Annotated in this window: 89 protein-coding genes (2 of these 89 cut by a window edge); 45 read left to right on the top strand and 44 right to left on the bottom strand. The window is 68.0% G+C overall.

Translation table 11 applies throughout. The features are described from left to right. Positions 1-103: the start of a YciI family protein gene (locus tag OG474_RS03435; protein WP_405060700.1), read on the bottom strand. It extends 245 nt beyond the left edge of the window; only the first 103 of its 348 coding nucleotides appear in the window; the start codon lies at positions 101-103; the stop codon falls past the left edge of the window. 75 nt (positions 104-178) lie between these two features. Next, complete coding sequence (locus OG474_RS03430) at positions 179-919, bottom strand: maleylpyruvate isomerase family mycothiol-dependent enzyme (RefSeq protein ID WP_405060699.1); 741 nt, start codon at positions 917-919, stop codon at positions 179-181. 44 nt (positions 920-963) lie between these two features. Here OG474_RS03430 and OG474_RS03425 point away from each other — a divergent pair, with 44 nt between their 5' ends. The 4 genes from OG474_RS03425 (at position 964) to OG474_RS03410 (ending at position 5932) form a co-directional block, all read left to right on the top strand. Further along, positions 964-1467 carry a MarR family winged helix-turn-helix transcriptional regulator gene (locus OG474_RS03425; protein WP_405060698.1) on the top strand — a complete coding sequence of 168 codons (504 nt, stop codon included), beginning with the start codon at positions 964-966 and terminating at the stop codon, positions 1465-1467. A gap of 38 nt (positions 1468-1505) precedes the next feature. Next, positions 1506-3179 carry a methylmalonyl-CoA mutase gene (locus tag OG474_RS03420; RefSeq protein WP_405060697.1) on the top strand — a complete coding sequence of 558 codons (1674 nt, stop codon included), beginning with the start codon at positions 1506-1508 and terminating at the stop codon, positions 3177-3179. After that, on the top strand, positions 3100-4890 hold the full coding sequence (locus OG474_RS03415; RefSeq protein ID WP_405060696.1) for an NAD-binding protein: 1791 nt from the start codon (positions 3100-3102) through the stop codon (positions 4888-4890). The genes OG474_RS03420 and OG474_RS03415 overlap by 80 nt, the downstream gene beginning before the upstream one ends. 76 nt (positions 4891-4966) lie before the next feature. Continuing rightward, positions 4967-5932, top strand: coding sequence for a tetratricopeptide repeat protein (locus OG474_RS03410; protein ID WP_405060695.1), 966 nt, complete (start codon positions 4967-4969; stop codon positions 5930-5932). A gap of 23 nt (positions 5933-5955) precedes the next feature. Here OG474_RS03410 and OG474_RS03405 read toward each other — a convergent pair whose 3' ends face one another. Then, entirely contained in the window at positions 5956-6402 is a 447-nt protein-coding gene (locus OG474_RS03405) for a MarR family winged helix-turn-helix transcriptional regulator (protein WP_405060694.1), read from the bottom strand. Positions 6403-6501: 99 nt separating this feature from the next. On the opposite strand from OG474_RS03405, the gene OG474_RS03400 reads away from it, so the two are divergent. Continuing rightward, positions 6502-7467: a hypothetical protein gene (locus OG474_RS03400; protein WP_405060693.1), complete on the top strand. Its 966-nt coding sequence runs from the start codon at positions 6502-6504 to the stop codon at positions 7465-7467. Here OG474_RS03400 and OG474_RS03395 read toward each other — a convergent pair. Further along, positions 7464-9044 carry a DUF5722 domain-containing protein gene (locus OG474_RS03395; RefSeq protein WP_405060692.1) on the bottom strand — a complete coding sequence of 527 codons (1581 nt, stop codon included), beginning with the start codon at positions 9042-9044 and terminating at the stop codon, positions 7464-7466. The two genes, OG474_RS03400 and OG474_RS03395, sit on opposite strands and share 4 nt — an antisense overlap. A gap of 107 nt (positions 9045-9151) precedes the next feature. Between OG474_RS03395 and OG474_RS03390 the strand changes: the two genes are divergently transcribed. Further along, positions 9152-10036, top strand: coding sequence for a MurR/RpiR family transcriptional regulator (locus OG474_RS03390; RefSeq protein ID WP_405060691.1), 885 nt, complete (start codon positions 9152-9154; stop codon positions 10034-10036). 1387 nt (positions 10037-11423) lie between these two features. Here OG474_RS03390 and OG474_RS03385 read toward each other — a convergent pair. Beyond that, positions 11424-12653, bottom strand: a complete 1230-nt coding sequence (locus OG474_RS03385; protein ID WP_405060690.1) for a citrate/2-methylcitrate synthase — start codon at positions 12651-12653, stop codon at positions 11424-11426. A 79-nt stretch (positions 12654-12732) separates the two neighbouring features. Between OG474_RS03385 and OG474_RS03380 the strand changes: the two genes are divergently transcribed. Next, entirely contained in the window at positions 12733-13923 is a 1191-nt protein-coding gene (locus OG474_RS03380) for a citrate/2-methylcitrate synthase (protein ID WP_405060689.1), read from the top strand. Here the strand turns inward: OG474_RS03380 and OG474_RS03375 are convergent. Then, positions 13868-15361, bottom strand: coding sequence for a flavin-containing monooxygenase (locus OG474_RS03375; protein WP_405060688.1), 1494 nt, complete (start codon positions 15359-15361; stop codon positions 13868-13870). The two genes, OG474_RS03380 and OG474_RS03375, sit on opposite strands and share 56 nt — an antisense overlap. A 141-nt stretch (positions 15362-15502) precedes the next feature. On the opposite strand from OG474_RS03375, the gene OG474_RS03370 reads away from it, so the two are divergent. Together OG474_RS03370 and OG474_RS03365 are read left to right on the top strand one after the other, a co-directional pair. Further along, positions 15503-15874 carry a YciI family protein gene (locus OG474_RS03370; protein ID WP_405060687.1) on the top strand — a complete coding sequence of 124 codons (372 nt, stop codon included), beginning with the start codon at positions 15503-15505 and terminating at the stop codon, positions 15872-15874. A gap of 99 nt (positions 15875-15973) precedes the next feature. Beyond that, on the top strand, positions 15974-17158 hold the full coding sequence (locus tag OG474_RS03365; RefSeq protein ID WP_405060686.1) for an RNA polymerase sigma factor: 1185 nt from the start codon (positions 15974-15976) through the stop codon (positions 17156-17158). On the opposite strand, the gene OG474_RS03360 is transcribed toward OG474_RS03365, so the two are convergent. Together OG474_RS03360 and OG474_RS03355 are read right to left on the bottom strand one after the other, a co-directional pair. After that, the gene (locus tag OG474_RS03360; protein ID WP_405060685.1) at positions 17118-18083 is read right to left on the bottom strand and encodes a sigma-70 family RNA polymerase sigma factor; all 966 of its coding nucleotides are present in this window, start codon (positions 18081-18083) and stop codon (positions 17118-17120) included. The two genes, OG474_RS03365 and OG474_RS03360, sit on opposite strands and share 41 nt — an antisense overlap. 17 nt (positions 18084-18100) lie before the next feature. Then, complete coding sequence (locus tag OG474_RS03355; protein ID WP_405060684.1) at positions 18101-18991, bottom strand: alpha/beta hydrolase; 891 nt, start codon at positions 18989-18991, stop codon at positions 18101-18103. A gap of 160 nt (positions 18992-19151) precedes the next feature. Here OG474_RS03355 and OG474_RS03350 point away from each other — a divergent pair, with 160 nt between their 5' ends. Further along, positions 19152-22898, top strand: coding sequence for a S8 family serine peptidase (locus tag OG474_RS03350; protein WP_405060683.1), 3747 nt, complete (start codon positions 19152-19154; stop codon positions 22896-22898). Positions 22899-22927: 29 nt separating this feature from the next. On the opposite strand, the gene OG474_RS03345 is transcribed toward OG474_RS03350, so the two are convergent. Next, positions 22928-23371 carry a MerR family transcriptional regulator gene (locus OG474_RS03345; protein ID WP_405060682.1) on the bottom strand — a complete coding sequence of 148 codons (444 nt, stop codon included), beginning with the start codon at positions 23369-23371 and terminating at the stop codon, positions 22928-22930. A 23-nt stretch (positions 23372-23394) separates the two neighbouring features. Here OG474_RS03345 and OG474_RS03340 point away from each other — a divergent pair, with 23 nt between their 5' ends. After that, positions 23395-24642, top strand: a complete 1248-nt coding sequence (locus tag OG474_RS03340) for an MFS transporter (RefSeq protein WP_405060681.1) — start codon at positions 23395-23397, stop codon at positions 24640-24642. Positions 24643-24954: 312 nt separating this feature from the next. Beyond that, the gene (locus tag OG474_RS03335; RefSeq protein ID WP_405060680.1) at positions 24955-25767 is read left to right on the top strand and encodes a phosphotransferase family protein; all 813 of its coding nucleotides are present in this window, start codon (positions 24955-24957) and stop codon (positions 25765-25767) included. Here the strand turns inward: OG474_RS03335 and OG474_RS03330 are convergent. The 3 genes from OG474_RS03330 to glgB all read right to left on the bottom strand — a co-directional run bounded on the left by OG474_RS03330 (position 25760) and on the right by glgB (position 29877). After that, the gene (locus OG474_RS03330; protein ID WP_405060679.1) at positions 25760-26677 is read right to left on the bottom strand and encodes a hypothetical protein; all 918 of its coding nucleotides are present in this window, start codon (positions 26675-26677) and stop codon (positions 25760-25762) included. The two genes, OG474_RS03335 and OG474_RS03330, sit on opposite strands and share 8 nt — an antisense overlap. Positions 26678-26738: 61 nt before the next feature. After that, entirely contained in the window at positions 26739-27632 is an 894-nt protein-coding gene (locus OG474_RS03325; RefSeq protein WP_405060678.1) for an NUDIX hydrolase, read from the bottom strand. A gap of 10 nt (positions 27633-27642) precedes the next feature. After that, the gene (gene glgB / locus OG474_RS03320) at positions 27643-29877 is read right to left on the bottom strand and encodes a 1,4-alpha-glucan branching protein GlgB (protein WP_405060677.1); all 2235 of its coding nucleotides are present in this window, start codon (positions 29875-29877) and stop codon (positions 27643-27645) included. Positions 29878-29975: 98 nt separating this feature from the next. On the opposite strand from glgB, the gene OG474_RS03315 reads away from it, so the two are divergent. Further along, positions 29976-30101 (top strand): ribbon-helix-helix protein, CopG family, encoded by a 126-nt coding sequence (locus OG474_RS03315; protein ID WP_405060676.1) that lies wholly within the window; start codon positions 29976-29978, stop codon positions 30099-30101. Positions 30102-30355: 254 nt separating this feature from the next. On the opposite strand, the gene OG474_RS03310 is transcribed toward OG474_RS03315, so the two are convergent. Further along, complete coding sequence (locus tag OG474_RS03310; RefSeq protein ID WP_405060675.1) at positions 30356-31009, bottom strand: winged helix-turn-helix transcriptional regulator; 654 nt, start codon at positions 31007-31009, stop codon at positions 30356-30358. 53 nt (positions 31010-31062) lie between these two features. On the opposite strand from OG474_RS03310, the gene OG474_RS03305 reads away from it, so the two are divergent. Continuing rightward, positions 31063-31473, top strand: coding sequence for a DUF1761 domain-containing protein (locus tag OG474_RS03305; protein WP_405060674.1), 411 nt, complete (start codon positions 31063-31065; stop codon positions 31471-31473). Here OG474_RS03305 and OG474_RS03300 read toward each other — a convergent pair. The 5 genes from OG474_RS03300 to OG474_RS03280 all read right to left on the bottom strand — a co-directional run bounded on the left by OG474_RS03300 (position 31462) and on the right by OG474_RS03280 (position 39819). Continuing rightward, positions 31462-34401 (bottom strand): ATP-binding protein, encoded by a 2940-nt coding sequence (locus OG474_RS03300; RefSeq protein ID WP_405060673.1) that lies wholly within the window; start codon positions 34399-34401, stop codon positions 31462-31464. The genes OG474_RS03305 and OG474_RS03300 overlap by 12 nt on opposite strands. Before the next feature lie 100 nt (positions 34402-34501). Beyond that, a complete protein-coding gene (locus OG474_RS03295; protein ID WP_405060672.1) occupies positions 34502-35932 on the bottom strand; it encodes a maltokinase N-terminal cap-like domain-containing protein in 1431 nt (476 codons plus the stop codon). Continuing rightward, on the bottom strand, positions 35929-37626 hold the full coding sequence (gene treS / locus OG474_RS03290) for a maltose alpha-D-glucosyltransferase (protein ID WP_405064538.1): 1698 nt from the start codon (positions 37624-37626) through the stop codon (positions 35929-35931). Before treS ends, OG474_RS03295 begins: the two co-directional genes overlap by 4 nt. A gap of 235 nt (positions 37627-37861) precedes the next feature. After that, positions 37862-38635: a hypothetical protein gene (locus OG474_RS03285; RefSeq protein WP_405060671.1), complete on the bottom strand. Its 774-nt coding sequence runs from the start codon at positions 38633-38635 to the stop codon at positions 37862-37864. Between the two features lie 104 nt (positions 38636-38739). Further along, on the bottom strand, positions 38740-39819 hold the full coding sequence (locus OG474_RS03280; RefSeq protein ID WP_405060670.1) for an OmpA family protein: 1080 nt from the start codon (positions 39817-39819) through the stop codon (positions 38740-38742). Positions 39820-40098: 279 nt separating this feature from the next. Here OG474_RS03280 and OG474_RS03275 point away from each other — a divergent pair, with 279 nt between their 5' ends. Then, a complete protein-coding gene (locus OG474_RS03275) occupies positions 40099-40611 on the top strand; it encodes a winged helix-turn-helix domain-containing protein (RefSeq protein WP_405060669.1) in 513 nt (170 codons plus the stop codon). A gap of 88 nt (positions 40612-40699) precedes the next feature. Here OG474_RS03275 and OG474_RS03270 read toward each other — a convergent pair whose 3' ends face one another. Next, the gene (locus OG474_RS03270; protein ID WP_405060668.1) at positions 40700-45109 is read right to left on the bottom strand and encodes a S8 family serine peptidase; all 4410 of its coding nucleotides are present in this window, start codon (positions 45107-45109) and stop codon (positions 40700-40702) included. A 304-nt stretch (positions 45110-45413) separates the two neighbouring features. Between OG474_RS03270 and OG474_RS03265 the strand changes: the two genes are divergently transcribed. Further along, entirely contained in the window at positions 45414-45992 is a 579-nt protein-coding gene (locus OG474_RS03265; protein ID WP_405060667.1) for a winged helix-turn-helix domain-containing protein, read from the top strand. Between the two features lie 46 nt (positions 45993-46038). Here the strand turns inward: OG474_RS03265 and OG474_RS03260 are convergent, their stop codons facing one another. Further along, positions 46039-46467, bottom strand: a complete 429-nt coding sequence (locus tag OG474_RS03260) for a pyridoxamine 5'-phosphate oxidase family protein (RefSeq protein ID WP_405060666.1) — start codon at positions 46465-46467, stop codon at positions 46039-46041. 75 nt (positions 46468-46542) lie between these two features. Between OG474_RS03260 and OG474_RS03255 the strand changes: the two genes are divergently transcribed. Next, positions 46543-49134, top strand: a complete 2592-nt coding sequence (locus OG474_RS03255; RefSeq protein WP_405064537.1) for an ATP-binding protein — start codon at positions 46543-46545, stop codon at positions 49132-49134. A gap of 67 nt (positions 49135-49201) precedes the next feature. Next, complete coding sequence (locus OG474_RS03250; RefSeq protein WP_405060665.1) at positions 49202-49786, top strand: dihydrofolate reductase family protein; 585 nt, start codon at positions 49202-49204, stop codon at positions 49784-49786. On the opposite strand, the gene OG474_RS03245 is transcribed toward OG474_RS03250, so the two are convergent. Continuing rightward, complete coding sequence (locus OG474_RS03245) at positions 49777-51765, bottom strand: maltotransferase domain-containing protein (protein ID WP_405060664.1); 1989 nt, start codon at positions 51763-51765, stop codon at positions 49777-49779. The two genes, OG474_RS03250 and OG474_RS03245, sit on opposite strands and share 10 nt — an antisense overlap. A gap of 286 nt (positions 51766-52051) precedes the next feature. Here OG474_RS03245 and glgP point away from each other — a divergent pair, with 286 nt between their 5' ends. Then, the gene (glgP, locus tag OG474_RS03240; RefSeq protein ID WP_405060663.1) at positions 52052-54661 is read left to right on the top strand and encodes an alpha-glucan family phosphorylase; all 2610 of its coding nucleotides are present in this window, start codon (positions 52052-52054) and stop codon (positions 54659-54661) included. 1202 nt (positions 54662-55863) lie between these two features. Then, positions 55864-56502 (top strand): hypothetical protein, encoded by a 639-nt coding sequence (locus tag OG474_RS03235; RefSeq protein ID WP_405060662.1) that lies wholly within the window; start codon positions 55864-55866, stop codon positions 56500-56502. A gap of 5 nt (positions 56503-56507) precedes the next feature. Here the strand turns inward: OG474_RS03235 and OG474_RS03230 are convergent, their stop codons facing one another. The 6 genes from OG474_RS03230 to OG474_RS03205 all read right to left on the bottom strand — a co-directional run bounded on the left by OG474_RS03230 (position 56508) and on the right by OG474_RS03205 (position 62154). Beyond that, on the bottom strand, positions 56508-57416 hold the full coding sequence (locus OG474_RS03230) for a phosphotransferase enzyme family protein (RefSeq protein WP_405060661.1): 909 nt from the start codon (positions 57414-57416) through the stop codon (positions 56508-56510). A gap of 146 nt (positions 57417-57562) precedes the next feature. After that, on the bottom strand, positions 57563-57940 hold the full coding sequence (locus OG474_RS03225; protein ID WP_405060660.1) for a hypothetical protein: 378 nt from the start codon (positions 57938-57940) through the stop codon (positions 57563-57565). A gap of 19 nt (positions 57941-57959) precedes the next feature. Then, complete coding sequence (locus OG474_RS03220; protein ID WP_405060659.1) at positions 57960-59138, bottom strand: Cmx/CmrA family chloramphenicol efflux MFS transporter; 1179 nt, start codon at positions 59136-59138, stop codon at positions 57960-57962. 35 nt (positions 59139-59173) lie between these two features. Further along, positions 59174-59749: a TetR/AcrR family transcriptional regulator gene (locus OG474_RS03215; protein ID WP_405060658.1), complete on the bottom strand. Its 576-nt coding sequence runs from the start codon at positions 59747-59749 to the stop codon at positions 59174-59176. 654 nt (positions 59750-60403) lie between these two features. Continuing rightward, positions 60404-61312, bottom strand: a complete 909-nt coding sequence (locus tag OG474_RS03210; RefSeq protein WP_405060657.1) for a transglutaminase-like domain-containing protein — start codon at positions 61310-61312, stop codon at positions 60404-60406. Further along, positions 61312-62154: a MerR family transcriptional regulator gene (locus tag OG474_RS03205; protein ID WP_405060656.1), complete on the bottom strand. Its 843-nt coding sequence runs from the start codon at positions 62152-62154 to the stop codon at positions 61312-61314. Before OG474_RS03205 ends, OG474_RS03210 begins: the two co-directional genes overlap by 1 nt. A 79-nt stretch (positions 62155-62233) precedes the next feature. On the opposite strand from OG474_RS03205, the gene OG474_RS03200 reads away from it, so the two are divergent. Next, the gene (locus OG474_RS03200; protein WP_405060655.1) at positions 62234-62851 is read left to right on the top strand and encodes a PadR family transcriptional regulator; all 618 of its coding nucleotides are present in this window, start codon (positions 62234-62236) and stop codon (positions 62849-62851) included. On the opposite strand, the gene OG474_RS03195 is transcribed toward OG474_RS03200, so the two are convergent. Together OG474_RS03195 and glgX are read right to left on the bottom strand one after the other, a co-directional pair. Beyond that, on the bottom strand, positions 62809-63531 hold the full coding sequence (locus OG474_RS03195) for an SGNH/GDSL hydrolase family protein (protein WP_405060654.1): 723 nt from the start codon (positions 63529-63531) through the stop codon (positions 62809-62811). The genes OG474_RS03200 and OG474_RS03195 overlap by 43 nt on opposite strands. A gap of 145 nt (positions 63532-63676) precedes the next feature. Continuing rightward, positions 63677-65761 carry a glycogen debranching protein GlgX gene (glgX, locus tag OG474_RS03190; RefSeq protein WP_405060653.1) on the bottom strand — a complete coding sequence of 695 codons (2085 nt, stop codon included), beginning with the start codon at positions 65759-65761 and terminating at the stop codon, positions 63677-63679. 166 nt (positions 65762-65927) lie between these two features. On the opposite strand from glgX, the gene OG474_RS03185 reads away from it, so the two are divergent. From OG474_RS03185 to OG474_RS03160, 6 genes are all read left to right on the top strand, one after another. Next, positions 65928-66950, top strand: a complete 1023-nt coding sequence (locus OG474_RS03185) for a Gfo/Idh/MocA family protein (protein ID WP_405060652.1) — start codon at positions 65928-65930, stop codon at positions 66948-66950. Beyond that, entirely contained in the window at positions 66947-67990 is a 1044-nt protein-coding gene (locus OG474_RS03180) for a Gfo/Idh/MocA family protein (protein ID WP_405060651.1), read from the top strand. Before OG474_RS03185 ends, OG474_RS03180 begins: the two co-directional genes overlap by 4 nt. A 52-nt stretch (positions 67991-68042) precedes the next feature. Further along, complete coding sequence (locus OG474_RS03175) at positions 68043-68822, top strand: enoyl-CoA hydratase/isomerase family protein (protein WP_405060650.1); 780 nt, start codon at positions 68043-68045, stop codon at positions 68820-68822. Positions 68823-68836: 14 nt separating this feature from the next. Continuing rightward, positions 68837-69784, top strand: a complete 948-nt coding sequence (locus tag OG474_RS03170; RefSeq protein WP_405060649.1) for a methyltransferase domain-containing protein — start codon at positions 68837-68839, stop codon at positions 69782-69784. Positions 69785-69826: 42 nt separating this feature from the next. Beyond that, positions 69827-70666, top strand: a complete 840-nt coding sequence (locus OG474_RS03165; protein WP_405060648.1) for an acyltransferase — start codon at positions 69827-69829, stop codon at positions 70664-70666. A 91-nt stretch (positions 70667-70757) separates the two neighbouring features. Next, positions 70758-71480, top strand: a complete 723-nt coding sequence (locus tag OG474_RS03160; protein ID WP_405060647.1) for a hypothetical protein — start codon at positions 70758-70760, stop codon at positions 71478-71480. On the opposite strand, the gene OG474_RS03155 is transcribed toward OG474_RS03160, so the two are convergent. Both OG474_RS03155 and OG474_RS03150 read right to left on the bottom strand, forming a co-directional pair. Beyond that, the gene (locus OG474_RS03155; protein WP_405060646.1) at positions 71467-72216 is read right to left on the bottom strand and encodes a class I SAM-dependent methyltransferase; all 750 of its coding nucleotides are present in this window, start codon (positions 72214-72216) and stop codon (positions 71467-71469) included. The two genes, OG474_RS03160 and OG474_RS03155, sit on opposite strands and share 14 nt — an antisense overlap. A 68-nt stretch (positions 72217-72284) precedes the next feature. Then, the gene (locus OG474_RS03150; RefSeq protein WP_405060645.1) at positions 72285-73040 is read right to left on the bottom strand and encodes a DUF2382 domain-containing protein; all 756 of its coding nucleotides are present in this window, start codon (positions 73038-73040) and stop codon (positions 72285-72287) included. 279 nt (positions 73041-73319) lie between these two features. Between OG474_RS03150 and OG474_RS03145 the strand changes: the two genes are divergently transcribed. Together OG474_RS03145 and OG474_RS03140 are read left to right on the top strand one after the other, a co-directional pair. Continuing rightward, positions 73320-74093, top strand: a complete 774-nt coding sequence (locus OG474_RS03145) for an electron transfer flavoprotein subunit beta/FixA family protein (RefSeq protein WP_405060644.1) — start codon at positions 73320-73322, stop codon at positions 74091-74093. A 15-nt stretch (positions 74094-74108) separates the two neighbouring features. Beyond that, on the top strand, positions 74109-75056 hold the full coding sequence (locus tag OG474_RS03140) for an electron transfer flavoprotein subunit alpha/FixB family protein (protein WP_405060643.1): 948 nt from the start codon (positions 74109-74111) through the stop codon (positions 75054-75056). Here the strand turns inward: OG474_RS03140 and OG474_RS03135 are convergent, their stop codons facing one another. Beyond that, the gene (locus OG474_RS03135) at positions 75057-75716 is read right to left on the bottom strand and encodes a TetR/AcrR family transcriptional regulator (RefSeq protein ID WP_405060642.1); all 660 of its coding nucleotides are present in this window, start codon (positions 75714-75716) and stop codon (positions 75057-75059) included. A gap of 70 nt (positions 75717-75786) precedes the next feature. On the opposite strand from OG474_RS03135, the gene OG474_RS03130 reads away from it, so the two are divergent. Further along, positions 75787-76599: a class I SAM-dependent methyltransferase gene (locus OG474_RS03130; protein WP_405060641.1), complete on the top strand. Its 813-nt coding sequence runs from the start codon at positions 75787-75789 to the stop codon at positions 76597-76599. Positions 76600-76645: 46 nt separating this feature from the next. Continuing rightward, positions 76646-77302 carry a nucleotidyltransferase domain-containing protein gene (locus OG474_RS03125; RefSeq protein WP_405060640.1) on the top strand — a complete coding sequence of 219 codons (657 nt, stop codon included), beginning with the start codon at positions 76646-76648 and terminating at the stop codon, positions 77300-77302. Here the strand turns inward: OG474_RS03125 and OG474_RS03120 are convergent. From OG474_RS03120 to OG474_RS03095, 6 genes are read right to left on the bottom strand one after another with little or no spacing between them, the layout of a single operon-like run. Continuing rightward, the gene (locus OG474_RS03120; RefSeq protein WP_405060639.1) at positions 77199-77780 is read right to left on the bottom strand and encodes a helix-turn-helix domain-containing protein; all 582 of its coding nucleotides are present in this window, start codon (positions 77778-77780) and stop codon (positions 77199-77201) included. The genes OG474_RS03125 and OG474_RS03120 overlap by 104 nt on opposite strands. After that, the gene (locus OG474_RS03115) at positions 77774-79372 is read right to left on the bottom strand and encodes a PucR family transcriptional regulator (protein WP_405060638.1); all 1599 of its coding nucleotides are present in this window, start codon (positions 79370-79372) and stop codon (positions 77774-77776) included. Before OG474_RS03115 ends, OG474_RS03120 begins: the two co-directional genes overlap by 7 nt. A 48-nt stretch (positions 79373-79420) precedes the next feature. Then, complete coding sequence (gene menC, locus OG474_RS03110; RefSeq protein ID WP_405060637.1) at positions 79421-80518, bottom strand: o-succinylbenzoate synthase; 1098 nt, start codon at positions 80516-80518, stop codon at positions 79421-79423. Further along, a complete protein-coding gene (locus OG474_RS03105; RefSeq protein ID WP_405060636.1) occupies positions 80515-81297 on the bottom strand; it encodes a GNAT family N-acetyltransferase in 783 nt (260 codons plus the stop codon). The genes menC and OG474_RS03105 overlap by 4 nt, the downstream gene beginning before the upstream one ends. Continuing rightward, positions 81294-82379: a M20 family metallopeptidase gene (locus OG474_RS03100; protein ID WP_405060635.1), complete on the bottom strand. Its 1086-nt coding sequence runs from the start codon at positions 82377-82379 to the stop codon at positions 81294-81296. Before OG474_RS03100 ends, OG474_RS03105 begins: the two co-directional genes overlap by 4 nt. Further along, positions 82379-85666, bottom strand: a complete 3288-nt coding sequence (locus tag OG474_RS03095; protein ID WP_405060634.1) for a serine hydrolase — start codon at positions 85664-85666, stop codon at positions 82379-82381. Before OG474_RS03095 ends, OG474_RS03100 begins: the two co-directional genes overlap by 1 nt. 170 nt (positions 85667-85836) lie before the next feature. On the opposite strand from OG474_RS03095, the gene OG474_RS03090 reads away from it, so the two are divergent. The 6 genes from OG474_RS03090 to OG474_RS03065 all read left to right on the top strand — a co-directional run bounded on the left by OG474_RS03090 (position 85837) and on the right by OG474_RS03065 (position 93907). Beyond that, positions 85837-87039 (top strand): cysteine desulfurase family protein, encoded by a 1203-nt coding sequence (locus OG474_RS03090; protein WP_405060633.1) that lies wholly within the window; start codon positions 85837-85839, stop codon positions 87037-87039. Then, the gene (gene mnmA / locus OG474_RS03085; RefSeq protein ID WP_405060632.1) at positions 87039-88130 is read left to right on the top strand and encodes a tRNA 2-thiouridine(34) synthase MnmA; all 1092 of its coding nucleotides are present in this window, start codon (positions 87039-87041) and stop codon (positions 88128-88130) included. The genes OG474_RS03090 and mnmA overlap by 1 nt, the downstream gene beginning before the upstream one ends. Continuing rightward, positions 88127-89104: a methionine synthase vitamin-B12 independent gene (locus OG474_RS03080; protein WP_405060631.1), complete on the top strand. Its 978-nt coding sequence runs from the start codon at positions 88127-88129 to the stop codon at positions 89102-89104. The genes mnmA and OG474_RS03080 overlap by 4 nt, the downstream gene beginning before the upstream one ends. Positions 89105-90019: 915 nt before the next feature. Continuing rightward, on the top strand, positions 90020-92128 hold the full coding sequence (gene ligA, locus OG474_RS03075; RefSeq protein ID WP_405060630.1) for an NAD-dependent DNA ligase LigA: 2109 nt from the start codon (positions 90020-90022) through the stop codon (positions 92126-92128). Positions 92129-92202: 74 nt separating this feature from the next. Then, the gene (locus OG474_RS03070) at positions 92203-93663 is read left to right on the top strand and encodes a hypothetical protein (protein ID WP_405060629.1); all 1461 of its coding nucleotides are present in this window, start codon (positions 92203-92205) and stop codon (positions 93661-93663) included. Between the two features lie 19 nt (positions 93664-93682). Further along, complete coding sequence (locus OG474_RS03065; protein ID WP_405060628.1) at positions 93683-93907, top strand: hypothetical protein; 225 nt, start codon at positions 93683-93685, stop codon at positions 93905-93907. Between the two features lie 28 nt (positions 93908-93935). Here OG474_RS03065 and OG474_RS03060 read toward each other — a convergent pair whose 3' ends face one another. Then, the gene (locus tag OG474_RS03060; RefSeq protein WP_405060627.1) at positions 93936-94583 is read right to left on the bottom strand and encodes an ACT domain-containing protein; all 648 of its coding nucleotides are present in this window, start codon (positions 94581-94583) and stop codon (positions 93936-93938) included. Between the two features lie 223 nt (positions 94584-94806). On the opposite strand from OG474_RS03060, the gene gatC reads away from it, so the two are divergent. From gatC to gatB, 3 genes are read left to right on the top strand one after another with little or no spacing between them, the layout of a single operon-like run. Beyond that, entirely contained in the window at positions 94807-95103 is a 297-nt protein-coding gene (gene gatC / locus OG474_RS03055; protein ID WP_132177301.1) for an Asp-tRNA(Asn)/Glu-tRNA(Gln) amidotransferase subunit GatC, read from the top strand. Position 95104: 1 nt separating this feature from the next. Continuing rightward, positions 95105-96610: an Asp-tRNA(Asn)/Glu-tRNA(Gln) amidotransferase subunit GatA gene (gene gatA / locus OG474_RS03050; RefSeq protein WP_405060626.1), complete on the top strand. Its 1506-nt coding sequence runs from the start codon at positions 95105-95107 to the stop codon at positions 96608-96610. After that, positions 96607-98103, top strand: coding sequence for an Asp-tRNA(Asn)/Glu-tRNA(Gln) amidotransferase subunit GatB (gene gatB / locus OG474_RS03045; protein WP_405060625.1), 1497 nt, complete (start codon positions 96607-96609; stop codon positions 98101-98103). Before gatA ends, gatB begins: the two co-directional genes overlap by 4 nt. Here gatB and OG474_RS03040 read toward each other — a convergent pair. From OG474_RS03040 to OG474_RS03030, 3 genes are all read right to left on the bottom strand, one after another. Beyond that, positions 98030-99010, bottom strand: a complete 981-nt coding sequence (locus tag OG474_RS03040; RefSeq protein ID WP_405060624.1) for a hypothetical protein — start codon at positions 99008-99010, stop codon at positions 98030-98032. The two genes, gatB and OG474_RS03040, sit on opposite strands and share 74 nt — an antisense overlap. Positions 99011-99016: 6 nt before the next feature. Continuing rightward, positions 99017-99721 carry a hypothetical protein gene (locus tag OG474_RS03035; protein WP_405060623.1) on the bottom strand — a complete coding sequence of 235 codons (705 nt, stop codon included), beginning with the start codon at positions 99719-99721 and terminating at the stop codon, positions 99017-99019. 140 nt (positions 99722-99861) lie between these two features. Beyond that, positions 99862-100929 (bottom strand): PQQ-dependent sugar dehydrogenase, encoded by a 1068-nt coding sequence (locus tag OG474_RS03030; RefSeq protein ID WP_405060622.1) that lies wholly within the window; start codon positions 100927-100929, stop codon positions 99862-99864. Positions 100930-101259: 330 nt separating this feature from the next. Between OG474_RS03030 and OG474_RS03025 the strand changes: the two genes are divergently transcribed. From OG474_RS03025 to OG474_RS03010, 4 genes are all read left to right on the top strand, one after another. Continuing rightward, complete coding sequence (locus OG474_RS03025; RefSeq protein WP_405060621.1) at positions 101260-104013, top strand: LamG-like jellyroll fold domain-containing protein; 2754 nt, start codon at positions 101260-101262, stop codon at positions 104011-104013. A gap of 13 nt (positions 104014-104026) precedes the next feature. Then, entirely contained in the window at positions 104027-110713 is a 6687-nt protein-coding gene (locus tag OG474_RS03020; protein WP_405060620.1) for a polymorphic toxin-type HINT domain-containing protein, read from the top strand. Between the two features lie 13 nt (positions 110714-110726). Beyond that, positions 110727-111134, top strand: coding sequence for a hypothetical protein (locus OG474_RS03015; protein ID WP_405060619.1), 408 nt, complete (start codon positions 110727-110729; stop codon positions 111132-111134). 251 nt (positions 111135-111385) lie between these two features. After that, entirely contained in the window at positions 111386-112096 is a 711-nt protein-coding gene (locus OG474_RS03010; RefSeq protein ID WP_405060618.1) for a hypothetical protein, read from the top strand. Between the two features lie 3 nt (positions 112097-112099). Here OG474_RS03010 and OG474_RS03005 read toward each other — a convergent pair whose 3' ends face one another. Beyond that, positions 112100-113386: a class I SAM-dependent methyltransferase gene (locus OG474_RS03005; protein WP_405060617.1), complete on the bottom strand. Its 1287-nt coding sequence runs from the start codon at positions 113384-113386 to the stop codon at positions 112100-112102. Continuing rightward, positions 113383-114762, bottom strand: coding sequence for an FAD-binding oxidoreductase (locus tag OG474_RS03000; RefSeq protein ID WP_405060616.1), 1380 nt, complete (start codon positions 114760-114762; stop codon positions 113383-113385). The genes OG474_RS03005 and OG474_RS03000 overlap by 4 nt, the downstream gene beginning before the upstream one ends. 190 nt (positions 114763-114952) lie before the next feature. Between OG474_RS03000 and OG474_RS02995 the strand changes: the two genes are divergently transcribed. After that, positions 114953-115343, top strand: partial view of a hypothetical protein gene (locus OG474_RS02995; RefSeq protein WP_405060615.1) — the start only. It continues 557 nt past the right edge of the window; the window shows 391 of its 948 coding nt (coding positions 1-391); its start codon is at positions 114953-114955; its stop codon lies beyond the right edge, outside the window.

The raw sequence follows: 115343 nt of genomic DNA, 5'->3' as shown, positions 1-115343 counted from the left end.
CGTTCTCGATCGCGAACTGCCGATACTCCGCGAGCTCGGCGGCCTGCTCCGGTGCCCACCAGTCGACGTCGGCGGTGTAGGTGAGTGCGAGGTACTGCGTCATGGTGCGTCTCCTTCGGTCAGGACCACTCTGGTCCCTCGGGGAAGGAACGAACAGCACCTCGCCATCAGGACATCTCTACTGTGTCGCTTCGCTCAGGCGGCCACGGAATGCCTGGACTACGTCCTCCGGGCCGGCGACCTGGATGGCGTCGTCGCTCGTCCGGCCCCACATCCAGAGGTAGACCGCGCCCGCATCACCGAAGATCTCCGCGGCCACCTCGCCCTCGGCGCCTTGGGTCACGGTGACGCTGGTGGCGTCGGCGCCGACCGTCCAGGACCGGCCCTCGGCGGTGAGCCGGACTGTTGCGTCGATCGGGTGCTTGGTCCAGTTCTCCTCCCACCACGGTCCGCCGAGGCTCGGGTACAGCACCTCGTCGATGCCGTCCAGGGCGAGCTCGGCCGCGATCGGCGTGACCACGTCGTACGCCAGCTCGACGTCGATCCGGTGCACGACGGTCTCCATCGCCATCCGCCGGAACCAGAATCCCGTCGTACTGTCCGCGGGGCTGAAGGTCCAGGTCTGCTGCGATGTGCCGGCCTTCCGGAGCGCCACCAGCAGAGCGGCCAATGACTCGTCGAACAGCTCGAAGGCGTCGCGGTCGTCGACTCCTGCGGGCGGCCATGGCTCCGGCAGCGCGCCGAGCCGCAGCACCTCGATCTTGTGCAGGTAGACCTGCGCGACATGCCGGACGATGGTCTCGACCGTCCAGCCCGGGCAACTCGGCACCGGCGCATCGAGGCCGAGCTGGGCGACCTCACGCAGCCGGGCGGCCTCGGCGGTGAGCTGTTCAAGGTAGTACTCCGCTGACAATCCCATGTCCGAGACCCTCCCACAGGCCGCCGACAGTTACTCTTCGGTTCATGGCGAGGAGACGGGCGTTGCCGTTCGATCCGATCGACGAGGCGTCGCGGCAGTGGGGTCAGCGGTGGGGCGCGGTCGAGCAGATGCGCGCGGTCACCTCACTGATGCGGGCCCAGCAGATCGTGATCGGCGAGCTCGACGACATCCTCCGCAAGCACGGCCTCACCTTCGCGCGGTTCGAGGCGCTGGTGCTGCTGACGTTCTCCCGGCGCGGGTCGCTGCCGCTGGGCAAGATGGGCGAGCGGCTGCAGGTGCACCCGACCTCGGTGACGTCGATCGTGCGGCGGCTGGAGGCGGCGGGCCTGGTACTGCGGATTCCGCATCCGGACGACGGCCGCGCCGTACTGTGCGAGATCACCCAGGAAGGCCGTGAGCTCGTCGAGCGTGCGACCGCCGATCTGGTCGAGGCCGACTTCGCTCTGAAGGGTCTGTCCGACGAGCAGCTCAAGATGCTGTGGTCGGTGCTCGAGCCGCTGCGGCAGAGCGCCGGCGACTTCAGCTAACTCTTGGAATTAGTTGGACGTCCAAGTATTTTGAGAGCATGGACGCCGAGGAGATCGCGGCCGGACGCAGCCGGTGGCAGCAGCGGTACGACGCAGCGCGCAAGCGGGAGGCGGATTTCACCACGCTCTCCGGCACCGAGGTCGAGCCCGTCTACGGCCCGCCGGAAGGCACCGCCGACCCGCGGATGGAGCGGATCGGCTGGCCGGGCGAGTTCCCGTTCACCCGTGGTCTGCACGCGACCGGCTTCCGTGGCAAGCCGTGGACGATCCGGCAGTTCGCCGGCTTCGGCAGCGCCGAGCAGACCAACGCGCGCTACAAGATGATCCTGAACGGCGGTGGCGGCGGGCTGTCCGTCGCCTTCGACATGCCGACGCTGATGGGTCGTGACTCCGACGAGCCGAAGTCGCTCGGCGAGGTCGGCCACTGCGGTGTCGCGATCGACTCGGCGGCCGACATGGACCGGCTGTTCGACGGCATCCCGCTGCAGGACGTCACGACCTCGATGACGATCTCCGGCCCCGCCGTACCGGCCTTCGTGATGTATCTGGTCGCCGCCGAGCGGCAGGGCGCCGACATCTCCAAGCTCAACGGCACGCTGCAGACCGACATCTTCAAGGAGTACATCGCGCAGAAGGAGTGGCTGTTCCCGCCGGAACCGCACCTGCGCCTGATCGGTGACCTGATGGAGTACTGCGCCGCCACGATCCCGGCGTACAAGCCGTTGAGTGTCTCCGGCTATCACATCCGGGAGGCCGGATCGACGGCCGGCCAGGAGCTTGCCTACACGCTCGCCGACGGCTTCGGGTACGTCGAGCTCGGCCTCGACCGTGGTCTCGACGTGGATGTCTTCGCGCCCGGTCTGTCGTTCTTCTTCGACAGTCATCTGGACTTCTTCGAGGAGATCGCGAAGTTCCGCGCCAGCCGCCGGATCTGGGCGCGCTGGATGCGTGACGTCTACGGCGCCAAGACAGACAAGGCCCAGTGGCTGCGGTTCCACACCCAGACCGCAGGCGTCTCGCTGACCGCGCAGCAGCCCACGCTGAACGTCGTACGGACTGCTGTGGAGGCTCTTGCGGCTGTTCTCGGCGGCACGAACTCGCTGCACACCAATGCGCTCGACGAGACGCTCGCGCTGCCGACCGACCAGTCGGCCGAGATCGCGCTCCGCACGCAGTCGGTGCTGATGGAGGAGATCGGCGTCACCAACGTCGCCGACCCGCTCGGCGGCTCCTGGTACGTGGAGGCCCTCACCGACAAGATCGAGGCCGAGGCCGAGGAGATCTTCGCGCGGATCAAGGAGATGAGCCCGGACGGCACGATGACCGGCGGCATCCTGCGCGGGATCGAGGACGGCTGGTTCATGGCCGAGATCGCCGACGCCGCCTTCGAGTACCAGCAGAAGCTCGAGAAGGGCGAGAAGAAGATCGTCGGCGTGAACACGCTGACCGACACCGTCTCGGGCGGGCTGGAGATCCTCCGGGTCAGCCACGAGGTCGAGGTCGAGCAGTGCCGGGTGCTGGCGACGCGCAAGTCCCAACGCGACGAGGACCTGGTACGGCGTACGCTGGCGGCTCTTGTCGAAGCGGCCAGGGGGACTGGCAACCTGATCGAGCCCATGCTGGAGGCGGCGCGTGCGGAGGCCACGATGGGGGAAATCTGTCACGTTCTTCGGGACGAGTGGGGCGAATACCGAGAGCCCGCCCGCTTCTGAGGACGGACCGGCAGAGCCCACAGCTTCGGCGCGCGTGCAGGCGGCGGCCGGTCCACCCGATGGACGGGCCGTCGTGGTGTGTGGTTCGGACCGCACGATGCTGCGAGTCGTCACCGAGCTGGTGAGCTCGGGCGAGCGGGTGGTCGCGGTCGTCAACCCGGCCTCGCGGCACTACGACCGGATCAGCGAGCTGGGTGCCCAGGTGATGGGCGTCCGGGTGATCAGTGAGTCGTTGCTGCGCCGCGCTGGTATCGATGCGAAGGACGGGCAGGCGTCGACTGCGCGGGCGCTGGTGCTGCTGGACACCGACGACGTCCACAACGTGCACACCGCACTGACTGCGCGGGACATGGACCCGGGGCTGCGCATCATCGTCCAGATGGTCAACCCGCGGCTGGGCAAACAGATGTACAGCCTGCTCGGCGACTGCGTGGTCATCTCCGGTCCGTCGCTCGCTGCGCCTGCCTTCGTGGCGGATGCACTGGAGGACGACGAGCTGACCTGGCTCGAGATCGGTGACCGGCGGCTGGTTGCTGGGCAGGCCGATCTGATCCGTGAGCCGCATCTGACCGTGCTGGCCGACACCACCTCGTCCGCGACCCCGGTGCTGCTGCCGGAGGCGAGTGCCGATCCGAGTGGCGACATCGTCCTCGGGACTGGAATTCGCACGGTCTGGAGGACTCGCGACGTACGGCGTGCTGGGTGGCTGATGGCCCTCAGCGACGTGCTGGATCGTCGGGTCCGGCGGATCGCGGCGGTGATGGCCATGCTGGTCATCGTCGGGACCGTGCTGACGCACTACATCGCCAGGATCGACTGGCTGCGGGCGCTCTACCTGGTGGCCGGAGCGGTGACCTCGGCCGGAATCGAGGACGACAAGTTCTCCGAGGCCGCGCCGTGGGCCAAGGTCGCCGGAGTGGTCGTCCAGCTGACCGGCATCGTGCTGGTGGCACTGCTGACCGCGGTGATCGTCGACTCGCTGATCGGTGCGCGACTGTCCCGGGTGATCGGCGGCGTCCGCGGCCGGCCGCGGAACCACGTGGTCGTCTGCGGCCTCGGTACGGTCGGTGCGCGCGTGCTGGAGATCCTGGCCGAGCGTGGGGTCGCAGTCGTCGGCATCGAGCATGACGAGGACGCCCCCGGCGTACAGACTGCGCACCGGTTGCGGATCCCGGTAGTGATCGGTGACAGCAGTAATGAGGAGACGCTGCGCCAGGCTGGAGTCCAGCGGGCGCAGTCCGTGCTGGCACTGACCAACGGCGACATCACGAACCTTGAGTCGGCCATGGTGGTCCGGGACCTCAATCCGGATGCCCGGATCACGATGCGAATGTTCGACCATGACCTGGCGCAGCGGGTCGAGCGGCGGCTCGGCCTTGGGCACAGTCGCTCGGTGTCGATGCTGGTTGCCCCGGCCATCGCCGCTGCGGCGGCCAACCGGCGCAGCCAGGTCACTGTGCCGGCCGGGCGGCGCGTTCTGCTGCTGACTGAGGTAGCGGTCGAGCCTAGCTCGGTTTCGGTCGGTCTGCGGCTCGGTGAGCTGGACGAGGCCGGTGGGCTCCGGGTGCTCGCTCACAAGCGCGAGACCGAGCCCTGGGACTGGACCCCGGCGTACGACCGGCCGCTGCGTGGAGGCGACCGGATCGCGGTCGCCGGGACGCGGAGCGGCCTGGCGCGACTACTCCTGGCCACCCGGGCACCCAACGCTTGAGTAGCGTCGGAGAGGATAGACCTGTGAACGTACGCGGTGGGCGCCCGATGGGCGCGAGCGGAATGCGAGGGCAGTGGTGAGTCAGTCCAACTTCTCCCGTCCCGGGGCGATCGATCTGTCGGCTCTGCGCCGTCCTGCCGGTGCCCCTGGGCCCGGTGCAGGCGCTGGCGGCGCTGGTGCGCCGGGTGCGAGTGCCGGTACGGCGGGTGGCGGTGCCGCGGGGCCGTACGTGCTGAACGTCAGCGAGCCGACGTTCCAGAACGATGTGATCGAGCGGTCCCTGCAGGTCCCGGTGGTGGTCGAGTTCTGGTCGCCGCGGGCGCAGGGGGCGGCTCAGCTCGGCGAGGCGCTGGCCAAGCTGTCGACCGAGTACGCCGGCAAGTTCCTGCTGGCCCGGGTCGACATCGACGCGAACCCGCAGCTGGCGCAGGCAGTCGGCGTGCAGTCCGTGCCGCTGGTGATCGCCGTACTGCGTGGACAGGTCGTCCCGCTGTTCCAGGGCGCGCTCGGCGAGGCCGAGATCCGGCAGTACCTCGACCAGTTGATGACGCTCGCCGTGGCGAACGGTGTCTCCGGTCGGGCCGAGCCGGTCGGACCGGCCGCCGAGGCTCCGGTCGAGGAGGAGGACGCCCCGAACCCGCGCTACGCGAAGGCGGAGGACGCGGTCGGCGCGGGCGACCTCGAGGGCGCGATCGCGGCGTACGAGGAGCTCATCAAGGAGACGCCGAACGACGCCGAGGCGAAGTCCGGTCTCGCTCGGGTCCAGCTGGTGAAGCGGACCCAGGAGGCGCCGGCCGACATCCGCACCCGCGCGGCCGACAACCCGGGCGACATCGAGGCGCAGTTGCTGGTCGCCGATGTCGACCTGATGGGCGGCCACATCGAGGACGCGTTCAGCCGGTTGATCAGCGTGATCCAGACGACCGCGGGGGACGAGCGCAACACCGTTCGCCTGCACCTGCTGGAGCTGTTCGAGGTCGTGGGCCCCGAGGACGAGCGCGTCGGCAAGGCCCGGCGCCGGCTGATGGCGGCGCTGTTCTGAGTTCTTAGCGATCCAGTCTGTGCCTATTTGGTCAAGATGGGATCAGTAGTCAGTGTTTCGGAAACCCGGGCGAGGAGCGAGCGCAGTACGTCGAGCTCCTCGTCCGTGAAGGCAGCGGCCAGCCGGCGCTCGACGCCGGTGGCCCGCTCGTCCGCCTGATCCAGCGCCTTGCGGCCGGCTGCGGTCGGGCGGGTCTCGATCACATGCCGGTGCAGCGGGTGCGGCGTGCGCTCGATCAGCTCGGCCGCCTCCAGGTTGCGCAGGATCGTCGTCATCGTCTGCGGCGTCACCAGGCATCGGCGGGCCAGCTCGGCGGCCGAGATCCCCGGCTGCTCGTCCAGCACGAACAGAGCGGCGTACTGCGGCACTGTCAGGCCTGCCGGTTTCACCGCGGCCGCCTTGGCGGCCTGCAGGTCTTGCTCGACCCGCTTCAGGTGACTGCCGAGCCGTTGGTCGAAGGACATCCGCATACCACCCATCGTACGAACTCTTTTCGGCATATGTGCATTGACTAGCATCAGAGGTCTGATTAGTCTCTGTGTTCTTATCCGCTCGAGAGGGGCTCTCTGATGTTGCGCTTCACGGTGGCTCTCGCCGCTTTGCTTGCTTTCACCTCGCCGGTGGCCGCGCCCGCGGTCGCGGCTCCGGCCCCGGTGGTGATCACGGGCGACACCTCCGATCGCTATCCGGAGGGGATCGCCTGGGATCCGACTCGGCACGCCTTCCTGATCGGCTCGATCGCCACCGGCCGGATCTCCGTCGTCGGCCGCGATGGCGTGCCGCATCCGTTCGGCGTCGCGCCGGGCGTCTCCACCTTCGGGCTGCATGTCGACGCCCGGCGGAACCGCGTGCTGGTCACGTACGCCGATATCGGGTCGGGTGAGCGGTCGTCCGAGGCGACGGCGTACAAGCAGTCTGGTGTGGCTGTGTATGACCTGCGGACCGGGCGGTTGCTGCGCCGGATCGACCTCAATACCGCGCGGCTGAACCCGGCCGGCGGGAAGCACGGGGCGAACGATCTCGCGATCGATGCCGCGGGCAACGCATATGTGACCGACCCGGCGGGGGACGCGATCTACAAGGTTGACCGCGCTGGGCACGCCTCGGTGCTGGTGCGCGATGCCCGGCTGCGGAGTGATTCGATCGGCGCGAACGGCATCGTCTGGGACCCGGCCGGATTCCTGCTGACGGTCCGCTACGACACCGGCGTCCTGCTGCGGATCACGCCCGCCGGACGGATCTCTGAGGTTGCCGTAGGCAAGCACTTGGTTGGCGGCGACGGTCTGGCGATGACGCGGGACCGCCGCCTGATCGCCGTCACCAACAAGCTCGGGGCGCCCGGCCTCGAGGAGGTCACCGTGCTGACCAGTACGGACGCCTTCCGCAGCGCCCGGGTCCAGTCGTCCGAGGCGTGGCTGGTCGCCGCCCCGACCACCGCCGCCGTCACCCCGGACGGAACCTACGTGCTCAGCGGCAGTGTCGACATCCTGCTAGCCGGTGGCTCCTCGAAACACTTCACGATCCGACGGTTCTAAGCAGCCGAGTAGCCCAGCAGTTGTTCTGTCCGCTGACCTTCGCAGTTGGGGTCGGGGGAGACGAAGTGGTCGCCGTTGCCGGGGAGGTAGCAGCGGTAGATGGGGATGCTGCCGGCGGCCGCTGAGGTTCGCGCGTAGCCGACCGGGCCTAGTGGGCGCAGGCCTTCGCAGCCGGAATCGCGAGTGAGGAGGTTGTGGCCGCCGACCTGGCATTCGTAGAGCGGCACGGTGTCGGGCGCCTGCTCACGGAGCAGGCGCCAGGTGCGCTCGGCGGTGAACCCGGTGGGGAGCAGACGGGACGAGGCCCAGTGGCCGCGGTTCGCGTTGTAGCCGCGGGTGAGTGTTGTGTAGGGCAACTTCTCGAAGCCGCAGCTCAGTTGGGGCGGGTTCAGGTCGCTGCGGTTGGCCAGCGCCCAGGTCGTCCAGGCCGTCTTGGCCGTCTTGCCGGCATTCCGCAGCCCGAGGCCGATGCCTTCCTCGGGGTGGTCGACCATCCGGTGATAGACGAAGTTCGTGATCCCCGGCGTACCGAGGACGTTGCGGAAGATGGTGCAGACTCCGGCCGCTTGCCGCGCGGGCGTCGACGGCGACGTCGAGACCACGCCGCTCTCGGTGAGCTGGACGTCGGTCGCGGCCGGGGTGTTGGGGAAGTTCTGCTGCAGCCAGCCGAGCAGTACGCCGACGTTGCCGTGAGTCAGGAAGGGATAGTCGTCCGCACTGATCACGTCGCTGCTCAGCGGATGAGCGTACGGGTGCGCCGCGACTCGCCAGGTCCGAGAGCCGACGCGGCTGGCGAGCCCACGCAGTACTGTCTGGCCGGCCAGCGTGGCGTCCTGCGCGGCCGGGCGTTCGAGCTCGATGCCGAACTGCTGGTCGATCGAGACCAGCACCTTCGCCTCCGACTGCGCCGCGACGATCTTGTCGTACGCCGCGTTGTAGTTGGCAGCGATCTCGTCCAGCCACCGGTTCTTGTCGCACGGTGTGCCCTCGCCGCAGCCGATGTCGAACCAGGCGTTGGTGTTGACCTCGTTGTTGATCACGAAGTCCGCGATCCGGCCGTGGCCGTGCAGGCCGTCGTACCGTTGCGCGATCATCCCGGCGAACCGCGCGTAGTCGGCGGGGTTGTTCGGCGTACAGAAGATCTCCATGCCTGGTGCGGCCGGGGAGCAGGGCTTGCCGGACCGGGCCCAGGCGGGGGTGCCGTAGACGACCGAGGTGACGATCAGGCCGCGGTCGGTCCAGTCCTTGATCGCTGCGTCGGTCTGCGCGTCCACAGCGAAGCAGCGGCCGTCGTACTCCTGCTCGGTGGCGGAACATGGCGCAGCTTTGCTGGTCGGCTCCCAGGCGGCCCAGACCATGTTCATCGCGACACCGCCGGTGTTGTTGCCGGCGATCTCCTGCGGGTTCGCCCAGAAGTCGGGCTGGAGCGACTTGATCCGGTACGCGTCGCGCGCGGGGTAGGGCAGGCCCGCCTGCGCCTTTGGTGGGGCCGCCTTAGCTTGGGGCTGCAGGAAAGCGGCGGGCTGTGCGAGGGCGGCGACGGTCGCCAGGGCGATGACGAGACGGCGTGGCTGCATGAGCTGACCATGCTGGCTGGAGACGGCCGCGTCGAGCCTTGCGATCTCCGCCGAAGCGTCCTGTGAACTCTTGCAATGTACTGCGCTCTGGTCTGAGAATAATTCACATGAGCCTTGCCGCTGTCCCACCGCCGCCCAGTCTCGAGGCGCGGATCCGGGGGCTGCTGCCCGTGCTCAGTCCGGCTCAGACGCGAATCGCGACCGAGGTACTGCGCGATCCGAGCGGGGTCGCGTCGTCGACGATCGGTCAGCTCGCGGCCCGCTGCGGTACGTCGCTGCCGAGCGTGACCCGGTTCTGTATCGCCCTCGGCCTGTCAGGGTACGCCGAACTCCGGCTCGGGCTCGCCGCCGAGACCGGCCGCAGCAGCCTCAGCTGGGAACGCGGTACCGGCGCCGAGGTCGGCCCCGACGACACCCTCGACGACGTCCTGCACACCCTGCTCCGCGCCGACACCCGAGCCCTCGAAGACACCGTCGCCGCGCTCGACGTACCGGCCCTGGGTCGCGCGGTCCAGGCAATCTCCGACGCCCGCCGAATCGACCTGTACGCCGTCTCCGGCTCAGCCGCGGTCGCCGACGAACTGCGCCTCCGCCTGCACCGCATCGGCCGCGGCGCGAACAGCTGGAGCGACGTCCACAACGCCCTCACCAGCGCCGCCCTGCTCGGACCAGGGGACGTCGCGGTCGGCATCTCGCACAGCGGCGAAACCATCGAGGTCCTGGAACCGCTGACCCGCGCCGCCGCCCAAGGCGCCACCACGGTCGCCCTCACCAACTACCCCCGCTCACCCCTGGCCCAGGCCGCCGACATCGTCCTGGTCACCGCCGCCCGCGACATCACCTTCCGCTCCGGCGCCCTGGCCGGCCGCCACGCCCAGATGATCGTCCTGGACGCCCTCTACCTAGGCGTAGCCCAACGCGACTACCCCCTGGCCTCCCAAGCCTTCGACGCCACCGCCGACGCCGTATCCACCCACCGCAAACGCACCTGACCCGCCCCCGACCAAGCCCGCAACCCCAGCCACCGCAGCAGCCCAGCCACCCTGTCTCCTCGGCCTGCCGTCCGCGCTGATCGACCCCGATCGAGCCACCAGCCGTGGGTTCGAACAGGAACCGGGGGTCCGCAACAGGTCACCACCTGTTCAAGCCCCCCGTGCGCCCTGCCACCCCCCAATAGATGACCGCACCCACCAAACGAACCACGCCAGCCCGGTACGGCGGGTGCGCGGGGACCCGATTTGGTGGGTGGGCCAGGCAATTCGTGGGTTGGCTGACCGCATGCGGTTGGCCCTCCCGCAACAGGGTGGGTGGACCCATCAAAATGGGGAACGGTCGGGCTGGCGTCTGCTGGGTGGACCCGTGGGGTGGTGGGTTCTGGACCCGCATGCGAGTGCAGAACCCGCAACCGGGTGGGGGAACCCACCAAACGATCCACTCCAGCCCGGTACGACGGGCGCGCGGGGACCCGATTTGGTGGGTGGGCCAGGCAAATTGTGGGTTGGCTAGCCGCATGCGGTTGCCCCTCCCGCAACCGGATGGGTGGACCCATCAAATGGGGACCGGTCGGGGCTGGGTCTGCCTGGTGGGGGAACCCATGAGATGGAGCTGGGTGAGACGGGCGGGAGCTGGCGGCCGGTTCTTGGACCGCAACCGAAGCCCGGAAGCTCAGGCGACGGGAGGGTGGTCACCGGCCTCGCTTGCCGGACCGCAACCGAGGCCCGGAAGCTCAGGCGACGGGAAATTGTGTCGGCGTCTTGCCGGAACCGCAACCAGAGCCCGTCAGCCCTAGGCAACGGGAGCTCGGGAACCGGCGCCTTTCCTGGACCGCAACCGAAGCTCGGAAGCTCAGGCGACGGAAACGCGGGAAGCGGCCTCCTCTTTCGGACCGCAACCGGAGCTCGTCAGCCCTAGGCGACGGGAGTGTGGTCACTGGGCTCGCCGTCCGGCTCAGCCACGGCGGCGGCCAGCCGTGCTGTCTTTCAGGTCGGCCGGTCGCGGCGATCAACCACAAACCGACGTGCCCGGCCGAGGCCTTTCGGTCTGTACCCCGCCCGTCCGCCAAGAACAGCCGACTGAAGCGCACGGCGAGCAGAGCGGATGGCTGAGGGCGATGGCGAGCCCGGCGACCGCGATCCCGTTGCCTGGGCCTGAGGAGCGGGATCTCGCGCTATCCGGTGGATTTGGGGTGCTCGGCGACGAAAATCGACCGGATAACGCGCGAACCAGCTGAGCTGCCCCGATCGGGCGCGGCGGATGGGGCGGGTCGCTCGTCGTGTTGATCGGTCATTCGTGGGCGGTATTTGGCGAAAAAGTTCCGGCTAAGGCGATGGGCGGCTGGGCCGGTCGGCCTTAAGTGCGCTTCAACCACTTTTTGCGTGGTCAGGTGGCTGAAGCGTGCTCAAGGTCGTGGCGGGTGCCGGTGTAGATGCCGGGGGCTCGGAAGCGGAGGGGCGGGGCGGCGTACTCCTCCAGGGCGTGGGCGGTCCAGCCGGTGATGCGGGCCAGGGCGAAGAGGGTTTCGCCGGCGTCGGGGCGGAGGTTGTGGGCGTGCATGAGGGCGGCGATGGCCAGGTCGCTGTTGGGGAAGGACTTGGTGTGGTCGGCGATCGTCTGGATCACCTGGAGGATCGGGGCGTCGCCGAGCAGGGTGAAGAGGACTTCGGCTCGGGGGTCTCGGGTTCGGTAGATCTTGTGGCCGAAGCCGGGGATGGGGGCGCCGGTGCGGAGGCGGTCGGACAGCGCGCCCAGGGGGTCGTGCTTCGCTCGGTCCAGGAACTCGTAGGCGAGGGTCGGGGCCGTGCCGTGGTACTGGCCGTCCAGCGCGCCCAGACCGGCCGAGACGACGGCGTACAGGTTTGCTCGGGCGCTTGCCGCTACTCGGGCGGCGACGGTGGAGACGGCGAGGCCGTGGTCGGCCAGCAGGATGAGCGCCGCGTCGAGTAGCTCCGGACGTGCTTGCTGGGGCGGGGTGCCAGGGGTGCCAGGGGTGCCAGGGGTGCCAGGGGTGGCTCGGAGTTTTAGCCAGAGGCGCGTGCCGGGCGAGGTGTTGGGGGAGGCCGTGGGGCCGGGGAGGGCGGTGATGAGGGTGCCCAGGAGCGTTCGGGCTGCGGTGGTGATGGAGGTGGGCTCGAGGTCGAAGCGCAGCGGGTCTGCGGCGCCCAGGGCGGCCACCGCTACCCGGAGTTGGTCGGTGAGCCGCGCGGTGGGTGGCAGGACGGCCATGGCAGCTCGCGCCAGGTTGACCGAATCGCGGTGGACGGGGAACGGGGGTTGCTCGGTCAGCTCGCCGGTCCAGAGGAGGTGGGCGACTGACTCGAGTGTTGAGGTCCTGGCCAGCTCGGGGACCGAGCGGCCGCGGTAGTAGAGCTCATCACCGGACTGCAGTGTGAGCGCGGACTCGATCTCCTCGACGACTCCGGAGTGCTCCACCGATCGACTCGCGAGTTGCTCCACGTCGGCGACGGCGAACAGGCTGCCGCGGCGGCCTCGGGCCCGGACGCTGGTCAGGAGACCGCGGCTCACGTACGCGTAGACCGTCTCCGGCTTCACGCGCAGCCGTCGCGCCACCTGCGCCGTCGTCAGGTAATCCGCATCACCTTCTGCTGTCATTCCCGCTCCATCACACTCTCATGTTGACTGGATCAACATTGACAATACTTGATTGGCTATCAACCCTGAAGTCATGTCAATGACGATCAATGTTCCGCCCGGTCTCCGCAACGTCGTCGTCACCGAGACGACCATCGGCGATGTCCGGGGAGACGAAGGGTTCTATCACTACCGGCAGTACTCGGCGGTCGACCTCGCCAAGTTGAAAACGCTCGAAGACGTCTGGTACCTGCTCTTCGAGGGCCGGCTTCCGAGCGCCCCCGAGCGCGACCGGTTCATCGCCGAGCTCGCGCCGCTGCGGATCCTGCCGGCGGAGGTCCGCGCGGTCCTGCCAGCCATCGCCAACGCGGGACCGAAGTTCAATCCGCTAGCAGGCCTCCGGACCGCGCTCTCGGTGCTGGCGGCGGTCAATAACCTGCCGCCCTTGTGGGACGCCGACCCAGCCCGCCGCCAAGCCGACGCCATGCTGGTCTGCGCGGTCACCCCGACCATCCTCGCCGCGCTCTACCGGCTCCGCGAAGGTCAGGAGCCGCTCGAACCCCGCCCTGACCTGACCGCCGCCGCCAACTGGCTCTACCTCGTCACCGGCAAGCTGCCGACCGACGTCGAGGCCACGGCGATCGAGCACTACCTGATCTCCACCGTCGACCACGGCTTCAACGCCTCGACCTTCACCGCCCGCGTCATCGCGTCGACCGGTGCCGACCTGGTGGCGGCCATCGCCGGCGCGATCGGCGCGTTCTCCGGCCCGCTGCACGGCGGTGCGCCTGACCGCGCGCTGGCCAGCCTCGACGAGATCGGTACGCCGGACCGCATCGACGCCTGGGTCCGCGCGAAGATCGAGGCCGGCGACCGCATCATGGGCTTCGGCCACGCCGTCTACCGGACCGAGGACCCCCGCTCACTCATGCTCCGCGACATCGCCCGCGGCCCGCTCAGCCAAGGCCAAGGCCAAGGCCAAGGCCAAGGCCAAGGCCAAGGCCACAGCGAAGGTCAAGCCCTCGTCGACTTCGCCACCACGGTCGAGCAGCGCATCGTCGACGTACTGGCCGAGCTCAAGCCCGGCCGCAACCTCTACGCGAACGTCGAGTTCTACGCCGGTGTCCTGATGGAGCTCTGCGGTATCCCGCGCGCCATGTTCACCCCGACCTTCGCCGTCAGCCGGGTGATCGGCTGGTCGGCCAACATCCTCGAGCAGGCGGCCGACCCGAAGATCATCCGCCCGAGTGCGCAGTACGTCGGTCCGCCGCCGCCGGCGCCCGTCGAGTGAACTTCAGTACGCCGTCCTCGATCGCGCCGAACCGGAAACTGACCAGGTCCCGGGGATAGTTCTGCCGCAACCGCCAGGGACCGTTCGGACCCTGGCGGGGCAGGATGCCCGCGGCCCGCTGGATGTACCCCGACGAGAGGTCGACGACCGGCCGCCGCGGAGCGTCGTACTCGGCGGCGTCGATCTCCGGCAGGCAGATGTCGGTGCCGGTGGCGCGCAGGTGGTTGAGCAGCCGGGTGACGAACTGCGAGCTCAGGTCGGAGCGGAGCGTCCAGGAGTTGTTGGTGTAACCGACGCACCAGGCCAGGTTCGGTACGCCGCTCAGCATCAACCCCCGGTAGACGAAGGTCTCGCTGACAGGGACCGGCCGGCCGTCGACGGTGAGCTGGATCTTGCCCAGGGCAACCATCCTCAGGCCGGTCGCCGTGACCACCAGATCGGCCTCCAACGACTCGCCGGACTTCAGCAGCAGCCCGGTCGGAGTGAAACGCGAGATCTCGTCGGTCACCACCGAAGCGGTCCCCTTGCGCAGCGCCCGGAACAGATCGGAGTCAGGGACGAGGCAGAGCCGCTGGTCCCACGGCTTGTACGTCGGCGTGAAGTGCGGGTCAGCGGGGATCGAATCCGGCAACTGCCGCGCAGCCATCCGATTGAGCATCCACGCGGCATGGGCGGGGAACTTGCGCAACGCGTTGTAGGTCAGCGTGCTCATCGCGATGTTCTTCGTCCGGATCACCCGATGCGCGAGCTTGTCCGGCAGTACGCCGCGCACGCGGTTGGCGAATGCGTCAGCAGCCGGCCGGGAGGCGACGTAGCTCGGTGTGCGCTGCAGCATCGTCACGTGGGCCGCGGTGTCGGCCATCGCCGGGACGAGCGTGACCGCGGTCGCTCCGCTGCCGATGATCACCACGCGCTTGCCCGAGTAGTCCAAGTCCGCCGGCCAGTGCTGCGGATGCACCACCTGGCCCTTGAACTCGTCCTGCCCCGGGAAGTCAACGACGTACCCCTGGTCGTAGTCGTAGTAGCCGCTGCAGGTGTAGAGGAACGAGCACGTGTACGTCGAGTCGTCCGTCTCGACCGTCCACTGCGCGGTCTCCGACGACCAGGAGGCGCGCAGCACCCGCTGCCCGAACCGGATCTGCTTGTCGATCCCGTACGTCGACGCCGTGTCGTTCACGTACTCCCGGATGTCGGTGCCGTCCGCGATCGCCTTCCCGTCCCACGAGTGGAAGGGGAACCCGAGCGTGAACATGTCCGAGTCCGACCGGATCCCCGGATAGCGGAACAGGTCCCACGTCCCGCCGATCGCGTCCCGGGCCTCGAGGATCGCGTAGGACCGGTCCGGGCTCTGGGTCTGCAGCCGGTAGGCCGCACCGATCCCGGACAGGCCGGCGCCGACGATCAGGACGTCGCGGTGTTCCATATGTTCGGGCTCCATACATTCCTCCTGGGGCGGAAGGCTTGTTGAGTATCCACTCAACAGTACCGCGAAAACTCGTGCCGCGGTGCTGTCGATTCCGTTCCGGGCCGATCGTCAGCAAGATGTTCAGTAGCAAGCCCGACACCAAGGGAGCCCGAGATGGCGCAGTACATGTTCCTGCTCTTCGACAGCGAGGAGTGGTACGACAACATCACCGCGGAGGACTGGCACTCGACGATGAAGCTGCACACCGCGTTCGCGGAGGCAGTGGAGGCGGCCGGCGCCAGCATCCTCGGCGGTGCGGCGCTGGAGCGGTCCAGTACGGCGAGCACCGTCAAGCAGCGGGAAGGCGCGGAGCCGCTGGTCACCGACGGCCCGTTCATCGAGACGAAGGAGGCCCTCGGCGGCTTCTACCTCGTCGAGGCCCGCGACCTGGACCAGGCGCTCGAGCTGGCCAAGCTCTGCCCGTCCGGCAACGTCGAGGTCCGTCCGGTGATGGACACCTCCGCGGAAGCCGCGCCCTCGGCCTGAGCGAGAGTGCCAGCCGATTCGCACCGACCACCCGCGGGAGTACACCCGCGGGCGGTCGTTGCGGCCGTTGAGCGGGCGCACCGGGAGAGCTGGTCGACCGTGCTCGCCTCGGTCGTGCGGCTGACCCGGGACCTCGACCTGGCCGAGGACTGCACGCAGGATGCCTTCGTCCAGGCGCTAAGGACCTGGCCGGACGAGATCCCGGCCAACCCGGGCGGCTGGCTGACCACGGTCGCGCGGCGGCTGGCCCTGGATCGGCTGCGGCGCGAGACCACGCTGCGGCGCAAACTCCCGCTGCTCATCGAAGAGCCGGGTGAGATCGAGCAGCCGACCGATCCGCTCCGGCTGGTGTTCACCTGCTGCCACCCGGCGCTGGCGCAGGAATCCCAGGTGGCGCTGACTCTGCGGCTGATCTGCGGCCTGACCACTCGCGAGGTCGCAGCCTGTCTGTTGATCAGCGAGCCGACAGCTGCGGCCCGCATCACCCGGGCGAAGAAGAAGATCGCGGCCGCCGGAATCCCGTACCGGATCCCCGCCGACGACGAGCTCCCGGCTCGGCTGGACGCGGTCCTGACCGTGGTGCACCTGGTCTACACGGCCGGCCACGTCGCGGCCGGTCCGGAGCTGACCCGGACCGATCTGACCGGCCGCGCGGTGGAGCTAGCCAGGTTGCTCGTCCGCCTGATGCCGACCGAGACCGAGCCCGAGGCGCTGCTCGGCCTCCTCCTGATGATCGAGGCCCGTGGCGATACCCGGATGAGCGCGGACGGCGAACTGGTCCTGCTCGCGGATCAGGACCGGTCGCGCTGGGACGTGAAGATGCTGGCCGAGGGAGTGTCGCGGGCGACCGCCGCGCTCCTGAGCGGCCAGGGCCGCTTCGCCTTGCAGGCGGCCGTGGCGGGCCTCCACGTGACCGCGCCGTCCTGGGACCGCACCGACTGGCGGCAGGTCGTGCGGATGTACGACGCGATGATGATCAGCTGGCCGACGCCGATCGTCGCGCTCAACCGGGCAGCCGCCCGCAGCCTGCTCCCCGGCGCCGACCTGACCCAGGTCCTCGCCGAACTGGATGCCCTCGGCAACGAACCGGCGCTGCGCTCCTACCCGTACCTGCCGGCCGCGCGGGCCGACGTACTGGCCCGCCTGGGTCGTTCACCCGAAGCGGCCGCCGCCTACGAGGAGGCGATGACACTGACCGGCAACGAGGCCGAACGCCGCTTCCTGGTACGGCGGCGCACCGCGGTCACGGAGGCGGCAGGGTCGCCGGCAACCCGGCGCGGGTGACAAAGCCCGCCGTACCGAACACGTGGATGTGCGACAGCCCGGACGGAGTCGGGGTGAGGACGGCGACGCCGTACGGCTCGTGGTCCCCGCCAGGCCCGCGGACATAGGCGCCGACCGCAGGTTGGCCGTTGGCGGTGAACGGGATCATCCGCCAGTCGCCAGGTGCTCCGACCGCCTCGGCCAGCAGGCGCAGACACATCACCCGGCCGTCGAACCACGTGCTCGTGCCGACCATTTCGAGTGCGGCATCCGCACGGAGCGCACGTTCGAGGGCAGCGGTGTCGGCGTCCTCGAAGCCGGTGATGTAGTCGGCCAGCAACGCCTGTGCCCGTGGATCGGACGGCTCGTAGACCTCGCCCTGCACGGGAGCAGCCTCCTCGAGCCGCGCACGCGCTCGTTGCAGGCTGCTCTTCACCGCCGCGACCGACGTGTCGAGCATGGTCGCGACCTCGGCCGCCGGAAACGCCAGGACCTCGCGAAGAATCAGTATGGCGCGCTGCTTCGGGGCGAGGTGTTGCAACGCGGCGATCAGTGCGAGCCGCAAGCTCTCTCGCGCCGCCACGATGACGGCCGGATCGCTGGACTCCGGCAGTACCAACGAGTCTGCGATCGGCTCCAGGAATGCGACTCCACGGGGTGCCGACCCGGGAGCCAGGTCGGTCGCCGGCGCGGCGATGCCGGACGGGAGTGCCCGCCGGCCGCGCTGCTCCAGCGCGGTCAGACATGCGTTGGTGGCGATCCGGTAGAGCCAGAGCCGGAGCGACGACCTGCCCTCGAAGGCCGAGTAGGAGCGCCACGCCCGCAAGTAGGTCTCCTGGACGAGGTCCTCGGCTTCGTCGACCGAAGCGAGCATGCGATAGCAGTGCGCCAGCAACTCTCTGCGGTACGGCTCGGTACTGCGAACAAACTCCGTGTCGCCCGTCATCAGAGCTCCTTCAGTCATCAGTCCACCAGCCCGAGTAGTGGCCGCACCCAGCTTGCCAGCCGCCGGATCGCATCGTCTGCCTCAGGCGCGCGGCCGGCCGCCATCTGGAAGGTGTGCTGCATCTGCGGGAACACATCGATCCGGACCTCGACCCCGGCCTGCTCGGCGCGTTCCGCGAGCAGGTGCGCGTCGTCGACCAGCACTTCGTCTCCGCCGACCTGGACGTAGATCGGTCCGAGACCGGTCAAGTCGCCGTACAACGGGTTCGCCAGCGGATCCCGCGGAGAACCGTCCGGTCCCAGGAAGACGCGCGCGAGTCCGCGGACGAGGTCCCGGTGGAAGAACGCGTCGGTATCGCGGTTGGTGTCGTACGACGCGCCGTTGGCTTCGAGGTCCACCCAGGGCGAGATCGCCATCGCGGCGGCCGGGAGCGGCAGCCCGAGGGAGCGGGCCCGGAGTTGGGCGGTGATCGTCAGCCCACCGCCCGCGGAGTCACCCGTGAACGCGACGTGTTCTGGCGCGATGCCCTGATCCAGCAGCCAGCGGTAGGTATCGATGGCCGTGTCGACCTGGGCGGGATGAACGTGCTCCGGGGCGAGCGGGCAGTCGAAGAGCAGGGCTCGCGCGCCGACAGCGGCGGCCAGATGGCCGAACAGCTTGCGGTGCGAGGTCCGCGATCCGCTGACGAAGCCCCCGCCGTGCATGCACAGCAGAACGCGGTCCGGTGCCGCGTCCGTCGGCACGATCCAGACAGCGGACCGGTCGCGCACGCTGAGATAGTCCACTCCCGCGGGCTCGGTCGTCAGCTCGGCCCACCGATGATCGCCGAGCTCCCGGTCGGTCTGTTCGCCGGCCGTCCGTGCCGCGGCCCAATGCCGTCGTACTGCCTCGGACTGCTTGCTTGCCATGGTGCCGTCCCTTCTCGATCAACAGGTCATCGATAAAGACCGGCGAACCCGCGCAAAGGAATCGGTTTGAGTGGTCTAGGCCGTGTTCCAACCAAAGTCGGCTCCCTGACGTCGGTCAGTCAGTAGGTACACATCTACTGACTGACCTCGGGGGACAGACATGCGATTGACCAGATCTTTGGTGGCGCTGCTCGGTGCGGCGTCATTGATCACCGGAGCGGCCGTGGCCGCGACTGCGGGCACCGACCGGCCGGACAGAGACACCGCCAGTACGGCGGCCGCACTGGCCGCTGGATGGACGACCGGTGGCACGCACCGGCAGCTGACGCTGATCACCGGCGACCGGGTGGATATCGAGCAACGCAAGGGCGCGCCCGACCGCGTCACCTTCCGTCCCGGGCCGGAGCACCGGTCGTCCGGGGCGACGATCTCGCAGGCAGGTGGGCACACGTACGTCGTACCGTCCGTGGCTCGTCCGCAGCTCGCGGCCGGTCAGCTCGACCGGAGTCTGTTCGACGTCACCACGCTGCTCGCCGAACTCGGTGACGACAGCAGGTCGACGTCCATCCCGGTCATCGTCGAGTACGCCGGTCAACCGGGCGAGGCGGCGGCGCGCGCCGAGCAGGCCCTTCCGGGCAGCGACGCGGGCACGATCCTGGCCTCGATCGGCGGCCGGGCCGCGACCGTCCACCGCGACCGGGCCGGTGCTTTCTGGTCCTCGATCGGTGCTCCCAGCAACCAGCGCAGCAACCAGCGCGGCACCCATCTTCGGGCAGCCGCCATCCGCAAGGTCTGGCTGGACCGCAAGGTCACAGCGGCGCTCGACTGGAGTGTGCCGCAGATCGGCGTACCGGCCGCCCGCAAGCGCGGTCTGAGCGGCAAGGGCATCAAGGTCGCCGTCCTCGACACCGGCATCGACGCGACCCATCCGGACCTGAAGGGACGGGTCGCGGCGGCGAAGAACTTCACGTCGACCGCGGACGTGACCGACCACGCCGGCCATGGCACCCATGTCGCCGGGACCATCGCCGGTACCGGTGCAGCCTCGAACGGCAAGTACGTCGGGGTCGCTCCGGACGCCACTCTGCTCAACGGCAAGGTGCTCGACGACGAGGGATCAGGGACCGACTCGTCGATCATCGCGGGGGCGGAGTGGGCCGTTGCCCAGGGCGCCAAGGTCGTCAACATCAGCATCGGGTCGAGTCAGGCCAGCGACGGCACCGATCCCATGTCGCGAGCCATCGACAAGCTGACCACGTCGTCCGGCGCGCTCTTCGTGGTCTCCGCGGGCAACTGCGACTTCAAGGACTTCATCGGTGCGCCGGGATCCGCCGCGCAGGCGCTCACCGTCGCCAATCTCCAGCGCAGTGGTGCCGTCAACGAGACCTCCTGCCAGGGTCCTCGCAACGACCGGGCCACGAAGCCTGACATCGCCGCACCGGGTACGGACATCGTGGCGCCGCGGGCCGCGGGTTCCGACATCGGCGATCCGGTCGGCAAGTACTACACGACACTGACCGGTACGTCGATGGCCGCGCCGCACGTGGCCGGATCCGCGGTCCTGCTCGCTCAGCAGCACCAGGACTGGAAGGCGGCCCAGCTCAAGGCCCGACTGATCTCCACCGCGGACCCGATGCCGAAGACCTCGCTCGACGCGGCCGGTGCCGGGCGGGTCGATGCCGACCAGGCCACGGACAACAGCGTCGGCGTCGACACCGCCGAGCTGGAGTTCGGCACGATCCTCTGGCCGCATCCGGCACCGAAGCCCGTCAGCCGGATAGTGACCTACCAGAACCCGGGCAAGGCTCCGGTGACCCTGTCGCTGACCGCGCCACTCGATGCCGACGACAACGGTACGGCGCCGAAGCTCAGTGCGAGCCAACTCGTCGTACCGGCCGGTGGCAAGGCCTCCGTCACGGTCACGGCCGATCCGGGGACCGACAAGCTCGGCCGCCACACCGGCCGGGTGATCGCGAAGCCGGCGACCGGCGATCCGCTCGTGACGACGTACGGCTGGTTCCTGGAGCCGGAGATGTACGACGTGACCGTGCATGGCGTGCTGCCGGACGGCTCGCCGGCCGATTCCTGGCTGTTCGTCACCCGCCCCGACGGCGGCCCGGTCGACACGTTCGACGGGCAGGGCGGCCCGGAGATGATCGACGGTGTCGCGACCATGCGGATCGTTCCGGGGGTCTACTCGATCTCGGCGACGTTCTGGCAGCCGGCCACGGCCACGCGGCCGGAGACCTACACGATCGCCGCGCAGCCGCAGATCTCGATCAAGAAGACCACCGAGTTCACCCTCGACGCCCGCAAGGCCGTCCCTGTCGGCGTCTCGCTGGCCGGGAAGCACGGTCTGTCGGCCGGGACCACCTCGATGGCCTACTTCCGCAAGGACACGGCCGGCAAGGTGGCCGGCTTTGAGGAGGTCGCTGTCGACGACGCGCCCGCCCAGCTGTTCGCCGTACCGACGTCGGGGGTGACCGTCGGCAAGATGGAGTTCAGCGCCGGAACCCGGCTCGAGACACCGGCGTACCGGCTGTGGGCCGGGAAGAAGGAGCTCAAGGCCCTCGAACTGGTGGACGGACCGCGGTTCGCCGGGACCAGGCAGCTGGAGGCTGTTGCCGCAGGCACCGGTCAGGACGCCGAGCTGAAGGTTGCTGCCGGCAAGCTCGCGGTCGTTGCCTTCGACCCCGACATGGCGCCGGCGGACGTTGCCCTGGCGGCGCAGCGGGCCAAGGTCGCGGGGGTGCTGTTCTACGATCCGCTCGCTCCCGGGCTGGGCACCGACCGGCCGAGCCTGGGTGATCCGGCGCTCAAGATCCCGGTGCTGATGACCTCGCGCGAATCCGCCGCGGACCTGCCGAAGAAGACGGTCCGGATCGACGGCGTCACCACCTCACCGGTGGTGTACGACCTGCTGAAGGCCTGGCCCGGCCGGATTCCGGTGCGTCCGACGTACCAGTACCGGGCCGCGCAGCTCGCGCGGACCCAGGAGTCGTACGCCGCGCACACCGCGACGACCCAGCTATGGGAGACGCGGTTGGGGTACACGCCTCTGGGCGAGGTGCACGGGACGTCCCCGCGCACGCTGTCCACCGGTCCGGTCAACCGGGTCGGGTTCGTCTCGCCGGGCGAGTGGGACCAGCGCGTCGTGACCGGTACGTCGGATCATGTCGCCTACTCGAGCGCCCATCGCTACCGCGTCGGTGAGCGGCAGCGGATCGCCTGGGGCGGGCCGGTGGTGACCTCGGGTCTGCCGGCCAAGCCGCCGAACTGGCCGACGGAGACCGGTGTCGTCCGGACCGGTGATCATCTGGTGATCGGGCTCGCCGCGTTCCAGCAGGGCAGCGCACACTACGAGGAGCCGGGCTTCGCGCCCGAGGACACGTACGCACTGGCGTTGGAGCGCGACGGCAAGACGCTGGTCAAGGCGGAGGAACTGGTCATCAACGGACCGGTTCCGGTTGCCCCAGGCAACTACCGGCTGACGCTGGACGCGCAGCGGACCGCGCCGTGGTGGAAGTACTCGACCAAGGTCAGCTCGATCTGGGACTTCCGCTCGCGCGCCGGCAAGTCCGAGGTGATGCCGATGATCCTGGCCGACGTCGGCCTCCCGAAGGCCGACGACCTCAACCGGGTCCCGATCGGTACGCCGACGCCGATCACCCTGGCGCTGCGCCACCAGACGGGCGCTCCGCAGGCGGCGATCAGCAAGGTCAGCCTGCGGATGTCGTACGACGGCCGCACCTGGATCGCCGTACCGCTCAAGAAGACGTCGGCGAACACCTACCAAGCCCTCGTCACCCACCAGCAGGGCGGCACGATCGACCTGGCGCTCGACATCACCGACGCCGCGGGCGGCCGGCTGCAGCAACACATCACCAAGGCCTACGGCCTGAAGTAGCCGGTACGGGGAGCGGCCGCTCCCCGTACTCAGCCGGTAGGCCCGGGGAACCAGAGGGTGTCGGCGGTCCCGGCCTGGAGGCGGCCGCGGTACACGTCGATCTTGTGGTCGATGAGCTGGAGGTTCTCCTGCAGTTCGGCGAGTTTGGTGAGGACCTCGGCGCGGTGGGATTCGAGCAGGGCGAGCCGCTCCTTCTCGTTGCCGGCGCCGGCCACAACCATGTCGGCGTACTCGCGGATGACGCGGATCGGCATCCCGGTCGCTCGCAGGCGGGTACACATTCCGATCCACCTGAGATCGAGGTCGTGGTACCGGCGCCGGCCACCGCTGGTCCGGTCGACGTCGGTGATGACCAGACCCGCGCGTTCGTAGTACCGGAGGGTGTGGACGCTGACGCCGGTCCGCTCGGCGGCCTCGGCGATGCTCACCCCGGCTTCGGGGAGGGGTTGGGAGGAGAGCTTGACTTCGAGCACGCTCTAAATCCTAGGTTCGAGCTATGAGAGTTTCAACGAGGCGGCGGCTGGTCCTGGCCATCTGCTGCGCGAGCATCATCGTTTCGCTGATGGATGTGTCCATCGTCAACGTGGCGTTGCCGTCCATCCACGCCGACCTCGGTACGTCGGTGAGCGGGCTGCAGTGGACCGTCGACGCCTACACGCTGGTGCTGGCGGTCCTGCTTCCGCTCGCGGGCTCGACGGCGGACCGGATCGGCCGGCGGCGGATCTTCCAGCTCGGCCTGGTCGTCTTCGGGCTCGGCTCACTGGCCTGCAGCCTGGCGCCCGGGATCGGCTGGCTGATCGCGGCCCGCGCGCTGCAGGCGGTCGGCGGCACGATGCTGAACCCGGTCGCGATGGCGATCGTCGTCACCACCTTCCCCGACCGCACCGACCGCGCGAAGGCGATCGGCGTCTTCGGCTCGATGTCCGGGCTGGCGCTCGCGCTCGGCCCGATCCTCGGCGGCGCCCTCGTTGACACCTGGGGCTGGCGCTCGATCTTCTGGGTCAACCTGCCGATCATCGTGATCGCCGTCATCTGCACCCACCTGTTCGTCCCCGAGAGTCGCGCCGACCACGCCCGCCGCTTCGACCCGATCGGTCAGCTCCTGCTCATGCTCACCCTTGGTTCGCTGGTCGCCGCGATCATCGAGTCCGCTCCGTGGCTGCTGGTCTGCACAGCACTGGCTACGACCGCCTTGATCGCGTACGAACGCCGCCGTACCGAACCGCTGCTCGAACTGCGCCTCTTCCGCAGCGTGCGCTTCAGTTCGGCACTGGTGATCGCCCTGCTCGCCTATGTCGGGTTCGGCGCCTACTTCTTCGTCACCACGCTCTATCTGCAGAACGTCCGCGGAGTCTCCGCCTTCGCCGCCGGCCTGACGCTGCTGCCGGTCGGCGCCGCCATCCTCCTGGTTGCCCCGTACGCCGGACGCCTGGTCGCCGCTCGCGGTCCACGCCTGCCGCTGCTGATCGCGGGCGCTGCTTTCGTCCTCAGCGTGGCCGCGTCGTTCACGATCGGCGCGGCCACCCCGCTGCCGGTGCTGCTCGCCATCTACCTGGTCTTCGGCATCTTCGTCGGCATGATCAACCCGCCCTTGGTCAACACCGCCGTCTCCGAAATGCCCACCGACATGGCCGGCCTCGCCGCCTCCATGGTCTCCACCGGCCGCCAGGTCGGCATCAGCCTCGGTGTCGCCGCCGCCGGAGCCGTCATCGCTTCGACAGCCTTGGTCACTGGCAACGGATGATGGGCCGGGCGGTTGTATGTGTCGCTAACGACAGGTGGTGTACCCCGAGATGGCGGACTCGGTAGCGATATGAGCGTGGGACGGCATATACGTAGACGACTACTACCTGTCCTTGTGCATCTCCCCGGGACGCTCGATGCAGCCAGCGCGTCTGGCGATGGGTCGCCTTATCTTTGTGCGCAGGATCCATCTTTGGGTATCCACCAACCATTTTCGTGGGCTCGAAGTGGTTGGTGGGTTCCCAAAGATGAGCTGGGTGCACAATGTCTGTCCTTAGCGGCATTCCGTGCGGTGTCTTGGCAGGATGGTGACGTGGAGCTGATCGGGCAGGGGATGGAAGGGGTCGTCTACGACCTCGGTGACGGGCTGGTTCGCAAGGTCTGGTTCGATCGGCGGCCCGACGACGTACGTCCGTTGCAAGCATTCCTTGATGAAATCCCTGAGCTTCCGTTCCGGACGCCGCGGATCCGGTCGATCGGCGCGGCGGACAACGGGCTTGCCGTCAGCGACGAGGACCTGTTGACGGGAACTCCCTTCGACAGGAGTGATCCAGAAGCGTTCGTGACTGTGGTCGAGGCGCTGCGGGCAACGACCGCCGGTCCGGGGAGCAAGGCCCTTCCCGTGCTCAACGAACCGTTCTGGCGAGACGACCTCTCGTGGGGCGAGGCGCTGGCCGCCCTGGTACGGCGTCGCGCGGACGAATCACGCCGGCACCTGGAGCGCGACGTACCGGCCTTCTCGGACCTGCTCGACCAGGTCACCCGCCGGCTCGCGTCCATCGAGCTGGAGCGATTGAGCATCGTGCACGGTGACATCTGCCCGGACAACGTGCTGATGGACGGCCCGCGCCCCACCGCGCTCCTCGACTGGGGGTTCGTATCGATGGCCGGTGACAACACCTTCGACGCCGCCCTCGCTCCCGGCTTCTTCGACATGTACGGCGCCGATGCCAGGCAACGCGATCTCGTCCTGCTCGATCGGTTCGAGGCACTCGGTCACGATCGCGCGCGGATGCATCTGTATCGCCAGGCCTACGCGATCCTCACAGCGACCATCTACGACCCGGAAGCCGGTGACGGCCACTATGCCTGGTGCGTCGCCGACCTCAACCGCCTGCCTAGGTGAGGTTCTTGATCACCTGAGTGGCGATCGGAGTCAGTGGCTCGCAGGCATTGCGGCGGCTGACTTTGGCGGTCACGAGTCGAACGAAGACAATCTCGTTCGTTCGCTGCGGTATGTCGACCCGGCAGCCAGGGATGTCCTTCATTCCGGGGAGCAACCACCAGCGGTTGACAATGCGGCCGCCGATGGAGATGAACTCGTCCCGGGTGTTGGCGGGGTGTGGGTACGAGCCGCGGACGAACTCGATCGAGAACAGGGGCATCTCCCCGCCTGGGTCGCTGTTGCGCACACCCCAGAGGCAGTACTGGCCGTTGAAACCGCGGTCGCGGACAGTGTGGTCGATGTCCGAGAACCTGCTGAGCGCTGCTTCGTCGACGAGGGCACAGGCGTCCTTGTGGGCCAGCGAGGACGCGGGCTGCTTCGCCGGGGCGAGGTTGCCGCGCAGGAGCCTGCCGATCACTTGCACGACGGCGCGGTCCGACAGCTTGCACAGCGCCGCCGTCGTACTCAGCTCGTAGTTCGTCATTGTCGTCTGCACCTGAACCACGGCCTCGGCGACTGCGATCTGGCGCTGACAGATCTGGTTGTTCTCCTGGGCGGCTCTGATCGGCACACCGGAGACCGCGGGCAGCTCTCTGGTTCCGTTCGACAGCGCCGCCAGTAGACCGACCTCGGCGGTCATCTTGCCGACCGTCACATCGCACTGGACGAACTCTTGTCCCGGTTCGACCTTGGCGCCCTTCCCGAACCCCTGCGCTTCGACCAGGCCGCAGGGGTCCGCGGCCGCGAGCTCGGCCGGCGTGACCTTGATCGGCGAGGTGGGAGTCGGCGCGGGAGAGGGCGCAGCCTGCTGAGCTGCCCCGCATCCCGCAAGCATCACCACACCACAGACCAACGCCATCGCTTTCCGCATGCCGCCCAGCGTGGCAGCGGCGGCACGAGGCAGCGGGGCGTTGGCAACAATCGGCCAGCGGCTAGATGGGCTTGCCGTTGCTCAGGTTGTGGAGCTCGTCGGGCTTGCCGAGAACGAGCGGGAGGCGGCGGGCGTTCAGGGGCGAGACCAGGCCTTCGAGCGCATCGGGGGAGTGCCACGACAGGGCGAGGATCTCCATGCCGTCGGGCTGCAGGGTCTCCAGCAACGACGGGTCGTGGACGCCGCCGTCGTACAGGATCTCGACGGCGTCGCCCCAGCCTTCCCAGCGGGGCAGCCAGTCGATCGCCAGTACGCCGAGGAGCGGGAGCGCGATGCCGAGCTCCTCCTCCATTTCGCGGGAGGCGCCGGTGGCGGGGTCTTCGTCGGGCTCGACGACGCCGCCGGGGAGTTCGAGGTCCTGCTTGTAGCTGACCTGGCAGAGCAGGACCCGGCCGGTCGTGTCCCGTACGACGACGTGCGCGATGACGCGCTTCTTCGGCAGGGTCGAGTCCATCAGGGTGGTCCAGCCGAGCACGGAGTCCGGCCGCGGGTCGCCGCTGCGCATGCCGTACACGATCACGTCACGGCGTTCACCCTCGACGAGGGCCGCGCCGCGCAGGACGCCTTCGCGGCGGAAACCGGAGCGGATCGCTACTCGCATCGACGCGGGTAGCTCGGGATCCACGTCGATCTGCAGGCGATCGAAGCCGAGCTCGCTCAAGGCGTGCTCAGCCATCAGCCGGACTGCGCGGGTGGCGACTCCGATACCGCCTTCCGCCGCCCACACGACCAAACCGGCGCCGGGCGTGGTCCGCCGTACCTCCACTGTCCCGATCGAGATCGCGCCCCCCTCGGGGACGTCGGTCCGGGTGACGTCGAAGGTGACCACCTGCTCGTCCTGGGCGGACAGATGCAGCGTCAGTTCGTCGTCGGTCAGCGGTTGTACGGCGGTCACTCCACGAACGCTACCCGTCGTACCGCAGGAACACGGTGGCGAGGGGCGGTACGGACAGCTCGGTGCTGGTCGTCATCCCGTGCCACTCCGGGCCGTCGGCCTCGACCGCGCCGAAGTTGCCGACCCCGGAGCCGCCGTAGTGCGCGGCGTCGGTGTTGATCACCTCGGACCAGGTCCCGGCGTACGGGAGGCCGAGGCGGTAGCCGTGATGCGGTACAGCGGAGAAGTTCGCGATGCAGGCGACCGTCGACTCGCCCTCGTCGCCGAAGCGGACGAACGAGAACACGTTGTTGGCGGCATCGTTGGCGTCGATCCAGCTGAACTTCTCGGCCGCGTGGTCGGTCCGCCACAAGGCCGCGGTGCCGGTGTAGACGCCGTTCAGGTCGCGGACCAGCTGCTGCAGACCGCGGTGGTTCTCGTGGTCCAGCAGCCACCAGTCGAGCTCGCCCTTCTCGGACCACTCCGACTCCTGGCCGAACTCGCAGCCCATGAACAGCAGCTGCTTGCCCGGGTGCGCCCACATCATCGCCAGATACGCGCGCAGGTTCGCCAGCTGCTGCCAGCGGTCGCCCGGCATCTTGCGCAGCAGGGAGCCCTTGCCGTGCACCACCTCGTCGTGCGACAGCGGGAGGACGAAGTTCTCCGAGTAGGCGTACATCATCGAGAACGTCAGCTCGTGATGGTGGTACTGGCGGTGCACCGGCTCGTGCTCCAGGTAGCGGAGCGAGTCGTTCATCCAGCCCATGTTCCACTTGAAGCCGAAGCCGAGACCGCCGAGGTGGGTGTCACGGGTGACGCCCGGCCAGGACGTCGACTCCTCGGCGACCGTGATCACGCCGGGCACGCGCTTGTAGAGCGTCGCGTTCATCTCCTGGAGGAACGACACCGCCTCCAGGTTCTCGCGGCCGCCGTACTGGTTGGGGACCCACTGGCCCTCCTGGCGCGAGTAGTCCAGGTAGAGCATCGAGGCGACCGCGTCCACGCGCAGGCCGTCGATGTGGAACTCCTCGGCCCAGTAGATCGCGTTCGCGACCAGGAAGTTGCGCACCTGCGGACGGCCGAAGTCGAAGACCAGCGTGCCCCAGTCGGGCTGCTCGCCGCGCCGCGGATCCGGGTGCTCGTACAGCGGAGTGCCGTCGAAGCGGGCCAGCGCCCACGCGTCCTTCGGGAAGTGCGCGGGAACCCAGTCGACCAGTACGCCGATGCCGGCCTGGTGCAGCTTGTCGACCAGGAACCGGAAGTCGTCGGGGTCGCCGAACCGCGAGGTCGGAGCGAAGTACGAGGTGACCTGGTAGCCCCAGGAGCCGCCGAACGGGTGCTCCATCACCGGCATGAGCTCGACGTGGGTGAAGCCCATGTCGTTGACGTAGGCAACGAGTTCGTCGGCGAGCTCGCGGTAGGTCTTGCCCTTGCGCCACGACCCGAGGTGTACCTCGTAGACGCTCATCGGCTCGGCGTAGGACTGCGAGGCGGCCCGGCGCTCCAGCCAGGCGGCGTCCTCCCATTCGTACCTCGACTCGTGCACGACCGACGCGTTGGCCGGCGGAACCTCGGCCAGATTCGCCATCGGGTCGGCCTTCTGCCGCCAGACGCCGTCGCGGCCGCAGATGTCGAACTTGTACCGCGTGCCCGGGCCGATGCCCGGCACGAACAGCTCCCACACACCCGACGAACCCAGTGAGCGCAGCGGATGCGCGCGGCCGTCCCAGAAGTTGAAGTCGGCAGTCAGCCGAACGCCTTGCGCGTTCGGGGCCCAGACCGCGAACGACGTCCCGGTCACCGCACCCGTAGGACCGTCGTACCGGCGGACGTGCGCGCCGAGAACGGTCCACAGCTGCTCGTGCCGGCCCTCGCCGATCAGATGCAGGTCGACCTCGCCGAGTGACGGGAGATACCGGTACGGATCGTCGACCTCGACCGCGGGACCATCGGTGTAACCGACCTCGAGCCGGTAGTCCGGCACCGCGTCGATGTCCAGCACGCCGACCCAGATGCCGTCGAACTCGTGCCGCAGCGGCAACTTCTTCCCGCCGTACAACACCGTCACCGAGCTGGCGAACGGCCGCAGCACGCGCACGGTCACCCCGTGATCGCCGAGGTGCGGCCCGAGCACCTGATGAGGATCGTGGAACGTCCCACCGACCACCCGCTCCAGAACCGTCCGGTCCACCGAAACCGCAGTCACCACAGGCTCCTCGGCCGGAACCACCGGCTGCTCCATGGCTTCGCTCTCACTCGATCCCATGCACCCCATCCTGCCCGATCGCCACCACATTCACCGCACCCCGTACCCGACAAGCCGCGTACTACACAAGAAGTTTCTTCCTGGCATGCTGGAACACCATGAAGCAGACCACCATGACGCTCCCCGACGAGCTGGACGCCAAGCTCCGCCACGAAGCCGCCAGCCGCGGAATCACACTCGCGACGCTGGTTCGCGAGGCGATAGAAGCGCACCTGACGTTGTGAAGTCTCGGTCTCGCGCGCGAACGGGCGATTGTCCGGTTCGGGGAGCGCAGTGAACCGGAATCGGTTCGTTGTGCTCCCCAAAGCGGTTTGGGGAGTATTCGCTGGTCCTAAACCGGTTCGGGGAGTGCTGGCCCCCCGAATCGGGCGGCTTTGCTCCCCAGTCCCCCGAGCGTCGCTCAGCGGAGATCGTCACGATCAGCGTGGATCTGCTGCCGCTGGGAGGCAGTAGAGCCACGCAAAGGCGCGCCCTTCGGTCACTGGGGTGGTGGATGCTTGTGGGGGAAGGCTTTGCGGAGGGTGTTGGGGTCGCCTTGGAGGGGGTTGGTGGCGAGGGCTTGGTCGGCGGTGAGGGTGCCGGTGGCCAGGCCTACGACCGTGTCTGGGTCGGCGGTCAGGATGGTGGTGGGGCGGTGGGTGGGGTTGAGGTCTGCTCGGGGGCCGGACTTGTCGAGGTGTACGACGATGAGGGCGCCTTCGATCTCGAAGCCGATCTCGAGTGGGGGAGTGGCGGTGCGGCCTCGGAGGAGAGCGGGTAGGGCGTTTGCCAGCCAACGCGGTTGGAACGCGTCGCCCTCGCGTCCTCGCTCCAGGAGCGGTGCGCCCCAGGTGCCTAGGGCTTCCATCGGCTCGCGCAAGCCCGCGCCCCAGGAAGTGAGCGCGTAGAGGACTCCAGCGTCGCCTAGTTGGCGCTCGACGATCCCGTTCGTTTCCAGGCTTCGCAGTCGGTCGGCCAGGAGGTTGGTCGCGATCCCGGCGAGGGAGGTCTTCAGCTCGTTGTAGCGCATCGGTCCGCACAGGAGGTCGCGGACGATCAGCAGGTTCCAGCGGTCGCCGACGACGTCCAGGGCGCGGGCAACTCCGCAGAACTGTCCGTAGGAGCGACTCGAGACGTGCTTGACTTTGTCCATCGGGGTTGATTTTATCAACCAAAGGCTGGTCGGGCAACGAACGGAGTTTTGCCGTGGAGATCGACTGGGTTGCTGCTGTGCTCGCGCTGGTCGCCGGGATGGTGGTGGCGATGGTTTGGTACAGCAAGGTTGGTTTCGGGCTGGTCTGGTGGAAGCTGACCGGCATCACGCCGGAGCAGTCCAAGCAGGCCAGCCCGCGGAACCTGACCCAGCTCCTCGTCGCGAACAGCGTGACGGCAGTCGGGCTGGCAGCCGGCATCGCGGCTGTGTCGGAGGCCACCGAGAATCACTCGCTGGGGTTGGCGTTGCTGGTCGGCCTGGTGGCGTGGTTGACGTTCTCAGCCAGCACGCTGCTGCAGCACAATGCGTTCGAGCTGAAACCGCCGAAGCTGACGCTCATCAACAGCAGCTACCAGTTGGTGCTGTTCCTCGCTATGGCGCTCGTGATCGGGCTACTGCAGTAGTTGCAGGGCCGCCCGGACTTCGGCCAGGCGGGCGGCGTACCGGGGCCAGCCGAAGCCGGTGCGGGTGTAGGCGGTGGAGGTTTCGGTGACGAGGTCGGCGGCGCGGGAGTGATCGCCTTGGGCGAGGGCCAGGGCGGCGGCTACGGCGCGGGCTGCCAGCCAGGACGTGCTGTGCGCGGGGGCTTCGGCGAAGACGGCGTCGAGGAGGGCTGCGGCTTCGGAGAGCTCGCCTTGGCGGACCAGGACGTCGGCGAGGTCGATGTAGGCGTGGCTGACGCCGCTGTCGTCGGCCAGGGCGTACTCGACGGCGGAGCGCAAGTGCTTCTCGGCTTCGTCCAGGTCGTCGCGGGCGGCGGCGGCCAGGCCGCGGATGACGTCGTTGAGCGGAAGGATCTGCCGGTCGTCGAGACGGCGCGCGTAGTGGTCGGATTCGGCTGCTGCCTTGACGGCCTCGTCCCAGCGATCCAGGCCGACCAGCGCACCGGCGAGATTGCTCAGCCCGCGGGACAGGCCGTGCTCGTCACCGAACTCACGGTCCGCCACGATGCACGTTTCGTAGCACTCCAACGCGCGCTCGGACTGACCGGCGTACACGTAGAGCGTGCCGAGCGCGTCGGTGAATGCGGACAGCCGTCGCTCGTGCTCCGAGGATGACCGGGCGAGTGCTTGGCCAGTCAGTAGCGGTGTAAACGCATCCAGCAGCCGGCCGCGCTCGATCTCGACGATGCTGCGGTAGTACAGGGCGGTCAGCGTCAGGGTGTCGTCGTCCTGCAGCGGTGCGAGCCGCTCGGCCTCGGACAGCAACTCGGCCGCCCGGTCGAACTGTCCGCGCATCGTCAGCACGAAACCGTGGTTGCACAACGCGGTCAGCCGCTCGGACGTCGTCGCGCCCTGCGCATCGGTCAACGCGTCGAAGTGTCGCGCGGCCTCGGCGAACCAGCCGCGGATGAGCCACGGAGTGTGCAGCGCGAGCGCGAGCCGCAGGCCACCGGCCGCCCGGTCCGTCCCAGCCGCACGATCGAGTACGTCGAGCAGATTCGGCCACTCGGTGAAGACCTCGTTGACCGCATCGGCGTTGACGAAGTCGTCACTGTTCTGACCGGCGGCCTGGACGTAGCCAAGACCCCACTCCAGCTCGGCAGCGCGCACAGTCTCGGTCTCACCGGCGTCTTCGAGCTTGCTCAGCGCATAGTCCCGCACGGTCTCCAGCAGCCGGAAGCGACGCCCGTTGACGGCCTCAACCGTCAGCAGACTCCGGTCTGCCAACTCAGTAAGCGCCGGCGCCACATCACGCGGATCGAGTGCGACCTGTTCGGCCGCCTCCAACGTGAAGCCACCGGCGAAGACCGCGACCCGGCGCAGCACCGCACGCTCCGAATCACCGAGCAGCTGGTGACTCCAGTCCAGTGCCGCGACCAGACTGGTATGGCGGGCCTGCGAATCCCGACCGCCCGACACAAGCAGCCGCATCCGGTCCGTGAGTCGTTTCGCGAGCTGCGGAACAGTCAGAGTCCGCGTCAGACCGGCAGCCAGCTCGATCCCGAGCGGGAACCGGTCAACCGCCGTACAGATCGCGGCGACCTGTTCAGGCTCGGCGCCCTGGGCATCGATCGCACAGCGTTCCGTGAACAGCTGCGCGGCCGCTAGCGCATCCAGCGGCCGCATCGGCCGGACCTCTTCGGTCTCCAGCTGCAACGGTCGCTGTGAGGTCACCAGGACAGTCAGACCGGGCGCGCGTCGTACCAGGGCGGCGACGATATCGGCGACCTGCTCGACCACATGCTCGGCGTTGTCGATCACCAGCACCGAACCGTCGAGCGCCGCCGCAGCAGCTCCGATCGGATCGCTACCGCTGGCGTCTTCGCCCGCGATCGCTTCCAGTACGGCGGCTTCGCGCTGCAGCGGAGCCAGCTCGACCAGCCGGACCGGGCGATCAGTGACGGCCCGGACTGCCTCGAACGACAAGCGGGACTTGCCGCTGCCGGGACCGCCGGTCAGCGTGATCACGCCCGGCTGGGTGACGCGCTTGGTCAGCCAGGCCAACTCCTCCTGCCGACCGACGAAGCTGGTCAGCGGCGAGGGTAGGTCCGCGACCGCGCCAGCCGGCGCCGCGGTGCTTCGGGTGGCACTGCTCGCTGCCAGCGATTCGGGCGCGGGAGATTCGGATGCCGTTGGCAACAAAGTTGGGTCCTGCCGGAGCAGCCGCAACTCCATCGCCGCGGTGTCCGGCGCCGGGTCCACACCGAGCTCGTCGGACAGCCGGTTGCGCAGTCGCGCCATCCGGCTGAGCGCGTCGGCCTGGCGGCCGGTCCGATAAAGAGCGAGCGCCAGCAGGCACCAGAGCCGTTCGTGCAGTGGGTTCTCAGTGGCCAGGGCCTCGAGCTCGCGGGCCGCCTCGGCCGCATGACCCAGTGACAACTCCGCATCGAGCAACTCCACCTGCAGAGTCAGCTTCCACGCATCCAGTTGCTCGCCCTCGGCAACGGCGTACGGGATCGTGCGCAGATCGGCGAGCGACGGGCCGCGCCACAGATCGAGCGCCTCCTGCGCGGCCGTCCGGACAGCGAGCCGATCACCAGCCCGTACGGCGGTGTGCATCCGCTCGGCGGCGGCCCGGGCCTCGGTCAGGTCGCTCAGGTCGGCGGCCAGCGCGTAGCCGCCGTTGACCCGGGTCAGTGAGTCGGGGGAGTCGATCGCGGCCCGGAGCCGGGACGCCAGCACCCGCAGGCGCTCGGTCGGACGCGCCAGATCGACGTCACCCCAGAGGTCAGCAGCGAGCCGATGATCGGGGACCGACATGCCACCGGCGAGCGCGAGCCGGACCAGCAATGCCCGCTCCAGCGGCCGGTCGACAGCCACCGCCCTGCCCCCGAGCCGGACAGCCAGCGGCCCGAGCACGAGCACCTCTAGCGGCGGAGCGGGGGGCATACCCGCAAGTATTACAGCGACCGCGCCCCCACGCTCTGTAATTCTCACCTCAGGGAGGATTACTTGGCTGAGATTTGGGGTACTTGACGTTCTTTTAAGGTTACATCGCTGACTGTTCGACTCCGGCGAGCTGTGCGGCAGCGGCCAGCGGGATGCGCAGCCAGGTCGGCCGGTTGCGTGCTTCGTACAGCACCTCGTAGATCAGCTTGTCGGCGAGGAACGCGTCCAGCAACGCCGAGTGCTCACGAGGATCGCTCTCCGCAACCTCGGCATAGCCGTCGCAGAACGCCTGCTGGTTGCGGCTGGCCCACTCCGACGCCCGGTAGGCGATCTGCAGATCACCCTCGTGGTCGGTGAGCAGCAGCGACCGCGCCGCGTAGTCGAACGAGCGGAGCATGCCCGCGATGTCCTTCACCGGGGTGTCCAGCGCGCGCCGCTCGACGAGCGACTTGGCCGGCTCACCCTCGAAGTCGATCAGCTTCCAGCCGTGGATGGTGCGCAGCACCTGACCGAGGTGGAAGTCACCGTGGATCCGCTGCACCAGCACCGGCTGGTCGGCCGCCGCCAGGTTGTCGAACGCGCGGCCCAGACCTTCGGCGTACGGCGCGAGCTCGGGAACGGCGGCCGTGGCGGCCGCCAACCGGCGGTGCATCGAGGCCGCGTGCTCGACCAGCTTCGACTGCTCCCACACATCCGTGCCGAGCGCCTTCGCGAGCTCGGCGTGCACCTGGGCGGTGCTGGCACCGAGCCGGTGCGATTCGCCGGCGAAGTCGCCGCCGACCTCGGCCGCGTGCAGATCGGCCTCGGCGTACAGGTCACGCACCGACGAGGTCGCGAACGACCAGCCGTCGGTGGCGTTCTTCTGGAAGGCCGTCATCATCGCCAGCTCACCGCTGTCGGTGCCGCCGCCGGCCCGCGGCCAGCTGCCGCGCGCCGACCCGAGCACCTCCGGGACCAGCTCGGACCCGGACTCGGTGAGCGCCGACTCGATCTCGACGCCCGGATTGCTCCCGGGCTCGAGCCGGCGGAACACCTTCAGCAGCGCGACATCGCCGTACACCAGCGAGGTGTTGGACTGCTCGACGGTCAGCACCAGGGACTGCGCGTCCTCCGGCACCTCGGTCGTCCCCTCCGGTGCGTGCACCGGGTGGAACTCGAGCCCGTCCAGCCGGCGGCCCGCGGTGAGGCCCTCCAGCCAGTACGGCGTCGCTTCCTTGTCGTGCAAGGCGTCGTACACCCACACGCGGGTGTCGTCGAGGTCCTGCTCCTCCCAGTCACCGATCAGGGCGTGGCCGAGATTCTCGGCCGGGGCCCGATGGTAGCTGAGCGGCAACTGGTACACCCGGATCGGGATATCCGATCCGGGCGGACCCGAACAGTAGACGAACCCGATCCGGACCGCAGGCCAGACGCCGTCGTCGGACAGCCACACCGAGGTGGCCATCGCGTCGACGACGACGTCGTGTCCCTTCTCCCCGAACCATCGCTGGCTCGCACAGAAGGACTGGACCTGGTCCAGATGGGAAGTCACGAAATGCTCTCCTCGTGGTCGGCCGGCTTGGGCAGCCGGAACCAGTAGAAACCGTGCGCGCCGAGCGTCAAAAGGTAGGGCAACTCACCGATCGCTGGGAAGTGCACCCCGCCGAGCAGCTCGACCGGCTCCACACCCTCCCACTGCCGCAGGTCCAGCTCGATCGGCTGCGGGAAGCGCGACAGGTTGTTCACACACAGCACGACGTCGTCGCCGAACTCGCGGATGTACGACAGGACGCTCGGGTTCGAGCCGCCCAGGTCGGTGAAGGTCCCCATCCCGAAGCAGGGGTGCTGCTTGCGGGTCTGGATCATCCGCCGGGTCCAGTGCAGCAGCGAGGAGGCGTTCTCCATCTCGGCCTCGACGTTCACTGCCTGGTAGCCGTAGACCGGGTCCATGATGACCGGCAGGCTGAGCTTGCCCGGGGTAGCGGTCGAGAACGACGCGTTGCGGTCCGGGGACCACTGCATCGGGGTCCGGACGCCGTCGCGGTCACCCAGCCAGATGTTGTCGCCCATGCCGATCTCGTCGCCGTAGTACAGGATCGGTGATCCCGGCAACGACAGCAGCATCGCCGTGAACAACTCCATCTTGTTGGTGTCGTTGTCCAGCAGCGGGGCGAGCCGACGGCGGATGCCGATGTTCGCCTTCATCCGCGGGTCCTGAGCGTACTCCGACCACATGTAGTCGCGGTCCTCGTCGGTGACCATCTCGAGCGTCAGCTCGTCGTGGTTGCGCAGGAAGATGCCCCACTGACAGGTGTCCGGGATGGCCGGTGTCTGCGCCAGGATCTCCGAGATCGGGAAGCGCGACTCGCGTCGTACTCCCATGAAGATGCGCGGCATCACCGGGAAGTGGAACGCCATCTGGCACTCGTCGCCACCGGAGTCGCGGTCACCGAAGTAGTCGACCACGTCGGCCGGCCACTGGTTCGCCTCGCAGAGCAGGATCCGGTCCTCGTAGTTCGCGTCGACCTCTTTGCGGACCCGCTTGAGGAACTCGTGGGTGCGCGGCAGGTTCTCGCAGTTGGTGCCGTTCTCCTCGAACAGATACGGCACCGCGTCGAGCCGGAAACCGTCGATGCCCATGTCGAGCCAGAACTTCAGCGCCTCGATCATCGCGTCGCCGACGGCCGGGTTCTCGAAGTTGAGGTCGGGCTGGCTGGAGTAGAACCGGTGCCAGAAGTACTGGCCCCGGACCGGGTCCCAGGTCCAGTTCGAACTCTCCGAGTCCACGAAGATGATCCGGGCGTCGCCGTACGGCTCGTCGGTGTCCGACCAGACGTAGAAGTCGCCGTACGGGCCGTCCGGGTTCGTCCGCGACTCCTGGAACCAGGGGTGCGCGTCCGAGGTGTGGTTCATCACGAAGTCGACGATCACGCGCATGCCGCGGGAGTGCGCCGCTTCCATGAACGCGGCGAAGTCCTGGATCGTGCCGACCTCCGGCATCACGCCGGTGTAGTCGGAGATGTCGTAACCGCCGTCGCGCAGCGGTGACGGATAGAACGGCGGCAGCCAAAGGCAGTCCACGCCGAGCCATTCGAGATAGTCCAGCTTCTCGGTCAGGCCCTGCAGGTCGCCGATGCCGTCGGCGTTCGAATCCTTGAACGACCGCACCAGGACTTCGTAGAAGACGGCCCGCTTGAACCACAGCGGATCCTTCTTCGTCAATCCGTGGTGCTGCTCCGGCAGCATGTCGGTCACGCTCACCTCCATCGGGAGTGTTGTGGGGGACCCGTCCGTGCCCGCACCTCCCCGTACCCCGAACCAGGGCCGATCAAAAGGAGCTGTGCACAGGATCAATCGAGCCCGGTGATGTGGTGACGCCGCGCGAGTGACGGTTCCGCGAGTGCGTTGCACTTAGTCTGACGGCCGTTTGCCAGTACAAGCAAACCAACCCGCGAACATCCCGCAGAGTAAAACCAATGCCCTACTGGTCTGTCGCGTTCGGCGCTGCCGACTTGCGGGGCTTGCGGAGGTACTTGGTGAAGCCCGCGCGCTCGGCGTCGGCCTCGGTCCGGAACCACACCTCGGCCTTGGTGCGGCCGTAGTACGGCGAGTCCGGAGTGTGGAACAGCATCGACTGCGCGTTGCCCTTGATGGTGAATCCGTCCGGCGGACCCTGATGCGGTACGGCGTCCGCCGACCCCGGCCCGAACCGCCCGGCCGCCGGCTCGTCATCGCCCGCCGCCACCTCGTCGAACAACGTCGGCTCAGCCGACGCCCCCACATCCATCAACCGAGAAAACTCCGGCGCAGCAGCCAACTTCGCCTCACCAGAAGCCGGTACGACGGCCTCGTCCGCGGCCGGGGCAGTGGGCTCAGCCGGGAGTGGGGTTTCGCGGGCCACGAGTTCGGCTGGCGCCGCGGGCTCACTCGGTACGGCGGCTTCGTCCGGAACCGCGGCTTCGCGGGCGGCGGGTTCAGCTGGTGCCGTGGGCTCGGGGGCTGGCTGTGCTGCCTCAGCTGGGACGGCGGGCTCCGGCTTTGGCTTGGTGGGCTTGGCCCGGGCAGCGGGTTGGGCCTGGCGTGCTGTCGCGGTTGCGGCGCCTACCAGGGCTTCTTCCTTGGCTTCGGCTTCAGCCTCGGCTGGTTGTTCGGTGGGGGGCTTGGTGCGGCGGTCCAGGAGGATCCAGGTGATGACCGCGCCCAGCAGGAAGGCGAGTAGGGGCCAGGGCCAGTTGTTGCGCAGGAGCCAGCTCATCGACGGGCACCCTTCGTGGTGTGGTAGACGAACCAGGCGATCGCGCTGCCCAGCAGGAAGGCGATCAGGAGCAGCACCCAGATGTCGAGGACGAGCCGGTTCATTCAGTTCTCCTGCAGTGCTCTGATCTCGGCCCGGCGGTTGGCGACCCGGCCGGCGGCGGTGGTGTTGGGGGCGATCGGGAAGGCCTGGCCGTAGCCGTGCGCGAGGATGCGGTCGCCGGTGACGCCGAGCTCGACGAGCTCGGCCTTGACGGTGGCGGCGCGTTGTTCGGACAGCGGCAGGCTGGTGGCGGGGGAGCCGAGGTTGTCGGTGTGCCCGGCGACCTCGATCCGGGCGGTCGGGCAGGTCTTGAGCAGCGCGGCGGCCCGGGCGACTGTCTCCTTCGAGGCGTCGTTGACGATCGCGGTCCCGGACAGGAAGTTGATCCTGTTCTGCCGGCTGTACTCCGCGATCCGGCTCTTGAACGTCCGGCACGCCTCGCTCACGACCGGCTTGTCGATCGGCACCTCGAGCTGGTTGGCGATCACCGCACCGGGCACGGCCTTGGCCGCGGCCCGCGCCGCCATCGCCTTCGTCGCCTGGTCCGGTACGGCGCCGGTCAGCGTGACGGTCGTTCCGTCGTACCGGACCGAGGCGTCCCCGGTGCCGATCGCTATCGCGTTCAGCAGCCCGGACAGGCTGCCGGCATCCTCGATCCCGTTCGCGGCGTCGACCGTCACGCGCTGGTCGTACTCACGATCGGGCCCGAGGACCTTCTCTACCTCGGTCTTGATCGCGTCCTTGGCCAGCTCGCTGCGCACGACCGCCTGCACCCGGATGGTGCGATCGGTCCGGCCGATCTCGAATCCGGCTGTCGTCGGCTCCTCAGGACCCGGCGTGGCGGGCGGTTGCACAGCCGGACCGGACGCGACGGTCACGGTGCGAACGCCTTCGACCCCGCCGACGATCTCGCGGATCTGGGCGGCGTCCACATCGGTGGCGACCTGGACCGACGCCTCGCGGCCGTCCATCACGACGGTCGCACCGTTGATGCCGTGCGCGGTGAGGGCTGCGGTCGCCTCGGACCGCAGGTCGTCCTCGATGGCGTCGGCGCGGATCGGGATCAGCACAGCGGTCAATATCACGGGTACGGCAAGGGCCGCGAGCAGCCAGACGACCGGCCGCCGAGCGAGTCGGGACACTCTTCCTCCGTCAGAAGCGGTCCTCCGACGGGTGCGGGCCGAAGTGACCGTGCGCGAGGAGACTACTCCGCCGCGCACACGGCATGCACGCCGGTCAGGCAAATCGGTACAGCGTGTCGGCTGACCAGATCCGGTCAGATCTGTCCTGTCTCGGACAGGTCGCATATGTGCCAGCCCGCTGCGGAGGGAATCCCTTGACTTAGTTCTGGTCATAAACCGTACTTGTGCGTGCGTTTACGTCGCATCCGCCCGGCGGCGCGTACAAGGGGAGGGGCTCGGATGGAGAGGACATCTGATTCGTCGTTGATCATCGGCGTCGCCACGTCGACGGCGGAGCGGGTCCAGCTGGCCCGATTGCTCGGTGACGCCGACGCGCTGCTGCTGGTGTCCAGTGCCGAACAGGCCCGTGCGTTCCTGGAGCTCACCGAGTCGATGTCACCGGCCGCACCGGTCGTGGTGACACCGTCGGTCGTGCCACTGCTCGAGGCGCCACCGGTCCGGTTGGAGCCGGAGCTACTGCTCGACATGGAACGTCGCGTGGTGCGTTGGGAGGATCGTGAGGTGCCGCTGACCCGGCTGGAGCACGACTTCCTGCACTGTCTGGTCGAGGAGCCCGGTCAGGTCTGGACCTACCAGCGCCTGCACCACGCGGTCTGGGGCAACGAGCACCTGGGTCACGGCTCGCACATCCACTCGGTGGTGAAGCGCCTGCGCCAGAAGCTGACCAACCTGGGCGCCACCGTCACCATCCACGCGGTCCGCGGCGTCGGCTTCCACCTACTGACTACCTAGGCACCTGCTGCCGACGACGTAGTACTGAACAGAAAGGGCGAGGCCCCGGACCACAGTGGTCCGGGGCCTCGCTTTTCAGTTGTGAGTGTTACTTGGTGGCCTTCAGTGCGAAGTCCTCCGTGATCGGCGATCCGGACTCGAGCTCGGTCGTCCGGGTCTGCGGCTTGTAACCATCCTTGGCCGCGATCAGTGTGAGCGGGTTGTTGCGGATGTCGAGCCAGTACGCGTACTGGCCGGCAGCGTCGGTGGTGAAGGTGTAGGACTGCGCCCACGAGTCCACCTCGACAGTCGCGCCGGGCAGTGCCGCGGTCGCTCCGGTCTTGCTGACACCGGTCACCGTGCCCTGGATCTTGGCCCAGGTCGACGGCGGCGTGACGGTCAGCTTGATGTCGACCGGGTTGACCGAGTACGGCGTGTCCTCACCGATCGTGACCGCACCGGTGTAGGTACCCGGCTGGTCGACGTTCGCGTTGAGGCTGACCTTGACGGTCGTCGACTCGCCCGGGGCCAGCTCGGCCTCGGTCTTGTCGAGCGACAGCCAGCTCACGTCGGCCGTGGATTCCGAGCAGTCCTCGAGACCCGGCAGGTTCTCCGAGTCCGCGGTGGCGGTGAAGCCACCGGACGAGCCACCGACCTTGTAGAAGCCACAGGCCGCACCACCGCGGTAGCGGGCCTGGTTGGCGTTCGGCAGGGCTGCCCAGGTGTTGCTGGCCGGGTCGTAGGCGAAGCCGGCGTTGGTGACGGCGCCCGCCTGGACACCACCGACAACGAGCAGCTTGCCACCGGCGACCGCGTACGAACCGGCCCAGTGGTCGGCCGGAGCGTCGGCGACCGCGGTCCAGGAGTTGGCACCCGGGTCGTAGACGTACGCGTTCTTCAGTGAGTTGGTGCCGTCGTTACCGCCGGCGCAGTACACCTTGCCGTCGATCGCGCCACAGGAGATGAACGCGGCCGACTTCGGGTAGCTGGCCAGCGTGGCCCAGGTGTTGCTGCCCGGGTCGTAGCTGACCACCGTGTTGCTCATCGGCAGGCAGTCCGCGGTCGTGCAGCCACCGACGGCGTACAGCTTGCCTCCGGCGACAGCCTGACCGGCTCCGGCCCGCGGGGCCGGGTTGGCGGCCAGTGCGGACCAGGCGTTGGCAGCCGGGTCGTAGGACCAGGTCGCCGCGTCCGGACCGGACGCACCCCAGCCGGAGCTGGCGATGATCTTGCCGTTCACCACACCGAGCGTGACGGCGTTACGAGCACCCGGGAGCGGTGCGATCGCGGTCCAGGCCTTGGCGGCCGCGTCGTACTTGTAGCTGTTCCCGGTCGAGGCAGTTCCGTTGCCACCGGCAACCGAGTAGACCGTACCGTCGACGGTCACGACGCGGTTGTCCATGACGACCGACGGGTAGTTCGCGATCCCGGTCCACGGAGCCGCCGCCGGAGCGTTGGTGTCCGGGGCCGGGCTCGACTTGCCGGACAGCTGCTGAGCGAACGACGTCTCGATGTTGAGTCGCTGCAGCGGCGCGCCCTTGCCGGTCAGCACCTGCGCCTTGGTGGTCTTGGAACCGTTGGCGTTCTCCAGGACGAACCCGCCGTCCTTCTCACCGAACTTCACCTTGACCGGCGCACCGCCGGTGTTGGTGACGGTGACGTTCTTGCTGGTCTTGCCACCGATCGGCAGGGTCGCACCGATGTCACCCGGGGTGACACTGAGCTGACCCGCGTCCAGCGTGTAGTCGGCACTGGTCACCCAGTCCGCCTCGACCGAGACGGTCGACTGCGCGCTGACGTAGTTGCCGGCCTTGGCGGTGAAGCCCTGGTCGCCGTCGGCCGAGGAGTACAGCCAGTAGAAGCCGTCGGCCAGACCGGTGTCCTCCGGCGTGGCGACAGTGGTACCGGACTCGGTGGAGCCGTCACGAGTGACGACCGCGCCGTTGACGGCACCGCCGGTGTTGGCGTCCTTGACGTTGCCGACGACCAGACCGCCGCCGGTCGGCTCGCAGAAGATCTTGCCGATCATCACGTTGTCGACCTGCCACCACCAGTCGTACGACGCGTCGTAGTACCGGAAGCGGACCTGGACGGCCGACTTGTTCGCGGCCTGCGGGAGCGCCACGTCCTTGACGACCGGACCACGCGCCTGGGCGGTCTGCCGCAGCACGTTGATCCACGTCGCACCGCCGTCGACGGTCACATCGACGTCGGCCTTCTCACCACTGAGGTAGCGCAGGTCCTGGTTGAACCGGAGCTTCGGGGAGTCGACCCCGCTCAGGTCCACGACCGGGCTGACCAGGGACGTGTCCTGGTTCTGGCCGGAGCCGAACTTGTCGCTGTCGATGGTCGCGAAACCGCCGGTGCCACCGGTGAGGTTGCCGCGCTTGCCCGGGTCGTCGAAGGCCCAGACCTGGCTGTTGCCCTTACCGTCCACGACAGTCCAGCCGGCCGGGGCAGTGGTGCCGTCGAACGACTGGGTGGCGCCTTCGGTGCTCTCCTTGTAGCCCGGAGCGGTCAGACAGGCGTCGTCACGCACCGGAACCGCGATGTTCTTCGTGACGTTGCCGGTGCCGACCGTGACCGGCACGCTGATCGTCTGGTAGCCCGGAAGCTGGGTCTGGACGTTCAGCTTGTACGCCGCGCCGCCCGGAACCTTGAAGCTGTACCGGCCGTTGCTCGGGGTGGTGTAGTCGAACACTCCGCCCGGACCCTCGACGCTGACCTTCGAGTACAGCGGCCAGCCGTGGCCGGAGCCGTCGGTGATGGTGCCGCCGATGCTGACCTGCGGCGAGCTCGCCAGCGCGAAGTTCTTCGTCGTGGTCTGACCGGTCGTGACGACCGCGGTCGAGGTCTGCGACTTGTAGCCGAACGAAGCGACCGTGAGGTCGTACGTCGCGGCCGGCAGCACGCTCGAGAACGTGCCGGTGCTGTTCGTGGTCAGGACCTTGTCGGGCTGACCAGCGGACTTGACCGTGACAGTGGCGCCGGCCAGCGCAGCGCCGCCAGTGGCAGCGGTGACCTTGCCGGACAGCGTGCCGGTGTTGCCCACCGGAGCAGCGCTCACCAGGGCGAGCGCGTCGAGGCGGCCCTGACCGAACACGTTGTTGTTCTCGGTGGTGCCACCACACTGGGTGGCGGGGGTGTCGATCGCGGTCTGGTTCAGTAGCGCGCGCGTGGCGGCGACGTCACCCTTCAGCGTCGGCGAAGCGGACCACAGCAGCGCGATCGCGCCCGCCATGTGCGGCGAGGCCATCGACGTACCGTTGTACGCGCCGTAGGTGTTGCCCGGCAGGCTCGACCGGACGTTCACACCCGGAGCGGCGATGTTCGGCTTGATCGTGCCGTTCTGGCCCGCACCGCGGCCGGAGAAGCTGGCGATCGCGTTGTTGATGTCGTAGGCACCGACGGAGTAGTTGCTCGTCGAGCTGCCCGGTGAGCCGGAGGTGGCGCAGCTCGGGCCGCTGTTGCCGTTCGAGAACGCACCGAAGATCCCGGACGCGGTCCAGGCCAGGGTGACGTCTTCCATGAACGGGTCGTTCGACGGCAGCTGCGAGCCCCACGAGTTGTTGATGACGTTGGGCCGCTTGCTGGCGTCGGGGTTGGCCCCGGCCAGGTTGGTCGGCTGCAGCATCCACTGACCGGAGGCGATCAGTGCCTCGTCGGTCGGGCAGCACCCGTTCGCGGCGATCCACTTGACGCCCGGCGCGACGCCGATCTGGTTCCCGGCGCCGTCGTCACCGACCATCGTGCCCATCGTGTGGGTGCCGTGACCGTTGCCGTCGGCGGGCTGGTTCGGCGACGTACCGGCCGCGTCGAACCAGTTGTAGTTGTGGTCGAACGTCCCGTTGCCGAGGTTTCCGCGGTACTGCTTCACCAGCGCCGGGTGGTCGAACTGCACACCGGTGTCGATGTTGGCGATGACGATGCCGGCGCCGGTGTCGCCGAACTGGCTCCACACCTGGTTCGCCTTGATGTTGGCGACGCCCCACTCGACCGCGTTGACCTCGTTCTGCGGGGTGCCCTCGGTGATCTTCGGGACCTCGACCTGCATCGGGTTGTAGAGCCCGGCGACCTCGGTGTGGGCGGCCAGTTGCTTGGCCAGGTCGAACGATCCACCGTTGATCCGGATCGCGTTCGTGGCCCAGAAGGACTTGTACTTGACGCCCTTGGCGTCGAGCTCGGCCTTGACGTTCTTCTGGGTCGCGGTCGCGGTCTCGCGCAGCTTCTCGGCCACCGCGGTTCCGCGCGCGGTCCAGTCGCTGATCTTGCTCGCGGCGGACAGGTCGGCCTTCTGGCCGAAGTAGACCCAGTAGTCGGCCGCCGCTTTGGCGTCCTTGCCGTTGAGCTTGTCCATCAGGTCCGGCTTGATCTTGCTCGCCGGATCCGTGCCGGTCGGCTTGGTAGGCGGTGCGGCCAGGGCGGCGCCGGTTGCGCCTAACCCGGTCGCGACGACGGCCACCGTCGCCAGGGCGCCGACCAGAGTTCTGGCGAGCCCCCTACGTCTGCTGTCTGACATTCTTCGCAGCCCCTCACTGTGACGACCCCGAGTTGACTCCCCCGAGTCATGTGGTGCGCAGAGGGTGCAGCGGTTCGTCCGGGCGGTGAACCGGTGTGAGCGAACGCGCTCCGTGCCCCCCAGGTCGCCGCATGTGACACGGCGAGCCTGTCGAGGACCCTATGTGTCATCTGAACCGGGTCACAAGCACAGTTGGTGAGCAAGATGTGACTAACCGTCGCCTCGAATCTAGGCAACCAAGGCAAAATGGTCAAAGATTGGCAATCCGTTGACGATCTAAGGCAGAGGTTGACATCGTGACGGGATGGTCACCGCCCGTGTCCCCGCCCCAGCGGACGTCGATCTGACCACGACCGACGCCCATCCGTTCCCGCTGCTCATCGCGGTAGCAGCCTCACCCGAACAACGCGTGCGCCTCGCCGAGCTCATCGACGACGTGGCGCCGTTGCTGCTCGTCTCCAGTCTCGACGAACTGCGCAAGCTCTTGGTTCCCGGCCGGCAACCACCGCCGACCGAACATCCGGAGCCCCCCGAACCCGAGGAGTCCACCGACCTGACAGAGTCCGAGGTGCTCACCATCGACCGGGTTCGCTCAGTCGCCCAATGGCGTGGCCGCGAGGTCCCGCTGACCGAGCTCGAACACGACCTGCTGGCCCGGCTGATGTCGGCGCCCGTCCGGGTCTGGACGTACGACGCCCTGCACCAAGCCGTCTGGGGCACCCGCGAACTGCGCGGTACCGCGGACGTCCACTCGGTGGTGAAACGGCTGCGCCGAAAACTCGACGACCTCGGTACGACGGTCACCATCGACGCCGTACGAGGAACCGGCTTCCGCCTCACCGACCACCAGCACCCCGCCATCACCTCCCTCCGAGCCGGCTGACCCTCCCGCCCTCATCTCATGGGGGAACCCATGAGATGGCGCGGGGTCAGAGGGTGATGGGGACGCGGATGTCGGGGCCGCCGTCGTTGATGAGGGCGGAGGCTTCGGTGGCGCGTGCGCGGTAGAGCCTGAGCTCGCCGGGTCCGAACGCGGCCAGCTCGGGATGCCGGCTGTTGTAGATCGCCGTACCGGCTTCGAGATCCGGTCCGGCGACCTGTTCGGCGTGCGCGGTGAGATAGACGGCCTCGCCGGCGAACAGGGCTACCTGGGAGTCGAAGATGACGATGCCGACCTCGGGCCGCTCCGCCAGGTTGCGGGAGTGCCGGGTGTCCGGGCGGGACACCCAGTAGAAGTCGCTGCCGTCGGGCGTGAAGCAGACCGGTGAGGCCCACGGGTGGCCGTCGCGGTCCGCGGTGGCGAGCGTCAGGTAGTTGTTGGCGTCGATGATGCGCCGCGCGGTGTCTTCGGGTGTCATGCCCCCAGCTTCGGCGCGGGCCGAAGTTCCGGCATCCGTGGCCACCACCGAGGTTAAAGTGCCGACGTGGAGTGGATGGAGCTGGTGTCGGCGCGTGAGGCGGAGGTGCTCGCCGCGATTCGCGCGCACCAGTCGAACGCGCAGATCGCGGCTCAGCTGCACCTGTCCATCCGCACGGTCGAGAGTCACGTCGCGTCGCTGCTGCGCAAGGCCGGCGTACCGGATCGTCGTTCGCTGGCAGCGCTCGCGGACGAGCCGGTGTCGGGTCTGCCCGTGTTCCCGACGTCTTTCGTTGGACGTTCGGAGGAGCGTACGGCGGTCGTCGCCGCGCTCGGTGCTGCGCGGCTGGTGAGCCTGGTCGGGGCCGGCGGCATGGGCAAGACCCGGCTGGCCGTCGAGGCGGCCGCGGGGCAGGACACGTTCTTCGTCGACCTGGTTCCGGTACGCGCCGGGGGAGTCGGCCAGGCGGTCGCTCAGGTGCTCGGCGTCGTCGAGCGACCACCCGGTACGCCGGCCGACGCGGTGATCGACCGGCTCCGGTCGGAACGGGCGCTGCTGGTGCTGGACAACTGCGAGCACGTCATCGCCGAGGCGAGTGAGCTGGTCGCCCGCATCCTCCGCCGCTGCCCGCAGATGCGGATCCTCGCCACCAGCCGAGAACGCCTCGCCGTCCCCGGCGAGCGCCTGATCGAGGTGCAGTCACTCGGAGCCGAGGCGCCCCGGCTGTTCGTCGAGCGCGCCCGAGCCACCGACCCCGGCATCGTCGCGGACCCATCGGTCGTCGAACGCCTCTGCGCCGCCCTCGACGGAATGCCTCTGGCCATCGAACTGGTCGCCGCCCGCTCCGCTTCCCTCGGAGTCGACGGAGTCGAAGCAGCACTGGACGACCTGCTCCGCCTGATCTCCGGCGGCCGCGGCCCGGACCAGCGTCACCACTCACTGCGCGACGTCCTTGGCTGGAGCCTGGATCTGCTGGACGACGAGGAGCGCCTGGTCTTCCGCAACCTGGGCGTCTTCGTCGGTGGCTTCGACCTGTCCGCCGTGGCCGCCGTCACCCCGGACCTCAGCGTCGGTGCCGTCGCCGACCTGATCGGCCGCCTGGTCGACCGCAGCCTCGTCGTCCACCGGCGCGCGGGCACCACCACTCGCTGGTCCCTGCTCGAAACAGTCCGCGCGGTTGCCCTGCACGAACTCCAGTCGAGCGGCGAAGACATCACCTCGCGCTACGTTCGCTGGGCGGCGGACACCGCTGGGCAGCTCGAATCCCACCTCGATCAGCTGGTGCCCGTCGAGTTCGACGCGGTGGCCGACGACCTCCGGAACGCCCTCACCCACACGACGCCGGACAGCTACCGGCTGGCGAAATCCCTGGCCCGCTTGAGCTTCGCGCGCGGACTGGCGGTCGCGGCCCGGGATCAATACGTCCGCGCCGCCGCCCTGGCGCCGAGCGAGGCTGCCGCTGACCTCGGGTTGGCTGCTTCGGTTGCGTTGACCTGGTCCGATGGGGCGACCGCCTTCGAGTTGTTGCTGGAGGCAAGCGATCGGGCCGGGGACGGGGCCGGGCGGGCGGTGGCGCTCGGGTCGGCTGTGGTCGCGGCGGCGCGGTTCTCGATGTCGTTCGAGGAGCCGGTCGCCCGGGAGCGGTTGGTCGAGTTGCTGGCCGAGGCATCAGCGTCTGCGGACACTGCAGACGCCCGGTGCGTCGCCGTACTGGCTGCGGCCCGGGCGTGGGCTTCGGGACAGACGCCGGAGCTGGAGTTGTCGCGGACTGCGGTGGAGACGGCTCGGCGGACGGGCGATCCGGCGTTGGTGCTCGGTGCGCTGGACGCGTTGGGTACGGCGCTCGCCAACGCCGGGCGCATTCGGCAGGCACACCGGTTGTCGGACGAGCGTCTGCGGTTGGCGGCCACCGCATCGCCGTACGAGCCCGCGGTCGCGGCCGAGCTGGTCGACCTCTTCCACGTGGCATCGACCTCCGCCGTCGCGGCCGGGGATCTGCCGGCCGCGGCGAGTATCGCGGTCCAGGACGGCTCGGTCCGGACTCATCCGGCGATCATCGCCCCGAGGTTGATCCGCCTGTACGGGCTGACCGGCCGATTCGACGAGGCGTTGGAGCAGGCCGGCATCCTCTGGGACGGCTGGCTCTACGCGACCACAGTGGGCGTGGAGCCCGAGCTCTCCTCACTCCGCGGCGACTGGCCGTCGTCCGCCGCGGCGATCGTTGCCATGGTGCACGGCCTGCGCGGCGACGTACCGGCATACGAGGAGTGGCGTTCGCGCGCCCGCCGCATCGCGCACGTCGGCGACGCTGCCGACTCGCCCGCCCTGGCCGCGGCCGCCGCCTTCGTGGACGCGCGGATCGCCGTACACACCCATCGGTACGACGACGCGCGCCGACTGGTCGATGCCGCGCTCCAGCCGTTCCCGGAGAAGTGGTGGCTCCCGTACGCGCACGCTGCCGGTGCCGAGCTCGCTGTGGTCGCCGGCCTGCCTGACGCGGCCGACTACCTGCTCGCCGCCGAGCCGGCCGCGGCTGAGAACGCCTGGGCCGCCGCCTGCCTGACCCGGGCGAAGGCCCGCTATACCGGCGACCGGGAGCTGTTCGACCAGGCCGTCGCGCAGTGGGAGCGCATCGACGCGGACTTCGAGCGGACGATTCAGTGGTGACCACGGATCACGTGCGGCCGCCCGCCCGACAAGCTGGAGACATCAACAGCAAGCCTTAGGAGGAATCGTGGGAATCGTCGCTTCGGCCATGTCGATGTCGCTGGACGGATACGTCACCGGACCGCACGTCAGCCGGAAGAACCCGCTCGGCGAAGGCGGTATGGTCCTGCACGACTGGCTCGGCCCGACGGCCACCGCCGCGGACCAGGCCGTCCTCCAGGAGATGGGCGACGGAGCCGGCGCGATCCTGATGGGACGCCGCTCCTACGACATCAGCGTCGGAGACGGCGGCTGGGGTGACGGCGGACCGGCCGGACAGGTTCCGTGCTTCGTGCTCACCCACAATCCGCCCGCCGAAGCACCGGACGTCTTCACCTTCGTCACCGACGGTATCGAGAGCGCCGTCAAGCAGGCCAAGGCCGTCGCGGGCGACAAGACCGTCGGCCTGCACGGCGCCACCGCACCCCAGCAGGCACTAGCTGCTGGACTTCTCGACGAGATCCACGTGCACCTCGTACCCGTACTGCTCGGCGGTGGCGTGCGTCTCTTCGACCTCCTCGGTGGCGGTCCGATCGCGCTGGACCGCACCCGAGTCGTCGAAGCAGGCAGCGGTGTCACCCACCTGCGCTACCAGGTTGTCCGTCAGGCCTGACCGCGGCGTACGGCGAGGATGTGGCAGGGCTCGCCGTTCGGGTCGAGCTTCACGTAGTTCTGCTGACCCCAACGCCACGTGGCGCCGGTGATCTCGTCGTACACGGTGAAGGTGTCCTCGGGGCGCATGCCGAGGGCGGCCATGTCCAGGTGGACGACCGTCTCGCGGACCGCGTGCGGGTCGGTGTTGACGACGACGATCACGGTGTCGCTGTGGCCGTCGGGGGCGGTGGTGCGCTTGGAGAAGCACATGATCGCTTCGTCGTCGGTCGTGTGCAGCGAGAGGTTGCGCAGCTGCTGCAGCGCCGGGTGGCGGCGGCGGACCGTGTTCAGCAAGGTGATGTACGGCGCGAGCGTGCGACCCTCGGCGTCCGCGGCCGCCCAGTCGCGGGGGCGGAGCTGGAACTTCTCGGTGTCGAGGTACTCCTCCGAGCCCGGGCGCAGTGCGACGTGCTCGTACAGCTCGTAGCCGGCGTAGACGCCCCACGACGGTGACGCGGTCGCGGCGATCGCGGCGCGGATCTTGAACGCGCCCGGTCCGCCGTACTGGAGGTAGGCGGTCAGGATGTCCGGGGTGTTCACGAAGAAGTTCGGCCGCAGGTAGTGGCCGCTCTCCTGGGTGAGCTCCTCCAGGTACTCCTCGAGCTCCCACTTCTCGTTGCGCCAGGTGAAGTAGGTGTACGACTGGTGGAAGCCGACCTTGGCCAGCTCCCGCATCATCGGCCGCCGGGTGAACGCCTCGGACAGGAACACCACGTCCGGGTCGGACTTCCGGATCTCGCCGAGCAGGTACTCCCAGAAGTTCACCGGCTTGGTGTGCGGGTTGTCCACCCGGAACACCGTGACGCCCTTGTCGATCCACAGCTTCACGACCCGCAGTACCTCGGCGTAGATGCCTTCGGGGTCGTTGTCGAAGTTGATCGGGTAGATGTCCTGGTACTTCTTCGGCGGGTTCTCGGCGTACGCGATCGAACCGTCGGCGCGGACCGAGAACCACTTCGGGTGCTCCTTGACCCACGGGTGGTCCGGCGAGACCTGCAGGGCCAGGTCGATCGCGACCTCGAGACCGACCTCGCGGGCGCGGCCGACGAAGTACGCGAAGTCCTCGAAGGTGCCGAGCTCGGGGTGGATGGCGTCGTGGCCACCCTCCTCCGAACCGATCGCCCACGGCGACCCCGGGTCGCCTTCCTTCGGGTCGAGCGTGTTGTTCGGGCCCTTGCGGTAGGCCTTGCCGATCGGGTGGATCGGCGGCACGTAGAGGATGTCGAAGCCCATCTTGGCGACGGCCTCGAGCCGGTCGGCCGCGGTCCGGAACGTACCGGACTTCCACTCGCCGGCGGCCTCGTCGTACACGGCGCCTTCGGAGCGCGGGAAGAATTCGTACCAGCTGCCGTAGAGCGCGCGCAGGCGGTCGACCCACACCGGGTAGGTCTCCGACGACGTGATCAGCTCGCGCACCGGGTAGCGTCCGAGCGCGGCCCGCACCTGCGGCGAGATGCCCGCGGCCAGCCGGGCCTCCGGCGGCAGTGCGCTGTTGGACAGCGCCTGCGCGGCATCGCCCAGCGTCGCGCGATCGGCCCGTACGGCGGGCGGTACGCCGGCGGCCGCGCGATCGAAGAAGGCGGCCCCCTCGGCGAACATCAGCTCGACGTCGATACCGGCCGGGATCTTGATCTCGGCGTTGTGCCGCCAGGTGCCGTACGGGTCACTCCAGCCCTCGACCGCGAACGTCCACGCGCCCTGCTCCTGCAGGGTGACGTCGACACTCCAGCGATCGGTGCCGTTGGCACCAGGTGCCATCAGCATCCGTCTGGTCTGTCCCGTCGGCGACGTCAGTACGACGTTCGCGTTCACCGCGTCGTGGCCTTCGCGGAACACCGTGGCCGCGATGGTGAAGGTCTCGCCGACCGCGGCCTTGGCCGGATACGCGCCGGCGTCGACGGTCGGGGTGACCTCGGTGATCGGGATGCGCCCAGTCATGGCTGGAGAGACCTTCGCTTTCCGTGTTCAGCGGTGCGGCGGGTGGGGAAGAAGTCTGTGATCGTTGAACTACAACCCTGACCGTATCGGTTCCCACCGTCCACACCTCGCAAGCGGGGGTCACGGTTCGGTCCACGGTTTGGAATGTTCTCTATAAATTTTGGAACAGAACCAGGACCGGTCACCGGGCAGTTCATGGGCCAGGCCTCTGCAAAGTCTTGCTCGCGTTGCAAAAAAGATGCATGCCGAGGGTGTTCAGAACGCTGATGGCCGGTACGGTGTCCCGGTGCGAGCGATACGACGATTCTCCGTCCGCCCTGTCCTGCCCGAGCCCCTGACCGGCCTCGGCACCCTGGTGAACAACCTCCGCTGGGCCTGGCACCCGGAGACGCAGGATGTCTTCGAGGCCGTGGATCCCCAGCTGTGGCGCAGCACCGGTGGTGACCCGGTCCGGCTGCTCGGCGAGGTCCCCGCGGCCCGCCTTGACGAGCTGGCCAGCGACTCGGCGTTCCTGCGCCGGCTCGAGCTGGCCGTCTCCGACCTGAACGGGTATGTCACCGACGCCCGCTGGTTCCAGGCGGACGCCGGTTCTCCCGTCAGCGGGGTGGCCTACTTCTCCCCGGAGTTCGGCATCACCCACGTGCTCCCGCAGTACTCGGGCGGTCTCGGCATCCTCGCCGGTGACCACCTGAAGGCGGCCAGCGACCTCGGCGTACCGCTGATCGGTGTCGGCCTGCTGTACCGGCACGGCTACTTCACGCAGTCGCTGAACCGCGAGGGCTGGCAGCAGGAGCGCTACCCGCTCGTCGACCCGGACGGGCTGCCGATCAGCCTGCTCCGCGACGGAGACGCCCCGGCCATCATCACGCTGACGCTGCCGGACGAGCGTGAACTGCGCGCCCAGATCTGGGTCGCGCAGGTCGGCCGCGTGCCGTTGCTGATGCTCGACTCCGACATCGAGGAGAACGAGCCCGCCGAGCGCGAGGTCACCGACCGTCTGTACGGCGGGACCACGGAGCACCGGTTGCTGCAGGAGCTCCTGCTCGGTGTCGGTGGTGTCCGTGCGGTCCGCGAGTTCTGCCGGATCACCGGGCATGTCGCGCCGGAGGTGTTCCACACCAACGAGGGGCACGCCGGATTCCTCGGCATCGAGCGGATCCGCGAGCTCGCCACCGACAAGGGCCTCGACTTCGACACCGCGCTCGAGGTCAACCGCGGCGGCACCGTCTTCACCACCCACACGCCGGTCCCGGCCGGTATCGACCGGTTCCCGGTCGAGCTGATCCAGCAGCACTTCTCGCCGGACGCCTTGGGCGAGGGCGTGCCGATCGACCGGATCCTCGAGCTCGGCGCCGAGGACTTCGAGGGCGGTGACCCGGGCGTCTTCAACATGGCGATCATGGGTCTGCGCCTCGCGCAGCGCGCGAACGGCGTCTCCAAGCTGCACGGCGTCGTCAGCCGGGGCATGTTCGCCGGACTGTGGCCGAGCTTCGACTCCACCGACGTACCGATCACGTCGATCACCAACGGCGTCCACGCGCCGACCTGGGTGGCGCGCGAGATCAACGACCTGACCTTCGCGGCGACCGACACGACGCCCGCGTCGGCCGGTGGCGACGACATCTTCGAGGGTCTCGACAAGACCACCGACGCGCAGATCTGGGAGACCAAGCGGATCCTGCGGCAGCGGTTCATCGACGACACCCGGGCGCGGGTCCGGCAGTCGTGGATCAACCGCGGTGCCAGCGACGCCGAGCTCGGCTGGGTCGACGAGATCCTGGACCCCGGCGTACTGACGATGGGCTTCGCGCGGCGCGTCCCGTCGTACAAGCGGCTGACGCTGATGCTGCGCGACCCCGCGCGCCTGAAGGCGATGCTGCTGCACCCGCAGCGGCCGGTGCAGATCGTGATCGCCGGCAAGTCCCACCCGCACGACGAGGGTGGCAAGAAGCTGATCCAGGAGATGGTCCGCTTCGCCGACGACCCCGAGGTCCGGCACCGCATCGTCTTCGTGCCCGACTACGACATCGCGCTGGCGCAGCCGATGTATCCGGGCTGCGACGTCTGGCTGAACAACCCGCTGCGTCCGTACGAGGCGTGCGGCACGTCCGGCATGAAGGCGGCGCTGAACGGTGCGCTGAACCTGTCCATCCGCGACGGGTGGTGGGACGAGTGGTACGACGACGAGTTCGGCTGGGCGATTCCGTCGGCCGAAGGCATCGAGGACACCGACCGCCGCGACGACCTCGAGGCGCACGCGCTCTACGACCTGATCGAGAAGCAGGTCGCCCCGCGCTTCTACGACGGTGAGGTCCCCGGCCGCTGGATCGAGATGCTCCGGCACACCATCAAGGAGCTCGGCCCGAAGGTGCTCGCCACCCGGATGGTCCGCGACTACGTCGAGCAGCTCTACGTGCCGGCCGCGCTGTCCTCGCGTGCACTCAACGCCACGTACGACGGCGCCCGCGACCTGGCCGCCTGGAAGAAGAAGGTCCGCGCCGCCTGGCCGCAGATCCGCGTCGACCACGTGGAACTGCAGGGTCTCGGCGACGTACCGCAGCTCGGCACCACCGTCGGCGTCCGCGCCTTCGCCGCCCTCGGCGACCTCGAGCCCGGCGACATCTGCGTCGAGGTTCTGCACGGTCGCGTCGACGCCAACGACGACCTCACGGACCCCGTCCGCGCCTCGTTGTCGCTCGCCGAAACCTACGAAGGCAACCGCCACCGCTACGAAGGCGAACTCAAACTCGACCGCACCGGCCCCTTCGGCTACACGGTCCGAGTCGTCCCCAACCACAAGGCCCTTGCGAGCCCAGCCGAACTAGGCCTGGCCGCCGGCCCTTCTGACCCGGACGACCCCAGCGCCCCCGACCTACCAGCCGGCTCCGAGTTCTAACCCCCAACCCCGCCTGCCTCACCAGGCGGGGTTTTTCTTCCCCCGCTGACGTCCGAAAAACCGCAGTACGTGGTCGGCGTGTTTTTCGGACGTTGTACGGCGGGGTGGCGCGGGTGCGCTCCGATGCGGCCGGTGAGGTCTGCTTGTGGTTGTTCGCCGCCCGTCGGCCACTGACTCGCCGTACTGGGCGCTTCAGTGGCCGCCGGAGGCGGGCGAAACCGTCTTTGTGGAACCAAATAGGCGCTCAGCGGCCGCGATGTTCCACAAAGGCAAGCCGAACCGCGGTCTTTGCGGAGTCCTGCTGTCGCTGGGAGCCTGTTGCGCATTGGCAGGCGGCATCCTCCCCAAACCGGTTCGGGGAGGATTTGAGACGGATTCGGGGGGGGTAATGCTCCCCGGTTCGCTCTCCGGGAGGGCGGACCTGTCCCCGAATCGGTTTGGGGAGCGATATCGCGGTACGTGGTCGGTCGCTGTGGCTGGGGTCTTTGCCTGGGCAGGAACCCCTCCTCCCCGAAGGTGCTCGTCCCGTCCGGCCGCTCGGATTCGGCCGGGGGCGTACGCGGTGGCTGGTCGCCGCTGCGGCCGGTATTACCTGAAGCGGGTGGCTGGGGTGGTCTTCGGCTGAGGGGGATGGTGCGGTCGGTGACCGAGGTTCCCCGTTGCTTGTGGCTGACGGGCTGTGGTTGCGGCCAGCGATGAGGAGGCCTGTCAGCTGACCCGCCGCCGCGGTCAACCGCTGCGGTTCGGGTCGCCTGTCAGCTGACCCGCCGCCGCGGTCGACCACTGCGGTCCGGGTCGGCTGCCTGCCAGCGTGCGGCATTTGGCTGGATATCCGTTCAAATGGGCCCTTCTCTACTCAAATATTGAGGGGAGAACCAGCAACTTGCGGGGAGATCCCCTCGTTTTCCGGGACCGCAACCCAAGCCCGGAAGCTCAAACGACCGGCACGCGGTCACCGGCCTCGCCATCCCCCTCAACCACAGGCAACGCCCGCCTAGCACTTCAGCAAATCGGCCGCCGCGGCGACCAGCCACCGGGTACGTGTCCGGCCTGTCCGGTGCGGCGCGAATCGGGGCACACCGACCACCATTGCGGGGATCTACAGTCACCCAGCGGCAGTAAATCCGCGTGAACCGGTCAAACCTGCAGCCGCTGGGGGCAGTTGTGATGGGCTGGTGGTTCGGTGTCGTACGGTCTCGGGCATGGCTGAGTTCGCGGATGTGACGCTGTCCAGGGTTCCACCGGCGATCGTCGTACCGGATCCGTTGCGGATGCTGTTCGAGTGGGTGGACAGCAACGGGTTCGTGGAGCTGGCGCACGACGGTGAGCTCTATGGTTCGCTGGCAGAACCCCGGTCTCCTGCGCCGGGGACGGAGATCCTGCTGCGCGGTTGTACCAGTGATGAGGTGGCCTACCAGGTAGATGCGTGGTTCGGCCCAGTGCGCGACGGGCTGCCGATCTTGTGGCCGTTCTGCAGAACCGGTGGTGACGGTTCGACGGCTGCTTTGTGGCACGCCCCCGACGGACGGGATCTGATCGTCCACCTGGGCTCGGGCAGCGGATCGCTACTCACCTGCGTGCTGGGCGCGGAGCCCGTTGACTTCCTTCGTCTGCTCGCCATCGGCTACCCGGAAGTCTGCTGGAACGAGGAGTGGGCGCAACCACCGGAGCCCGAGCCTGGACACCAGGTCGCGAACGTCCCTTACCGCCAGTGGGTCGAGACGACGTTCGGTGTTGAGATCCCCGCCACCGCGCTCGAGCTCATTCCTGAGCCTGCCGAGATGGGTGACGAGGACACGGCCGACATCTGGTGCCAGTGGGTCAACCAGGCATCCGACTGAGCTTCTTATCCCTGGAGCCAGGCTGTGGCTTTGGCTCCGTGGTAGTCGAGGTAGTCCTGGGGGAGGGGGCCTTCGGCGGTGGCCAGGGAGAGGTTCAGTTGGTGCAGGCCGCGGGCGACGATCAGGCCTCGCATCGTCTTCTCCGAGACGTCCGGCCAGGTGCGGAGCTCCGTGTAGCCGGCACGGAAGGCCTGGATCATCTCCTCGCGGTCGTCGCGGCGGCCGAACGAGGCGAGGGTGAACGAGATGTCCTGCTCGGGGAAGCCGATCACCAGGTCCTGGAAGTCGATCGGCACCGGGCCGACGCCGGGTACCTCGATGACGTTGGCCGCGGTGAGGTCGCCGTGGATGAGCTGCGGTTCGTGACCGGCCCACACCTCGTCGATCAGCGCTTGCACACTGTCCCGAGCCTCGGTGAGCACCTTCCCGTGCTCAGGCACATCTCCCAACCGATCGGGCAGCAGCCAGTAGAGCACCTTGTCGGCATGCAGTACGTCGACATCGCGCCGTACCGGGTGATCGTGCAAAAGCGCCATCAACCGCCCCAGCAAACGAGCCCGCGCCGGACCAAGCCGCGTCCGCATCGACCGACCGTGAATCCAGCTGAACAAAACACACGTCCGCGCCCGGCCATCCGCGTCGTCGACCAGAACCATCGGCTCGCCAGAAGAAGTCAGTACGACGTCGGGCACCGCGAACCCCTCAGCCACCAGCGCACGCTGCCACTCGGCCTCGGCGGCAGCCGTCCCCGCAGCATGGATCTGCAGCGTCGGCCCGACCCGAAGCGCATAACTCGGCCCCGCCGTCTCGACCCGATAAATCGTGTTGAACGACTGAGCAGCCCGGGTAACCCGCCGCACCTCAACCGGAAAGCTCTCCATTGCGGCCAACGCAACCGCCCGCTCGTCAACCACAACAGCCAGCCTTCCTAGAGGAACAAGACGGTCGAGCATAGACCGCTAAGTCAGTGCAGTGCTGGGCAATTCGGCTCTGAGCCGCACGAAGGACTGCAGGTCCTGCCGCTGGTGCCGATCCGTGGCCGGTGAGCAGCAGGTCGGTGCTACGGCTCGAGGTTCTTCGTGAGACGAGCGGTGTACTCCACTGCGAGATCCCCGTAGTCCATGGTGAATGTTGCGCCGGCGAGATGCGAGGCCTGCTCGGCGCTGACCCGGGCCTGCAGCAACCAGGTGTGGCCATCGCCCGGTCCCGAGCCGACGGTGTAGGAGAAGCTGTTGATCGCCGGGCCATCGCCGTCGCTGATCGAGATCGACGGCCGCCTGGGCCGATCCGCTGCTGGACCTTCCGCGAGCAGACCGATGAACAGGTGGTTCCGATCAGGGTTCAGCCACAGGCCGGTGTGCAGCACCTTGGTGCCGTCACTTGCCCGACCGGCAAGGGCCGGAGCAAGTAGCTGGATCAGCACTTCTCTTGCTGGCATGTCAGCTACTCTACGGCCGCTAGCGTGCGGAGGTTGCTGGTTGGGGTTCGGGGGTGCGGGCGGCGGGGAGGCGGGTGGCTAGGAGGACGGTGCCTAGGGCAAGGATTCCGAAGAGGGCTCCTACCCAGCCGACGGCGGGGTAGCCGGCGCCGGCGTCGAGGGTGAGGCCTGCCAGCCAGGGGCCGATGGTGATGCCGACGTTGAAGGCTGAGACGTTGAAGGCGGCGGCGAGGGTGGGGGCGGATCCGGCGAGGCTGAAGACGCGGCCGTTGACGGCGGGGTTGTTCGCGAAGCCGAAGGCGCCGACCAAGACGATGGCGGGTACGGCGAGCCACGGGGTACCGGCGCCGAGCGCGAGGGCGACGGCGGCGACGATGAGCCCGGTGAGCGCGACTGTGAGGGTGGTGAAGGGGCGGCGGTCCGCGGTTCGGCCGGCGCTGGTGATGCCGATCAGCGCGCCGACGCCGTACACGGCGAGGACTACGGGGATCCAGCCGCCGGACAGGCCGGTGGTTTCGGTGAGGAGCGGGGCGAGGTACGAGAAGATCGCCAGGATCGCCGCGGTGGACAGGGCGGTTGTGCCGTAGGCGAGCCAGAGTCCGGGGTTGCGCATCGCGCGGAACTCCTGGCGAAGCTCGGGTGTGGTTTCGGACCGTCCGCCCGGGATGGTGAAGACGACTCCGACCATGGCGAGCGCGGACATCGCGGCGACCGCCCAGAAGGCGGACTGCCAGCCGAGGTGCTGGCCGAGCGCCGTACCGGCGGGCAGGCCGACGATGGACGCGATGGTCAGCCCACCGGCCAGAACGCTCATCGCCTTGGCACGTGATTGCGGTCCCGCGAGTTCGATCGCGGTGACGGAGGCGACGGCCCAGAATCCGGCGTACACGAAGGCGCCTGCGACGCGCGTCGCGAGGAGGAAGCCGTAGTCCGAAGTGAGGGCACCGGCGACGTGGGTGAGGGCGAAGATGACCAGGAACGCGAGCATCGCGGCGCGCCGGGACCAGCGCAGCGTGACGACGGCAAGCACCGGAGCGCCGACCAGCATGCCGATCGCGAACGCCGAGATCAGCAGGCCCGCGGCCGGGATGGAGACGTGCAGGTCGCCGGAGATCTCGGGGAGGAGACCGGCGAGCATGAGCTCGGACGTCCCCTGGGCGAAGATCGCGGCACCGAGTAGGTAAATGGCAAAGGGCATGGGTCTGCCTTGGGCGGACATGGGTTCCTCTAGGTTCAGAAGGCCTGGAGCGCGGCCTCGATGACGGATTCTTGAGTGCCGCGCTGGGCGCCCCGGCGTGCGGCCACGCGCAGACCGCCGAGTACGACGTACACGTAGTTGGCGAGCGCGGCCGGGTCGCGACCGGCGTCCACGTCACCCGCGGCCTGCGCGGACCGGATCTCCTCGGCGAGGGCGGCGAGTTTGGGAGCGTGGTCGCGGTCGAGCAGCTCGACGAGCTCGGGGTCGGTCGGGCCGAGCTCGACCGCGGTGTTGACGGCCAGGCAGCCGGGCGGATCGCCCGGGTTGGGTTCGACGGCGTTCCACAGGATCCGGCGGACGCGTTCGCGGATCGGTAGATCGGCGCGCTGGATCAGCTCGAGCTGAACCGACGACGTCTGCTCCATGTAGCGCAGCAGCGCGAGATCGAACAACGCCCGCTTGCTGGTGAACGTGTTGTAGATGCTGCTACGCCCGAGCCCGGTCGCCACGCACAGGTCCTGCGTAGACGTCGCCTCGTAACCCGACGTCCAGAAAACCCGCATCGCAGCATCGACTGCCTGCTCCTCGTCGAACATCCGCGGCCTGACCATGCAACGACCATAACACGGTTTTGGACCGACCTATCCAAAACAATCCGTGCCTTCGCCCGCACCTGACTGCCGGAGCGCAGGTGGTCGGTGCGGTCGTGTGCGGTTCACGGAGGATTACTGCCGGTATGTGCCTGTTGTGGTTTGGGGGCGAGGTCGCTGCAGGCGATCCATGGCGGTGGTGGAGCACTGCGGTTCGGGTTGTGTGCCTGGCCTGCGGAATTTCGCTGGATATCCGTTCAGGTTGACCCTTCTCTGCTCAAAATTTGAGGGGAGAAGGGTCAACTTGCGGGGAGATCCCCTCGTTTTCTGCACCGCAACCGCAACCGCAACCGCAACCGCAACCGCAACCGCAACCGCAACCGCAACCGCAACCGCAGCCCGGAAGCTCAGGCGACGGGCACCCCGGGGTGCCGACCTCGCCATCCACCTCGGCCACAGGGTCGGCCACAAGGTCGGTCAGCCACCTGCTCGTTGGCGCCGGCCGCGGCGGGCAACCACCGCGTGCCCCGCCGGCCGTATACCAGCGCGCGGGGACCGCGAGTGGCGCCAGTGTGCGATCGGCGGTCGAGCGTGGGGACCGTGTCGTTGGATATCGATTTCTGGCGACATACTCCGCACACTCGACGGCACGGAAGCCTCAGTCGCACGGCGGGTTCACTCGCTGAGAGGGTGGGTTAGGTCTACCCACTTGTGGGGGTGGCCGGAGGGGGAGGTGAGGAGGGTGCGGCCGTTGGGGGCCAGGGCGGGGTAGCGGTCGGTCAGGGCTTGGGTGGCGGTGGTGTCGCCGGTATCGGCGGCAATCAAGAGGGCGGCCAGCTCGTCGGTCTCGGCGGCGTCGGCCTCGGTGTAGGTGGGGGCCATGGTGCCCCAGCCTTCCCAGAGGAGGAGTTCGTCGCCCATCAGGTGGGCGAGTTGGTGGTGGACGTAGGTGCGGATGAACCACAGGCCGCCGAGGGCGACACTGCCGGGCCGGCTGGTGTCGAGCTCGTCGCCGGTGATCGCCAGGCCGGGCTGTACGCCGTACAGATCGGGGTCGATGCGGCCCGCGCGGGCGTCGCGCCAGACCTCGGCGGCGGAGACGAAGGGGCCGGGTGGCATGTCGAGGGTGTTGAACGGGTGGCCGTCGGCGGGGTCGAGTTGGGCGTCGGTCATCACCCAGCGGTCGCCGTTCCAGTACTCGGCGACGACGTGGTCGAAGTTGAAGCCCTCGCCGAAGTAGACCGCGAAACCGATCCGGCTGCGGGCCGGGATGCCCTTGTGGCGCAGGGCGGACACGAACAGCAGGGTGTAGTCGCGACAGCAGCCGACGACATGGTCGACGGCCTCGCGCGGCACGGCGAGCGCCGTACCGTTGCGGCGTTGGTCGGTGGCCAGGATCGCGGAGACCCAGCGGTTGTCGATCTCGGCCAGCCGGTCGCCGGTGAACTCGATCCCGCCGCCGCGGTAGTGGATGAGCAGGTTGCGGACGACGGCGCCGATCGCGGGGATGTCGTCCGGGAGTGCATCGAACAGGTGCGCATACTCACCGGGATCGCTGTACGGCGTCTGCTTCGCGTAGTCCATCAAGCTTGCCTTTCGGAGATGGGTGGCCTCACCAGAATGGGCAGAGCGATGTCGACGGCCGGCTCGTCGCGCGGGAGCAGGTGGCAGTCGGGGCGGTAGATCTCGCGGGGCGACCCCGCCTCGGGGGTGCCGCCGGCGCGAGCCCAGTCGATGACGAGGTCGTATGCGAGCATCACCCGTGGGAACGCGCACTCGTCCATCGTGAGCGTCGTGTACGCCTCATGGTGGGCCGGCTCGACCCGGATCGCGATCTCGCCGGCCGGATCCACCAGGCCGGTGAACGGCAGGCAGATCTCGACGGTTCCTTCCGCCTCCGGCGTGACCGCGCTGTGGTAGAGCACCCAGGACTCACCGGTGAGCTCGGCGCCCACCGATCGCAGGTACGACGCGATCTCGCTTGTCCGGGACACGATCACGCCGACCAGATACTGCTGGTCGGTATCGGTCCGGATCGTCGCGATCTTCGTCGCCGGTACGTCGCGCACCAGCACTGGCCGGGGTGCCAGGCCGCTGCTGCCGGTGTGGGTCAACCGGCTGCGGAGGTAGTCGAGGGTGGCGCGACGGGCCGCGGTCGTCGCCTCTTCGGCCGCCCACCAACGATCGAGCCGTACGACGGCGTCCGCATCCGATCCAGCCAGTACGTCGGCGATGGTGGCCAGTGGCATGTCGAGCTGGCGCAGCACGCTGATCCGCCGGGCGCGTTCCAACTGCTCCTCGTCGTACAGGCGGTAGCCGTTGGCCGGGTCGATCCGGGCCGGCGCGAGCAGCCCGGAGACGTCGTACAGGCGCAGGGCCTTCTGGGAAAGCCCTGCTCGCCGCCCGAACTCGCTGATCGTCAACACGTGACCATCCAACGCTCTTCCCCAGGGGGAGAGTAAAGGCCTCTTGTGTTTGTGACGGTAACGATATATCGTTAGTGTCATGAATCCATACGAGGAGGAAGACATGAACACCCCCAACGAAACCCGTGGCCGCCGACGCGGTCACCACCATCCCCATCGCGGTGGACCGCGGATGGGTGAAGGCATGCCGATGCACCGCGGACGCGGTGGTCGGGGTCCGGGACGCGGCTCAGGCCGTGGCCGAGCCCCGCGCGGCGATGTCCGAACGGCCGTTCTGATGCTGCTCACCGAGCAGCCGATGCACGGCTACCAGTTGATGCAGGCGATCGCCGACCGGAGTTCTGGACGCTGGACGCCCAGCCCGGGCGCGATCTACCCGACCATCAATCAACTAGAGGACGAGGGCCTGGTCGTCGTCACCGCGGATGCGGGCCGCAAGCTCGTCACCCTGACCGACGCCGGCCGTGAGTACGTCGCCGGGCGTCAGGAGGCGGCGGTCGACCCGTTCGCAGCCTTTGCGCAGGCCGAGCCTGCCACTGACCTGCGCGGACTGCTGGAAGAGCTGCACATCGCTGCTCGGCAGGTCGGTCGCAGTGGCTCCGAGGAGCAGCGCACCGCGGCCGCCAAGATCCTGGCCGACGCCCGCCGCTCGCTCTACCTGCTGCTCGCCGACGGCGCGCAGACTCCAGAGGCCTGAAGCGCCATGAGTAGGGCATCGGCGTGCCGCCGGTAGCCGAGGTTGTTCGGGTGGAAGTTGTCCGGTGCGAGCATGCCTCGCCAGGGCGGCCGTGCATACCTGGACACCTCGGCCACCGGGAGGCCGCGATCAGCGGCCGTGGTGCTGATGTGCTGATTGATACCGGAGACATACGGACTGACTGCACCACCGACGCGCCATAGCCGGTCGGGGACGGTCAGATCCATCACTACAGAGGTTGAGGGCAGCCGGCCGATCACCTGCTTGAGGTGGTCGCGGAAGCGCTTCGGTGGCGTGGCAAGGATGTCGTTACTGCCGATGCCGCAGGTCACCAGCGCAGGTTGCAGTCCCTCGAGCAGCGGGAGTTGGTCGTCGAGGACGTGCCGCGTCTGCGCACCAGAACGGGACAGGTTGAGCACTCGCCACGGGGTCCCGGTGCGGCGGAGTGCATTGAGCACCTGACCGACGTACCCGTGTAGTGGGCTGGATGCGCCGAGACCCTGGGCTGTTGAGTCGCCTAGGACGACCCATAGTGGTCCGTCGCCGTCTAGCGCTTGAGAGTTGTGCTGGGTCCAGTAGTCGGCATAATTGCGTGCCTGTACGTCGACGTAGGCGACACCGTCGAGCCAGCGCTGCACGGCCAGCCGGGAACTGGTTCTCTCGGCCTGGCCCCAGCCCATAATTGCTCGATGCAAAGCGCCGATGGGCGTGGTTCGTTGCCGAAAGAACATTGGTCCCCCCAAACATGAACAGCAGGTGACCAATGAACGTACAGCCCGAAGGTTAACAAACTAGCCAGATACCTTCCCCACCCCACCGCCCCGGTCAGAGCGCGCGGAGCAGCACCAAACAGAGTGGGGGGAGCGGTACGGTCGCACCGGCCTCGACCTCGGTCACCATGCTGTAGCTGGTGTCCAATACGACCTCGTACGCCGGCGCCCACGACGCATCCGGTACGACGACCTGCCGGGTCTCGGACGTGGCGTTCAGCGCGAGCAGGAACGAGCTGTCCGTCAGCGCAGTGCCTTCCGCATCGGTCGCCCGCAGCGCATCCCCGGCCAGGAACATGCCGATCGTGCGCAGGTTCCCGTCGTGCCAGTCGGACTCGTTCATCTCACCGCCGTGCGGTGCGATCCAGGACAGGTCCTTACGGCCGCCCGGTACGACGGGCTGTCCGGAGAAGTAGTGCCACTGCCGCAGAGTGGGGTGGGTCGACCGCAGTGCGATCAGCTTCTTGGTCAGTGCGAGGTGGTCGGCCCACTGGCCGGGCAGCGTCCAGTCGAACCATGAGATGTCGTTGTCCTGGCAGTAGGCGTTGTTGTTGCCGCCCTGCGTCCGCCCGCACTCGTCGCCCATGGTGATCATCGGTACGCCGGTGGACAGGATCAGGGTGGACATCAGGTTCGCCATCTGACGCTTGCGCAAGGCAACTACTGCGGGGTCGTCGGTCTCGCCCTCGACGCCGCAGTTCCAGGACCGGTTGTCGTCGGTGCCGTCCCGGTTGTCCTCGTGGTTGTCCTCGTTGTGCTTGTGGTTGTAGCTGACGAGGTCGCGCAGGGTGAAGCCGTCGTGCGCGGTGACGAAGTTGATCGACGCGTACGGGTAGCGGCCGTCGTCGCCGTACAGGTCGCTGGAGCCGGAGAGGCGGTAGGCCAGGTCCTGCACGCCGCCGGAGGCGTTGCGCCACACGTCGCGCACGCTGTCGCGGAACTTGCCGTTCCACTCCGACCACGGCGTACCGAAGTTGCCGACCTGGTAGCCGAAGTTGCCGACGTCCCACGGCTCGGAGATCAGCTTCACCCGGCCGAGCACCGGGTCGGCCGCGACCTCGGAGAGGAACGGGTGGTCGACCAGGTCAACCTCGTGACGCTCGTTCCGGATCAGCGTTACCGCAAGATCGAACCGGAACCCGTCGATCCCCATCTCCTCGACCCAGTACCGCAGCGAGTCCATCAGCAGCCGCCGGACCTGCGGGTGCGAGGTGTCGACCGAGTTGCCGGTACCAGTGACGTCGTACATGGTGCCGCCCTGGCCGAGCCGGTAGTACGCGCGATTGTCGATGCCCCGGAAGCTCAATGTCGGCCCGTCGAACCCGCCCTCGGCGGTGTGGTTGTAGACGACGTCCAGGATCACTTCGATGCCCGCGGCATGGAATGCGGCCACCATGGCCTTGAACTCGGCCACCTGCTCGCCACGGGTCCCCGATGACGAGTACGCCCCGTGCGGTGCGAAGTACCCGAGGGTGTTGTAGCCCCAGTAGTTCGGCAGGCCGCGTGCTGCGATCGCAGGCTCGGTCAGGAACTGGTGGATCGGCAACAACTCGACCGAGGTGACACCGAGTTCGAGCAGATAGCTGATCACCGACGGATGCGCCAGACCGGCGTACGTCCCGCGCTGGTGCTCCGGTACGTCGGGATGCAGCTTGGTAAAGCCCTTGGTGTGCAGCTCGTACACGACCGTCTCGCCCCAGTGCACCGGCTTGCAGATCGGCGGTGGGGGCTCCGAGTCCCCGACCACGACACTGACCGGGACATGTCCGGCCGAGTCGCCGTCCGACGAGTCATAGATCAGCGGGCTGGCGAAATCCAGCTCACCGTCGACAGCCCGCGCATACGGGTCGAGCAGCAGCTTGGACGGGTTGAAGCGGAGTCCGTGCGACGGGTCGAACGGACCGTGCACGCGGTACCCGTACCGCTGGCCCGGACCGACGCCCGCGACGAATCCGGTCCAGAACTCACCCGTGTGCGCCAGGTCGAGGTTGCGCTGGCTGCCGTCCGCCGCGACCAGGGCGAGCTCGACCCGCTCGGCCGCCGGGGCCCAGAGCGTGAAGGTCGTCCCATCGGTCTGGACCACTGCTCCCAACCGCGGACCGGGGCCGGTGATCGTCGGGTCGGCGGTCGCTTCAGTCACCGGCACATTCTGCACAAGTCCTCTCAAAGTCGTCGGAGGGTGGGGTGCGTCGGCCTCAAAAGAACGGCTTGTGATCGTGAGACGGTGGTTGTGAACGTCTCTGCGCAATGATAGGCAAGGACCGTTACTAAGTTACGACATACTTCCAGACTCATGTGAGGGTCTCATGGCGGAACAGCTGGCCGGTCTGACTGTCGGTCTGATCGGCGCAGGCAACATTTCCCACGTCCACGTCGCGGCGTGGAAAGCACTCGGCGCACGCATCCTCGTCCACTCGGCCGAGGGCGCGGAGTCGCTGGCCGAGCAGTACGGCCTGGAGGTGGCGCCGACACTGGACGGGCTGCTCGCCGAGGTCGAGTTCGTCGACATCGTCACCCCGTCGCCGACGCACAAGGAGCTGACGCTCGCCGCGATCGCAGCGGGCCGGGGTGTGATCTGTGAGAAGCCGCTGACGCTCACCGCGGCCGACTCGCACGACGTGATGGCATCGGCCGAGGCTGCGGGCGTCAAGGTCTACCCGGCGCATGTGGTGCGCTTCTTCCCCGAGTACAAGGCTGCCTACGACGCAGTGCAGGACGGCCGGATCGGTGCGGTCGCCGTCGCGCGCTTCTACCGCCAGGGCTCCTCGCCGGCCGGTGTGGAGTGGTACCGCGACGTGAGGCACTCCGGTGGCGTGATCATGGACCTGATGGTTCACGACCTCGACCAGGCCCAGTGGATGTGTGGCCCGGTCATCAGCGTGTACGCCGTCCAGAGCCCTCCGAACGTGGATGGCATCAGCCCGGTGTGCGTCGCGGCACATGTGACGCTGACCCATGAGTCCGGTGCAATCTCGTTCTGCCGCGCGACCTGGGGTGTGCCCGGAGCTCCGTTCCGGACTGGATTCCACGTCGCCGGCGCGTCCGGCGTACTGAAGTATGCGGCGGGGACCGACACCGGATTCGTCGACGAACTGCGGGACGACGCGGTGGGCGGGGACGTGCTGATTCCGGAGGGCGCCCGCGGGGAGAGTCCTTATCTGACACAGCTGCGGGAGCTGGCGATCGCGCTGCGCGGTGGTCCGGAGCCACGCGTCGTCGGTGCCGACGGTGCATCGGCGGTCTACCTCGCCGAGGCGGCCCGCGCCTCCATGGAGTCCGGCAAGACCATCGACATGAAGTCCTTCACCTCGTCGGGAGCAGTGGCATGACTCTCAAGGTTGCGATCGCTTCCTTCGCTCACACCCACGCAGCGTCGTACGCGCACCTGCTGGGCCGGATGCCCGATGTCGAGGTGCTGTCCGCCGACCCGGACGGCGCTGCGGCTCCGGACGCCGGTCCGCGCGGCGCTGCGTTCGCCGAGAAGCTCGGCATCCCCTACGTGGACTCGTACGACGAGCTGTTCGCGTGGGGCCCGGATGCTGTCGTGGTGACGTCGGAGAACGCCGGCCACCGCGCACTGGTCGAGCGGGCCGCGGCAGCGGGCGCACACGTGCTGTGTGAGAAGCCGCTGGCCACTGAGGTCGCGGATGGCCAAGCCATGCTGGACGCCTGCGCCGAAGCCGGTTCGATCCTGATGATCGCGTACCCGGTGCGCTTCGCGCCGTCGTACCTGCGACTTCGGGCCATGGTCGAGGCGGGCCGGCTCGGCGACGTCTACGCCGTAGTGGGTACCAACAACGGCAAGATCCCGTACGACGCTCGCCAGTGGTTCACGGATGCCGCACTGGCCGGTGGTGGTGCGCTGGTCGACCACACCGTGCACTGTGCGGATCTGATCGACGGTCTGACCGGTGGAGCCTCGGCTGCTCGCGTCTACGCCGCCGCGAATCACGTGCTGCACCAGGACAAGGGTGTGGAGGTCGAGACCGGCGGACTGGTCACCATCACCTACGACAACGGGCTACTGGCAACGATCGACTGCTCGTGGAGCGTTCCGGACAACGGTCCGACCTGGGGTGGCGTCTCGCTGCGGGTCACGGGGACCAACGGATCGGTGGAGATCGAGCCCTTCCTGCCGCATGTCGCTGGGACGGACTCCGAAGGCGAGGTCTTCCTGGCATTCGGCGGCAATCTCGACGAGTCGTTGCTCGGTACCTTCCTGAATGCGGTCCGTGAGTCGGGCGCACCGATCCCCGGTAAGGAGCCTGCCGTCGTACCGCAGCCGGACGGCGCTGTAGGCCTGCGCACGCTGCAGATCGTGGACGCTGCCCGGCGATCTGCCGTTTCCGGTCAGCCCGTGGACCTGTAGTACGGTTCCCGGTGATGTGACCGGTGGGTAGGTGACCAAGGGAGCGACCGCAATGGGTGAGTTCGTCAACCTGACCGTGAGTGATGGTGTTGGAACGATCCGGCTGGATCGACCCAAGATGAACGCCCTGAACGTGCAGGTGCAGGACGAGATCCGGGCCGCGGCCGAGGAGGCCGCGGCCAACGACGACGTCCGCGCCGTGGTCGTGTACGGCGGCGAGCGGGTCTTCGCCGCCGGCGCGGACATCAAGGAGATGGCCGACATGTCGTACGCCGACATGGTCAAGCGCTCCGGTCCGCTGCAGGCCGCCCTGTCCGCCGTGGCCACGATCCCGAAGCCGACAGTCGCAGCCATCACCGGGTACGCACTCGGTGGTGGCTGTGAGCTCGCGCTGTGCACCGACTACCGGATCGCCGCCGAGGACGCCAAGCTCGGCCAGCCGGAGATCCTGCTCGGCGTCATCCCGGGCGCCGGCGGCACCCAGCGGCTCGCGCGGCTGGTCGGCCCGTCGAAGGCCAAGGACCTGATCTACACCGGCCGTTTCGTGGCCGCCGACGAGGCGCTGCAGATCGGCCTGGTGGACAGGGTCGTCCCGGCCGCCGAGGTGTACGACGCCGCGGTCGCCTGGGCCGCGCAGTTCGCCAAGGGCGCCGCGCTTGCTCTCCGGGCAGCCAAGGAGGCGATCGACGCCGGACTTGGGGTCGACCTGAACACCGGCCTGGAGATCGAGCGCCAGCAGTTCGCGGCTCTCTTCGCCACTGAGGACCGCACCATCGGAATGAAGTCTTTCGTCGAAAATGGCCCGGGCAAGGCCGCCTTCACAGGTAGATAGAGCAAGGGAATCTGATGACCACCTCTGCCGAGAAGCCCGCTGCGACCGCCGAACAGGTCGAGGCGGCCTGGAACGACAACAAGCTGGCCCAGGTGCTCTACCACGACTGGGAAGCCTCGACGTACGACGAGAAGTGGTCGATCTCGTACGACGAACGCTGCGTCACCTACGCGCGGGACCGGTTCACCGCGATCGCCGGTGACCAGGGCTGGCCGTACGGGAAGTCGCTCGAGATCGGCGCCGGGACCGGCTTCTTCACGCTGAACCTCAAGCTGGCCGGCGTGATGGACGAGGCGCATGTCACCGACCTGTCCCCGGGCATGGTCGAGGCCGCCAAGAAGAACGCGAAGACGCTCGGCTTCGCGGTCGAGGGTCGCGTCGCGGACGCCGAGAAGCTCCCGTACGACGACGACACGTTCGACCTCGTCATCGGGCACGCCGTCATCCACCACATCCCGGATGTGGAGCTCGCCTTCCGCGAGATGCTCCGGGTGCTCAAGCCCGGCGGCCGTTTCGTCATCTGCGGCGAACCCACCCGGTACGGCGACTTCATCGCCCGCCGGTTGTCCCGCTTGACCTGGTGGGCGACCACGAACGTCACCAAGCTGCCCGCGTTGTCGGACTGGCGACGCCCGCAGGCCGAGCTCGACGAGTCCTCCCGAGCCGCCGCTCTGGAGGCCGTCGTCGACCTGCACACCTTCGACCCGGACACCCTGGGCCGGACGGCCACTCGCGCCGGTGCGGTCGAGGTGAAGACCGTGACGGAGGAGCTGACCGCCGCCTGGCTGGGTTGGCCGATCAGAACGTTCGAGGCCGCCGTACCGGAGCAGAAGCTCGGATTCGGCTGGCGGATGTTCGCCTACAAGTCGTGGCTGCAGTTGTCCAAGGTGGACAAGGTTCTTTCGAACGTTGTCCCTGACGAGCTGTACTACAACGTCTCCATCACCGGAGTAGCGCAGTAGGGTAAGTAGATGCGGTTGCTGTCAGTAGCGAATTTGCGGTGGGTGGTGCGCCATCGGGCGTGGACGCCGTACTACCTCAAGCGCTACTGGCGGTTCGCCTGGTTCAAGCTGCGGCACCGCCATGTGATCACCGAGGGTTTCGTCTTCCTGGGCAAGCATCTGGAGATCGTGTCCCGGCCCGGGCACGGCCGGATCGTCCTCGGCAAGTGGGTGCACCTCGGTGACGAGACCCGGCTGCGCGCGCACGAGGGCACGCTGCGGATCGGCGACAAGGTCGTCTTCGCCCGCGACGTCACGGTGAACTGCTACCTGGACATCGAGATCGGCGCGTCCACCCTGATCGCGGACTGGACCTACATCTGCGACTTCGACCACAAGACCGACGATCTCGGCCTGCCGATCAAGGACCAGGGGCTGGTGAAGTCGCCGGTCCGGATCGGCCCGGACTGCTGGCTGGCCACCAAGGTCACCGTCACCCGCGGAACCGACCTCGGTCGCGGCGTGGTGATCGGCGCCAACAGCGTTGCCCGTGGCAACATTCCTGCGTACGCCGTGGCCGCCGGGGTTCCGGCGGTCGTGGTCGCCGACCGCACCACCCGTTATGCCGCCGACGCGCCGCGCCGTGCCTATTTGGCCGGCCTCGCCGAGGTGAACGCAGCCACCGCCGCCCAGCTGCGCTCGTCCGTTCCACCGGAAGCCGTTTCATCCAAAGCTGTATCTGTTTCATCGAAAGATGGCCAGCTCGCGACACCCGAGGTCACCGTGACACCGACTGCCGGCGGCGACAAAGAACGTGTCGAGGGGTTCTCAAGTTACTCACCAGTCGGGCACTATGTCCCGCACGACCGGATGGCCGTCGGAGAGGAGACACAGCGTGGCTGAGCACGCGCGCACCGATGGCCCGGCCGTCGTTCCCCCGCGCGCTACGTTGGAATCAGCGCTGGGAACGCCAGCACGTGAAGGCACTGAGGACGTGACAACGACCGCCGCGCCGGCCCCGATCGCCGGGGCCCGGCGCAGGTTGTCGCCACGGCCGGTCCCGGTCAGTCGACGGCGGAAGTCGGCGGCACCGGTTCCGGGCGCAGGTGAGGTACCGAACCCGGCTGAGGAGATGGGTGACGTGGGCAAGGACGACACAGCGAAGGCGGCCGCGACCGACAAGGCGGCTGCTGAGGAGACCCCAGCTGGTGCGACCGCGACCAAGACGGCCAAGCCGCGGACGGCGGCCGAGATCGTCGCCGAGCAGAAGGCTCGCGAGGAGGCCGCTGCGTCGGCCGCCTCCACGCCGGAGCCCAAGCCGGACGACACCGCGGTGACCAAACCGGTCAGCCGGGTGACGCCCGCGGCGGCGGCCAAGCCGACCGCGGCGCCCAGCAAGGGCGGCAAGCAGGCGTTGAGTTCGGTCGGCAGCGGCGTTCGGCAACTACGGAATCTGCTCGCCTCGGTGATCTGGCTCGTCGCCGTGCTCGCGGCTGCGCTGCTGGCGCTGGGCGCGCTCTTCACGGCGCTCGACCAGACCAACCAGAGCAACGAGATCGTGCGCTGGGTGCTGGAGCGCGGGCACGACCTGGTGGGCCCGTTCAAGGACCTGTTCCGGCTCGAGACCGCGAAGAACACCCTGCTGGTGAACTGGGGGATCGCGGCGCTGGTCTACCTGATCGCCGGCAAGATCCTCGAACGCTTCATCCGTCCGTAGGCTTCACGGCGACCAGGATCAGGTCGAGCGACGCGTCAAGGTCGCCCGGCCTGATCTCGCTGGGTTTGATAAAGAAGTCCTGGTACGTCGTGCCCGTCACCAGCTCGCGGAGTTCCGCGGGCCACTCGTCGTGCGGACCGGCCAGTTGAGCATCGACGCAGGAGCCGTTGGCGGCTTCCCACTCCTGCAACCGCTCGCCGTGATGCAGTCCGAGCGTGTGGGTGATCTCGAACTCCGGCTCGACGAGCTCGGTGAACTCGGCCATCGTCAGCTCACGCGTGTGGTACCAGTTCCCGCTCGGGAAGGTCAGTCGATTCGGAGTGCTCAGTACGGCGGTCCCGCCGGGCGCGAGAATCCGCGCGCACTCGGTGATGAACCGCGGCTGCTCCCACAGGTGCTCGATCGTCTGCAACGACGTGAGCAGTCCGAAACTCGCATCCGCGAAGGCGGTCTGGACGAGGTTGCCCCGAATCACCTGCACCTGCGGATACACCCGCCGTACGTGCTGCAAGGTCAGGTCCTCGTAGTCCAGCCCGAAGACCGGCTCCGAGCCGGCCGTGCGGAGCAGCTCCGCGCCGTACCCCTCGCCGCAGCCGGCCTCGAGCACGCGCCCGGCCGTCGGCAGCAGTTCCGCCACGATCCACCGGTACGCCGCCTCGTGGCGCGCGAACCAGTAGTTCTCGTGCCAGATGCCGGGGGCCGTTCGTTCGCCGGTGAGGGCCAAGGTCTCGGTCACCGGGTCAGCTTAAACACAGCAGCGGTGCCCGGGCCCGCCCAGCCCGAACACCGCCGCTGTTGGATCAGTTACCGCTTGGTGTGCTTACCGGTGCCGTCGTCATCGAGGCCGTCCACGTCGATCTGCTCCTTGCGGACGCTCTCGGTGATCTGCTCCTCGCCACGGACGGTCTCGGTCTCGAGGCCGACCCGCTCGACGGCGACAGTCTCCTTGCCGATCACCGGGCGCTCCTCGTGCAGCACGACCTCGTGGTCCTCGTCGCCCATCTCGCCGGCCCGGCCGCGGCGCTCGCCGTCGGCCACCGGCTCGCGGACCACGCGCACTTCCTCGTGGCTCACCGGCACCGTGATCTGCTGCTCCTCGGTCACCACGTGCTTGTGCAGCGTGACCCGGCCGGTCTCGACCGTCTCGGTCCCGGCGTGCAGCCGCTCCTCGTGCCGAACCATCGACCCGTCGGCCTGAGCGTCCGCCGTACGGTCACCTGTCTTGAGGTCTGTCATGCGGCCGGTCTGCGGCATTCGCATGCCGTAGTAGCGGTACAGGTCGGTCGCCTCGCCGTCGGACAGATGGCCGTTGGCGTCGATCCGCGGCGCGTCCTTGATCTTCGACTTGGACGTCGCCAGATGCAGCCCGTCCTTCTCGACGTGCGCACCGTCGAGCGGTACGAAGGTGTGCTTCGTACCGAACAGGCCCGTGTTGACGGTCACCCATTCCGGCTGGCCGGTGCTGTCGGAGGCGTAGAGATTGCCGACCGACCCGACCTTGTCGCCGGTCGCGTCGTACGCCGTCTCGCCCACGACTTGCTCGATTCCCTGCATGGTCATTCTCATCAACCCCGTGTTGTTGTTTGCGCTGAGCAACGAACGACGAACCGGTGCCCGACCTCACGATGGGCAAACACTCGATTACCGCACGTGTTCGGATAGCGGGCGGTCGAGGTGTGGCGGACGCCTCGGTCGCCACCGCTGACCGCCGGTGAAGCGAGGGGATAGCCTGGGCGGGCGCCGGCGGTGTGATGGGGCTCGCACGTGGCATATGTTTCTCGCGAGTAACATCCGTGGCAGGCTGGGAGAGACCGAAAACCAGAAGGGGTCCAACACGCTATGAAGATCGTCGTCTGCGCGAAGTTCGTGCCGGATGCCACGGCGGACCGCCGCTTCCGCCCGGAGGACAACACCGTGGATCGTGCCGGTGTGGACGGGCTGCTGTCCGAGCTGGACGAGTACGCCGTCGAGACCGCGCTCACCGTGAAGGAAGCCGGCGATGCCGAGGTGACCATCCTCACTGTCGGCCCGGAGCAGGCTGCGGACGCGGTGAAGAAGGGCCTGCAGATGGGCGCCGACGCCGGCGTTCACGTCCTCGACGACGCCATCCACGGCTCCGACGCGGTCGCCACCTCGCTGGTGCTGTCGAAGGCGCTGGCCAAGCTCGAGGCCGACCTGGTCGTCTTCGGGATGAGCTCGACCGACGGCGGCATGGGCGTCGTCCCCGCGATGGTGTCGGAGCGTCTCGGCCTGCCGGCCGTCACGCTGGGCTCCGAGGTCACCATCGACGGCACGAGCGTGAAGATCCGTCGCGACGGTGACACCGCGAGCGACACCGTCGAGGGCACGCTGCCGCTGGTGCTGAGCGTCTCCGACCAGGCCAACGAGCCGCGGTACCCGTCGTTCAAGGGCATCATGGCCGCGAAGAAGAAGCCGGTCGAGACCTGGTCGCTGGCCGACCTCGAGATCAGCCCGGACCAGGTCGGTTCCTGGACCGAGGTGGTCGAGGTGACCGCGCGTCCGGCTCGTACGGCGGGCACGATCGTGACCGATGAGGACGGCTCCGGTGCGGGCCGGCTCGTCGAGTTCCTGTCCACCAACAAGTTCCTCTGAGGGGCGAGCAGTCTTATGTCGAACGTTCTGGTTCTCGTTGACCACACCGCGGGCGTCGTGCGCAAGACGACCGCCGAGCTCCTGACCATCGCCCGCCGCCTCGGCGAGCCCGTCGCGGTCTTCATCGGCGACGGCGTGCAGGAAGCCCTTCCGGCCCTCGGCCAGTACGGCGCCACCAAGGTGATCGCGCTGACCAACCCGGAGCTCTCGCAATACCTGGTGTCCCCGAAGGCCGAGGCGCTGCAGCAGGTCGCGGCCAAGATCGAGCCGTCGGCGATCCTGATCTCGTCGAACGCCGAGGGCAAGGAGATCGCGGCCCGGCTCGCGGTCAAGCTCGAGTCCGGCCTGATCACCGATGCCGTTGACGTCCAGGAGGGCCCGGTCACCACGCAGTCGGTGTTCGCGGGCAACTTCACGGTCAAGTCGAAGATCACCAAGGGCATCGCGATCATCACGGTGAAGCCGAACGCGGCGACCCCCGAGGCGTCGGAGACGTCGCCGGAGGTCGAGGAGTTCGACGTCACGATCTCGGACGCGGCCAAGACGGCCCGTATCACCGACTCGAAGCCGCGCGCGGCGACGGGCCGTCCGGAGCTCACCGAGGCCGCGATCATCGTTTCGGGTGGCCGCGGTACCGGCGGTGACTTCGGTCCGGTCGAGGCCTTCGCCGACTCCCTCGGTGCGGCTGTCGGTGCCTCGCGCGCCGCGGTCGACTCGGGCTGGTACCCGCACGCCTACCAGGTCGGCCAGACCGGCAAGACCGTGTCGCCGCAGCTGTACGTCGCCGCCGGGATCTCCGGCGCGATCCAGCACCGCGCCGGCATGCAGACCTCGAAGACGATCGTTGCCATCAACAAGGACAACGAGGCGCCGATCTTCGAGTTGGTCGACTTCGGTGTCGTCGGCGACCTGCACAAGGTCCTCCCGGCCGCCACCGAAGAGGTCACCAAGCGCAAGTCCTGACTAGTACAACTCAGGTTTCAGTAGGGCGTGGCTGACCGATCTGGTCAGCCACGCTTCGTATTCCGCCGCGGACCAGCCGCGCGTCTCTGTCAAATGCCGGTAGTTGCTCACGTGGTTGAGTAGCCAGAGCTCGTCGGTGGCCCGCTCGACCGTCAGTCCGTCGCGCAGGTGGCCGTCGTCCGCCAAGCGCTGGGCAAAGTTCCGGGTGACGTGCCAGTGCTCCTCGAACACGCGGTCTCGCAGTGCGGCCAGCGTGTCGTCCACCGTGGCGCCGGCCTCGATGACCGCGATCAGTCCGGCGATCCGCTGCCTGATCATCAGCCCGTTGCCTGTCGCGAAGGCGATCCGCTGGACCGGATCCGCGATCTCGAACTGCTGTTTGTACCAGTCCCGCTCGACCACCGGCACCTGATCGTCCACTCCACCGGCGAGCGTGCGGTGCCAGACGTTGAGCAGTAGCTCGGTCTTGGTGCCGAAGGCCAGTTTCACCGTGGCCAGTGACACCGCGGCCTCCTCGGCGACCGCGGGCAACGTCGTACGGACGAAGCCGCGGGTGGTGAACATCCGTTCGGCCGCATCCAGTACGGCGGCTCGCGTCTGCTGTGCGCGGCGTTCCCGAACGGGCGAGTCATAGCGACGGGGGTTGACATTGTCGGGCACCCCGCTACGGTAGTCGGTAATTGACTAGCCGCAAAGGCTAGCGAATTACGGAGTGTCTCTGGGGGACGAGATGACAACACCATTCGAGGTAGTGACCGAGCGGGTCCGGGCGGCCTGGAACGCTGAGGTCGACTACCAGCCGTTGGCACAGCAGTCCGTGCTGACGAGCGAGCTACAGGTGCAGGCAGCCGCGGTCCGGTGGGGTGACCGCGTGCTGGATGTTGCCGCTGGGACTGGGAACACCGCGCTGGCCGCGGCTCGGCGTGGCGCGGTGGTGACCGCGACGGACTTCAGCCCGGTCGGTCTGGAGCGTGCGGTACGACGGGCTGCGGCGGAGGGCGTGACGATCGACACCGAGGTGGCCGATGCGCAGCAGTTGCCGTTCGAGGATGGGAGCTTCGATGTCGTGCTGTCGACGTTCGGAGTCATGTACGCGCCGGACCAGCAGCGTGCTGCCGATGAGTTGCTGCGGGTCTGCCGGCCGGGTGGCCGGATCGGACTGGTGAGCTGGTGCCTGACTGGATTGATGGCGGACTTGCAGAGCGCGCTGGGCGCCGTACTGCCGCCACCGCCACCCGGTGTGCCGTCGCCACATCGGTGGGGGACTGAGCAGCACTACAAGGAGCTGTTCGGTGATCGCATCGCGGTGACCAGTGCCGACGTACTGACACAGGACACCTTTGCTGAATCGGCGCAGGCACAGGTTGCGGCCATGCTGACGCACCTGCCGCCCTGGCGGATGCTGTTCGACCGATTGGACCCAAAAGGGCAGTCCGCCATGGCAGCGGCGGCTGAGGGCGCGTACGAGCGTGCGAACCGAGCTATCGACGGGACCCTGCTGGCCGGCTCGCAGTACCTCCGGATCGTTGCCACCGCTCTCTAACCCGTACCGCCTGCCGGTGCTGCTCCTGCTGTGTGAAGATCGGCAGGTGGCTGACGAGGAGCGGTACTGGTACGAGGACGGGCTGGATCCGGAAGAGCTGGCGTTCCAGCGGCTGCACGGGCCGTGGAAGCGGTCGACGCCGGCTGATGCGCTGGCGATGATGAGCCGGTACGACGGGGACTGGTGGATCGCCGGGGGATGGGCCATCGATGCGTTCACCGGAGTGCACCGGGCACACGAGGATGTCGATCTGTCGTTGTGGCGGCGCGATGTCGAGAAGCTGCGGCTGCATCTGCGGGGGAGGTACGACCTGTGGTCGAACGCCGGTGGGCGGTTCCGGCCGCTGACCGACCAGGCGCCCGAACACCCGGAGGACGCGGACCAGATCTGGTTGCGCAAGCATGCGCTGGCACCGTGGGAGTACGACGTGGTGGTGAACCCGGACCGCGCCGGCCGGTGGGTGTTCCGGCGCGATCCGGCGCTCGACTTCGCGCTCGAGGACATCACCTGGCGAGCGCCCGACGGTGTCCGCTACCTCAACCCTGAGATGGCCCTTGCCTACAAGGCGAAGCTCGCTCGGCCGAAGGACGAGCTGGACTTCAACGCCGCCCTCCCACTGCTGTCGGATGACCAGCGGGTCTGGCTGGCCGACATGGTCGACCACCTGCACCCCGGTCACCCGTGGCCGGCGCGACTGCGCTAACTCGTCGGCCGGACAGCCGTTCGGACAGTGCCATCACGGCGCCGCCGATTTCGGACTCGTCGTTGACGTCGGTGCGCAGGTGCAGCAGGCGGATGGCGGGGAGCGGTCCGAGCTGCAGGGTGCGGTTGGTCATGGTCAGTCCTCTTTCGATCGATCGGAGCCGCCGCTCGACCTCCGTCAGCCGGTCCGCGTCCGCAGTCATCCGCTGCTCGAGCTGGGCGTGCCGCAGTCGCAGCATGCCGCGCAGTTCGTCGACAGGTAGCTGTTCGTCGAGGAGTGCGCCGCACTGCTCCAGCGTGAAGCCCAGCTCCTTCAGTGCGATCAGACTGTCGACACGCCAGATCTGTGACAGTGCGTAGAACCGGTGTCCGGTGTGTGGGTCGACGCGCTCGGGCACAACCAGCCCTAGCGCGTCGTAGTGCCGCAGCATCCGCACTGAGATGCGGGTGTGCCGGGCGAGGTCTCCGATACTCAACATGGTTCGTCCAGCGAATCGTCTGACACCGTGTCAGTTGCAAGCACTCGCAACTGGAGCATGGCGGCGAACCGTGCTTCGGGGTCTGCCAGGTCCAGGTTGCCGATCTCCGCGAGCCGCCGCAGCCGGTACCGGAAGGTGTTCGGGTGCACGTAGACCGCAGCAGCCGCAGCCGTCACGTCACCGAAGGCGTCCAGCCACGCTCGCAGTGTCTCGACCAGCTTGGCGTTGTGGACCTGGTCGTAGGCGAGCAGTCGAGCGATCGGTCCGGTCAGCTGTTCACCACGTGCCTCGACGAGGTCGCGCAGTTCCAGCAACAGCGCCTCAACCTGTACGTCGGCCAGCCGGGCCACCCGCTGTGCACTCCGACTGGTCCGTAGTACCCGGAGCGCCCGGTCGGCGCTGGCACGCGCCTGGGGCAACCGTGCGGCCGTGGCGACCCCGATGATCGCTCCGGAGCGACTGCCGACCCGGTCCAGGAAGTCCTGCGCGACTCGGCTGGCGCGCTCCTCGCTGTCCACCGACACCAGCCCGTAGGCCACATCACCCACCAAAGCCGCCGCCGATCGTGGAAAGACCGCACCCAGGTGCATCGCGAACGCATCTGCCAATCGCTGCCGCTCAGCCGTCAGTCCGTCTTTAGGTGCAGCAAGCGCCAGTACGACGAGCGCCCGGTCCGCCAGGCCGAGTCGGTCGAGTGCCTCGCGGGCACCGGCTCCACCGTTGAGCGCCGTACTGACCAGGTCGGCGCGTAGCCGGCGTTCGACATCGGCGTCGGCGCGGATGCGCAGCATGTGCAGGGCAACAACCTTGGCGGCGTCGCGCAGAGCCTCAGAACGCTCGCTGCTCAACGGCTCATGCACAGCGACCCAGATAGAGCCCAACACCTCGTCGCCAGCGCGCACTGCGACAGCGACTCGTGGAATCGCGACCTCGGGTCCAGTGGCCGGCATCGGCGCCACATAGACCGGCTGGTCGGTCCGGTAGAGCTCTCGGAAGACACCGCGCTCGGAGAGCAGTCGGGAGTAGCGTTCGGGGACCTGTCGGCCGAGGACGGTCTCGACGCGAGCGGTGTCGGCTTCGTCCTGCCGTCCGGAGAACGCGAGCACCCGGGAGCTGCGGTCCTCGATGGTGACCGGTGCGTCCAGCAGTGCCGCAGTCGCGTTCGCCAGTGCGAACAGGTCACCGGACGGCATACCGCCGAGCGTCTCCGACTCTGCGACGCCGACGTCGAGCACCGAGCGCAGGAGGATGCCGAGCTGGTCCCAGGTGGCCCCTCGAGTCAGTGCGAGCACAGCCACGCCGGACTCGGTCGCTGCCGCCGCGATACCGGCTGCGACCGGACTACGCAGTACCAGCCCGGCTGCGTTCTGACGGCCGAGGTCATGCAGGACTTGGATGATCGCCTCGGGGTCGTGGAGACCGACCCCGAGGACGAGCGCATGCTGGGGGAGCACCGGGTCGTCGAGCGGGTCGTGGATGACCACACCGCCGATGTCGTCGGGGCGGTCCGGGTCCCCGGCCACGAGCTCGAGCAGGGTCGCGCCGAGGTCGTCCAGTACGCGGCCGAGGCTGGCCCGAGGTCGTTGTGTCACTCCGCCATTGTGCATCCGGACAGATCCGACCCCAGGATTCGTCGATTCCTACAGCGGCAGCCACTCGGTCGAGATGGTGACCGCATCCAGTTCGTCGGGCAGCGGGTCAACGCCGATGCCAGGCCCGGTCGGTACGGCGAGGTGACCGTCGGCCAGGGTGAACGGCGCAGTGATGTCGGTCTTGTAGTAGCGCGACGAGCCGGAGGTGTCGCCGGGCAGCGTGAAACCAGGCAGTGCGGCCAGTGCGACATTCGCTGCGCGGCCGAGTCCGGTTTCGAGCATGCCGCCGCACCAGACCGGGATGCCATTGGCCACACAGACGTCATGGATCCGCCGGGACTCCAGATAGCCGCCGACCCGGCCGGGCTTGACGTTGATGATCGAGCACGCGCCCAGACTGATTGCCGCCGCGGCCGCACGGGCTGAAGTGATCGACTCGTCCAGACAGATCGGTGTCGTCACCTGCTTCGCCAGCTCTGCGTGTCCGAGGATGTCCTCCTCGTCCAGCGGCTGTTCGATCAGCAGCAGGTCGAAGGCATCGAGCTGAGCCAGGTGCCGAGCATCCGAGACGGCGTAGGCCGTGTTGGCGTCGACCTGCAGCAGCACATCGCCGTACCGCTCCCGGACTGCGGCGACCGGCGCAATGTCCCAGCCAGGTTGGATCTTCAGCTTGATCCGCAGGTAGCCCTCGTCCAGATAGCCACCTACTGCGGTCAGTAGCTCGTCGATCGAGTCCATGATCCCGACCGACACGCCACACGGCACCCGATCGTGCACAGCGCCCAGTTCGCGCGCCAGCGATCGGCCCTCGGTCCGCAGCTCGGCATCCAGTACGGCGGTCTCCAGCGCTGCCTTGGCCATCCGGTGCCCGTGGAACTTCGCCAGCGTAGGTGCGACCTGCGTGGCTTCGGAGACCCCAGCCACGGCAGGCACGAAGTACCGGCGCAGTACGTCGATCGCACCGTCGACGTACTCCTCGGAGTACAGCGGTGCGGCCATTGCGACGCACTCACCCCAGCCCTCGGCCTCAGTACCGACAGCCCGGACCAGCAGTGCGTCCCGGGTGACCTCGGTCCCGAACGACGTCCGGAACGGCGACACCAGCGGGAGTGACACCCGCCGCAACTCGACTCCGGTCAGCTTCATGCCAGTCCCTCTCGTTCGACTACGTACCATCCGGTCCGATCGAAGCCGGTCACGCGGGCACCGTCGGCCAGCAAGCCACCGAGCACCTCACGCACCGCCAGTCGCCACTCCTGCGCCGCAGCGAAGTCTGTTGCCCGCAACGCCTCCACATCAGCCGGTACGGCGACCAGCACGGGACCTGCGGTCGGCAGGTCGACGCGGACCGGCCGACCGTCCTCGTCTCGACCCAACGCGATCGCTGCCCCGGAGGACTCAGGGCCTCCGACCGGCTCGTCGAGTTGCCAGCGCACCAGCAGCCGATCGCTCTCGTCCTCGCCGTTGATCTCGTCGCGCATCTGGCCGTAGAAGTTGGTCAGGTACTGCGTCGGGCGCGCACCGAGCTTGATGAGGTTGAAGTGGGCGTTGCGCCGGATCAGTGGGTCGAAGGTCCACTCGATCGCGGTGAGACCACGCTCCAGTGCCCACTGCCGCTGGTGCAGCTTGAGAGCGAATCCGACGTTCCGGCCGCGGGCCTTCTGCGACACACCGGCCACGTGACTGTGCAACGTGCGCTCAGCGGGTGCACCGAAGAATCCGACACACGCTCCGACCAGTTCGCCGCCGTCGTACGCGCCGCCGACGTAGCTGCCCGCCTTGGACATCGCACGTAACAGCTCAGTGGTCACAGGCGGGTTGTGCGGGTCCGGGCGCCAGATGGTGTCGAACAGCTGGTAGACCGCTTCCAGATCGGCCAGTGCAGTCAGCTCACGTACCTGTACGTCAGTTGCTGTCTCGGTCATCGTCGGCCCAGTAGGTCGGCGATCAGCGTGGTGAGCAGAGTGGTGCGTGGCGCGATCTCGTCGACGATGACGTGCTCGTCATCGGCATGCGCGCCACCACCAACCGCACCGAGCCCGTCGAGGGTCGGCGTACCGATGCCGGCGGTGAAGTTGCCATCGGACGCACCACCTACGGAGACCTGGCGCAGCGGGGGCTGGCCGAGCTCGGCGGCCAGTTGAGACGCCCGCTCGTAGAGGTCTTCGGCCATCTTGCGTTCGAACGGCGGCCGGTTCGGACCACCGATCAGCTCCAGCTTTGCTTCCGGGAGCACGGGCGTGAGTGCCCGCATCTCTTTGTCTACTCGGAGCTGCTCAGCGACAGTCCGCGACCGCACGTCGACCAGGAAGCTCGCAGCGGCCGGCACCGTGTTGCGCACGGTCCCGGAGACCAGCCTGGTCGGCGTGACCGTCGTACCGAGGGTCGGATCGCCCAGCTCGTTGATCGCGAGGATCTGGTGCGCTGCCTCGATGCTGGCGTTCACACCGAGCTCTGGCTCCAGTCCGGCGTGGGAGGCGCGTCCGGTGATCCGGAGCTCGTAGTTGGAGACGCCCTTGCGTTCTAGCTTGAGGGCTCCGTCTGCCGACGCTTCCAGCACGAGTGCGGCAACACAGCCAGCCGCCTCGGACTCGATCAGTGCCCGGGACGACGGTGAACCCAGCTCCTCATCACCAGTCACCAGTAGCGTGATGCCGCTGGGATCCGGCAGCGCGGCAATAGCGTGGAACGCCATCACCACTCCGGTCTTCATGTCGAAGCAGCCCGGTCCCCGGAGCACGCCGTCCTCGATCTGGAACGGGTGGGTCGCGAGTGAGCCCAGCGGCCAGACGGTGTCGTGGTGGCCGACCACGAGCACCTGCGTCGGCCCGTCACCGAACTTCCAGCGCAGGTGCGTCCAGCCGTCGACGACGACGTACGCCGGTGCTTTGCCGAGTCGCTCGGTCCCCAGTTGGGCAACGACGTCCGCGCTGGCAGCCACCGCCTCCTTGTCCACTGAGGGCGACTCACAGGTCACCAGGGTCTCGATGTCTTTGAGTAGATCCATCAGTCCACCTTCGGTGTGGCGCGGGAGCCTAGATGCAGGTACTTCTCGCCGGTAGGCAGTGCGTAGAACGTCACTGCGCTCCAAGCCAGCACGCCGTCCGGTCGGACGGCGAACAGATCGCCACTGTCGTCGACCGGGAGCAGCGCGCGCTCTTGCGTTGCCTCAGGCACCAGTGCGGCAAGCGGTCCGGTGACTGTGGTGCGCAGTACGGCCTGGCCGTCGCGGACCAGCACCTCATGCGTTGTGCCAGCTCGCTCGTAGCGGCCGGTGTGCCGTTCGAGATCCACAGTGGGCGGTTCGGTCGGCGGGGTCACGAGAGCCGGCAGAGTGATGTCGGCGAGCTCCGTGAAGACCTCCCGGTACAGCTCGTCGTACAGGTCACCGGGGCTGCCGCCATTGGTGAGCAGGGCGACTGCCAAGCCTTCGGTAGGCAGAATCCGCAGCATCGACACCTGGCCGATCGTGCCGCCGTCATGGCCGATCAACTGCTGCCCGTCCCACTCGAACCGCATCCAGCCGAGTCCCCACGAGTCGGCGACCGACTTGGCGGGTACATCGGCGTGCTTCGCGGCCATCTCGGTCACTGCTGCTTCCGGGAGCAGTCGCTTGCCGCTCGGAGCCAGTCCGCCGTCCAGATGCAATCGAGCGAACGCCAGTACGTCGGCAACCGTTGAGGAGATGAGCCCCGCCGGACCGGCTGACCGCTGCAGGCCCCAGACCGGGGCGAGCTTGTCCCCGGGCAGATGGCCGACCGCGGCCCGGTGCATGAGGGCTTCTTCCGGCAGGGTCACTGTGTGCTCGAGCCCGAGCGGCTCGATGATCCGCTCCCGCAGCACCTGGTCCCACATCTTGCCGGTGAGCTTCTCGATCACGCGACCGGCCAGCGAGAAGCCGGAGTTGCAGTAGGACCAAGTCGCGCCCAGCGGATGGCTCTGACCGACAGTGGCGAGTACGTCGACGTACTTCTCCAGACAGTCGTCACCGCGTCCGGTGTCCTCGAACACGTCACCGTCGATACCGCTGGTGTGCGTGAGCAGGTGCCGCATAGTGACCTGCTTGGCCACATCCGGATCACTCAACTGCAGCTCCGGCAGTACGGCGGCCAGTGGTGCGTCCAGCTCGAGCAGACCCTCGTCCACGAGCTGCATCACCAGAGTGGTCGTCCACACCTTGGTGATGGACCCGATCTGGAACAGCGAGTCGGTGGTGACCTCGACGCCGGTGTTCTTGTTCAGTACGCCGGTGGCTGCCTGCACCAGTTCGTCTCCACGGCGGATGCCGAGCGTGGCACCGGTGACACCGTGCTTGGCGGCCAGAGTGGTCAGTCTGCGCTGCCAGTGCGCCGCATCGATCCGCGGACGGCTCGGTCCGGTCGCGCTACCGGCGTACTGGTCGACCCAATCGAGGATGCGGCGGTTGAAGTCCAGGCGGTGCGACGGCTTGCCCTGCAGGATGAAGAGGTGGTCTGCCTCTGGGTAGAGCACCAGCTCTGTGGGGACACCGCGTTCTCTCAGCGCGGTGTGCCATTGCTGGGCCTGGCCGAGCGGACAGCGGCGGTCTGCGTCGCCATGGATGACCAGGGTCGGCGTCTGCACGCTGTCGATCTGCGTCATCGGTGACATCGCTTTGAGGTCACCACCGGTCAACTCGAAGGCCGTCAGATAGTGCCCGAGGTCAGAGGTGCCCGTCATGCTGGTCAGGTCGCTGATCACGCCGCCGGTCACAGCTGCGGCGAATCTGTTGTCCCTGCTGGTCAGGTAGCACGTCATGAAGCCGCCGTAGCTGTAGCCGGCGACCGCGAGGCGATCCGGATCAGCGATGCCTTCGGCAACCAACTGGTCGATCGGCTCGAGGAAGTCCTTGCCATCGGAGGTGCCCCAACCGCTGATCACACCGGTGAAGAAGTCCTCGCCGTACCCGTCGCTGCCCCGGGGATTCACCAGCAGCACGTTCCAGCCACGGGCGACCAGCTCCTGGTGGTAGCCGTGCACCTCATCGGCGCCGGCGCTCCACGCGCCATGCGGACCACCATGGATGTCCAGGAGCAGCGGCTGTGCGCCAGTGGCTTCCGGGTCGCGGATCAGCCACGCCGCGACGACAGTCCCGTCCGAGATCGTGAACTCACGCTCGACTCGGGCGAAGTGCTCCACCTCGGCCAGCTTCTCGCCGTACGACGTCCGCGTGGTGCTCGCGCCGGTCGCCAGTTCGACGGTGACAACTTCGCCGTACGACGTCTCCGTGAGCAGCGTTGTGGTGGCTACGCCGCCGACTGCGCTGAGTCCGGAGATGTTGTGGCCGGCCTGGCCGAACACTCGCTGCGGAGTGCCACCGGCTACCGGTACGGAGTACAGGTGGGTGCAGCCGCGGTCCCGGGTGCAGAACAGCACGGTGGTGCCGTCGTCGACCAGCAGCGGGTGACCGCCCGGGTACGCCGGGCCGCCGACCATCACGTTGCGGTCGAGCGACTCGGTCAGATCGGTCACCGCGCCAGAGCTCAGGTCCAGCCGCAGCAGCCGGCTGTGACCCACTGGCTCGTGCTGGGTGCCGACCAGCAGCAGCGACCTGCCGTCGGCTGTCCAGCCGGACGCGGCGACCTGTCCGTCAGCCAGACCGACCAGCTGAGGCGCGGCCTTGTCGTTGGTCGCATCCAGTACGTAGGCGGGCGCCTTCGCGGTGAGATCGGCATCGGTCGAGGTAGCGGCGCCGAACGCGAGCTTGGTGCCGTCAGGCGACCAGGCCGGGTCTCCTGCGTGCCAGTCACCCTCAGTGGCTTGCCGGGTCGCTTTTGACGCGACTTCCAGTACGTGAACGTGCTTGCGGACCGTCCGCAGCCAGCCGACGCCGTCAGCCTGGTAGTCCAGCCGCTTGGTAGCGATCGGTGCGTCTTTAGCGCTGGAGGCGGTGTCGACGGGAGCGCTGAAGGCGATCCGGGTCCCGTCTGGACTCCACTTCGGTGCACCTGCGCCCAGCGGGAGTGTGGTGAGCTGCTCTGGCTCGCCACCGTCGCTGGGGAGCACCCAGAGCTGCGCAGGCCCGTCTTTGGCGCGCAGGAAGGCGAGCTGACTGCCATCTGGTGACCAGGTCGGGGATCTGTCGCCGTCGGATCTGGTCAGCTGTCGTGGCTCGCCACCTGCCGCCGGGACTCGCCAGAGGCTCCGCAGGTCGCGGTCGGCCTTCAGGTCGGTGGTGCGCAGGACGTAAGCGATCTGGCTGCCGTCGGGTGACAGCGTGGGCTCCTCCGGGACCGCGAGCTCGGCCAAGTCATCGATGCGCAGACGTCGGGTCACGAAGTCCTCCTCAGAAGCGGGCAGCTACCTGATGCGATGCTAGGTCGCCGTACCGCCTCTGGACTTGTCGGATCCGACAAGTGATCACGCTGTGTTCGTCCAGTCCGACAAACGGGCAATCGCGGTGCTGGATCGGGAACATCCCGGCAGGACTTACTCTTGAAGGTGTTATGACCTCTTTGCGCCCTCGTGCGGTCTACCTCGATCACGCTGCGACGACTCCGATGCTCCCCGCGGCGATCGAGGCGATGGCTGCGCACCTGGGGCGCACCGGAAATGCCTCGTCGCTGCACGGCGCCGGCCGGGCCGCGCGCCGGACGGTCGAGGAGTCCCGGGAGACCATCGCCGCGGCGCTGGGAGCGCAGCCGAGCGAGGTCGTCTTCACCTCCGGTGGCACCGAGGCCGACAACCTGGCCCTGAAGGGGCTGTGGTGGGCGCGCCTGTCCGAGGACCCGCGCCGCCGCCGCATCCTGCTCAGCGGCATCGAGCACCACGCAGTGCTGGACCCGGCCGTCTGGCTGGCTCAGCACGAGGGCGCCGAGATCGAGTGGCTGCCGGTCGACGAGCTCGGCCGCGTCCGGCCGGAGGACGTCCGCCGGGCGATCGAGACCGCGCCCGAGACGGTGTCCTTCATCACGGTGATGATGGCCAACAACGAGGTCGGCACCCTGCAGCCCATCCAGGACGTCGCCGCGCTGGCCGCCGAGTGGGGGATCCCCGTGCACACCGACGCCGTCCAGGCGATCGGGCAGGTGCCGGTGGACTTCGCTGCGCTGGGTGTCGACGCGCTCACAGTCTCTGCGCACAAGCTGGGCGGGCCGTACGGCGTGGGCGCGCTGATCGTCCACAAGGAGACCAAGCTGACCCCTGTGCAGCACGGTGGCGGCCAGGAGCGCGACGTACGCTCCGGCACGCTGGATGCGCCGGCCATTGCAGGATTCGCAGTCGCTGTGGAGCACTCGATCGCGGACCAGCCGCTGGAGGCGGCCCGGCTGACCAATCTGCGGGACACGCTGATCAAGGGCGTGCTCGAGACCGTCGACGGCGCGCAACTGTCGGGGGACCCAGCCGGCCGCTTGCCGGGTAACGCACACTTGTCCTTCAGCGGCTGTGAGGGCGACTCGCTCTTGCTGCTGCTCGATGCGCGCGGGATCGAGGTCTCCACCGGGTCCGCGTGCAACGCCGGGGTCGCCGAGCCGAGTCACGTGCTGCTGGCGATGGGGTACGACGACCAGCGGGCACGCGGGTCGCTGCGCTTCACCCTGGGACACACGTCGAGTCAGTCCGACATCGACGCCGTACTGGAGAACATCGGACCGGTGGTGGAGCGGGCGCAGTCCGCCGGTCTGCAGAACGTGGGAAGGAACACCTGATGCGGGTACTCGCAGCCATGTCCGGCGGAGTCGACTCCGCCGTCGCGGCGGCGCGGATGGTCGAGGCCGGGCACGACGTGGTCGGAGTGCACCTGGCGCTGAGCCGCAACCCGCAGTCGTACCGGACCGGTGCGCGCGGATGCTGCACCATCGAGGACTCCCGCGACGCGCGCCGGGCCGCCGACGTCATCGGCATCCCGTTCTACATCTGGGACCTGGCCGAGCGCTTCCACGCCGACGTGGTCGAGGACTTCGTCGCCGAGTACGCGGCGGGCCGCACCCCGAACCCGTGCCTGCGCTGCAACGAGAAGGTCAAGTTCAGCGCCGTACTCGAGCGAGCGCTCGCACTGGACTTCGACGCGGTCGTGACCGGCCACTACGCGCGCATCGTCGACACTCCGGCGGGGCGCGAGCTGCACCGCGCAGTGGACCCGGCCAAGGACCAGTCGTATGTGCTGGGTGTCCTCACGCAGGAGCAGCTGGCGCACGCGTTATTCCCGCTCGGTGACACGGTCAAGACCGAGATCCGCGAGGAGGCCGCCCGCCGCGGGCTGGCCGTGGCGGACAAGCCGGACAGCCACGACATCTGCTTCATTGCCGACGGCAACACCGCGGGCTTCCTCAGCCAGCACCTGGGGGAGGCGCCGGGGGACATCGTCGACGCACAGGGCAACAAGCTCGGCGACCACAGCGGTACCCACGCCTTCACCGTCGGCCAGCGCAAGGGCCTGCGGATTGGTACGCCGGCCGCCGATGGCAAGCCGCGGTTCGTGCTTGACATCAGCCCGGTGGACCGCACCGTCACGGTCGGATCGCGTGCGGAGCTCGCCGTGACCGGCCTGACCGCGTCGAAGCCGCGCTGGTGCGGCCCGGTGCCGACGTCCGAGCTGCAGGTGACCGCACAGCTCCGTGCGCACGGCGAGGAGATCGCAGTGACCGCACGCCTCGAGGGAGACCAGGTTCTGGTCGACTTCGACGAGCCCGCCTCCGCAGTCGCACCCGGACAGGCCGTAGTCCTGTACGACGGCACCCGCGTCATCGGGTCCGCCACCATCGACGCGGTCGCGCGCGTCGCCGCGCAGCACGCGTGAGGACCACAGGGCTCGGCTCGCTGCCGGGCGACGACATGCGCGAGTGGACCAAGGTCCTGCTCGAAGCAGTCGACATCCCTTTCCTGCCTGAGCTGCCGGCCCGCCCGTACGGCGACATGCTGAGCCGAGCGATCGCTCTGGTGACCGAGCTCGCTGCGGACCTGCAGCCGGCCGGGTGGCGGCTCACAGGTGGCGGGGACGCGACGGCGAGTCTGGATCAGCGTCGGGCGCGCGCACTGCTGCGCGAAGACCTGGACGTGCTGGAGGAGTACGCGGACGGCTATGTGGGTCCGCTGAAGGTGCAGGTCACCGGTCCGTGGACGCTGGCCGCGACAGTCGAGCGGCCGCGCGGTGACAAGATCCTGGCCGACCATGGCGCTCGCCGTGATCTCGCGCAGGCCTTGGCATACGGCGTGGAGCTACACCTGGCTGAGGTCCGCAAGCGTCTGCCCGGAGCCGACGTCGTACTGCAGGTTGATGAGCCCGCACTGCCCGCCGTACTGGCTGGAGCTATCCCGACTGCCTCTGGCTGGGGAAAGCACCGGTCGATCGACGGTCCGGGTGCGGTTGAGCTTCTGAGCTTGTTCACCGGCTTCGGACCCACAGTGGTGCACTGCTGCGCTGCGCGGCCGCCGATCGAGGTATTCACGCGATCCGGTGCGTCTGGCATCGCTGTGGACATCTCACTGCTCAACGAGCCCGGTTGGGAGCAGTTGGCGATCGCGACCGAGGCCGGCTCGACCATCTACGCCGGACTCGTCCCCACGACCGGAGCCCTGCCGAACCAGGCGCAGGCCGCCGCACCGCTCATCCGCCGCTGGCGAGAGCTCGGCCTGGACCCGGAGCTGATGAAGAAGGTCGTCATCACCCCCGCCTGCGGCCTCGCCGCCTCCCCGTCCCCCCGAGACGCCCAAGCCCGCCTGGCCCTCCTCCGCAAAATCGTCGACACAGTAGGCGAAGCCGCCGACGCCTGAAATCCCCTAACGTCCGAAACCCCGCAGTACGTGGCCCGCGTGTCTTTCGGACGTTGTGCTGTAGGGATGCGGCCGGTGGCCGAGGTTGGGCTTCTGGGTTGTGGTTGCTGCCGACGATCAGGAGGCTTGGTACCTGACCCGTCGCGGTGGTTGCTGCCTGCGCCCCCGGTCCACCGCTGCCCGCCGGCAGCACCCGGCGACCGATCCCGGCCACAATCCGGGGGCTTGAACAAGAACCAGTGGCCTTGAACAAAGGTATGACCTGTCCACGCCCTCCGCTGAGTGTTCACACCCCCAACTTGTGGCCGTGGCGAGTGAACCCATTGTCGGGCTGGGGAGCGAAACCGCCCGAAAACGACCAGTAGGACTCCCCGGCCCAGCTCGCACCACCAACCCCCAGCCGCCCGCAGCCCACGATCACCAGCAACGGGAACCTTGATCGCGGACGGTGCTGCGGCCCCGGCCATAGCCCGTCAGCCCCAGGCAAGGTGAACGCGATCGCCGACCGCACCATCTCCTCAGCCACCGCCGTGCCGCGCCCGAAGGCTTCAGTGGCCGCCGGAGGCGGGCGAATCCGCCTTTGTGGAAACAAATGTGCACCCAGCGACCACGATGTTCCACAAAGTGGGCAGGTCCGAGCTCCGCCGGCGATGCGGGGCTGCGCGCGGTGGTGGTGGGCGAGTCGCCGCGCGGATGCAGGTTTGGGGAGTCCCGCAGGTGGAGGTCCGGGCCTTGGGCACGCATCAACCATGGAACGCCGCTTGAAATGGTTGGACCGTGCTCAAGGCCTCGCGGTCGCGCCGCCTTGAGCACCCATCGACCGTTTTTCGAGGGGATCCGTGACTGAACGGTGCTCAAGGGCGTGGTGGGTGGTCGAGCGGCGGTTTTGTCGGGGGGCGGCGGTAGGTTTTGCTTATGAGCGAGGAGATTCCGGGGGCACCGGTTGACGTGCGTGAGCGGCATGCTGCCTTGAGCAACGAGATCGAGGAGCACCGGGCGAGGTACTACCTGGGCAGCTCGGTCATCTCCGATGCCGACTTCGACGCGTTGATGCATGAGCTGCAGGCGATCGAGGAGCAGTACAACGAGCTTCGTACGCCGGACTCGCCGACGCAGAAGGTCGGTGTGCCGATCTCGACGCTGTTCGCGCCGATCGAGCATCCGATGCGGATGGAGAGTCTGGCCAACGCGTTCTCGCCGGAGCAGATGGAGGCCTGGGCGAAGCGGCTCGAGCGTGAGGTCACGGTCCAGCAGATCCACGACTCGGGATTCCTGTGTGAGCTGAAGGTCGACGGCCTTGCCCTCGATCTCGTCTACGAGAACGGTCGTCTCGTCAGCGGCGGGACCCGCGGCGACGGCCGGACCGGCGAGGACGTGACGGCCAACGTGCGGACGATCAAGACCATCCCGGAGCAGTTGCGGGGCGACGACGTACCGGCGTTTCTCGAGGTCCGGGGCGAGGTCTACTTCCGGGTGGAGGACTTCACCGAGCTGAACGCGCAGCTGGCCGAGGCCGGCAAGGACGTCTTCTCCAACCCCCGCAACAGCGCGGCCGGATCGCTGCGGCAGAAGGATTCGGGGGTGTCGGCGAATCGCCCGCTGCGGTTCGTGGTGCACGGCCTGGGCAAGGTCGAGGGACACCGGCTCGGGCGGCTCTCCTCGGCGTACGAGCAACTGAAGGCCTGGGGCCTGCCGGTGAGCGACCGTGCGCGCCGGGTCGAGACGCTGGCCGAGGTCAACGAGTTCATCGCCTACTACGGCGAGAACCGGCATTCGGTCGACCACGAGATCGACGGCGTCGTGGTGAAGATCGACGAGATCGACCTGCAGCGGGCGCTCGGTTCCACGTCGAGCGCGCCGCGCTGGGCGATCGCGTTCAAGTATCCGCCGGAGGAAGTCACCACCAAGCTCGTCGACATCGAGGTGAACGTCGGCCGCACCGGCCGGGTCACGCCGTTCGGTCACATGGAGCCGGTCCGCGTCGCCGGGTCGACGGTCGAGTACTCGACACTCCACAACGCCAAGGAGGTCGCCCGCAAGGACGTCCGCCCGGGCGACACCGTCGTACTGCGTAAGGCGGGCGACGTGATTCCGGAGATCCTCGGTCCGGTCGTCGAGCTGCGGCCGAAGGACCTGCCGGCCTGGGTGATGCCGACGCGCTGCCCGTGGTGCGACACCCGGCTGGCACCGGCCAAGGAGTCCGACGTCGACATCCGCTGTCCCAACGCGCAGTTCTGTGAGGGGCAGATCCGGGAGCGGCTGTTCTACCTCGCCGGACGGTCGGCGTTCGATATCGAAGGACTCGGGTTCAAGGCGGCGGACGCGTTGATCCGCGACGGCCTGATCGCCGACGAGGGCGACCTGTTCGCGCTCACCGAGGAGCAACTGGCCGCGAGCTCGTTCTTCACCACCAAGGCCGGTGCGTTGTCGGCCAATGCCCGCAAACTGGTCGCGAATCTGCAGGACGCCAAGACCAAACCGCTCAACCGCGGTCTGGTCGCGCTGTCGATCCGGCATGTCGGCCCGACGGCGGCGGAGGCGCTGACCGAGGTGTACGACGACATCGAGGACATCCGTGCCGCGACCGAGGAGCAACTGGCCGAGATCGAAGGCGTCGGCCCGACCATCGCGCAGGCGATGATCGAGTGGTTCGAGGTCGACTGGCACCAGGCGATCGTGGACAAGTGGAAGGCCGCGGGCGTGGTGCTGCGGCAGGAGCGCAGCGGGCCGACCGTCGAGCAGACGCTGACCGGGGTGTCGGTCGTGGTCACCGGGACGGTCGAGGGGTTCAGCCGCGACGAAGCCACCGAGGCGATCGTCTCCCGCGGCGGCAAGGTTGCCGGGTCGGTGTCGAAGAAGACCTCGTTCGTCGTGGTCGGCGACTCGCCGGGATCGAAGTACGACAAGGCGGTCCAGCTCGGCGTACCGGTCCTGGACGCGGCGGGATTCCAGGTGCTGCTGGACGAAGGCGCCGAGGCAGCGAGCGCGGTTGCGACAACTCCGGAGCAAGAACCAGCCGACTGATCGGATCCGGCGGCTGGGCTGAGCCGTCGGACTGTTAGCTTTGCACGTCCACGCATGGGTCAAAGGGAGCGAATATGACGACGCCGCCACAGGGACCGTGGGGTTCCGGGCAGCCGGGGGGCCAGCCGGGCGGACAGCAGGGGGATCAAGGAGGTCAGGGTGGCTGGGGACAACAGCCTCCTGCCCAGGGCGGTTGGGGGCAGAACCCGCAACAGCCCCAGCAGCCTCAGGGCCAGCCTCCGCAGCAGGGCCAGCCCCCTCAGCAGGGCCAGCCGCAGCAGGGTGGTGGCGGTTGGGGTCAGCAGCCTGGACGGCCGCAGCCCGGTCAGCCGCAGGGCCAGCCCCCGCAGGGTCAACCCCCTCAGCAGGGTCAGCCGCAGCAGGGTCAGCCTGCCCAGGGCTGGGGCCAGCGTGCGCCGCAGCAGGGTGAGCAGCCGTACCAGCAGCAGGCCTGGGGCCAGCAGGGCAACCAGCAGCAGGGCGGTTGGCACCAGCAGCAGGGTGGTCAGCCCGGCCAGCAGCCGTGGCAGCAGGGCCCCGGCGGTTCCAAGGGCCCGGGCGGTCTGAGCAAGGACAAGATGCCGCTGGTGATCGGTGGCGGTGTCGTCGGCATCCTGCTGATCGGCCTGATCATCTTTCTCATCGTGCGCGGACTCGGCGGCGACGATACGCCGGCCGCCAACGACCCGGGTGTCTCGCAGCCGACCAACGGTGGCGACGCCGGGAAGGCGTCCGGCCAGGCGGAGAACGTGACGCAGAAGCTCAGCGGTATCGGCTTCCAGTGCACCGACCTGTTCAACACCGACGCCGGTGCGCACCGCGGCTGCTTCAAGTACGACGGCCCGACCCAGGTCGACGCGATCTTCCAGTTCGCCAAGGACGGGACGATCATCAGCACCCAGCTGACCTCGCGTGACGACGACAACCGGAACAACGCCGCGGTCAGCTTCGACGCCGCGCTGCAGGCGCTCGGCAACGACACCTTCGGCGGCAGCGAGGTGAAGAAGATCCAGGACGCGGTCAAGACCGGTCAGAAGTCGGATCGGGTCGGTACGTCGTGGGGCGAGTTCCGGCTTGGCAACGACAGCTCGCTGACCCTGTCCGGGCGCAAGTCCGGTGAGGACTCGTTCAAGCTGCCGGAGAAGACCTGGCAGACCACCGAGGCGCAGCTGCTGGCCGGGCTGAAGGCGAAGGCCTACGACTGCAAGACCATCTGCTCCAAGAAGATCGGTGACTTCGGGACGCAGCGGATCTACGGCTTCGGGACCTCCGGCGGTGGCATCAAGAAGCTGGAGATCAGCGTCTCCGCGCGCAAGAACGACGCAGAGAAGGCCTGGCCGGCGGTCGTGGACGATGCCTTCGGCACGCTCAAGGGCTCGGACTCCGCGGCGCTGAAGGAGTTCATCGCCAAGCACAGTGACGGCAAGCCCGTGGCGGCCTACGTCGGTGGCTGGCGGGTCGAGGTCCGCAACAACGACCGGGACGACTATTTGTCCCGGACGATTAGCATCGACGCTGAGTCGTATTACGTCTGAGACGATCGGCGGAGACCTGATGAAGCTGCCCCGGGAGAAGCGGGACGAACAGGCGGTGGTGACACCACCGCCTGAGGCCGTGCAGCGTGTCGAGGGGGGCGGGGCCTGGGGCCCCACCCAGTTCGACCTCCCGGAGCGCAGCGGCAGCAACAGCCAGTCGATCTGGATCGTGTCGCTGGTCGGCGTCCTGGTGCTGCTGGTCCTCGCGGGCCTGTGGACCCTGACCTACTTCCAGCTCGGATAGCTGGAAGCCTCAGATTGCTTGCGCCGGCTCAGGCAGTGGCGCGGATGGTGACTGCGAGTGAGGCGAGGTAGCTCAGTCGAGCGACCTCCGAGCCGAGGAACTCCGGCCCGCCACGGCGGCCGACCAGGATGATCCGGCGCTCGGACTCCAACGGCGCCGCGACCAGCACGGACTCCGCGAGCCCCTTGTGGCCGAGTGGCGCTTCCAGCGTGGTGGCCTTCTCCAGCGGCAGCCAGGCCGAGGCCACGTCACCGAACTCCGGAGTGGCGCTGGTCTCCAGCACGACCTTCACCTCTGAACCCGTCCCGTCGAGCAGGACGGCCCAGTCGGCGTGCAGCACGGCCGGGGTCTGCTCGATCAGAAGGTCGATCGCGTCCGCCGGGGCCGAGGTCATCTGCTCGACGGCTTCGAGGTCCATGTGCAGTCCGCCGCCGGCGCCGTACCGGGAGAACCAGATCACCTCGACGTCGTCCACGCTGTTGCAGGCCGAGACGAGGCGGTCCGGCAGCACGCCGGGGGGCAGGTCGACCACGATGTCGTCGACGGCCGTCCCGTTCTCACGGCGGTGCTCGACGATCTCGATGGCGTGGATGTCGGCGTTCACCTCACCGAGGGCGGTGGCCACGGTGCCGAGGGAACCAGGCCGGTCCGGGATGATCAATCGCAGCAGGAACACCGAACGATCATCTCCCAGCCGATCACCTTGCACATAACGCCCTGTCGCCGCCCATGTTACAGAGCGGAGCCCGCAACACGCCCGGGCCCTCTCGAAGCGTCCTGTGCGGACGGCGGGGGGACGAGGAAATAAACCTGTCACAGCCGCCCCCTAAGATGGCCCGGGTAACGCGTAAGGGTCTTACGTGTTATCTCCAGCAACTGCAGACACATTGGATCGGTTCATGCCATCGATTACCCGCGAAGAGGTTGCGCACCTGGCGCGACTGGCGCGGATCGAGCTCAGCGACGCCGAGCTCGATCACCTCGCGCCACAGCTCGACCAGATCATCACCCTGGTCGGGCAGGTCAGCCAGGTCGCGGCGGACGACATTCCGCCGACCTCGCACGCCCTGCCGCTGACGAACGTGATGCGCGAGGACGAGAACGTCCCGTGCCTCACCCCGGAGCAGGCGCTGTCCGGCGCCCCGGCAGCCGAGGCGCAGCGATTCCGGGTGCCGCGGATCCTGGAGGAGGACTGATATGAGCGACCTCACCAGGAAGACCGCGGCCGAGCTCTCGGAGCTGATGGCTTCGAAGCAGGTCAGCTCTGTCGAGGTGACGCAGGCCCACCTGGACCGGATCGGCGCCGTCGACGGCGCCGTGCACGCGTTCCTGCACGTGGACACCGAGGGTGCGCTGGCCCAGGCCGCCGCCGTGGACGCCAGGCGTGCGGCCGGTGACGAGCTCGGTCCGCTGGCCGGGGTTCCGCTGGCGCTCAAGGACGTGCTGACCCAGGAGGGCGTGCCGACCACCGCCGGCTCGAAGATCCTCGAGGGCTGGAAGCCGCCGTACGACTCGACGGTCGTGAAGCGGCTGAAGGCGGCCGGCATCGTCATCCTCGGCAAGACCAACATGGACGAGTTCGCGATGGGCTCCTCCACCGAGAACTCGGCGTACGGGACGACCCACAACCCGTGGGACCTGGCCCGGATCCCCGGTGGTTCCGGTGGTGGTTCGTCCGCGGCCATCTCGGCGTGGGAGGCACCGCTCGCGATCGGCACCGACACCGGTGGTTCGATCCGGCAGCCGGGTGCGTTCACCGGGACGGTCGGTGTGAAGCCGACGTACGGCGGAACGTCGCGGTACGGCCTGATCGCGCTGGCGTCCTCGCTCGACACCCCGGGCCCGTGCGCCCGGACGACGCTGGATGCGGCACTGCTGCACGAGGCGATCGCCGGGTGGGACCCGATGGACTCCACCTCGATCAACCAGGACGTGCCGCCGGTGGTCGCGGCCGCGCGCAACGGTGACGTGTCCGGTCTGCGGATCGGCGTCGTCAAGGAGCTCGGTGGCGAGGGCTACCAGCCGGGTGTGGAGGCGCGCTTCCACGAGGCGGTCGAGCTGCTCACCAAGCTCGGTGCCGAGGTCGTCGAGGTCTCCTGCCCGCACTTCGAGTACGCGCTCCCGGCGTACTACTTGATCCTGCCGAGCGAGGCCTCGTCCAACCTGGCCAAGTTCGACGCGATGCGTTACGGACTGCGCGTCGGCGACGACGGCACGAACAGTGCGGAGACGGTGACGGGTCTGAGCCGCGAGGCCGGCTTCGGTGACGAGGTCAAGCGCCGCATCATCCTCGGTACGCACGCGCTGTCGAGCGGTTACTACGACGCGTACTACGGCCAGGCGCAGAAGGTGCGGACGCTGATCGCCCGCGACTTCATCAAGGCCTACGAGCAGGTCGACGTACTGGTCTCGCCGGCCACGCCGACGACGGCGTTCGCGATCGGCGACCGGATCAACGACCCGATCGCCATGTACAAGAACGACCTCTGCACGATCCCGTCGAACCTGGCGGGCAACGCGGCGGCCTCCTTCCCGTGCGGCCTGGCCGACGAGGACGGGCTGCCGGTCGGCTTCCACGTGATGGCGCCGGTGATGCGCGACGACCTGCTGTACACAGTCGGTGCCGCGCTCGAGTCCGCGCTGGCCGAGCAGTGGGGCGGCGTACTGATGTCGAAGGCTCCGGAGCTGGAGGTGACCCGATGACCGCGGATGTTGTCGCCATCGACGATGCCCTCGCGCAGTACGACCCGGTCATGGGTCTCGAGGTCCACGTCGAGCTGAACACCAAGTCGAAGATGTTCTGCGGCTGCCCGACCGAGTTCGGCGCCCCGCCGAACACGCAGACCTGCCCGGTCTGCCTCGGTCTGCCGGGCGCGCTGCCGGTGGTGAACCGGCGCGGCGTCGAGTCCGCGATCAAGATCGGCCTCGCGCTGAACTGCGAGATCGCCGAGTGGTGCCGGTTCGCCCGGAAGAACTACTTCTACCCGGACATGCCGAAGAACTTCCAGACCTCGCAGTACGACGAGCCGATCGCCTTCAACGGGTGGTCCGAGGTCGTCGTCGACGGTGAGACGTACCGGATCGAGATCGAGCGCGCCCACATGGAGGAGGACACCGGCAAGTCCACCCACGTGGGTGGGGCGACCGGTCGCATCCAGGGCGCGTCGCACTCGCTGGTCGACTACAACCGGGCCGGCATCCCGCTGATCGAGATCGTCACCAAGACGATCGAGGTGCCGCCGGCCAAGGCCGCCGCGGTCGCTCGCGCGTTCGTCAGCCAGTTGCGCGATCTGCTGCTCGCGCTGGATGTCTCGGACGTCCGGATGGATCAGGGTTCGCTGCGGTGTGACGCCAACGTGTCGCTCAAGCCTTCCGGTACGACGGCGTTGGGGACGCGGACCGAGACCAAGAACGTGAACTCGTTCCGCTCGGTCGAGCGCGCCATCACCTACGAGATCACCCGGCAGGCCGCCGTACTGAACGCGGGCGGCAAGATCCTGCAGGAGACGCGGCACTGGCACGAGGACACCGGGGTCACCACCTCGGGACGGGAGAAGTCGGACGCCGACGACTACCGCTACTTCCCCGAGCCCGACCTGGTCCCGGTCGCGCCGTCGCGCGAATGGGTCGAGGAGCTGCGGGCGACCCTGCCCGAGGCCCCGTCGCTGCGCCGCGCCCGGCTGCAGACGGACTGGGGTTTCACGGACCTCGAGATGCGCGACGTCATCAACAGCGGTGCGCTGGAGTCGATCGTCGCCACTGTCGAGCTCGGCGTTGCCGCTCCGGCTGCCAAGAAGTGGTGGCTGGGTGAGCTGGCGCGTTTCGCCAACGAGTCCGGTACCGACCTCGACGCGCTGCCGGTCGGTCCGGCCGAGGTGGCCCAGGTCCAGAAGCTTGTCGACGAGGGGACCCTCAACGACAAGCTCGCTCGCCAGGTCTTCGAGGGCCTGCTCGCGGGCGAAGGCACTCCGGCCGAGGTCATCGAGAAGCGCGGCCTGGCCCTGGTCTCCGACGACGGCCCCCTGATCGAGGCCATCGAGCGGGCGATCGCAGCCAACCCGGACGTGGTCGAGAAGGTCAACTCCGGCAAGCCGGCAGCAGCCGGCGCGCTCATCGGCGCGGTCATGAAGGACATGCGCGGCCAGGCTGACGCGGCGAAGGTCCGCGAGCTCCTGAACGCCAAGCTAGGTATCTAGTCCGATCTGTGGTGGGGTCTTGCGCCCCACCACAGGTTTGCGAGCTGCGCGGAAGCGGGTTCGCAGGCGGGCGACGTCTACCTCGGGTAGGTGCGCCTCGATCACGTCGTAGGTTTCTTCGATCAACTGACCGGTTGTTCCCAGGAGGCGAACAGGCCGTCGACTTCTGGCGGAGAATCTCGGCAGCTTGTGGTGGGGGAGCGGTGAAGACTGCTCGCAACCGCGCTGCCAGCTGGCGTGGTGTGTGGGTGAGCTCGGCCTCCATCGCGTCCAGGCGTTTGAACGCGAGGACGTGGCCGCTGTAGAGACCGTTCACAGCGTGCAGTACGGCGAGCATCTGGTTGATCATGCGCAGGTACTCGCGTGCCAGCAGCACGGGGTTGTCCCGCTCGGCCAGCATCTGGCAGCGCCAGAACTTGTCGATCGGCCCGTCCTGCTCGACGATCGCGATCGCGAGTCCGCGCGGGTAGGTCGACGCTCGCCGCTGCCATCTGTGGACCAGCTCGGGGCGCGGCCCGCTGATCTCTCGGCCGTCGACGAGTCCCTTGAGCAGGGTCAGGCCGTCCGGATCTGGGACGAACTCGTCGAGCACGAGATCGAGAGTCACGTCGACGGTGCTCGATAAGGCGTGCTCGACGTCGATCGCCAAGTCCTCGAGCGACAGATAGTCGTGCCAGGGGGAGCCGTCGTCCTCCGGTGTGCCCGGGCGAACGCTCGGTGCTGGTGCCAGGCGCTCGGCTGTGGTCGGCGGTCGCGCCCAGAAGACGCCGATTTCTACGTCCGACCAGCGGTCGGCGTCACCCCGAGCGGTGGATCCGCCGAGCATGACGGCATCCACCCCGGGCGTTCCGGCGTAGGCGGTCAGGACAGGAGCGACCGTCGTACGCCGAAACTCGGAGTGGTCCATGCGTGGTCAGGCTGCGTTCGTGCGCGCTGTCTTCTTCTTCGCGCGGGTCTTCCGGGTGGTCTGCGCGGGCTGGCGGCGTACGGGCGGCTCTTGCTCGGTCACCGGCTCAGCCACCGGCTTCGTGACCGGCTCGGTTCGGCGCGGGGGCGGCTCGACGAGGAGCTTCGACTTCGCCACCGGCTGCGGCTCGGGCTCAACCACGGGCTCAGGCTCGGGCTCGGGTTTGCGCTCAGGCTCGACCAGGCGCTGCGGCTCGGGCTCGGTGCCCAGCAGGCGGAGCGCCACCGACGCATCGTCCAGCGCGCACCGCACCTCGTAGTACGACGGGGTGATCACCTCGACCGCCGGCGCATCCGGCCGGTTCCGCACGAGTCCCTGGAACAGACCCCAGAGCGCTCCGACCAGTACGCCGTACACGAATCCCCACAGCAACACCGAGAACGCGGTCAGCGTCGTCTCCGCGACCAGCGTCACGAACACTCCGCTGAGCACTCCGAGCAGCGCGCCCGCACCAGCACTCATCAGAGTCCGGCGCACCACCGGCACCGCCGCCTGTCTGCGCGACAGCCGCAGCTCGGCGCCGACCACCTCCAGGCTCCGTGAGTCCATCCCGAAACTGCGCAGAAAGCCGACTGTCTGTTGAGCATCCTCGAAGCTGCTCACCGAAGCGACAACACTGCTGGGGACGACGGACGCCTGGTCGGGCACCATACCAACTCCTTGAAACTGTTACCTGTGCAAAAGGGCTTCTGCGTAAGGGGATCCTTCCCCACTAGTACCAGACGGCCGAAATCCTCAAACGGTTGACGACTCAGATGTCAGTCATACAACAACTTTCCTTCGGTGGCGCATCACCCGATCGTCACCCGCAGGATCCGATCGTCGCCCTCTCGGGTCTCACCGCGGCCGTCGGTGTTCGACGTCGTCACCCACAACGAACCGTCCGGCGCGACCTCGACCGTCCGCAACCGCCCGTACTCACCCTTGAAGAACGCCTGCGGTTCACCGACCCGCTTCCCGCCCGCCACCGGAATCGCCCACAACCGTTCACCGCGCAACGACGCCATGAAGACGTGGCCTTTGGCGAACGCCGCCCCGCTCGGCGAAGCGTCACTCGTCTTCCACTGGGCGATCGGGTCCACCATCCCGTCCAGCCCCTCGATCCCCTCCGCGGCCGGCCAGCCGTAGTTCGAGCCGGGCGTGATCGCGTTCAGCTCGTCCCACGTGTTCTGCCCGAACTCAGCGGCGTACAGCTGACTCCCGTCGAATGTGAGTCCCTGCACATTGCGATGCCCCTTGGTGATCCACAACCGGCCACCCGGGTTCCCCGGCGCGGCCTTCCCCTCGGTCGTGATCCGCAGCACCTTCCCGCCCAGCGAGTCGTCGTTCTGCGAGTTCGGCCGGTCTCCGCCGTCGCCGGTCCCGACGTACAGGAATCCGTCCGGGCCGAACCGCAACCGCCCGCCGTTGTGGATGGCTGCCTGCGGAATCCCCTGCAGGATCGTGGTCTGCTCCGACAGCCGCCCGTCCTTGTACGCCAGGCGCGCGATCCGGTTGTCGCCGCTCGCCGAGAAATACGCATACACGTACGGCGCCTTCGGGTCGACCGCGAGTCCCAGCAGCCCGCCCTCCGACGAGGGGTCGACCCCGTCCACGGTCCCGACCTCGGTCGCCTTCCCGTCGACAACCCGCTTCACCTTCCCGGAGTCGCGCTCAGCCACCAACGCACTCTTGTCCGGCAAGAACGCCAGCCCCCACGGAACCTGAATCCCGCTCACCACAGTCGACGCCACCGTCAGCTTGACCTGACCACCGCCGGCCGCCGTACTCGACCTGGCCGGCGCCGGAGCCGCCCCGCCCTCCGAACACCCCGCCACAAAAGCCAACGCAGCCACCGTCGCCACAACCCGTCCAACCACGCCGTCTCCTCAGCTAGCAGGTCCCCCCAAGCTATCGCCCCCGTCCCAGCCAATTGCACCAATTGACATTGAGATGAGGGGGTGGGGGCACGTACGCTGCTCTCGTTTGAAGTCTGTCGACTCATACCGCCCCATCCTCTGAGAGCAGTGCACGCGCTTGCGCCTGCCTGCGCTCGGTTGCTGCTGCCCACAGTCGGGTGTCACCCGGGGCGCGAATGAGCATCACGTCACATGGCGTTTGTACGGGATGTCTGTGGTAACCGCGGTCCGCGTTCGAGCAGGACCGCCTTCGCATCTGTGGCTCGGGGGAGTCTAGGAGCGGTGGGACACATGAACGGCTGGAGTCTGCCCAAAAAGCAGCGGAATCGACGTGCACTCGTGGGGTTGTGTGCGCTGGCGGTGGGACTTGGCGGGGCGCTGGTGGTTGAGCCGGCGCAGGCTCAGGCGTCGTCGAGTACGACGACGGTGGCGCAGCAGGATTCGCCGTCGAAGCAGGCGAAGGCGCGCGGTCAGCGGGTCGAGGTGATGGAGAAGCGGTCGGAGACGTCGCAGACCTTCGCCAACCCGGACGGCACGTTCACGCTCGAGCAGCACAGCGTCCCGGTGCGGGTGCAGCGCCCGAGCGGGTGGGTCGATGTCGACACCACGCTGGAGCGCGGCGCCGACGGACAGGTGCGCCCGCGCGCGACGGCCCTGGAGATGGCCTTCTCGGGTGGCGGTACGGCGCCGTTGATCGCGGTGAAGGCCGAGGGGCACGAGCTGAAGCTGAGTTGGCCGGGTGCGCTTCCGGCGCCGGTGCTGAGCGGCGACAGCGCGACGTACCCCAATGTCTTCCCTGACGTGGACCTCAAGGTCACGGCGTCTGCCGAGTCGTACAGCGAGGTGCTGGTCGTCAAGACGCCGGCGGCGGCGCGGCTGCCGCAGTTGCGGAAGCTCGAGCTCGCGGTGGACGCGGGCAAGCTGAAGGTGGCCAAGGCCGCCGGTGGCGTGATCGAGGCGCGCGACACTCTCGGTGCGCTGATCTTCACCGGGCCGGCGCCGGTGGCGTGGGACTCGCGCGGCCGGGCGCAGGCTCCGACCGACCAGGACCGGACGGAGGCACCGCTCGAGGGCGACAAGGTCTCGCAGCTGGGGCTTGCCGTCTCCCAGAAGGCGTTGACGATCAGTCCGGCTCCCGCGCTGCTCAGCGACCCGGCGAACAAGTACCCGCTCCAGATCGACCCGTCGCTCAGCTTCGCGCAGGAGGGCCGGGCGATGCTCAACGAGCGCTACGCGACCACCCCCTCCTGGAACTGGGAGGGCCCCGAAGGCGTGGGGTACCAGTCCTTCGAGCCGTGGAGCCGCAAGCGGCTGATCTACAAGATGCGGCTCGGCGCGCTCGGTAGTGCGCAGATCTCCAAGGCCACCTTCAGCGCCTACGAGACGTGGGCCGCGAGCTGCACGCCGAAGGAAGTCCAGGCCTGGCAGACGACACCGGTCGGTACCGGTGTGAACTGGAGCAACGGCACGGCGGCCGGCGTCTGGAAGCGCAAGCTGTCCTCGGTGGTCGACGCGGTCGGACGGGCCGAGTGCACGCCGGCCGGTAAGTGGCTCGAGTTCGACGTCCGGACCGCGGTGGCGGAAGAGGTCGCGGCGGCCAAGTCCTACGTGTACCTCGGCCTGCGCGCGGCGAGTGAGTCCGATGACATGGCCTGGAAGCGATTCCGCAAGGACGTCAAGCTCGAGGTCATCTACAACAACCCGCCGAAGCTGGCCAGCGCCCGCTTCACCGAGCCGACCTCGGGGTGCTCGACGAACGCGGCGAGCCCGTCCCGGATCAACAGCACCCAGCCGGTCCTGCACCTGAAGATCGTCGACCCCGACAAGCAGTCGTCGTACATCCAGTTCGAGATCTGGCGGAACGGCAAGGACCAGCCCAGCCAGACCGTCAACAGCAGTACGAAGGTCGCCACCAGCACCACCGACTACACGCCGAACCCGCGGATGAACCCGGTCCGGACCAACGAGGTGGTCGGCTGGCGCGGCCGCGCCTTCGACGGTGTCGCCTGGTCCGCCTTCTCGGGGATGTGCTGGTTCATCGTCGACATCGACGCTCCGCCGCCGCCCGCCGTCGAGATCCCCGGGAGCGGCGAGGACCCCGTCTACACGCTGAACGACCGCGTCGACGTCCACATCAAGCAGACCCGCTCCGACCAGAACTACTTCCGCTACACGGTCGACGGCGACGAGCCGACCAGCGTGAATCTCCCGATCGAGAACGGCGAAGCGTCCTTCAGGTACACCTTCGGCCGGACCGGTCCGGCGGTGTTCCGGGCCTGGGCGTACGACCGTGTCGGTAACCAGAGCGGGTACGCCGATCTCGAGGTGACGGTGAAGACCGGTGATGCCGCCGGTATCTGGAAGATGGACGAAGGCACGGGTACGACGTTGGCCGACTCGAGTACGAAGAACCGGCCACTGACGCTCGGCGGTGCGGCGGCGTGGGAGCACGGCGACCGCTGGGACGACGAAGTGGTGAAGAAGGACTGGTCGGTCCTGCTCCCGCCGACCGGCTCGGCGACCTCCGCGGCGACCGACATCCTCAACACCAACAAGAGCTTCACCGTGAGCGCGCGGGTGAAGTTGTCCAACAAGGCCGGCCGGCAGATCGCGTTCAGTGAGAACCGGACAGGATCGAGTGCCTTCACACTCGGCGTCCTGAGCCAGGACCTGACCGACCCCGACAACCCGACCGCCGTCTGGGGCTTCTCGATCCCGGACGCGAACGGCGTGGAGCGGTCGATCGTGCGCTCCGACCCGCTGCCGTACATCGGCGGGGACTGGGTGTACCTGGTCGGCCGGTACAACGACCGTGATCGCTCGATGACGCTGAACGTCATCGCCGACCAGGTGGACTCGCCGTTCTCCGCGACCGCCGCCGCGACGCCCGTCGACAGCGCGGGTGCGGTCCGGCTCGGTTCCGGTGCGGTCGCCGGTACGTCGTACCCGATGGACGGACAGATCGACGACGTCCGCGTCTACCCGGGGCCGATCGACGACGACGCGGTCTTCCAGGACGACCTCAACAGCTCGCCCACCAACTGATCTGAGGACAGCAATGCGCCTGCACAAATCCCGTCCGAGGACCGCGGCTCTGGTCACCCTCCTCGGTGTCAGCCTCGTGGCTGGTGTCGCGTCGTACGTTCCGGAGGCCCAGGCGAAGGGGCCGAAGGCTCCGGCCCCGGTCGTCCAGCCGGAGAAATCCACTCCGGGCAAGAACATCGTACCGGCACCGGCTGAGCAGACGGCCATGCCGCCTTATGCACCTGCCGATCCCGTCTGGCCGGCGCCGACCGTGACGGCGGCCGGCGGGTCGGCGGCCGGTCTGAAAGCGGCCGGCGGCGACTCACCGGTCTCCTTGAGCTTCGTCTCGAAGGGGAAGTCGGCGCAGCCGGCCGGCGCCACCGTCGAGGTCCTCGGTCAGGACGAGAGCAAACGGCTCGGTGTCGCCGGCGTCGTCCTGCGGGTCTCCCGCACCGATGCCCAGGCCACAGCGGCCAAGGCGAAGGTTTCGGTCGACTACTCGAAGTTCGCGGCGGCGTACGGCGGAGACTGGTCGTCCCGGCTCCGGGTGGTCGAGCTCGGCTGCGCCGCGGACGGGAAGTGTGCGGAGAAGCCGCTGGTTGCCAACAGCAATGACACGACCGCGAAGGTGGTCAGCGGTGAGCTCGATCTGGCTGCGGTCTCACCTGCGCGAGCGAAGCAGGCGTCCACGCAGTTCACGACGCTCGCGGTGACCGCGGCGGCCTCCGGATCGACCGGGTCGTACGCCGCCACCACCCTGTCGCCGTCGTCGTCCTGGAACGTCGGGACGCAGACCGGCGACTTCAGCTGGAACTACCCGTTCAGGGTTCCGCCGGGCACCAACGGTCCCCGGCCGGAGCTGTCCATCGGGTACAGCTCGGGCTCGGTCGACGGTCAGATCGCTTCGACCAACAACCAGGCGTCGTGGATCGGTCAGGGGCACAGCCTCGAGGCCGGGTACATCGAGCGGAAGTACGTTTCGTGCTCGGACGACATGACGCCGCAGAGCAACAACAAGACCAAGACCGGTGACCTGTGCTGGAAGTCCGACAACGCGTTCCTCTCGCTGGGTGCGCACTCCGGTGAGCTGTTCAAGCTCAGCTCCGTGGGCAACGTCGACACGTTCCGGTTGAAGAACGACGACGGCTCGCTGATCCAGCGCAAGTACGGCGCCGCGAACGGTGCCGTGGGCAGCAAGGACGACTCGAAGAAGGGCGAGTACTGGGAGGTCACCACGGCCGACGGTACGAAGTACTTCTTCGGGTTGAACCCGAGCCTGACCAACGGCCAGAAGTCCGACTCGGTCAGCACGGTCCCGGTCTTCGGCAACCACGAGGGCGACCCGTGTTACGAGACGGCGTACAAGACGTCGTACTGCCAGCAGGCCTGGCGGTGGAGCGTCGACAAGGTCGTTGACCTGAGCAAGAACCTGATGACCTACCGGTACATCCAGGAGACCAACTACTACGGGCGCAACAACAACGAGGGCTCGTCGCTGTACCAGCGGGCCGGCTACCCGGAGAAGATCGACTACGGCAAGGTCGCCGACGCGACCGAGACGACGAAGGCAGCGCCGGCCCAGGTCACCTTCGAGGTGGCCGAGCGCTGTGTTCCCTCCGGTGCCGTGACCTGTGACCCGGCTCAGCTGACCGAGGCGAACGCCTCCAAGTGGCCGGACACGCCGTTCGACCAGATCTGTACGTCGGCGACCACGTGCCCGAACCGCACCTCGCCGTCGTTCTTCACCCGCAAGCGCCTGGCCACGATCAACACCGGCGTACTGAACAGCAGCAACCGCTACTCGCCGGTCGACAGCTGGACGCTGGTCCAGCAGTTCCCGAACGCCGACACCCCGGCGCTCTGGCTGGCCTCGATCACGCACAAGGGCATGGCCGGTACGCCGATCGCCAACCCGAGCGTGACCTTCATCGGTTCGCCGAAGCCGAACCGCGTCGACGCCACGGGCGACGGTGCGCCGGCGATGAACAAGTACCGCGTGACCAAGATCAACTCCGAGTCCGGCCAGACGACCAACGTCAACTACAGCGATCCGGACTGCACGCCGACCTCGAAGCCGGCCGACGCCGCGGCGAACACCCGACGGTGCTTCCCGGTGTACTGGACCATCGAGGGCGGGGAAGACCCGACGGTGCACTGGTTCCACAAGTACGTGGTCAACTCGGTGACGCTCGAGGACCGAGTGACCGACGGGCCCGACATGCCGACGTACTACGAGTACCTCGGGACGCCGGCCTGGCACTTCGACAACAGCCAGTTCACGATCCCCAAGCAGCGCACCTGGGGTGAGTGGCGCGGCTACGGGAAGGTCAACGTCCGGACCGGTGCGCCGGGTGCCCAGACGCAGACGCAGTCCACCTACTTCCGCGGTATGGACGACGACTACCTGAACCGTGAGGGAACGTCCCGCCGGAACGTCGCCGTCACCGACAGCGAGAACGGGACGTACCCGGACAGCGAGCGCTTCAACGGCTTCGTCCGCGAGCAGATCACGTACAACGGCTCCGGCGGGGAGGACCTGAACGGGACCATCTCCACCCCGTGGACCAGCTCTACCGGCTCGGCGGGCGGCTACACCGCGCTCCTGCTGCGGACGCAGAAGACCGAGACGAAGACCCGGACGAGTCCTGGCAGCTATCGCCGTACCGAGGCACTCACCACCTTCGACGGACGCGGCCGGACGCTGGAGTCGGACGACCGTGGCGACATCGCCACGACCTCCGACGACCGGTGCACGCGGTACACCTACAACGCGAACGACGCACTCTGGCTGTTGGGCTCGGTGAGCCGTGAGGAGAAGGTCTCGGTCGCTTGTACGGCGACGCCGACCCGGCCCGCGGAGGTGATCTCCGACGAGCGCAGCTACTACGACGGCGCCGACAGCCTCACCGATGCGCCGACCCGCGGTCTGCTGACCAAGGTCGACACGATGAGCCGCTGGACGACCGGACCGGTCTACGAGCAGCGCGTCCGCACGGCGTACGACTCGGTCGGTCGTGTGATCGAGACGTACGACGCGCTCAACCGCCGTACCAGCAAGGTCGAGTTCACCCCCACGACCACGGGCCCGGTCACCCAGACCAAGACCACGGACGCGAAGGGCTTCGTCAACATCTCCGTGATCGCGCCCGAGTGGGGCGCCTCCACGGTCGAGATCGACGCGAACCAACGACGTACCGATCTGGCGTACGACGGCCTCGGACGCCTCACCTCGGTGTGGTTGCCGGACCGTCCGCGGTCCGGGACCGGGGCGACGACGGCGTCGATGATCTTCAGCTACTCCGTGCCCAACAACGCACCGAACGTTGTCACGACCCAGCAGCTGAAGCCGGACGGCACCTACAAGGCGAGCCGGACCCTGCTCGACGGATTCCTCCGTCCCCGGCAGGTCCAGACACCGTCGGCCACAGCGGTCGGCCGCATCCTCGCCGACACGAAGTACGACGAGCGCGGCAACGTAGTCTTCAAGGACGGGCCCTACCACGACAGCAACTCGCAGCCGAACAACGTCCTCTTCGTCCCTGCTCAGGAGAACATCCCGGCACGGACCAAGACGACGTACGACGGCGCCAACCGGGCCACCCTGTCGCAGTTCCTGGTCGACAACGCCGAGAAGACCCGCACGACCACCATGTACAGCGGTGGCGCGACCACCGTCGTACCGCCCGAAGGCTCGACGACCACGACGACCCTGGTCGACGCACGCGGCAAGACGACCGAGCTCCGGCAGTACAAGGGGCGCGCGGCAACGGGTGACTACGACGCGACGAAGTACACCTACACCGACGACGACCAGGTCGAAACGGTCACGAACGCGGCCGGCAGCGTCTGGAGCTTCGGCTACGACATCCGCGGCCGCCAGGTGCGCGCGGACGACCCGGACAAGGGGACCACGACGTCGACGTACGACGCGGTGGACCGCCTCACCTCGAGCAAGGACGCTCGTGGTCAGCAGCTGTTCTTCTCGTACGACGAGTTGGACCGGAAGACCGCGGTGCGTTCCGGGGCTGCTGATGGGCCGGTTGTCACGAGCTGGATCTACGACACGTTGGGCAAGGGGATGCTGACGTCGTCGACCCGCACGGTCAACGGCAACGATTACGTCTCCGCGGTCACCGGTTACGACTCGATGGGTCGTCCGACCGGTAGCAAGACGGTCATCCCGGCGTCGGAAGGCGAGCTCAAGGGCACCTACACGACCGCGACGACGTACAACCCCGACGGCAGCATCAACACCGCCGACCTGCCGAAGGTCCCGGGCCTGCCGGACGAGACCATCGGGCTGCACTACGACGCCAACGGCAACCTCGACCAGATGGGCGGCTGGCAGGCGTACGTCAGCGGGGTCACCTACGACGTCTACGGCACGCCGGTGCTGAACCACGTCGGCCAGGAGACCGGACGGACGGCGTACCAGCAGTTCACGTACGAGCGCGGTACCCGCCGCCTGACCGAGATGCAGGTCTCGCGCGAAGGCATCGGCCAGCCGGACGACACCTTCAGCTACACCTACGACGACTCGGCGAACGTCAAGTCGATCTCGCACAAGTACGGCGCCACCGTCGACCTGCAGTGCTTCACGACCGACTACCTCCGCCGTACGACGGAAGCATGGACACCGGGCACGAACTGCTCCGACCCGCGCTCCGCGACGACGCTCGGCGGGCCCGCGCCGTACTGGCAGTCGTACACCTACGACGTGGCCGGCAACCGCCGTACGCTCACCGACCACAAGACGAACGGCGACACCAAGTCGACGTACGCCTACCCGACCTCGACCGCACCCCGACCGCACGCGGTCACGGACGTCACCTCCGCCGGCCCTGGCGGCACCTCCGCCGACTCCTACGGCTACGACGCCTCCGGCAACATGGCGACTCGCGTGGTCGGCGGTGACACCGACAACTTCACCTGGGACGCCGAAGGACACCTCTCCAAGGTCGCCGGACCCGCGGGCGACACCACCTTCGTCTACGACGCCGAAGGCACCCGCCTCATCCGCCACGACCCGAAGGGCGCCAGTCTCTTCCTGGCCTCAGCCGAAATCCGCTGGGACAAGGGCCCGAACCAGTCCGTAGGCTCCACCCGCTACTACGACTTCAACGGCAAGACCATCGCCATGCGGACCACCTCCGCCGCTGTCGAGTACCTCATGCCCGACTCGCAAGGAACCGCCTCGGTCTCCTTCGACGGCGTAACCAACACCATCTCCCGGCGCCTCACCGACCCCTACGGCAACCCCCGAGGCACCCAGTCCCCAACCTGGGAATCAACCTCCCGAGGCTTCGTCAACGGCGTCAACGACGCGTCGACAGGCCTCACCCACCTGGGAGCCCGCGAGTACGACCCGAAGCTGGGCCGCTTCATCAGCGTCGACCCGCTCATCGACCTCACCGACCCGATGACGATGAACGCCTACGCCTACGGCAACAACGCCCCGGCGACGTTCAGTGACCCCGACGGCCTCAAGGCCTTCTACGACGACGACCCCTACGACGACGGCGTCCACGCCCCCCGAGTCCGGCCGCAGACCCAGGTCGACCCGGAGACGCGTCAGAAGCAGATCGAAGTTGCGAACAGGATCACCGAGCACTGGGAAAAGCAGGAGAAGGCCAAGAAGGTCATCAAGGAGGTCGTCAAGGCGCTCGTCAAGATCGCCGCCGACGAGCTAGGCATCACCGACGCCCTGAACTGCTTCACCGAAGGCGACATCGGCGGCTGCATCGCTACGGGTGTCACCGTTCTCAGCTCCTTCGTCGGTGGAATCGCCGCAAAACTCGCCACGAAGTACATTTTCAAACTCGGCAAGTTCGGCAAGCTCCTCGGCAACATCTGGAGCCTCGTCGAGAAGGCCGGCGGCGCGGTCAAGGAATGGGTTGGCTCCAGCAAGGCCCTGAAATGCGAGATCGGCAACTCGTTCGTGCCGGGGACACGTGTTCTCATGGCCGATGGGTCGGAAAAACCGATCGAAGAGCTGAAGCTGGGTGACTCGGTCCTGGCGACGGACGCCAAGACCGGCGCAACCTCTGCACAGCCCGTCGTCCGCACCATTGTTGGTCAAGGTAGTAAAGACCTCGTCGATATCGCAGTCAGCACCGTCAAGGACGGTGCTCGGCAAAGCTCAGAGACGATCACGGCAACTTCGCGGCATCCGTTCTACGTGCGCAGTCTGGGGCGCTGGGTCGACGCCGACAAGCTCGTGCCCGGCGATCGCTTGACCAGCCAGAACTCCGAAGAGTCCGTCGCAGTGATCGCCCGCCAGAGCTACACCCGCATGGCACGCGTCTACAACCTGACGATCGGCGCGCTGCATACCTACTATGTACTCGCGGGCTCTACACCGGTCCTGGTTCACAACTGTGGTACTGGCGAGCTGACCTTCAGGCCTGGCGAAGACGACATTCACTACAACAAGCATGTGCTTGGAGTACTGAAGAACGGGACATCGAAGGATGGAGGTGCAGATATGCCGGAGTTTCTCGATAAGCAGGACTATGTCGCGGGAGCCCGTGACCTCCTCGGCGGAGAGGCTGGGCCCGGCGTATTGGAAGGCACTCGAGGAACGGACACGCTCAGGTTTGACACCGGTACTGGAGCGTTTGGTGTGAAGACAAGCGAAGGAATAGTTCGCACTTTCTTCCGGCCCGCTGGAGGCGAGGACTACTACAGAGGCATCGCGGGTCTCGTGCCTGGCAATTTCTAGATCGGAACGCTCAATGTTGGATATCGATTTCGTCGTTGCCGAGATGACGGCCTCCAGTGGCTGGGCCAGGTTTAGCTCGGCTAAGGACTTCGTGCAGGCATGGAGGTCATTCGTCAGGGAATGCCGCGATGGCTATTCGATGAGTATCTACGAATACGAGAACGACCTTTCAGTAAGGACTGAGATTCAGCTCTTGCTCGACGATGAACGCATGCGGCGGACGGTCGCATTCAGAGAATTCAACGCTGATATCGAGGAAATTGACGGAGAGTTTTCAAGACTCTTGCAGGATGGCCTTGAAATTGGCGATTCGGACGCCCCGTGGTGGAAGCGCGGGGTGCTCAAGGAAGCCGGGGAGGAGCTCGTCGGCGACTTCATGAATATGTTTGGCGTGCATATTCGGACCATTGAGGCTTCTTGAATTAAGGCGTCTGGCATACGGAGAGATGGCGGCGCGTGAAGCGCGCCGACCATCTCTCCCTAGGTGCTGACGCGGTTGTCGCGGCCGGCGCCGTTGGAGACGGTGTGTGCTGATGGAGGATGTCTGGCAAGCGTCCGCCCGCTTGGATGTTGCCGACCCCAGCCCGATTGCAGCTATTGACATTGAGGGCAGGTGCTTGCGCGCCGTAGTCTCGAGCAGCTCGGGGCGCCCACTCATAGCAAGGAAGTTGCATGCGTACACACCTGTCTGCCGTTGCACTGTTGGTTCTCGCCGCCTCGGCTGTTGTCCCGACGACGGCTCAGGCCGCGCCGGCGCGGATCACTGACGAGAACCTGAAGACCATCGACCCGGGGACCAGCTGCGTTCGCGGAGCGAAGCGGCCGTTCGTGAACCAGACCACGCCGCGTCTCAACGCGTTCATTCCGGCGGCCGATGAGTCGGACTGGAGCCAGGGGAACGTCGAGTTCCGGGTCAAGAATCTGGCCGACGGACAAGTGATCTTCACCGGCGTGAGCCCTCAGCGCCCCGTCGGGAACTGGGTCGAGAGCGAGACCAAGCCGACGCTCGCCAATGACACCACCTACTCCTGGCAGGCACGTTTCATCGACGAGGCGGGCGAAGCGTCACCCTGGTCGAGGGGGTGCGAGCTTTCGGTCGACACGGTCCGCCCCGCGATCCCTGACCTCTCGATCAGTCCTGGGCCGTACAAGGTCGGCCAGACCATCACCCTGACCTTCGGCAACGCGGGTTCGACCGACGTCACGAAGTACGGCTACACGATCATGACCTCCGAACCCACCAAGTTCGTTTCGGCTCGTGCCGGTCGGGCCAAGGTGACCCTCGACAGCGCCGGTCCGACGTCGATCAGGGCATGGTCCTACGACCGGGCCGGCACCCAGAGCCACACCATGGATCCGGTCGTGATCATCGTCGGGTCCTGATCGTCAGCTGAGCCAGGTGGGGCGGAGGGGGAAGTGGGCGTCCGCCCCAGAGTCCAGTTTTACGGCTAGGAATTGGTGTAGTTGGGTGTTGTTGCGTTCGAAGCCGACTCGGCAGGCGGCTAGGTAGAGGCCCCAGATTTTGGCGGTGGCGGGGCCTACTTCGGCTACTGCTTCGTCCCAGTGGGCGAGGAGGTTTTGGGACCAGGCGCCTAGGGTCAGGGCGTAGTGTTCGCGGAGGTTCTCTGAGTGGCGGACTTCGAAGCCGGCGTCTTGGGCTTCGGCGATGATGCGGCCGGAGCCGATGAGTTCGCCGTCGGGGAAGATGTAGCGGTCGATGAAGGCGCCGGTGGAGCGGTAGTGGTTGTCGGGGCGGGTGATGGAGTGGTTGAGGAGCCGGCCGCCGGGGCGCAACCGGTCTAACAAGAAGCCGAAGTAGGTCGGGTAGTTGCGGACGCCGATGTGTTCGGTGAGGCCGATGGAGCTGATGGCGTCGAAGTCGCGTTCGGGGACGTCTCGGTAGTCGAGGAAGCGGACTTCGGCCAGGGATTCGAGGCCTTCGCGTTTGATGGCTTCGTTGGCCCAGTGAGCTTGTTCGGCGGAGAGCGTGACGCCTAGGGCCTGTACGCCGTACTCGCGGGCTGCGTGGCGAACCATGCCGCCCCAGCCACAGCCGACGTCGAGCAGGCGCATGCCGGCGCGGAGGTCGAGTTTGCGAGCCACCAGGTCGTACTTCTCGTACTGCGCCTCTTCCAAGGTGGCATCCACAGACGGATAGACGGCGCAGGTGTAGGTCATGGAGGGGCCGAGGACCCACTCGTAGAACGTGTTGGAGACGTCGTAGTGGTGGTGGATCGCGGCCTTGTCGCGCGTCCTCGAATGCCTCAACCCTTCGAAGGTACGGCGCCACTTGGGGAGGTGTTCCTGAGGCGGCGGCGGGGGTGGCTTCAGGTGACTCCAGCCGAGGCCTCGGACGATGCGGAGGGCTTCGGTGGGGGTGGGGCGTTCGAAGTGGACCTGGTTGAGGAGCATGCGCATCAGGTCGTAGGGGTTGGCCGGGTGTGCGCCGGTGATCTCAAGGTCGCCCATGACGTAGGCGCGGACGAGGCCGAGGTCGCCGGGGGCTGTCAGGACGTAGGAGAGGCCGCGTTCGGTGGCCAGGTGCATGTGGATCGGGGAGTCCGCGGGGCCAGTCGCACTGCCGTCGTACGCCGTGAAGCGGAACGGGAGGCCGTCCGGGGTCACGGTGGTCAGGGCTTCTGCGATGGATACCTGTGTTGCGAGCGTCGTCATCGGCGCGTCACCGCCTTTTCGTAGAGCCCGGTGAGCCGGGCGTCCGGGTCGTAGCGTTGTTTCACCTCAGTCAGGGCCGGGACGTTGTAGAGCCGGTCGAAGGTGTCTCTGTCGTAGTAGGCGTCGGAGTAGAGCGACTTGTGGCCGCCGAAGCGGGCTACCGCGTCCTCGATCGAGCGGTTCACGTCACCGTCGGCCGCGCCGGGAGCGATCGGGACGGTGCCCCAGAAGCCGACATTCACGTACGTCGCCCCTGGCTCGAGCGGATAGAGCGGCCACGAGTCCGATCCACGGAGCCGGAGCGGGCACAACCACACCGGCCGCATGCCGACCTCAACATCGAACCAGCGCAGGAACGCGGCCAACGAAGCCACCGGGATCTCAACATCCTGTACGACGCGCTCCCGCGGCGCACCGCCCCGGCGTGCGTTCAGACGGGCGGCGACGTGATGACGGTTCTCGAATCCGACGAGCTTGTGGAACACGTCGCTGCGCCGCCATCGCCGCGGCCACAACCGCCGTACCAATGGCTTCTGTGCACCGAAAGCGGCCGAGCACCAGAACCAGTCGGTGTCCCAGCGCCACAGGTAGTCGTGCGCGGTGAGGAAGTCGGTCTGTCGCTGCTGGATCGAGCGATAGTAGATCTGCTGCCCGGTGTAGTCGCTCGTGCGCACAGCCGCGTCGCTGTTGCGGCCGAGCGTCAGATAAGCCTCGGAAGGATCGAACGCGACCCCGTCCACGAAGTGCACCGGCTCGTCGCGATAGGAGCCCGAGGCAACGATCTCGTCGATGGCCGGAGCCAGCTCGTCGAGCGACAACCGCACGTGCCGCAGGGCGACGTACGGGGAGATGCGGTCCAGGGAGATCCGCAGGCGGGTCGCGTACCCGAGGGTGCCGTAGGAGTTCGGAAACACCCGGAAGAGCAGCGCATGCCGACCCGAGGGCCGTGCGGTGTAGACCTCCCCGGCGCCGGTGAGGATGTCCATCTCCAGCACGGACTCGTGCGGCAGCCCGGCGCGGAACGATGAGGACTCGATGCCGAGGCCGGTCACCGCGCCGCCGAGCGTGATCGTCTTGAGCTGCGGGACGACCATCGGCGTCAGTCCGTGCGGCAGGGTCGCCGCGACCAGGTCCTCGTACGTGCACATGCCCTGTACGTCGGCCGTCCGCGCGACCGGATCGACGCTGATCACCCCGGTCAGCCCGGATACGTCCAGCCCCGGTGTGCTGAGCTCGGTGCGCGGGCGGAACAGGTTCGAGCTACGTTTCGCCAGCCGCACGGGCTCGCCGACTCCGATGCGTTCGTACGACGCCCGCAGCCGGCCTACCGCCTGATCGTGCGCGAGCGTTGCGGCCGCATCCGATGTCGAAGGCACCTAATCAGAGTACGACGCTGACTCGGGCACCGCATGGGACTTCTGTCACGCCTGTTGACCGGTTGAGGCCACGCCGTACCGGGCACCGCTCCGGACCGCTGGACTGAGTCTTACGACCGGCAGTGCGGTCCCGGCAGGAGACGGACGAACGATGCAAGAGGACGAACGACCGGACCGGACATTCCGGTTCATGACCGTGACGCAAGCGCAACGCCTTCGTGAACTGGCCCGCGACGCGCTGGGTCGGCACGGCGTCACCGTGACGATCGAGCCGACGCATCTGGCCGGCGACGGCCGCATCTACCCACTGAACTCGCTGGCCGTCCGGTGCTCCGAGCTGGACGCATCGGAGTGGCCGGCTTTCGTCGAGAGCTATCTGGCCGAAGCGGTCGCTGCGGACCGCGAGCGGCCCGCAGCAGTGGTGCCAGAGGTTTCAGGGACGGCGGTGGCAGAGTCGCGGCCGCCGGAGCCGGACGGGGAGCTGGAGGGAGCGCCACAGACAGCGCCACAGACAGCGGAGGACCGTGCGCTGCTGCCGAAACTCCGCTGGCAGCTGTACTCCGACCGGCACCCGGTCGAGC

The organism is Kribbella sp. NBC_01505, from assembly GCF_045040285.1.
Taxonomy (GTDB): domain Bacteria; phylum Actinomycetota; class Actinomycetes; order Propionibacteriales; family Kribbellaceae; genus Kribbella.
This window is presented reverse-complemented; position numbering and strand designations above follow the sequence as displayed.

Excerpts from the sequence above, each read along its gene's own strand:
- OG474_RS03430 (WP_405060699.1), bottom strand. The coding sequence starts at position 919 with ATGGGATTGTCAGCGGAGTACTACCTTGAACAGCTCACCGCCGAGGCC.
- OG474_RS03425 (WP_405060698.1), top strand. The coding sequence starts at position 964 with ATGGCGAGGAGACGGGCGTTGCCGTTCGATCCGATCGACGAGGCGTCG.
- OG474_RS03420 (WP_405060697.1), top strand. The coding sequence starts at position 1,506 with ATGGACGCCGAGGAGATCGCGGCCGGACGCAGCCGGTGGCAGCAGCGG.
- OG474_RS03405 (WP_405060694.1), bottom strand. The coding sequence starts at position 6,402 with ATGCGGATGTCCTTCGACCAACGGCTCGGCAGTCACCTGAAGCGGGTC.
- OG474_RS03400 (WP_405060693.1), top strand. The coding sequence starts at position 6,502 with ATGTTGCGCTTCACGGTGGCTCTCGCCGCTTTGCTTGCTTTCACCTCG.
- OG474_RS03395 (WP_405060692.1), bottom strand. The coding sequence starts at position 9,044 with ATGCAGCCACGCCGTCTCGTCATCGCCCTGGCGACCGTCGCCGCCCTC.
- OG474_RS03390 (WP_405060691.1), top strand. The coding sequence starts at position 9,152 with ATGAGCCTTGCCGCTGTCCCACCGCCGCCCAGTCTCGAGGCGCGGATC.
- OG474_RS03385 (WP_405060690.1), bottom strand. The coding sequence starts at position 12,653 with ATGACAGCAGAAGGTGATGCGGATTACCTGACGACGGCGCAGGTGGCG.
- OG474_RS03380 (WP_405060689.1), top strand. The coding sequence starts at position 12,733 with ATGACGATCAATGTTCCGCCCGGTCTCCGCAACGTCGTCGTCACCGAG.
- OG474_RS03375 (WP_405060688.1), bottom strand. The coding sequence starts at position 15,361 with ATGGAGCCCGAACATATGGAACACCGCGACGTCCTGATCGTCGGCGCC.
- OG474_RS03370 (WP_405060687.1), top strand. The coding sequence starts at position 15,503 with ATGGCGCAGTACATGTTCCTGCTCTTCGACAGCGAGGAGTGGTACGAC.
- OG474_RS03360 (WP_405060685.1), bottom strand. The coding sequence starts at position 18,083 with ATGACGGGCGACACGGAGTTTGTTCGCAGTACCGAGCCGTACCGCAGA.
- OG474_RS03355 (WP_405060684.1), bottom strand. The coding sequence starts at position 18,991 with ATGGCAAGCAAGCAGTCCGAGGCAGTACGACGGCATTGGGCCGCGGCA.
- OG474_RS03350 (WP_405060683.1), top strand. The coding sequence starts at position 19,152 with ATGCGATTGACCAGATCTTTGGTGGCGCTGCTCGGTGCGGCGTCATTG.
- OG474_RS03340 (WP_405060681.1), top strand. The coding sequence starts at position 23,395 with ATGAGAGTTTCAACGAGGCGGCGGCTGGTCCTGGCCATCTGCTGCGCG.
- OG474_RS03330 (WP_405060679.1), bottom strand. The coding sequence starts at position 26,677 with ATGCGGAAAGCGATGGCGTTGGTCTGTGGTGTGGTGATGCTTGCGGGA.
- glgB (WP_405060677.1), bottom strand. The coding sequence starts at position 29,877 with ATGGGATCGAGTGAGAGCGAAGCCATGGAGCAGCCGGTGGTTCCGGCC.
- OG474_RS03315 (WP_405060676.1), top strand. The coding sequence starts at position 29,976 with ATGAAGCAGACCACCATGACGCTCCCCGACGAGCTGGACGCCAAGCTC.
- OG474_RS03310 (WP_405060675.1), bottom strand. The coding sequence starts at position 31,009 with ATGGACAAAGTCAAGCACGTCTCGAGTCGCTCCTACGGACAGTTCTGC.
- OG474_RS03300 (WP_405060673.1), bottom strand. The coding sequence starts at position 34,401 with ATGCCCCCCGCTCCGCCGCTAGAGGTGCTCGTGCTCGGGCCGCTGGCT.
- treS (WP_405064538.1), bottom strand. The coding sequence starts at position 37,626 with ATGCTGCCGGAGCAGCACCACGGATTGACGAAGAAGGATCCGCTGTGG.
- OG474_RS03285 (WP_405060671.1), bottom strand. The coding sequence starts at position 38,635 with ATGAGCTGGCTCCTGCGCAACAACTGGCCCTGGCCCCTACTCGCCTTC.
- OG474_RS03275 (WP_405060669.1), top strand. The coding sequence starts at position 40,099 with ATGGAGAGGACATCTGATTCGTCGTTGATCATCGGCGTCGCCACGTCG.
- OG474_RS03270 (WP_405060668.1), bottom strand. The coding sequence starts at position 45,109 with ATGTCAGACAGCAGACGTAGGGGGCTCGCCAGAACTCTGGTCGGCGCC.
- OG474_RS03265 (WP_405060667.1), top strand. The coding sequence starts at position 45,414 with ATGGTCACCGCCCGTGTCCCCGCCCCAGCGGACGTCGATCTGACCACG.
- OG474_RS03260 (WP_405060666.1), bottom strand. The coding sequence starts at position 46,467 with ATGACACCCGAAGACACCGCGCGGCGCATCATCGACGCCAACAACTAC.
- OG474_RS03255 (WP_405064537.1), top strand. The coding sequence starts at position 46,543 with ATGGAGCTGGTGTCGGCGCGTGAGGCGGAGGTGCTCGCCGCGATTCGC.
- OG474_RS03245 (WP_405060664.1), bottom strand. The coding sequence starts at position 51,765 with ATGACTGGGCGCATCCCGATCACCGAGGTCACCCCGACCGTCGACGCC.
- OG474_RS03235 (WP_405060662.1), top strand. The coding sequence starts at position 55,864 with ATGGCTGAGTTCGCGGATGTGACGCTGTCCAGGGTTCCACCGGCGATC.
- OG474_RS03225 (WP_405060660.1), bottom strand. The coding sequence starts at position 57,940 with ATGCCAGCAAGAGAAGTGCTGATCCAGCTACTTGCTCCGGCCCTTGCC.
- OG474_RS03220 (WP_405060659.1), bottom strand. The coding sequence starts at position 59,138 with ATGCCCTTTGCCATTTACCTACTCGGTGCCGCGATCTTCGCCCAGGGG.
- OG474_RS03215 (WP_405060658.1), bottom strand. The coding sequence starts at position 59,749 with ATGGTCAGGCCGCGGATGTTCGACGAGGAGCAGGCAGTCGATGCTGCG.
- OG474_RS03210 (WP_405060657.1), bottom strand. The coding sequence starts at position 61,312 with ATGGACTACGCGAAGCAGACGCCGTACAGCGATCCCGGTGAGTATGCG.
- OG474_RS03200 (WP_405060655.1), top strand. The coding sequence starts at position 62,234 with ATGAATCCATACGAGGAGGAAGACATGAACACCCCCAACGAAACCCGT.
- OG474_RS03195 (WP_405060654.1), bottom strand. The coding sequence starts at position 63,531 with ATGGGCTGGGGCCAGGCCGAGAGAACCAGTTCCCGGCTGGCCGTGCAG.
- OG474_RS03185 (WP_405060652.1), top strand. The coding sequence starts at position 65,928 with ATGGCGGAACAGCTGGCCGGTCTGACTGTCGGTCTGATCGGCGCAGGC.
- OG474_RS03180 (WP_405060651.1), top strand. The coding sequence starts at position 66,947 with ATGACTCTCAAGGTTGCGATCGCTTCCTTCGCTCACACCCACGCAGCG.
- OG474_RS03175 (WP_405060650.1), top strand. The coding sequence starts at position 68,043 with ATGGGTGAGTTCGTCAACCTGACCGTGAGTGATGGTGTTGGAACGATC.
- OG474_RS03170 (WP_405060649.1), top strand. The coding sequence starts at position 68,837 with ATGACCACCTCTGCCGAGAAGCCCGCTGCGACCGCCGAACAGGTCGAG.
- OG474_RS03150 (WP_405060645.1), bottom strand. The coding sequence starts at position 73,040 with ATGACCATGCAGGGAATCGAGCAAGTCGTGGGCGAGACGGCGTACGAC.
- OG474_RS03145 (WP_405060644.1), top strand. The coding sequence starts at position 73,320 with ATGAAGATCGTCGTCTGCGCGAAGTTCGTGCCGGATGCCACGGCGGAC.
- OG474_RS03140 (WP_405060643.1), top strand. The coding sequence starts at position 74,109 with ATGTCGAACGTTCTGGTTCTCGTTGACCACACCGCGGGCGTCGTGCGC.
- OG474_RS03130 (WP_405060641.1), top strand. The coding sequence starts at position 75,787 with ATGACAACACCATTCGAGGTAGTGACCGAGCGGGTCCGGGCGGCCTGG.
- OG474_RS03120 (WP_405060639.1), bottom strand. The coding sequence starts at position 77,780 with ATGTTGAGTATCGGAGACCTCGCCCGGCACACCCGCATCTCAGTGCGG.
- menC (WP_405060637.1), bottom strand. The coding sequence starts at position 80,518 with ATGAAGCTGACCGGAGTCGAGTTGCGGCGGGTGTCACTCCCGCTGGTG.
- OG474_RS03105 (WP_405060636.1), bottom strand. The coding sequence starts at position 81,297 with ATGACCGAGACAGCAACTGACGTACAGGTACGTGAGCTGACTGCACTG.
- OG474_RS03100 (WP_405060635.1), bottom strand. The coding sequence starts at position 82,379 with ATGGATCTACTCAAAGACATCGAGACCCTGGTGACCTGTGAGTCGCCC.
- OG474_RS03090 (WP_405060633.1), top strand. The coding sequence starts at position 85,837 with ATGACCTCTTTGCGCCCTCGTGCGGTCTACCTCGATCACGCTGCGACG.
- mnmA (WP_405060632.1), top strand. The coding sequence starts at position 87,039 with ATGCGGGTACTCGCAGCCATGTCCGGCGGAGTCGACTCCGCCGTCGCG.
- ligA (WP_405060630.1), top strand. The coding sequence starts at position 90,020 with ATGAGCGAGGAGATTCCGGGGGCACCGGTTGACGTGCGTGAGCGGCAT.
- OG474_RS03070 (WP_405060629.1), top strand. The coding sequence starts at position 92,203 with ATGACGACGCCGCCACAGGGACCGTGGGGTTCCGGGCAGCCGGGGGGC.
- OG474_RS03065 (WP_405060628.1), top strand. The coding sequence starts at position 93,683 with ATGAAGCTGCCCCGGGAGAAGCGGGACGAACAGGCGGTGGTGACACCA.
- gatC (WP_132177301.1), top strand. The coding sequence starts at position 94,807 with ATGCCATCGATTACCCGCGAAGAGGTTGCGCACCTGGCGCGACTGGCG.
- gatA (WP_405060626.1), top strand. The coding sequence starts at position 95,105 with ATGAGCGACCTCACCAGGAAGACCGCGGCCGAGCTCTCGGAGCTGATG.
- gatB (WP_405060625.1), top strand. The coding sequence starts at position 96,607 with ATGACCGCGGATGTTGTCGCCATCGACGATGCCCTCGCGCAGTACGAC.
- OG474_RS03040 (WP_405060624.1), bottom strand. The coding sequence starts at position 99,010 with ATGGACCACTCCGAGTTTCGGCGTACGACGGTCGCTCCTGTCCTGACC.
- OG474_RS03035 (WP_405060623.1), bottom strand. The coding sequence starts at position 99,721 with ATGGTGCCCGACCAGGCGTCCGTCGTCCCCAGCAGTGTTGTCGCTTCG.
- OG474_RS03025 (WP_405060621.1), top strand. The coding sequence starts at position 101,260 with ATGAACGGCTGGAGTCTGCCCAAAAAGCAGCGGAATCGACGTGCACTC.
- OG474_RS03020 (WP_405060620.1), top strand. The coding sequence starts at position 104,027 with ATGCGCCTGCACAAATCCCGTCCGAGGACCGCGGCTCTGGTCACCCTC.
- OG474_RS03015 (WP_405060619.1), top strand. The coding sequence starts at position 110,727 with ATGTTGGATATCGATTTCGTCGTTGCCGAGATGACGGCCTCCAGTGGC.
- OG474_RS03010 (WP_405060618.1), top strand. The coding sequence starts at position 111,386 with ATGCGTACACACCTGTCTGCCGTTGCACTGTTGGTTCTCGCCGCCTCG.
- OG474_RS03005 (WP_405060617.1), bottom strand. The coding sequence starts at position 113,386 with ATGACGACGCTCGCAACACAGGTATCCATCGCAGAAGCCCTGACCACC.